Origin of the sequence: Mycobacterium sp. WUMAC-067, assembly GCF_020217485.1 — a bacterium.
In the GTDB taxonomy this organism is placed as follows: domain Bacteria; phylum Actinomycetota; class Actinomycetes; order Mycobacteriales; family Mycobacteriaceae; genus Mycobacterium.
The window spans coordinates 114387-228355 of the sequence record NZ_JAEKMI010000003.1 but is presented as its reverse complement, the minus strand read 5'-3'; the positions used below and the strand labels follow the sequence as shown (position 1 = coordinate 228355).

The 113969-nt window shown below is 68.5% G+C and carries 110 protein-coding genes and 1 riboswitch (2 of these 111 cut by a window edge); of the genes, 66 read left to right on the top strand and 44 right to left on the bottom strand.

What is annotated here, in order from left to right; genetic code table 11:
- Positions 1-358, top strand: partial view of an AMP-binding protein gene (locus tag JF781_RS03670; RefSeq protein ID WP_225327302.1) — the 3' end only. It extends 1214 nt beyond the left edge of the window; only the last 358 of its 1572 coding nucleotides appear in the window; the start codon falls outside the window, past its left edge; the stop codon is at positions 356-358.
- Positions 359-420: 62 nt separating this feature from the next.
- On the opposite strand, the gene JF781_RS03665 is transcribed toward JF781_RS03670, so the two are convergent.
- Together JF781_RS03665 and JF781_RS03660 are read right to left on the bottom strand one after the other, a co-directional pair.
- The gene (locus JF781_RS03665) at positions 421-5253 is read right to left on the bottom strand and encodes a cation-translocating P-type ATPase (protein ID WP_225327301.1); all 4833 of its coding nucleotides are present in this window, start codon (positions 5251-5253) and stop codon (positions 421-423) included.
- Between the two features lie 161 nt (positions 5254-5414).
- Positions 5415-6371, bottom strand: coding sequence for a sigma-70 family RNA polymerase sigma factor (locus JF781_RS03660; protein WP_225327300.1), 957 nt, complete (start codon positions 6369-6371; stop codon positions 5415-5417).
- Between the two features lie 155 nt (positions 6372-6526).
- On the opposite strand from JF781_RS03660, the gene JF781_RS03655 reads away from it, so the two are divergent.
- On the top strand, positions 6527-7294 hold the full coding sequence (locus JF781_RS03655; protein ID WP_225327299.1) for an SDR family oxidoreductase: 768 nt from the start codon (positions 6527-6529) through the stop codon (positions 7292-7294).
- Between the two features lie 29 nt (positions 7295-7323).
- Positions 7324-8058 (top strand): DUF899 domain-containing protein, encoded by a 735-nt coding sequence (locus JF781_RS03650; protein WP_225327298.1) that lies wholly within the window; start codon positions 7324-7326, stop codon positions 8056-8058.
- A gap of 95 nt (positions 8059-8153) precedes the next feature.
- On the opposite strand, the gene JF781_RS03645 is transcribed toward JF781_RS03650, so the two are convergent.
- Entirely contained in the window at positions 8154-8375 is a 222-nt protein-coding gene (locus tag JF781_RS03645; protein WP_009957137.1) for a hypothetical protein, read from the bottom strand.
- A gap of 43 nt (positions 8376-8418) precedes the next feature.
- On the bottom strand, positions 8419-8799 hold the full coding sequence (locus JF781_RS03640) for a nuclear transport factor 2 family protein (protein WP_225327317.1): 381 nt from the start codon (positions 8797-8799) through the stop codon (positions 8419-8421).
- A 66-nt stretch (positions 8800-8865) separates the two neighbouring features.
- On the opposite strand from JF781_RS03640, the gene JF781_RS03635 reads away from it, so the two are divergent.
- Positions 8866-9360, top strand: a complete 495-nt coding sequence (locus JF781_RS03635) for an SRPBCC family protein (RefSeq protein WP_225327297.1) — start codon at positions 8866-8868, stop codon at positions 9358-9360.
- Here JF781_RS03635 and JF781_RS03630 read toward each other — a convergent pair.
- The 6 genes from JF781_RS03630 to JF781_RS03605 are packed head-to-tail and all read right to left on the bottom strand — an operon-like array spanning position 9341 to position 16780.
- Entirely contained in the window at positions 9341-10480 is a 1140-nt protein-coding gene (locus JF781_RS03630; protein WP_225327316.1) for an NDMA-dependent alcohol dehydrogenase, read from the bottom strand. The genes JF781_RS03635 and JF781_RS03630 overlap by 20 nt on opposite strands.
- Before the next feature lie 14 nt (positions 10481-10494).
- Complete coding sequence (locus JF781_RS03625; RefSeq protein WP_225327296.1) at positions 10495-12012, bottom strand: long-chain fatty acid--CoA ligase; 1518 nt, start codon at positions 12010-12012, stop codon at positions 10495-10497.
- On the bottom strand, positions 12009-12791 hold the full coding sequence (locus tag JF781_RS03620) for an SDR family NAD(P)-dependent oxidoreductase (protein ID WP_225327295.1): 783 nt from the start codon (positions 12789-12791) through the stop codon (positions 12009-12011). The genes JF781_RS03625 and JF781_RS03620 overlap by 4 nt, the downstream gene beginning before the upstream one ends.
- Positions 12792-12793: 2 nt before the next feature.
- Entirely contained in the window at positions 12794-14401 is a 1608-nt protein-coding gene (locus JF781_RS03615) for an AMP-binding protein (protein WP_225327315.1), read from the bottom strand.
- Positions 14402-14414: 13 nt separating this feature from the next.
- The gene (locus JF781_RS03610) at positions 14415-15164 is read right to left on the bottom strand and encodes a GntR family transcriptional regulator (protein ID WP_225327294.1); all 750 of its coding nucleotides are present in this window, start codon (positions 15162-15164) and stop codon (positions 14415-14417) included.
- Positions 15164-16780, bottom strand: coding sequence for an SMP-30/gluconolactonase/LRE family protein (locus JF781_RS03605; RefSeq protein ID WP_225327293.1), 1617 nt, complete (start codon positions 16778-16780; stop codon positions 15164-15166). The genes JF781_RS03610 and JF781_RS03605 overlap by 1 nt, the downstream gene beginning before the upstream one ends.
- A 195-nt stretch (positions 16781-16975) precedes the next feature.
- Between JF781_RS03605 and JF781_RS03600 the strand changes: the two genes are divergently transcribed.
- The 8 genes from JF781_RS03600 (at position 16976) to JF781_RS03565 (ending at position 28627) form a co-directional block, all read left to right on the top strand.
- Entirely contained in the window at positions 16976-17821 is an 846-nt protein-coding gene (locus tag JF781_RS03600; protein WP_225327292.1) for an SDR family NAD(P)-dependent oxidoreductase, read from the top strand.
- Complete coding sequence (locus JF781_RS03595; RefSeq protein WP_225327291.1) at positions 17821-19221, top strand: SRPBCC family protein; 1401 nt, start codon at positions 17821-17823, stop codon at positions 19219-19221. Before JF781_RS03600 ends, JF781_RS03595 begins: the two co-directional genes overlap by 1 nt.
- The gene (locus tag JF781_RS03590; protein ID WP_225327290.1) at positions 19218-21065 is read left to right on the top strand and encodes an NAD(P)/FAD-dependent oxidoreductase; all 1848 of its coding nucleotides are present in this window, start codon (positions 19218-19220) and stop codon (positions 21063-21065) included. Before JF781_RS03595 ends, JF781_RS03590 begins: the two co-directional genes overlap by 4 nt.
- Positions 21062-22012, top strand: a complete 951-nt coding sequence (locus JF781_RS03585) for an SDR family NAD(P)-dependent oxidoreductase (RefSeq protein ID WP_225327289.1) — start codon at positions 21062-21064, stop codon at positions 22010-22012. Before JF781_RS03590 ends, JF781_RS03585 begins: the two co-directional genes overlap by 4 nt.
- Positions 22013-22025: 13 nt before the next feature.
- Positions 22026-23225 carry a CaiB/BaiF CoA-transferase family protein gene (locus JF781_RS03580; protein WP_225327314.1) on the top strand — a complete coding sequence of 400 codons (1200 nt, stop codon included), beginning with the start codon at positions 22026-22028 and terminating at the stop codon, positions 23223-23225.
- Positions 23222-24934, top strand: a complete 1713-nt coding sequence (locus JF781_RS03575; protein ID WP_225327288.1) for a thiamine pyrophosphate-binding protein — start codon at positions 23222-23224, stop codon at positions 24932-24934. Before JF781_RS03580 ends, JF781_RS03575 begins: the two co-directional genes overlap by 4 nt.
- Before the next feature lie 28 nt (positions 24935-24962).
- Positions 24963-26399: an aldehyde dehydrogenase family protein gene (locus JF781_RS03570; RefSeq protein ID WP_225327287.1), complete on the top strand. Its 1437-nt coding sequence runs from the start codon at positions 24963-24965 to the stop codon at positions 26397-26399.
- Between the two features lie 233 nt (positions 26400-26632).
- Complete coding sequence (locus JF781_RS03565; protein ID WP_225327286.1) at positions 26633-28627, top strand: acyltransferase family protein; 1995 nt, start codon at positions 26633-26635, stop codon at positions 28625-28627.
- A gap of 19 nt (positions 28628-28646) precedes the next feature.
- Here JF781_RS03565 and JF781_RS03560 read toward each other — a convergent pair whose 3' ends face one another.
- Positions 28647-29306, bottom strand: a complete 660-nt coding sequence (locus tag JF781_RS03560; protein WP_225327285.1) for an O-methyltransferase — start codon at positions 29304-29306, stop codon at positions 28647-28649.
- A gap of 278 nt (positions 29307-29584) precedes the next feature.
- A riboswitch (M-box (ykoK) riboswitch) is annotated at positions 29585-29768 on the top strand.
- 249 nt (positions 29769-30017) lie between these two features.
- Here JF781_RS03560 and JF781_RS03555 point away from each other — a divergent pair.
- Together JF781_RS03555 and JF781_RS03550 are read left to right on the top strand one after the other, a co-directional pair.
- On the top strand, positions 30018-30233 hold the full coding sequence (locus JF781_RS03555; protein ID WP_225327318.1) for a hypothetical protein: 216 nt from the start codon (positions 30018-30020) through the stop codon (positions 30231-30233).
- A 71-nt stretch (positions 30234-30304) separates the two neighbouring features.
- Complete coding sequence (locus tag JF781_RS03550; protein WP_225327284.1) at positions 30305-32107, top strand: NRAMP family divalent metal transporter; 1803 nt, start codon at positions 30305-30307, stop codon at positions 32105-32107.
- Here JF781_RS03550 and JF781_RS03545 read toward each other — a convergent pair.
- Positions 32099-33043: an NADP-dependent oxidoreductase gene (locus JF781_RS03545; RefSeq protein WP_225327283.1), complete on the bottom strand. Its 945-nt coding sequence runs from the start codon at positions 33041-33043 to the stop codon at positions 32099-32101. The two genes, JF781_RS03550 and JF781_RS03545, sit on opposite strands and share 9 nt — an antisense overlap.
- Positions 33044-33171: 128 nt before the next feature.
- On the opposite strand from JF781_RS03545, the gene JF781_RS03540 reads away from it, so the two are divergent.
- Positions 33172-33813 (top strand): hypothetical protein, encoded by a 642-nt coding sequence (locus tag JF781_RS03540; RefSeq protein WP_374109661.1) that lies wholly within the window; start codon positions 33172-33174, stop codon positions 33811-33813.
- 7 nt (positions 33814-33820) lie between these two features.
- On the opposite strand, the gene car is transcribed toward JF781_RS03540, so the two are convergent.
- Together car and JF781_RS03530 are read right to left on the bottom strand one after the other, a co-directional pair.
- Positions 33821-37405 (bottom strand): carboxylic acid reductase, encoded by a 3585-nt coding sequence (car, locus tag JF781_RS03535; RefSeq protein ID WP_225327282.1) that lies wholly within the window; start codon positions 37403-37405, stop codon positions 33821-33823.
- A gap of 109 nt (positions 37406-37514) precedes the next feature.
- Complete coding sequence (locus JF781_RS03530; protein ID WP_225327281.1) at positions 37515-38270, bottom strand: L,D-transpeptidase family protein; 756 nt, start codon at positions 38268-38270, stop codon at positions 37515-37517.
- Between the two features lie 417 nt (positions 38271-38687).
- On the opposite strand from JF781_RS03530, the gene JF781_RS03525 reads away from it, so the two are divergent.
- On the top strand, positions 38688-39620 hold the full coding sequence (locus JF781_RS03525) for a LysR family transcriptional regulator (RefSeq protein ID WP_225327280.1): 933 nt from the start codon (positions 38688-38690) through the stop codon (positions 39618-39620).
- On the opposite strand, the gene oxc is transcribed toward JF781_RS03525, so the two are convergent.
- Positions 39604-41352 (bottom strand): oxalyl-CoA decarboxylase, encoded by a 1749-nt coding sequence (gene oxc, locus JF781_RS03520; protein ID WP_225327279.1) that lies wholly within the window; start codon positions 41350-41352, stop codon positions 39604-39606. The genes JF781_RS03525 and oxc overlap by 17 nt on opposite strands.
- A gap of 254 nt (positions 41353-41606) precedes the next feature.
- On the opposite strand from oxc, the gene JF781_RS03515 reads away from it, so the two are divergent.
- Positions 41607-43193 carry a FadD7 family fatty acid--CoA ligase gene (locus tag JF781_RS03515; protein ID WP_225327278.1) on the top strand — a complete coding sequence of 529 codons (1587 nt, stop codon included), beginning with the start codon at positions 41607-41609 and terminating at the stop codon, positions 43191-43193.
- Between the two features lie 5 nt (positions 43194-43198).
- Here JF781_RS03515 and JF781_RS03510 read toward each other — a convergent pair whose 3' ends face one another.
- Both JF781_RS03510 and JF781_RS03505 read right to left on the bottom strand, forming a co-directional pair.
- Entirely contained in the window at positions 43199-45370 is a 2172-nt protein-coding gene (locus JF781_RS03510) for an elongation factor G-like protein EF-G2 (RefSeq protein ID WP_225327277.1), read from the bottom strand.
- Between the two features lie 120 nt (positions 45371-45490).
- Positions 45491-45916, bottom strand: a complete 426-nt coding sequence (locus JF781_RS03505; protein WP_225327276.1) for a TIGR03668 family PPOX class F420-dependent oxidoreductase — start codon at positions 45914-45916, stop codon at positions 45491-45493.
- 164 nt (positions 45917-46080) lie between these two features.
- Between JF781_RS03505 and JF781_RS03500 the strand changes: the two genes are divergently transcribed.
- From JF781_RS03500 to JF781_RS03480, 4 genes are all read left to right on the top strand, one after another.
- Positions 46081-47142 carry a S1C family serine protease gene (locus JF781_RS03500; protein WP_225327275.1) on the top strand — a complete coding sequence of 354 codons (1062 nt, stop codon included), beginning with the start codon at positions 46081-46083 and terminating at the stop codon, positions 47140-47142.
- Between the two features lie 121 nt (positions 47143-47263).
- Positions 47264-49045, top strand: coding sequence for a maltose alpha-D-glucosyltransferase (gene treS, locus JF781_RS03495; RefSeq protein ID WP_225327274.1), 1782 nt, complete (start codon positions 47264-47266; stop codon positions 49043-49045).
- 49 nt (positions 49046-49094) lie between these two features.
- Positions 49095-50435 carry a maltokinase gene (locus JF781_RS03490; RefSeq protein ID WP_225327273.1) on the top strand — a complete coding sequence of 447 codons (1341 nt, stop codon included), beginning with the start codon at positions 49095-49097 and terminating at the stop codon, positions 50433-50435.
- Between the two features lie 148 nt (positions 50436-50583).
- Positions 50584-51288 (top strand): YoaK family protein, encoded by a 705-nt coding sequence (locus JF781_RS03480; RefSeq protein WP_225327272.1) that lies wholly within the window; start codon positions 50584-50586, stop codon positions 51286-51288.
- 41 nt (positions 51289-51329) lie between these two features.
- Here the strand turns inward: JF781_RS03480 and ag85C are convergent, their stop codons facing one another.
- The 5 genes from ag85C to JF781_RS03455 all read right to left on the bottom strand — a co-directional run bounded on the left by ag85C (position 51330) and on the right by JF781_RS03455 (position 55260).
- Complete coding sequence (gene ag85C, locus JF781_RS03475) at positions 51330-52370, bottom strand: diacylglycerol acyltransferase/mycolyltransferase Ag85C (protein WP_225327271.1); 1041 nt, start codon at positions 52368-52370, stop codon at positions 51330-51332.
- 235 nt (positions 52371-52605) lie between these two features.
- Positions 52606-53424, bottom strand: a complete 819-nt coding sequence (locus JF781_RS03470; protein ID WP_225327270.1) for an ABC transporter permease — start codon at positions 53422-53424, stop codon at positions 52606-52608.
- Positions 53414-54247, bottom strand: coding sequence for an ATP-binding cassette domain-containing protein (locus JF781_RS03465; protein ID WP_225327269.1), 834 nt, complete (start codon positions 54245-54247; stop codon positions 53414-53416). The genes JF781_RS03470 and JF781_RS03465 overlap by 11 nt, the downstream gene beginning before the upstream one ends.
- Entirely contained in the window at positions 54244-54705 is a 462-nt protein-coding gene (locus JF781_RS03460; RefSeq protein ID WP_225327268.1) for a MarR family winged helix-turn-helix transcriptional regulator, read from the bottom strand. Before JF781_RS03460 ends, JF781_RS03465 begins: the two co-directional genes overlap by 4 nt.
- 57 nt (positions 54706-54762) lie before the next feature.
- A complete protein-coding gene (locus tag JF781_RS03455) occupies positions 54763-55260 on the bottom strand; it encodes a metallophosphoesterase (protein ID WP_225327267.1) in 498 nt (165 codons plus the stop codon).
- A gap of 55 nt (positions 55261-55315) precedes the next feature.
- Between JF781_RS03455 and JF781_RS03450 the strand changes: the two genes are divergently transcribed.
- A complete protein-coding gene (locus tag JF781_RS03450) occupies positions 55316-55717 on the top strand; it encodes a DUF302 domain-containing protein (protein ID WP_225327266.1) in 402 nt (133 codons plus the stop codon).
- 11 nt (positions 55718-55728) lie between these two features.
- Here JF781_RS03450 and JF781_RS03445 read toward each other — a convergent pair whose 3' ends face one another.
- Positions 55729-55902, bottom strand: a complete 174-nt coding sequence (locus JF781_RS03445) for a hypothetical protein (protein ID WP_225327265.1) — start codon at positions 55900-55902, stop codon at positions 55729-55731.
- A gap of 172 nt (positions 55903-56074) precedes the next feature.
- On the opposite strand from JF781_RS03445, the gene JF781_RS03440 reads away from it, so the two are divergent.
- Complete coding sequence (locus tag JF781_RS03440) at positions 56075-56530, top strand: MaoC family dehydratase (RefSeq protein WP_225327264.1); 456 nt, start codon at positions 56075-56077, stop codon at positions 56528-56530.
- Between the two features lie 68 nt (positions 56531-56598).
- On the opposite strand, the gene JF781_RS03435 is transcribed toward JF781_RS03440, so the two are convergent.
- Positions 56599-57897: an acyl-CoA dehydrogenase family protein gene (locus JF781_RS03435; RefSeq protein ID WP_225327312.1), complete on the bottom strand. Its 1299-nt coding sequence runs from the start codon at positions 57895-57897 to the stop codon at positions 56599-56601.
- A gap of 80 nt (positions 57898-57977) precedes the next feature.
- Positions 57978-58676 (bottom strand): GAF and ANTAR domain-containing protein, encoded by a 699-nt coding sequence (locus JF781_RS03430; protein ID WP_225327263.1) that lies wholly within the window; start codon positions 58674-58676, stop codon positions 57978-57980.
- A gap of 164 nt (positions 58677-58840) precedes the next feature.
- On the opposite strand from JF781_RS03430, the gene JF781_RS03425 reads away from it, so the two are divergent.
- Positions 58841-59737, top strand: coding sequence for a manganese catalase family protein (locus JF781_RS03425; RefSeq protein ID WP_225327262.1), 897 nt, complete (start codon positions 58841-58843; stop codon positions 59735-59737).
- 58 nt (positions 59738-59795) lie between these two features.
- On the opposite strand, the gene JF781_RS03420 is transcribed toward JF781_RS03425, so the two are convergent.
- Both JF781_RS03420 and JF781_RS03415 read right to left on the bottom strand, forming a co-directional pair.
- Positions 59796-60374 (bottom strand): hemerythrin domain-containing protein, encoded by a 579-nt coding sequence (locus tag JF781_RS03420; protein ID WP_225327261.1) that lies wholly within the window; start codon positions 60372-60374, stop codon positions 59796-59798.
- A 98-nt stretch (positions 60375-60472) separates the two neighbouring features.
- Entirely contained in the window at positions 60473-61570 is a 1098-nt protein-coding gene (locus JF781_RS03415; RefSeq protein WP_225327260.1) for a F420-dependent hydroxymycolic acid dehydrogenase, read from the bottom strand.
- A 54-nt stretch (positions 61571-61624) separates the two neighbouring features.
- Here JF781_RS03415 and JF781_RS03410 point away from each other — a divergent pair, with 54 nt between their 5' ends.
- Complete coding sequence (locus JF781_RS03410) at positions 61625-62239, top strand: GNAT family N-acetyltransferase (RefSeq protein ID WP_225327259.1); 615 nt, start codon at positions 61625-61627, stop codon at positions 62237-62239.
- A gap of 29 nt (positions 62240-62268) precedes the next feature.
- Positions 62269-62622, top strand: a complete 354-nt coding sequence (locus tag JF781_RS03405) for a hypothetical protein (RefSeq protein WP_225327258.1) — start codon at positions 62269-62271, stop codon at positions 62620-62622.
- Between the two features lie 34 nt (positions 62623-62656).
- Here JF781_RS03405 and JF781_RS03400 read toward each other — a convergent pair whose 3' ends face one another.
- Positions 62657-63331 carry a TetR family transcriptional regulator gene (locus JF781_RS03400; RefSeq protein WP_225327257.1) on the bottom strand — a complete coding sequence of 225 codons (675 nt, stop codon included), beginning with the start codon at positions 63329-63331 and terminating at the stop codon, positions 62657-62659.
- Positions 63332-63401: 70 nt separating this feature from the next.
- Here JF781_RS03400 and JF781_RS03395 point away from each other — a divergent pair, with 70 nt between their 5' ends.
- The 4 genes from JF781_RS03395 to JF781_RS03380 all read left to right on the top strand — a co-directional run bounded on the left by JF781_RS03395 (position 63402) and on the right by JF781_RS03380 (position 67378).
- Positions 63402-64496 (top strand): ferredoxin reductase, encoded by a 1095-nt coding sequence (locus JF781_RS03395; RefSeq protein WP_225327256.1) that lies wholly within the window; start codon positions 63402-63404, stop codon positions 64494-64496.
- Between the two features lie 94 nt (positions 64497-64590).
- Positions 64591-65697, top strand: coding sequence for an acyl-CoA desaturase (locus JF781_RS03390; RefSeq protein ID WP_225327255.1), 1107 nt, complete (start codon positions 64591-64593; stop codon positions 65695-65697).
- Between the two features lie 44 nt (positions 65698-65741).
- Complete coding sequence (locus tag JF781_RS03385; protein WP_225327254.1) at positions 65742-66266, top strand: SRPBCC family protein; 525 nt, start codon at positions 65742-65744, stop codon at positions 66264-66266.
- On the top strand, positions 66266-67378 hold the full coding sequence (locus JF781_RS03380; protein ID WP_225327253.1) for an LLM class flavin-dependent oxidoreductase: 1113 nt from the start codon (positions 66266-66268) through the stop codon (positions 67376-67378). Before JF781_RS03385 ends, JF781_RS03380 begins: the two co-directional genes overlap by 1 nt.
- 13 nt (positions 67379-67391) lie before the next feature.
- Here the strand turns inward: JF781_RS03380 and JF781_RS03375 are convergent, their stop codons facing one another.
- Both JF781_RS03375 and JF781_RS03370 read right to left on the bottom strand, forming a co-directional pair.
- Positions 67392-68504 (bottom strand): DUF1214 domain-containing protein, encoded by a 1113-nt coding sequence (locus JF781_RS03375; RefSeq protein ID WP_225327252.1) that lies wholly within the window; start codon positions 68502-68504, stop codon positions 67392-67394.
- Positions 68501-69076 carry a TetR/AcrR family transcriptional regulator gene (locus JF781_RS03370; RefSeq protein ID WP_225327251.1) on the bottom strand — a complete coding sequence of 192 codons (576 nt, stop codon included), beginning with the start codon at positions 69074-69076 and terminating at the stop codon, positions 68501-68503. The genes JF781_RS03375 and JF781_RS03370 overlap by 4 nt, the downstream gene beginning before the upstream one ends.
- A gap of 28 nt (positions 69077-69104) precedes the next feature.
- On the opposite strand from JF781_RS03370, the gene JF781_RS03365 reads away from it, so the two are divergent.
- Both JF781_RS03365 and JF781_RS03360 read left to right on the top strand, forming a co-directional pair.
- Positions 69105-70349 (top strand): sulfotransferase, encoded by a 1245-nt coding sequence (locus tag JF781_RS03365; protein ID WP_225327250.1) that lies wholly within the window; start codon positions 69105-69107, stop codon positions 70347-70349.
- 29 nt (positions 70350-70378) lie between these two features.
- A complete protein-coding gene (locus tag JF781_RS03360; RefSeq protein ID WP_225327249.1) occupies positions 70379-71266 on the top strand; it encodes an alpha/beta fold hydrolase in 888 nt (295 codons plus the stop codon).
- A 25-nt stretch (positions 71267-71291) separates the two neighbouring features.
- Here JF781_RS03360 and JF781_RS03355 read toward each other — a convergent pair whose 3' ends face one another.
- Entirely contained in the window at positions 71292-71504 is a 213-nt protein-coding gene (locus tag JF781_RS03355; RefSeq protein ID WP_225327248.1) for a molybdopterin-binding protein, read from the bottom strand.
- A 106-nt stretch (positions 71505-71610) separates the two neighbouring features.
- Complete coding sequence (locus tag JF781_RS03350) at positions 71611-72216, bottom strand: TetR/AcrR family transcriptional regulator (protein WP_225327247.1); 606 nt, start codon at positions 72214-72216, stop codon at positions 71611-71613.
- Between the two features lie 141 nt (positions 72217-72357).
- Between JF781_RS03350 and JF781_RS03345 the strand changes: the two genes are divergently transcribed.
- Positions 72358-73683 carry a cytochrome P450 gene (locus JF781_RS03345; protein WP_225327246.1) on the top strand — a complete coding sequence of 442 codons (1326 nt, stop codon included), beginning with the start codon at positions 72358-72360 and terminating at the stop codon, positions 73681-73683.
- A 5-nt stretch (positions 73684-73688) separates the two neighbouring features.
- On the opposite strand, the gene msrA is transcribed toward JF781_RS03345, so the two are convergent.
- Positions 73689-74204 carry a peptide-methionine (S)-S-oxide reductase MsrA gene (gene msrA / locus JF781_RS03340; RefSeq protein WP_225327245.1) on the bottom strand — a complete coding sequence of 172 codons (516 nt, stop codon included), beginning with the start codon at positions 74202-74204 and terminating at the stop codon, positions 73689-73691.
- A gap of 131 nt (positions 74205-74335) precedes the next feature.
- On the opposite strand from msrA, the gene JF781_RS03335 reads away from it, so the two are divergent.
- The 4 genes from JF781_RS03335 to JF781_RS03320 all read left to right on the top strand — a co-directional run bounded on the left by JF781_RS03335 (position 74336) and on the right by JF781_RS03320 (position 77195).
- On the top strand, positions 74336-74842 hold the full coding sequence (locus JF781_RS03335) for a nuclear transport factor 2 family protein (protein WP_225327244.1): 507 nt from the start codon (positions 74336-74338) through the stop codon (positions 74840-74842).
- Positions 74839-75858 (top strand): NAD-dependent epimerase/dehydratase family protein, encoded by a 1020-nt coding sequence (locus tag JF781_RS03330; protein ID WP_225327243.1) that lies wholly within the window; start codon positions 74839-74841, stop codon positions 75856-75858. The genes JF781_RS03335 and JF781_RS03330 overlap by 4 nt, the downstream gene beginning before the upstream one ends.
- Before the next feature lie 78 nt (positions 75859-75936).
- Entirely contained in the window at positions 75937-76764 is an 828-nt protein-coding gene (locus JF781_RS03325; RefSeq protein ID WP_225327311.1) for a class I SAM-dependent methyltransferase, read from the top strand.
- A 50-nt stretch (positions 76765-76814) separates the two neighbouring features.
- On the top strand, positions 76815-77195 hold the full coding sequence (locus tag JF781_RS03320; protein WP_225327242.1) for a DUF427 domain-containing protein: 381 nt from the start codon (positions 76815-76817) through the stop codon (positions 77193-77195).
- On the opposite strand, the gene JF781_RS03315 is transcribed toward JF781_RS03320, so the two are convergent.
- Positions 77189-77587 carry a nuclear transport factor 2 family protein gene (locus JF781_RS03315; RefSeq protein ID WP_225327310.1) on the bottom strand — a complete coding sequence of 133 codons (399 nt, stop codon included), beginning with the start codon at positions 77585-77587 and terminating at the stop codon, positions 77189-77191. The two genes, JF781_RS03320 and JF781_RS03315, sit on opposite strands and share 7 nt — an antisense overlap.
- A 62-nt stretch (positions 77588-77649) precedes the next feature.
- On the opposite strand from JF781_RS03315, the gene JF781_RS03310 reads away from it, so the two are divergent.
- From JF781_RS03310 to JF781_RS03270, 9 genes are all read left to right on the top strand, one after another.
- The gene (locus tag JF781_RS03310; protein ID WP_225327241.1) at positions 77650-78561 is read left to right on the top strand and encodes a DNA-3-methyladenine glycosylase; all 912 of its coding nucleotides are present in this window, start codon (positions 77650-77652) and stop codon (positions 78559-78561) included.
- An 89-nt stretch (positions 78562-78650) separates the two neighbouring features.
- Positions 78651-79199, top strand: a complete 549-nt coding sequence (locus JF781_RS03305; protein WP_225327240.1) for a Dps family protein — start codon at positions 78651-78653, stop codon at positions 79197-79199.
- A 148-nt stretch (positions 79200-79347) separates the two neighbouring features.
- Positions 79348-80331, top strand: a complete 984-nt coding sequence (locus tag JF781_RS03300; protein WP_225327239.1) for a pirin family protein — start codon at positions 79348-79350, stop codon at positions 80329-80331.
- A gap of 2 nt (positions 80332-80333) precedes the next feature.
- Positions 80334-80969: a TetR/AcrR family transcriptional regulator gene (locus JF781_RS03295; RefSeq protein ID WP_225327238.1), complete on the top strand. Its 636-nt coding sequence runs from the start codon at positions 80334-80336 to the stop codon at positions 80967-80969.
- Positions 80970-81044: 75 nt separating this feature from the next.
- The gene (locus JF781_RS03290; protein WP_225327237.1) at positions 81045-81986 is read left to right on the top strand and encodes a class I SAM-dependent methyltransferase; all 942 of its coding nucleotides are present in this window, start codon (positions 81045-81047) and stop codon (positions 81984-81986) included.
- 33 nt (positions 81987-82019) lie between these two features.
- Positions 82020-82970: a class I SAM-dependent methyltransferase gene (locus JF781_RS03285; protein ID WP_225327236.1), complete on the top strand. Its 951-nt coding sequence runs from the start codon at positions 82020-82022 to the stop codon at positions 82968-82970.
- Between the two features lie 69 nt (positions 82971-83039).
- Entirely contained in the window at positions 83040-84614 is a 1575-nt protein-coding gene (locus JF781_RS03280; RefSeq protein ID WP_225327235.1) for an LCP family protein, read from the top strand.
- A gap of 108 nt (positions 84615-84722) precedes the next feature.
- Entirely contained in the window at positions 84723-86165 is a 1443-nt protein-coding gene (locus JF781_RS03275; protein WP_225327234.1) for an aldehyde dehydrogenase family protein, read from the top strand.
- 57 nt (positions 86166-86222) lie between these two features.
- Positions 86223-87086 carry an SDR family oxidoreductase gene (locus JF781_RS03270; protein WP_225327233.1) on the top strand — a complete coding sequence of 288 codons (864 nt, stop codon included), beginning with the start codon at positions 86223-86225 and terminating at the stop codon, positions 87084-87086.
- Positions 87087-87113: 27 nt separating this feature from the next.
- On the opposite strand, the gene JF781_RS03265 is transcribed toward JF781_RS03270, so the two are convergent.
- Together JF781_RS03265 and JF781_RS03260 are read right to left on the bottom strand one after the other, a co-directional pair.
- Positions 87114-87944 carry a tyrosine-protein phosphatase gene (locus JF781_RS03265; protein WP_225327232.1) on the bottom strand — a complete coding sequence of 277 codons (831 nt, stop codon included), beginning with the start codon at positions 87942-87944 and terminating at the stop codon, positions 87114-87116.
- A complete protein-coding gene (locus tag JF781_RS03260) occupies positions 87937-89157 on the bottom strand; it encodes an acyl-CoA dehydrogenase family protein (RefSeq protein WP_225327309.1) in 1221 nt (406 codons plus the stop codon). Before JF781_RS03260 ends, JF781_RS03265 begins: the two co-directional genes overlap by 8 nt.
- 134 nt (positions 89158-89291) lie before the next feature.
- On the opposite strand from JF781_RS03260, the gene JF781_RS03255 reads away from it, so the two are divergent.
- From JF781_RS03255 to JF781_RS03240, 4 genes are all read left to right on the top strand, one after another.
- A complete protein-coding gene (locus JF781_RS03255) occupies positions 89292-89753 on the top strand; it encodes a nuclear transport factor 2 family protein (RefSeq protein WP_225327231.1) in 462 nt (153 codons plus the stop codon).
- A 264-nt stretch (positions 89754-90017) separates the two neighbouring features.
- Positions 90018-91100 carry a Re/Si-specific NAD(P)(+) transhydrogenase subunit alpha gene (locus tag JF781_RS03250; RefSeq protein WP_225327230.1) on the top strand — a complete coding sequence of 361 codons (1083 nt, stop codon included), beginning with the start codon at positions 90018-90020 and terminating at the stop codon, positions 91098-91100.
- 9 nt (positions 91101-91109) lie between these two features.
- Entirely contained in the window at positions 91110-91439 is a 330-nt protein-coding gene (locus JF781_RS03245; protein ID WP_225327229.1) for an NAD(P) transhydrogenase subunit alpha, read from the top strand.
- Positions 91436-92860, top strand: coding sequence for an NAD(P)(+) transhydrogenase (Re/Si-specific) subunit beta (locus JF781_RS03240; protein ID WP_225327228.1), 1425 nt, complete (start codon positions 91436-91438; stop codon positions 92858-92860). The genes JF781_RS03245 and JF781_RS03240 overlap by 4 nt, the downstream gene beginning before the upstream one ends.
- 27 nt (positions 92861-92887) lie before the next feature.
- Here JF781_RS03240 and JF781_RS03235 read toward each other — a convergent pair whose 3' ends face one another.
- Positions 92888-93013 carry a hypothetical protein gene (locus JF781_RS03235; RefSeq protein ID WP_003874194.1) on the bottom strand — a complete coding sequence of 42 codons (126 nt, stop codon included), beginning with the start codon at positions 93011-93013 and terminating at the stop codon, positions 92888-92890.
- Positions 93014-93169: 156 nt separating this feature from the next.
- On the opposite strand from JF781_RS03235, the gene JF781_RS03230 reads away from it, so the two are divergent.
- Positions 93170-93805: a TetR/AcrR family transcriptional regulator gene (locus tag JF781_RS03230; protein ID WP_008262031.1), complete on the top strand. Its 636-nt coding sequence runs from the start codon at positions 93170-93172 to the stop codon at positions 93803-93805.
- On the opposite strand, the gene JF781_RS03225 is transcribed toward JF781_RS03230, so the two are convergent.
- The gene (locus tag JF781_RS03225; RefSeq protein ID WP_225327227.1) at positions 93802-94701 is read right to left on the bottom strand and encodes an alpha/beta hydrolase; all 900 of its coding nucleotides are present in this window, start codon (positions 94699-94701) and stop codon (positions 93802-93804) included. The two genes, JF781_RS03230 and JF781_RS03225, sit on opposite strands and share 4 nt — an antisense overlap.
- A gap of 110 nt (positions 94702-94811) precedes the next feature.
- Here JF781_RS03225 and JF781_RS03220 point away from each other — a divergent pair, with 110 nt between their 5' ends.
- From JF781_RS03220 to JF781_RS03210, 3 genes are read left to right on the top strand one after another with little or no spacing between them, the layout of a single operon-like run.
- The gene (locus tag JF781_RS03220) at positions 94812-95912 is read left to right on the top strand and encodes a diacylglycerol kinase (protein WP_225327226.1); all 1101 of its coding nucleotides are present in this window, start codon (positions 94812-94814) and stop codon (positions 95910-95912) included.
- A gap of 18 nt (positions 95913-95930) precedes the next feature.
- On the top strand, positions 95931-96671 hold the full coding sequence (locus JF781_RS03215; RefSeq protein WP_225327225.1) for a glucose 1-dehydrogenase: 741 nt from the start codon (positions 95931-95933) through the stop codon (positions 96669-96671).
- A 22-nt stretch (positions 96672-96693) separates the two neighbouring features.
- On the top strand, positions 96694-98034 hold the full coding sequence (locus tag JF781_RS03210) for an FAD-binding oxidoreductase (protein WP_225327224.1): 1341 nt from the start codon (positions 96694-96696) through the stop codon (positions 98032-98034).
- A gap of 74 nt (positions 98035-98108) precedes the next feature.
- On the opposite strand, the gene JF781_RS03205 is transcribed toward JF781_RS03210, so the two are convergent.
- The 4 genes from JF781_RS03205 to JF781_RS03190 form a co-directional block, all read right to left on the bottom strand.
- Positions 98109-98657 (bottom strand): TetR/AcrR family transcriptional regulator, encoded by a 549-nt coding sequence (locus JF781_RS03205; protein WP_225327223.1) that lies wholly within the window; start codon positions 98655-98657, stop codon positions 98109-98111.
- A 15-nt stretch (positions 98658-98672) separates the two neighbouring features.
- Complete coding sequence (locus tag JF781_RS03200; protein ID WP_225327222.1) at positions 98673-99494, bottom strand: thioesterase family protein; 822 nt, start codon at positions 99492-99494, stop codon at positions 98673-98675.
- Positions 99495-99513: 19 nt separating this feature from the next.
- Entirely contained in the window at positions 99514-100341 is an 828-nt protein-coding gene (locus JF781_RS03195; RefSeq protein WP_225327221.1) for an SMP-30/gluconolactonase/LRE family protein, read from the bottom strand.
- 72 nt (positions 100342-100413) lie between these two features.
- A complete protein-coding gene (locus tag JF781_RS03190; protein ID WP_225327220.1) occupies positions 100414-100890 on the bottom strand; it encodes an SRPBCC family protein in 477 nt (158 codons plus the stop codon).
- A gap of 132 nt (positions 100891-101022) precedes the next feature.
- Between JF781_RS03190 and JF781_RS03185 the strand changes: the two genes are divergently transcribed.
- Genes JF781_RS03185 through JF781_RS03175 form a run of 3 tightly spaced genes read left to right on the top strand, consistent with a single transcriptional unit; the run spans position 101023 to position 104025 of the window.
- Positions 101023-101913 (top strand): acyl-CoA thioesterase II, encoded by an 891-nt coding sequence (locus JF781_RS03185; RefSeq protein WP_225327219.1) that lies wholly within the window; start codon positions 101023-101025, stop codon positions 101911-101913.
- Positions 101914-101928: 15 nt separating this feature from the next.
- Positions 101929-102849 carry an LLM class F420-dependent oxidoreductase gene (locus JF781_RS03180; protein ID WP_225327218.1) on the top strand — a complete coding sequence of 307 codons (921 nt, stop codon included), beginning with the start codon at positions 101929-101931 and terminating at the stop codon, positions 102847-102849.
- Positions 102850-104025 carry an acyl-CoA dehydrogenase family protein gene (locus JF781_RS03175; RefSeq protein WP_225327217.1) on the top strand — a complete coding sequence of 392 codons (1176 nt, stop codon included), beginning with the start codon at positions 102850-102852 and terminating at the stop codon, positions 104023-104025. It begins immediately after the preceding gene.
- A gap of 79 nt (positions 104026-104104) precedes the next feature.
- Here the strand turns inward: JF781_RS03175 and JF781_RS03170 are convergent, their stop codons facing one another.
- Both JF781_RS03170 and JF781_RS03165 read right to left on the bottom strand, forming a co-directional pair.
- Positions 104105-104788 (bottom strand): DUF427 domain-containing protein, encoded by a 684-nt coding sequence (locus tag JF781_RS03170; protein ID WP_225327216.1) that lies wholly within the window; start codon positions 104786-104788, stop codon positions 104105-104107.
- A gap of 119 nt (positions 104789-104907) precedes the next feature.
- On the bottom strand, positions 104908-105642 hold the full coding sequence (locus JF781_RS03165) for an SDR family NAD(P)-dependent oxidoreductase (RefSeq protein ID WP_225327215.1): 735 nt from the start codon (positions 105640-105642) through the stop codon (positions 104908-104910).
- 181 nt (positions 105643-105823) lie between these two features.
- Here JF781_RS03165 and JF781_RS03160 point away from each other — a divergent pair, with 181 nt between their 5' ends.
- The 9 genes from JF781_RS03160 to JF781_RS03120 all read left to right on the top strand — a co-directional run.
- The gene (locus tag JF781_RS03160) at positions 105824-106993 is read left to right on the top strand and encodes a CaiB/BaiF CoA-transferase family protein (protein ID WP_225327214.1); all 1170 of its coding nucleotides are present in this window, start codon (positions 105824-105826) and stop codon (positions 106991-106993) included.
- A gap of 158 nt (positions 106994-107151) precedes the next feature.
- On the top strand, positions 107152-107715 hold the full coding sequence (locus JF781_RS03155; protein ID WP_225327213.1) for a hypothetical protein: 564 nt from the start codon (positions 107152-107154) through the stop codon (positions 107713-107715).
- Positions 107716-107719: 4 nt separating this feature from the next.
- The gene (locus tag JF781_RS03150; protein WP_225327212.1) at positions 107720-108424 is read left to right on the top strand and encodes an NIPSNAP family protein; all 705 of its coding nucleotides are present in this window, start codon (positions 107720-107722) and stop codon (positions 108422-108424) included.
- A gap of 17 nt (positions 108425-108441) precedes the next feature.
- On the top strand, positions 108442-109662 hold the full coding sequence (locus tag JF781_RS03145) for a cytochrome P450 (protein WP_225327211.1): 1221 nt from the start codon (positions 108442-108444) through the stop codon (positions 109660-109662).
- A gap of 1 nt (position 109663) precedes the next feature.
- Positions 109664-110632 (top strand): zinc-binding dehydrogenase, encoded by a 969-nt coding sequence (locus JF781_RS03140; RefSeq protein WP_225327210.1) that lies wholly within the window; start codon positions 109664-109666, stop codon positions 110630-110632.
- Between the two features lie 10 nt (positions 110633-110642).
- Positions 110643-111404: an HpcH/HpaI aldolase/citrate lyase family protein gene (locus tag JF781_RS03135; protein WP_225327209.1), complete on the top strand. Its 762-nt coding sequence runs from the start codon at positions 110643-110645 to the stop codon at positions 111402-111404.
- Complete coding sequence (locus JF781_RS03130) at positions 111401-111811, top strand: nuclear transport factor 2 family protein (RefSeq protein WP_225327208.1); 411 nt, start codon at positions 111401-111403, stop codon at positions 111809-111811. The genes JF781_RS03135 and JF781_RS03130 overlap by 4 nt, the downstream gene beginning before the upstream one ends.
- Positions 111808-112536: an SDR family NAD(P)-dependent oxidoreductase gene (locus JF781_RS03125; protein WP_225327207.1), complete on the top strand. Its 729-nt coding sequence runs from the start codon at positions 111808-111810 to the stop codon at positions 112534-112536. Before JF781_RS03130 ends, JF781_RS03125 begins: the two co-directional genes overlap by 4 nt.
- Positions 112518-113969: the 5' portion of an NAD(P)/FAD-dependent oxidoreductase gene (locus JF781_RS03120; RefSeq protein WP_225327206.1), read on the top strand. The gene runs 69 nt beyond the window's last position; 1452 of the gene's 1521 nt are visible here — the first part of the coding sequence; it begins with the start codon at positions 112518-112520; its stop codon lies beyond the right edge, outside the window. The genes JF781_RS03125 and JF781_RS03120 overlap by 19 nt, the downstream gene beginning before the upstream one ends.

Here is a 113969-nt window from a genome sequence, read left to right as displayed (position 1 = left end):
GAGCACCGGCGACATGGGCTACCTGGACAACGCCGGCCGCCTGTTCATCGTCGGCCGCGAAGACGACATGATCATCTCCGGCGGAGAGAACGTCTATCCGCGGGCGGTCGAAAACGCGCTCGCCCGCCACCCCGCCATCGCCGACAACGTGGTCATCGGCGTTCCCGACGAGCGGTTCGGCCAGCGGCTGGCGGCGTTCGTTGTGGCGCAGCCGGGCAGCGACATCGACGTGCCGGAACTCCGGGAGTACTTGAAGAGCCGCGTGTCGCGCTTCGAACAGCCCCGCGACATCCACGTCGTGGACAGCATCCCGCGCAACCCGACCGGCAAGGTGCTGCGCAGGGAGCTGTCCGGCTGAACACGATTGTCCGGCTCCTCACTCGCGCCGCTACACGGCGCTCGCCGTCGCCGGACTGAAGATCAATCCCCGCCGGGCTCCAACGCCTCGACCTGCTTGGCCAGCCAGTTGGGTGCCAGCGCCGAGATCACGGTGGCGCCCGCGGTGGAACCCAGCACCCCCGACCAGGCGACCGGCCCCAGCGGTGTGCACCCGAAGAACTGGCTGAGCACCGGGGTCTGCACGATGCCGACCAGCACGCCGGCGCTGCCCAGCGCGGTCGCCACCACCAGCGGGCTGTGCCGGCGGGTGAGCAGCGTCTGCGCCAGCTGCGTCGTGACCAGTGCCGTCAAACCCATTGTCGCCGTGCGGCGTTCGGTGCCCGGCGTCCACCGCCCGATGGCCCAGGCCGCCGTCGCCCCGGCCGCGGTCACCGCGCCGCGGGTGACGATCTGACGCATCAGCGGGGCGTCGAGGGAGGGCGTGGGCCCGGTCAGCACCGCGCGCCGGTGCTGGCGGCGCGCCTCCTCGGCCTCTTCGGCGGATTCGTACTCGGATTCGTCGGGTTCGACGTACTGCGACGTGACCGCGACCGCGAGCGCGGGGAACATGTCGGTGAGCAGGTTGACCAGCAGCAGCTGGCGGGTGCCCACCGGCGCGCGCCCGGCGCCGAAGGCGGTGCCGATGATGGTGAACAGCACCTCACCCACGTTGCCGCCGACCAGAATCGTGACGGCGTCCCGGACGCCCGCCCACATGCTGCGGCCCTCGACCAGGGCGTCCATCAGCACGCCCAGGTCCTCGTCGGTCAAGACGATGTCCGCGGCGCCGCGGGCGGCCGACGAACCGCGCCCGCTCACCCCGATCCCCACGTCGGCCATCCGGATCGCCGCGGCGTCGTTGGCGCCGTCGCCGACCATCGCGGTCACCCGCCCGCAGCGCTGCAGCGCGGCCACGATCTGCACCTTCTGTTCCGGGCTGACGCGAGCGAAGACCTGCACGTCGGCGACCATCTTGGCGCACGCGTCCTCGTCGAGGCCGGCGAGTTCGGCGCCGGTGATCACCCGCGCGTCCGCGGGCAAGCCCAGCTGCCGGGCGATCGCCCGTGCGGTGATGGGGTGGTCGCCGGTGATCAGCACGACCTCGCGGTCGGCGTCCGTCAGCGCTTCGATCAGCGGGCGCGCCGACGCCCGGGCGGTGTCCGCGAGGCCGACGTAGCCGAGCAGTTCGAGGTCCTCCGCCGCGGCGTCCACGGCGTCGGCATCGGTGTCCTCGTCGTCGGTCTCGTGTTTCCAACCGCGCTGCGCCACCGCGAGCACCCGCAAGCCCTGTTCGGCCAGACCGCGGACGACCGTCTCGGCCCGCTCGTGGTCGGCCTGCGGGTCGGCGAACCGGCACCGCGGCAGGATGACCTCGGGAGCCCCCTTGAGGATCAGCACCGGCGCGTCCGCGGGATGCCCGTTGGAGTGGCCCAGGGCGCCGATCGCGGCGGCGAAGCCGCGACTGGACTCGAAGGGCACCTCCGCGATCATCGTCCAATCCGCATCGCCATGGCCGTTCAGCGAATTCGCCGCGGTGAGGATCGCCTCGTCGGTGGCGTGGGCGTGGCCCTGGCCGTCCTGCGGCTGGGCGGACGCCCGCGCGGCGGCCCGCAACAGCCCCGCCGACTGCGGATCGGTCAGTTGGGGGAGCGGTTCGTGCGGGTCGACCCCGACCGGCACGGCGCACACCACGCGCAGCCGGTTCTCGGTGAGCGTGCCGGTCTTGTCGAAACAGATGGTGTCGACGCGGCCCAACGCTTCGATCGTTCGTGGGGCACGGACCAGCGCGCCGCGGGCCGTCAGCCGCTGGGCGGCCGAGAGCTGGGAAAGGGTGGCCACCAGGGGCAGCCCCTCCGGCACCGCGGCCACCGCGATCGCGACGCCGTCGGCCACCGCCTGACGCAGCGGGGCGCGGCGCAGCAGCGCCAACGCCGACACCGTCGCGCCTCCGGCCAGCGTCAGCGGCAGCACCTTGCTGGTCAGTTCCCGCAGCCGCGCTTGGATTCCGGCCGCCGTTTCGACGTCGGCGACCGCCGAAATCGCGCGGTGCGCTGCGGTCCCGACCCCGGTGGCCACGACGATCGCCCGGGCGTGGCCCGCCACGATGGTGCTGCCCTCGAAGAGCATGCTGGCCCGGTCGGGGTCGTTGACGGCGACGGGGTCCACCTGCTTGTCCACGGGCAGCGACTCGCCGGTGAGCAGGGACTCGTCGACCTCGAGGTCATCGGCCACCAGCAGGCGGGCGTCGGCCGGCACCACTTCGGGCGCGGCCAGATCGATGACGTCGCCGGGCCGCAATGACTTCGCGGACACCGTCGCCGTGCGGGTGGCGTGCTTGGCGGCTTCGAGCCGGCGGCGCGTCGTCGCGACCGCGGGGACGACCACCCGGCGCACCAACTGGTCCTGCTCGGCGAACAGTTCGGCGGCCGCGGATTCGGCCCGCAGCCGTTGCGCCCCACCGGTTATCGCGTTGACGGTCATGACACCCGCGACCAGGAGCGCGTCGATGTTGCTGCCGACGATCGCCGACGCGGCCGCCCCGACGGCCAGGATGGGGGTCAGCGGATCGGCGAGCTCGGTCCGGGTGGCCGACGCCAGCCGGGCCACGTTGTGCAGCGGCTTGCGCAGGGGCGCCAGGCCCGGGCTGTAGGACAGGTCGTCGAGACGGCGTCGCCACGATGGTTCGGTCTCGACGGCCAGCGGCCGCGCGCCGCCGGCCAGCCGCGAGTAGACGATCTCGGGATCCAGCGCGTGCCAGGCGGTCAGCGGTTGGGGAGTCGGGTCGGGCAGCCGGAGCACCCGGGTCGCCGAGAACGTTCCCGCCACCAGGGCCGTGGCCGCGGCGGCGTTGACCGGGTTGAGCCAGCGCCGAAAGCTCACCGGGGTGGTGGTTTTTTCTTGCTCACCGGTGACCAGCAGCAGCCCGGCCAGCGTGGTGCCGCCCTGGGCCAGGTGCACCGCCGATTCGCTGGCCGACCGGGCGACCGGGATCGCCGAGAGGATCCGCACCGCGTCCGCGAGGTCGGTGCCGGTGATGATGTCCGCGGTCCACGCCGTGGCGGCGCGCGGGTCATCAAGCGCCACACCGACATCGGCGATCGCGAGCGCGGCCAGGGTGTCGGTCGACGCGAAGTCCCGGTGCAGCGCGGTGATCAACAGCACCGGCCCCCGATCGGCCCGCAGCTCACGGACCACGTTCAACAGCGGGGTGCCGGGCGGGTGCGTCGCGCCGACGCTGGCGGTGAGGTCTTCGGTGCCGGCGACGTGGCGAAGGACCACCCGGGCGCCCGTGCGGTGCGCGGTCTGGAAGAGCGGAATCGCGTACGGGTCGACCTCCCAGCCCACGTCGACACTGCCGACGCATTCGCCGTCGACCATCAGGTCGGCGGTTTCCAGGCCCTGCGCGGGCGTGGCCGAAGGCCCTTGGGTCCGAACCCATTTCAGTCGCGCGCCGGTCGCCGGCAGCTCGTCGGGGTCGGGCTCGGGCGCCTGTTCGCCGTGCAGCAGCGCGTCGGCGACCTCGTAGACCCGGTCATCGTCCCAGCCGGGCGCGTCGCCACGAACATGCAGGACGGCGCGGTGGTCGCCGCGCAGGGCGGCGCCGTCGATGACGACCACCTTCACCCGATCCAGGCGGCGCAGCGCGCCCGGGTCGAGAACCAGCTGCCCGGAATTGGCGAGCCCGCGACCCAAAATTGCGGCGAACGCCTGTCGGCCCATGTGCGCGGCCCGCGGCACCCCGGCCTCGATGGCCGCGGCCGCGTCGTCGGTGCCGCCGCCGGCCACCAGCGCGCTCACCGCGGCGATCAACGAGCCGTTCGCCGCGGAATCGACGTAGCTCTCCACCGGCCCGGCCATCGAGCCCTTCGCCTTGTCCATCGCCGCGTCGATGGTTCCCCCGACCACGACGTGCGAAGCCTCCCCGGCCGCCGCGGCCGCCCAGCTGTGCCGGGGCACCTCCGACTTGGCGGACGAGATGACCGGGACCACCGGGGCCTGCGGCCGTTGGGGCGAGGCCAGGTGGGGTTCCCGGTCCCGCCACACCCGGCGGTGCGCCGCCGCCTCGGAGACCTGCAGGGTGCGCTGGGTCAGGTCGAGCATCGGCGTGCCGAACGACTGGGTCAGGCCGTGGGCGGCGGCCGTAGTGGCGGCCAGCGCGATGTCGGTGCCCACTCGGCCCAGCCGCTCCTCGAGGATCGAGACCATGCGCGGTTGATGGTTGATGAGCGCGGCCGCGGCCCGGGTGGTTTGCGGCGCCGCGGGCAGCCGGGTCACCCATCCGGTCACCGCGGCGCCCATCGCGACCAGATCCAGTGCCGCCGCGGTGAGGGGCACCAGAATCGCCAGCGGGTTGCCCGGGTCGGCGAAGGGCGCGGAAGGCGTCGCCGCCTCCGACTTCGACCAGGTGATGTCGGCGGCGATGGACGCGACCGTCGACCGCACCTCGTCCAAGACGGCGTCGTGGTCCGCGCCGTCGGACAGTTCGACCACCAACCGGCCCAACGCGCCCTCGACGTGCGCCTCGGCCACGCCCGGGATTCTGCGCACCGGCTCCTCGACGGCGGGCGCGTACTCGCCCCAGCGGGGGAACGGCAGCAACGGGTCCAGGTCCAGGTGCACTCGTCGCCCGCTGTGCCAGCGCACCGGCGGCAGGATCGGGGGGGCGGCGCCGTCGGTGGAAGTGTCCAACCCGATTGCTCGGCCCGTGGTTTGAGCCACCGATTGGATGACGGGGCCGGCGAGCTCGGCGACCGGGTTGGTCAACGTCTGCAGCGCGCCGGCGGCCCCCGCCGCGGTCGATACGCCGGCCCGGACCACCTGCGCGGCGCCGCCGGCCACACCAGCGACGACACTGGAAACGCCGGGAATCTTCACTCGTCACCCTTCAATTACGTCTCCCGCGCCTAATGATCCTGGCGTGTGAAGGAGCTGTCCACACGTGGGGCGGGAAGGTAAAGCCTGCGCCGACACCCCTGGCGATGCAGGTCGGGCTTCCCTAGATGGCAAGGGCTGCGATCACGTCCCTGGCAGAAACATTACCGGGTTGACGACAAACCAAACGCGGTGAACAGGCCGGGGTCGAGGAAGACGGTGATGCCGGCGACCCCGGCGGCACCGGGGGTCAAGACGTGGATGGAATGGGCCCGCAACACGTGATCGGCGGCGCGGCGGTACTCGGCGACGGCGGGTTGCGCGTTGGCGGCGGTCGGGATCATCACAAGATCGCCCGGCCGGGCCAGCGCGCGCCCGGCAAGGAACTTCAGCACCGTGTCCCGTCCGGCGAACCACACTGGCAGAGGCGGCATTTCGAGTTTGACGTCCGCCTGCAGCAGCGCGGTCAGCGCCGCCATGTCCGCGTTTTCGAATGCGGCGCAATACCGGTCGAGCAATTCGCGGCGCCGGGCGTCGTCGGGCTCGGTGATGCCGTCCTCGCTGGGGGACAGCTCGGCGAGGTGGGCCCGGGCGCGCTGCAGCGAACTGTTGACCGCGGCGGGCGTGGTTTCCAGAAGCTCGGCAACCTCGGCGGCGCTGAATTGCACGACGTCGCGCAGGATCAGCACCGCGCGCTGGCGCGCCGGCAGTTCCTGAAGGGCGGTCATCACGGCCAGCCGCACGCTCTGCTTCGCGGTGACGTCCTCTTCCGGGCTCTTGAAAAGCATGGCGTCCGGGATGGGTTCGAGCCACAGGTGCGCGCCGGCCGTCGCGTCGAGATCGGCGTCCGGGTCGATCGAGCCGTCACCCAGCCCGGCCGGCAGCACGCGGCGGGCGCGGTTCTCCAGCGCGCGCAGACAGGCGGTCGTCGCGATCCGGTACAGCCAGGTCTTCAACGCCGCGCGTTCCTCGAACGCCTGATAGCCGCGCCAGCCCCGGAGATATGTCTCCTGGACGAGGTCTTCGGCGTCGTGCACCGAGCCGAGCATGCGGTAGCAATGCGCGATCAGCTCGGCACGAAATGGCGCCGCCCGCTCGACGAACTCCTCCTGCGCCGGCACAGCCTCTCCTTTCGGTGGGTGAAGAACCTACTCCTGTAGAGACATCCGGCCGCCGAAATTCATCGGTCCGCCGGCGATGAACCCGGCCGCCGCGCCGTATCTCAATTAGTGAAGTCGCGGCACGGCCGCAGTCCACGTGAGGAAGCGAGCACGACATGAACCAGACACCGAACCCCTCCGCCGACGGGTTCGTCGGCAGCACCGCGATCGTGACCGGGGCCGGCCGCGGATTCGGCCGCGCGATCGCCGCCGCGTTCGCGACGGCCGGCGCCGAAGTCGTCGGCGTCGCGCGCACCCGATCACAACTCGAGGAGGTGCACGCCCAGCTGGGCGACGCGTTCACCCCGGTGGTGGCCGACGCGGCCGATCCGATGACGGCCGGCCGGCTCGTCGACCGGTACCGGCCGCGCACCCTGGTGCTGTGCGCCGGGGCCGCGCCGCGGATGGCGCCGCTGCAGGATCAGACCTGGGAGTCGTTCAGTGACAACTGGAACTCCGACGTCGCGCAGGCGTTTCACTGGGTTCGTCACGCGCTGCGGCGCCCGCTGGCGCCGGGCAGCTCGGTGATCGTGATGTCCAGCGGCGCCGCCCTGGCCGGATCACCACTGTCCGGCGGCTATGCCGGCGCGAAGGCGACGGTCCGGTTCCTCACCGGCTATGCCGCCCTCGAATCGCAACGCGCCGGGCTGGGGATCGACTTCACCGCCGTGCTGCCGCGGTTGACCCCGGCCACCGGCCTGGGCGCGGCCGGCGTCGCCGCCTACGCCGAGCGACAGGGCGTCGACGTCGACAGCTTCTTGCAGGCCGCCGGGCCCACGCTCACCGCCGAACAGGTCGGCAAGTCGGTGCTCGAGATCGCCACCGCCGTCCCGGACCACGACGCCTACCTGCTCACCTCCGCCGGCCTCGCGCCGCTGACCTGAAACACCCGACACCGCAAAGGCGTACCGCGATGAACACACCCCCGATCGTGTCGACCCACGAGTGGGCGAGCGCGCATCAACAACTGCTGGAAAAGGAGAAGGAACTCACCCGGGCCCGTGACGCGCTCGCGGCCCTGCGGCGCCGGATGCCGTGGATGGCCGTGGACGCCGACTACGAGTTCGAGGGGCCCGAGGGCAAAGTCAACCTGCCGGGCCTCTTTCAGGGCAGGCGTCAGCTGGTGGTCTACCGGGCCTTCTACGGGCCCGACATCGACGGCTGGCCCGAGCACGGCTGCCGCGGCTGCTCGATGATGGCCGACCACGTCGGCAACCTGGCCCACCTGAACGCCCGCGACACCACGCTGGTGTTCGTCTCGCGGGCACCGCAGCCCGACATCGAGCGCCTCAAGGCGCGGATGGACTGGAAGATGCCCTGGTACACGATGACCGACGGTTTCGACGCCGACTTCGGCGTGGACGAATGGCACGGCACCAACGCCTTCATCCGTGACGGCGATCGGGTGTTTCGCACCTACTTCATCAACAACCGCGGCGACGAGGCGCTGGGGACCACGTGGAGCTTCCTGGATATGACCGCGCTGGGACGCCAGGAAACCTGGGAGGATTCGCCCGAGGGCTACCCGCAGACCGCTCCCTACGAGTGGTGGGACTGGCACGACGCGTACGGCGAGCACGAGCCGTCACGCTGGTTCGGCGACCCCGACCCGAACGATCCCAACGACATCCGGCCGCCGAAGAGCTAAGCGGCGCAGGCTGTTTGGGGCTGCGCAGAAAACATGAATGCACGGTAGCCGTCGAACGGCTACTCGCGCATGTGTTTCCGCCGAGAATTCTTCGGCTACAAAATTCGGTGATTCGCCCTGCCGACCTGGTAGCCGGTGGGGAACGATTTCTCGATGACCTGGAGCTGGTGATCCACTCGGGATTCGAGCTCGAGGACCACGCAGTCGCTGAGCGCCTTCGATTCGAGAACTATGTACCGCTGACCACAATCGGTGATCGGGTCGCCCGAGTGCAATTTCTCGACCGGCACCGACTCCGGAGTTCCATCTGCCTCCATCCATGACACGTTAGGTCAATTCCGCAAGCGAGGGAATAGACCGCTACATGGCGGCGGCGTCCTGGCGCTGTTTGAAGAACACGCTGACGTGAGCGATCAATCCGTCGTCGTCGCGCTCGAAGAGGAGGCATTCGGGCCACCGCCGGGCCACACCGTCGAACTCGAACGCCTCGGTCAACTCGACGTAGGACAGCCGGGCGTCCACATGCGACACTCGCTGCACGTCGAGCCGGTGGCCTTGCAGATCGGTGATTATCTTGCGCAGGTAGGCGAGGTAGTTCGCCTTGCCCTCGATGAGATCGCAGAACGGCCCCTCACGGGTCAGGCCGTCGTCGGCGAGGGTGCCGGCCAGGCCGTCCCAGTCGTGAGCGGTCAGGCAGTCGAGGTAACGCTCGACCACGTGACCTTTCGCCGCGTCGCCCATCATGCCTCCGCTCCGGGCACTGCGCTGAGCGTAACGCCACGGCGAAAAAACTGACAGGATGTCGCCGTGGCGTTACATGCGCGGGCCCGGTCGTTGTTGTTCGTGCACGCCGACCGGAGGCTGTCCGAGCGCGTGCCCGCGCCGCCCGATGCGGTGCGCGGCTTCTACGTGGACCTGGACAACATCAGGCTCGTGCACCCGCTGATCGTGTCCGTGGAAACGTTGTCCCGCAGCGACACCCCGGAGGGCTACCAGCAGAGCTATCGGGTGGTCGATCGAATCCCCGTGGGGCCGTTCACTATCCGCACCGCTTATCACGCCAGGCTGCGAGTGCCCGCGAGCGGCGACGTGCTGACCGAGGCGGATCAGTCACCCGGGGTGCGGTTACGCGGCACGGTGAGTTTCGAGCCCGACGACGGCAGCACCCGGGTCACCGAGCGCATCCGGATCTCCGCGCCGCGGCTGCTGGCCGGGGTGACGATCCGCGAGGCGGTCAAGGCGCACGCCGAGATGCTGGCTGGGATTCGGCGGCATTTCGAAGTCACACCCCGAAGTCGATGACGCCGCGAATGTTGCGGCCCTCGCGCAGATCCACGAACGCCTCGTTGATCTCGTCGAGCCGGTAGTGGCGGGTGACCAACTCGTCGAGTTTCACCGCGCCCGCCTGATACAACGACAACAGCATCGGCACGCTGGTGCGCGGATTCATCCCGCCGTAGAGCGCTCCCCTGAGCTGTTTGGCCGACAGCGTCATCTCCTGCAGCACCAACGGAACCGGGGGCTCGGTGAACGGGGTGATCCCGGTGAGCACGCAGATCCCGCCCTTGCGGAGCAGCGTCATCGCCAACGGAAGCAGGTCCACGTGCACCACGCCGGGGCAGACGACGACGCGGTCGGCCATCAGTCCGGCGGTGATCTCTTTGACCAGCGGTATCGCCTCCTCGGCGGAGGCGGCGGTGTGCGTGGCGCCGAAGATCTTGGCCGAATCACGCTTGGACTCAACGGGATCCACCGCGACGACGTATTTCGCTCCGACGGCACGCGCACCTTGCAGGGCGTTCATCCCGACGCCGCCGGCGCCGATGACGACGACGGTGTCGCCGGGTTCGGTGCCCGCCGAGATGGTCGCGGAACCCCAGCCGGTGCTGACCCCGCACGACACCAGCGAGGCGGCATGGAACGGGATCGCGTCGTCGATCTTGATGACGGAGCGCTCCGAGAGCACCGCGTATTCGGCGAACGTGCCGAGTTGCCCATAGGCCAAGAGGTTTTCGTCACCGAGGTGGCGGCGGCACGTGCCGTCGGTGGGCATCTCCCGCACGAACAGGCTCGCGCCGATGTCGCAGATGTAGCTCTGGCCGTTCACGCAGAACCGGCAACTGCCGCACGCGGGAATGAAGGAGAGCGCCACGTGATCTCCGGGGCGCACCGACGTCACGCCCGGCCCGACCTCCTCGACGACACCGGCGCCCTCGTGACCGCCGAGCAGCGGGAACCAGTCCGGAGCGGGCTGCCCGCTCGCGGCCAGCGCCTCGGGGGTCGGCACCACATCGCCGGTGAACAGATGGTCGTCGGAGTGGCAGATCCCGGCAACCGCCATCCGTACCAGGACCTCGCCGCCGCGGGGCGGATCGAGCTCGATCTCGCGGATCTCCCAGTCCCGGCCCACCCCGCGGATCACAGCGGCGCGACACTTCATTGCGACCTCCTCGATGTCTCATGGAATTCCCGGCGTGGCGCCAAGCTGGCCCGCAGTTCCCGCTTGAGCACCTTGCCGTAGCTGTTTTTCGGTAGCTCGTCGACGAATTCGTAGCGCTTGGGCCGCTTGAAGCGGGCGATGCGCGCCAGCAGATGCGCGTCGAGCGCCGCGGGGTCGACGGAATCGCCTGTGCCGACGACGAATGCGACCACGATCTCGCCCCACTCGGCGTCGGGGACACCGACCACGCATACCTCCGCGACCCCGGGGTGCTCGAGCAGGACCTCCTCCACCTCGCGCGGGTAGATGTTGCTGCCGCCGCTGATGACGACGTCCTTCGACCGATCGCGCAGCGTGAGGAAGCCGCGGTCGTCGAACGAACCCATGTCGCCGGTGTAGAGCCAGCCGTCTTTGAGGGTGGCGCGGGTCGCGGCGGGATTGCGCCAGTAGCCGGACATGACCGCGTCGCCGCGGCACACGATTTCGCCGATCTCGCCGACGGGCGCCGGGTCGCCGCCGGTGCCCAGCACCGCGACGTCCATCCCCGACCGCGCATAGCCGACCGATCCCAGGATCGCGTCGTCGTCGGAATCGTGGTCGGCGCGGCGCAGCCCGGTGATGGTCATGGGCGACTCGCCCTGCCCGTAGATCTGCGCGAAGATCGGGCCGAACGCCGCGATCGCCTTGCGCAGGCCTTCGACATACATCGGGCCGCCGCCGTAGACGATCGTCTTGAGGTTGGCGGGGCGGGTGCGGCCCGTATCCACCAGGCGCTGCACCATCGTCGGGGCCAGAAATGCGCTGCCGGCCGGATGGTGTTCGCACAGATCGAGGAACTCGTCGGGATCGAACGCTCCCGAGGAGGGCACCACCTGGCGCGCGGCGCGCAGCACGTACGGCAGGACGTAGAGCCCGGAGCCGTGAGACATCGGCGCCGCGTGCAGGAGGCTGCAGCCCTCGTCGGGGTCGTCGATGTCGGCGAGGTGGGCGACGGTCATCGCCGTCAGGTTGCGGTGCGACAGCATCGCGCCCTTCGAGCGGCCGGTGGTTCCGCTGGTGTAGAACAGCCACGCCAGCGCCGACGGGTCGGTGCGCGGGGGCGCGGACGGGGCGGTGTCGAATCGCCGTGAATAGGCCTCGGAATCAAGGGATTCCGTCGGCGTCGTGGTCACCGATGCCAGTTCCGCGCCGAGCTCGGCAGAGGCGAACACCCGCGAAGCGCCCGCATCGTCGAGGATCTGCGCCATCTCGCGCGGATGCAGCTTGTAGTTGACGGGGACGACGACGCACTCGGCGGCCCAGATCGCGAACATCAACTCGATGATCTCGGGCCGGTTGTGGGTCGCGATCGCGATGCGAGCACCGGTCCCGTGCTGTTGCCGGATCGACGCGGCCAGTCGTAATGCCCGGTCCCGCAACTCGATCCAGGTGCACAGGCGCCGGGTCCCGTGATACAGCGCGCCGCGATCGGGGAACCGCCTCGCCGCCTGGTCGAGCATCGCAAACAGGTTCATCGCTCGATCCACTGCGAGGACAAGGCGAACTCCGACAGATACTTCGTCGAGCTCCATCCGCCGTCGACGACGATCGTTTGGCCGTTGATGAAACTTCCGCCCGGCGAGCACAAGAAGGCGACAGTGCTGGCGATGTCGTCGATGCGGCCCAGCCGCTGATGCGGTGTCATCTCGGTGTTGATCTTGCGGAATCGCTCGTCCTCCAAGCGCTTCTCGACCATCGGCGTGACCGTCACCCCGGGCGCGACGGCGTTGCATCGGATGCCGGACGCGCCATACTGGCAGGCGATGTGGGTGCTCAGTGCGGTCAGCCCGCCCTTGGCCGCGGAGTAGGCCCCGCCCCGCAGGCCGCCGACGACCGCGAACGTCGATGTCACGTTGATGATCGCCGAACCGGGTCCCATGTGGGGCAGCACATCCCGCGCGAGCCGAAACGGGGCCCGCAGCATCAAACCCAGGAAGTAGTCCAGGGTCTCGTCGTCGGTCTCGTGCAGCGGCTTGGGGCTGCCCACCCCGGCGTTGTTGATCAGGAAGTCGATGTGGCCCCACCGCTGCACGGCGAGGTCCACGATGCGGCGCGGCGCGTCGTCGCCGGTCAGGTCGACGGCAAGCGTCGCCACGCGATCCGGATCGCCGACGGCCTCGTGCAGCTCGGCCAGCCGGTCCTGGTCGCGGCCCGTGCCGAGGACCGCCATGCCCATCTCGGCGAGTTTCGTGGCGCAGCCCAGACCGATGCCGCTGCTTGCGCCCGTGACGATTGCGACCTGCATCTCACCCATCCTTAGCTTCCGCCCCGGGTCAGCGTGGCCCGGATCCGATGCTTGAGAACCTTGCCCGCCTCGTTCTTTGGCAGGGCATCCCAGATCACGACCTGTTCGGGCGCCTTGAACTTGGCGACGCCCTTGCTCACCAGCAGCGCCAGCAGGCTCGCGACGTCCGGGCTCTCCGCGCCCGCGGGGACGATCACCGCGCAAGCCCGTTCGCCGGTGCGCTCGTCCGGCAGCCCCACGACCGCGATCTCGGCGATGCCGGGATGATCGGCGAGCAAATCCTCGACCTCCTTCGCGGAAATGTTCTCGCCGCTGCGGATGATGACGTCCTTGGCCCGCCCCGTCACGACGAGGTACCGGTTTTCGGAGCCGGCCGAGACCCACCGCCCGAGATCCCCGGTGCGGAAAAACCCTGCGGCATCGAAGGAATCGGCTCCGTCTTCGGGATGGCGGTAACCCACCAGCATCTGCGGGCCGCGCACACAGATCTCGCCGTCACCGGCGGGAGCGGCTTCGTGGGCGACGAGCTTGATCTCCGCGATGCCGGCCCTGCCGTCGGTGTCCGCGGCGCGGTCGGCTTCGTCCGGCCGGGGCGCGCCGACGGTCGCGACGGGAACCTCCGTGCAGCCGTATACCCGGGTGATGACCGCGCGTTCGAAATACTCTGCGGCGCGCCGGATCAGCGACGGCGACACGGATGCGCCGCCGCAGATGAACACCTTCAGGTCGGGCAGGCGGGTGCCGGCGCGCTCGGCGGCCGAGAGCAGCTGCTGCAGAAACGGCGTGGCCCCCGCCATGTGGGTGCACCGTTCGGTGTTCATCAGGGCGACCGCCTCCCCCGGGTCCCACCGGTCCATCAGCACCGCGGTCGTGCCCAGCAGCAGCGGGCATTCGAAGGCATAGATCGAGCCGCCGATATGGGCGACCGGGGAGGGGACCAGGAACGTGTCGCCCGGATCGATGCTCCAGTGCTCGCGGAGCTGGCGGATGAGCGCGTGCAGCGAATTGTGCGTGTGCAGGACGCCTTTCGGCCGGCTCGTGGTCCCGGATGTGTACAGGATCATCCGCACGGCATCGGGATCGAGCGCCGGAAGCGTCGCGGCCTCCGGCGCCTGGCCCAGCAGGTCCGGATAGCGGGTGTGCGCACCGGCGTGCCCGGTTTCGCGAAGCACCACGACCTCGGGCGCGGCCTCCATCGCGGCCGTCACCCGTTCGAGCATCGCCCCGTAGTCGTGGCCGCCGTACCGGTGCGGGACGAAAATCATTGCCGTGCCGGCGTCTTCGAGGATAAAACGCAGGTCGTGGTCGCGCAGTGACGGCAGGATCGGGTTCACCACCATGCCGGCCAGCGTTGCGGCCAAATAGATGACGGCGGTCTCGTGCCAGTTCGGCAGCATAAACGACACGACGCTGCCGGTGGGCATGCGCGCCAGCAGCGCCCCCGCCAGCGCGCCGGCCTGTGCATGCAGGGTGGCGCAGTCCAGCCGAACATCCTTGTCCACGACCACCGTTCGTTGCGGCGAGGCCTCTGCGGCCGTCCGCAGCGAATCGGCCAGCGTGGTGTGCACCCACAATCCGCGCCGATAAGCCTCTGACGCTTGCGCCGCGTCGTGGCGCACCGGGGCGATCAACTCAACCGGCCTGACCGGTGACGCGCCGCATCGTCATCGCGTACCGAAACCTCGACGACAGGTGGGTATTGATCGTCACCTGGGCCACCTCCCCGTCGGAGGTCGTGTAGGTGCGCCGCATCTGCAGCGCGGCCGTTCCCGCTTCCACGCCGAGGCCGTCGGCCAGCTCCGGGGACAGCAGGACGGCCGCGATCTCCTGGTGCAGCTGGGAGACGCTCACGCCGAACAGATCCTCGATCAACGGGAAAATCGGGCCGGCATGGCGTTGCAGCAGCCTGCCGACCGCGGCGAAACTGCGGCTGATGTAGTACTCCGTTCGGCACATCGGCTCCGACGCCCCATCGGCCTGCCGGTAGCCGCGCACCGAGAGCCACTGGGTGCCGGGCTCGAGTCCGGTCCGGGCGGCGAGGTCCTCGTCGATCGTCACCATCTCGTTGGATTCGATGGTCAACTGCGCGCCGGCAGCGAACGCGAGCAGGTCGTCGATCGACATCGCGTCCTGGGCATAGGAACTCGACGCCGGGCGGGGCACCACCCGGGTGCCCGCCCGCGGCCGGGAGGCGACCAGGTTGTCCTCCCGCAGCCGGCGCAGCGCCTCGCGAACGGTGTAGCGGCTCACCGCAAAGCGCTCACACAGTTGGTGCTCGGTCGGCAGCTGTGATCCCACCGGGTAGACGCCGTCGACGATCTCCTTGCGCAGCGTGCGTGCGATCTGCAGGTAGCGGTGGTCGCCCGCGATGGCCTGGGACATCAGCGCCCCGTGGGGCGCAGGGCCAGCACGCTGCCCTCACCGTCGGCCGAGACGTACAGCGTTCCATCGGCCGCGGCGGTGATGCCGGCGAACGGGCCCTGTGGCCCGGAAAACGGCGGCATGCCACGCAGCGGCTTGGGCGTCACGCCCGGCGGGGGCCCGACCGGCAGACCGGACGCGATCGTCCGGCGCGCGCGGCTGGCGAGATCGAACGCGATCAACTCCTTGGCGCCGGCGTCGACCACGTAGAGCACACCGCCGCGGGCCAGAATGCCTTGCGGCCGTTGAAGGTCGGCGACGACGATGTCGGCCCTCGACCCGTCCAGCCTGACCACCCGCCCCGCGCCGGCCTCCGCCACCAGGGCGGCCCCGTCGGCATCGATCGCGACGCCGACCGGCTCGCGCAGATCGGTCGCCAGCACGTCGATACCCCCCGACCGCAGCGACAGCACCCGCCCGGTGCCCAACTCCGCGACCACCACGGCGCCGGGGCTCACCGCCACCCCGTAAAGCTGGTCGAAACCGTCCGCCAGCACCTCGCTTTCGCTGGCGTCGGGCCGGTAGCGGGCGACCTGGCCGCCTGATGTCGTGACGACGAACTCGCCGGGCCCGCTCGCGGCGACGCCGCGCAGGAATCCGGGATAGCCGGGACTGAACAACATCCCGGCGGTGTGCAAGGACCCGTCGGGCAGGGCGACGTAGAAGTACGTGCCGTCGGCGATGTAGAGCTGCCCGTCATCGCCGACCGCCAGGTCCAGCGGCCAGTTGAGTCCGCCCGGCAACACGGATTCCGTTGTGCCGTCGGGGGATATCTGGGTGATCTCGCCGGTGAAGTTGGAGACGAACAGCCGGTCGCCGACGAAGGTGCAGTTGTCCAGCCCCGGATTCAGCTGGGCGAGCAGGCTCCGTTCGCCGCTGCGGGGATCGATGCGCAGCACCTGCCCGCTGGCCACCTGTGTCGACACGAGGTAGCCCTGAGCGTCGAACTTGACGGAGTCGGGTACGCCGAGATCGCCTGCGACACATTGCGGCTCGCCGCCATCGGGGTCGACGCGCCAGATCTCGTTGGCGCCCATCACCGGGAAGTACAGCAGGCCGTCGGGGCCGACCTCCATCGCGTTCGGTGAAGGCACGTTTTCCAAGAGCACCCGTGGTGGGCCGCCCGTCAGGTCGAATTCCAGCAGGCGCCCGCCTTCGCGGCATTCACCGATGAACAACCGACCGCCATGGAACGTGATGCCGTTGGCCGACGGCACGTCGTCGCGCAGCACTCGCGTCCGGCCGCTGGGCTCGCGCACGCTGACCCGCCCGTCCATCACCTCGGTCGCGTACAGGTTGCCGCCGGGGTCGAACGCGACGTCGTCGGGCGCCACGATGTCGCCGCCCCTGGGGCTGGCGGTGACCAGTTCCCCGGTGCGGTGGTCCAGCGCGCTGACCTGACTGCCGGTCACCTGCGCGATGTAGATGCGGCCGTCCGGGCCGGTGCGCAGCCCGTTGGCACCGAACAGCCGGCTGGGCGCGGTGACCCGCTCGAGCTGCCAGCCCGGCGCGACGTCGATTGCGTCTGGGGCTGGGTACCGCGAGGGCTGCGTGGAGATGGCCCTTGAAATGGACATGCTCGCCGAGGTCCTTCCGTCAGCCGGTTGGGCTGGACGTTATCAATTCCTCGTAGTCCAGACAATAGCCGCCGAAGTGTCCCGGGCCGATCTTGACAGCGAAGTCCACGGGTCGGAATAGTGTTCTCCAATGGACAGAATGCCGTATTTTGTCCGGACAAATCACGATGTGTGCGCGGTGGACGGAAGCAGGTAATGGAGGACTTCCTCAGACTGGACGGCCGCATCGTGGTGGTTTCCGGCGCCGGCGGTGGCGGCATCGGCACGACCGTCGCGGCGATGGCCGCCCGCGCCGGGGCCACGGTGATCGCGGTGAGCCGATCGAAGGAAAACCTCGACGAGCACGTCGCCCCGCTGGCCGCCCACGGCCTGGCCGTGGTGCCCGTCGCGGCAGATGCGTCCACCGACGAGGGCATCGCCGCGGTGATCGACCGCGCGCGCCGCGCCGACGGAGAGTTGTACGGGCTGGTCAATGTCGCCGGCGGCGCCGAGCCGTCGACGTGGATGCCGTCGACTCGGGTGGCACGCGACGACTGGCGCAAGATCTTCGCCGACAACCTCGAAACGGCATTCTTCATGAGCCAGGCCGTGGCGGCCGAGCTCGTCGCGCGGCAGCGGCCGGGATCGATCGTGTCGATCTCGTCGATCAGCGGCATGAACACCGCGCCGTTTCACATCGCCTATGGAACCGCCAAGGCCGCGATCACGGCGATGACCCGCACGATGGCCCTCGAGTTGGCGACGGCGGGAATCCGGGTGAACGCCGTGGCGCCCGGCGTCACCGAGACGGCGGCCTCGCGCACCTACGTCGACGAAGACCCCGACCGGGACCGGCAGGCGATCGCGATGGGTCGCCGTGGGCGGCCCGAGGAACAGGCCGGCGCCATCCTCTTCCTGCTCTCGGAGATGTCAAGCTACATCACCGGCCAGACGCTGCTCGTCGACGGCGGGCTGGACCTCAAATGGAGCCACCTCGGCGCCGACAACACGTCGCTTTTTCTCAAAGACGAATCCTTCCGCGCGGCGATCAGGAGGATGTGATGACCGATCTGGCCAAGGGCACGAATTCCGCTGGGGTCGAGGAACTCTCGACGCCGATGACGATCGGTGTCGAGGCATACATCTCCGAGGACTACGCCCGCGCCGAGCGCGACAGGCTGTGGCGCCGGGTCTGGCAACAGGTCGGCCGCGTCGAGGAATTGCCCGAGGTGGGCAGCTACCTGACCTACGACATCCTCGACGACTCGATCATCGTGGTGCGCACCGGCAGCAACGAATTCCACGCGCACCACAACGTGTGCATGCACCGCGGCCGCCGGCTGATCGACACCCCCGAGGGCGCCAAGAACGCCTGCGCGCGCACCCGAAAGTCGTTCGTCTGCGGCTTTCACGGCTGGACCTATGGCCTGGACGGGGCGTGCACCCACATCCGCGAGCAACAGGACTGGCAGGACGCGCTCACCCCGGACAACACCCACCTTCGACCGGTCCGGGTCGACACGTGGGGCGGCTGGCTGTGGATCAACATGGACCCCGATTGCGAGCCGCTGGCCGATTACCTGTTCCCCGCCGCGAAGATCCTCGACCCGTTCGGCCTGGAAAACATGCGCTACAAATGGCGCAAGTGGCTGTCCTTCGACTGCAACTGGAAGGTCGCGCTGGAGGCCTTCAACGAGACCTACCACGTCTACACCACGCATCCCGAGTTCAACAAGTTCGGCGAGTTCAAGGGGTGGGCGAAAGCCCAAGGCAGACATAGCAACATCGGCTACGACGCTCCAGAGGACATGGAGGCCACCAAGTCCAAGATCCGCCTCGGCATCGGCGCCGACCCGCGGGTGTCCACCGCGGAGATGCAGGTGTACACGATGGAGGAAACCAACGCCACCACCACCCAGACGCTGGTGAACGCCGCCAAGCGACTCGTCGACGAGCTGCCCGAGGGGACGCCGGCCGACAAGGTCCTCGAGCACTGGCTGGCGTCGGCGCGCCGCGACGACGAGGCCCGTGGCGTGGTGTGGCCGACGATTCCCGCCGACATCCTCGGGCAGGCCGGCACCGCGTGGCAGATCTTTCCGAACTTCCAGATCGGGCAGGGCCTGACCAGCGCGCTGTGCTACGGCGCGCGGCCGCACCCCAGCTACAACCCCGACAAGTGCCTCTTCGAGGTGTCGGTCTTCGAGCTGTACCCGAAAGGCCAAGAGCCCCAGACCGAGTGGGAGTACACGCCGGTCGGCGACCCCCGGTGGCGGTCGGTCCTGCCGCAGGACTTCTCCAACATGGCCGCCGTGCAACAGGGCATGAAGTCGCTCGGCTTCGGCGGCACCAAGCCCAATCCGTACCGCGAACGCAGCACGGTCAACCTGCACTACCAACTGTCGAGATACATGGGCGTCGGTGAGCCCCAGGAACTTTCGCACAAGGAGTCCCCATCGGCATGACCATGCACCTGGACAACTGCGGGCCCACCCAGACGCCCGATGACGTCGACATCGCCGCGCTGCGCGAGAAGTACCGCCTGGAGCGCGAAAAGCGGCTGCGCAAGGAAGGTTCCAAGCAGTACATCGAGTTGGAAGACGATTTCGCCGGCTACTACGAGGTCGATCCCTACACCCCGGCCACGCCGCGCGACCCGATTTCCGAGGACATCGACGTCGCGGTCCTGGGCGGCGGCTTCGGGGGCCTGCTGTCGGCGGCCCACCTGAAGAAGGCGGGCGTCGACGACGTACGCGTGATCGAGCTCGGGGGCGACTTCGGCGGCGTCTGGTACTGGAATCGGTATCCGGGCATCCAATGCGACAACGAATCCTACTGCTATATCCCGCTTCTCGAAGAGCTCGACTTCATGCCGTCGAAGAAGTTCGCCGACGGTGCCGAGATCTACCAGCACTGCCGCAACATCGGCAAACACTTCGGCCTCTACGATTCGGCGATCTTCTCCACCCAGGTGCGCGACCTGCGCTGGGACGAGGAGATCAAGCGCTGGCGGATCGGCACCAACCGCGACGACGACATCCGCGCCCGGTTCGTGGTGCTGGCGTCGGGACCCTTCCACCGGCCGAAATTGCCAGGCATTCCGGGGATCAAGGACTTCAAGGGCCACGCGTTCCACTCGTCGCGGTGGGACTACGACTACACCGGCGGGGACAGCGGCGGCAACCTGCACAAGCTCGCCGACAAGCGGGTCGCCGTGATCGGCACCGGCGCCACCGCGATCCAGATCGTCCCGTTCCTGGCCCGAGACGCCCAGCACCTCTACGTCTTTCAGCGCACCCCTTCGACCGTCGACGAACGCAACAACGCACCAACCGACCCGGAGTGGGCGAAGTCGTTGCAGCCGGGCTGGCAGCGCGAACGGCAACGCAACTTCCACTCCTGGACGTTCGAAGGCATGGCGCTGGGTCAGCCGGATCTGGTGTGCGACTTCTGGACCGAGCTCGGGCGCAACACCGCGGCCCGGGTGCTCGCGCTGGCCGACCCCGCGTCGATGACCCCCGAGCAGTTCATGGCGATCCGCGAAGAAGAGGATTACAGGTTGATGGAGCGGCTGCGCCGCCGCATCGACGTGATCGTCGAGGACGCGCAGACCGCCGAGGCGCTCAAGCCCTACTACCGGTTCCTGTGCAAGCGGCCGCTGTCCAACGACGAGTACCTGCCGATGTTCAACCGCCCCAACGTCACCCTCGTCGACGTCTCCGATTCCAAAGGCGTGGAACGGATCACCGAAAAGGGCTTGGTCGCGGGCGGCGTCGAGTACGAGGTCGACTGCATCATTTATGCCAGCGGCTTCGAGATCACCACCGAGATCAGCCGGCGCTATTCCATGGAGACGATCGAGGGACGCGACGGGCTGTCGCTGTTCGACTACTGGCGCGACGGCTACAAGACGCTGCACGGGATGACCAGCCGCGGATTCCCGAACCAGTTCTATACCGGTTTCACCCAGGTCGGCATCTCCGCCAATATCGCCGCCAACTACGAGCTGCAGGGTGAGCACATCGCCTTCATCATCGCCGAGGCGTTGAAGCGGGGGGCGACCACCGTGGAGCCCAGCGCGGCGGCGCAGGAGCAGTGGTGCGCGACGATCCGGGAAACCGCGGTGGACAATTCGGCGTTCGACGCCCAGTGCACGCCCGGCTACTACAACAACGAAGGCGGCGGCGGGGGAGAGGGCATCCGGTCACACCTGGGCGAACCGTACGGCCCCGGCTTTTACGCCTTCGAGGACCTGCTGCGGGCGTGGCGGGACAAGGGCGACCTGGACGGGTTGGTGCTCGGCGCTTGACCGAAATCCTTGCAGCGCAATTACGATTCGACGGCCGCGTCGCCGTGGTGACGGGAGCCGGCCGCGGCTTGGGTCGCGCCTACGCGCAACTGCTGGCCGCGCGCGGGGCGCAGGTGGTCGTCAACGACGTCGGCGGCGCCCTCGACGGCGACGGGGTCGACGCCGGTCCTGCCGAGCAGGTCGTCGCCGAGATCACCGCGGCGGGGGGACAGGCCGTCGCGTGCAGCGCGTCGGTCGCGACCGCCGACGGCGGCGCCGCGATCATCGCGACCGCGCTCGAGCACTATGGCCGCATCGACATCCTGGTGCACAACGCCGGCAACGTCCGTCGAGCCTCCCTGAAGGAGATGAGCTACGAGGACTTCGACGCCGTGCTCGACGTACACCTGCGCGGCGCGTTCAACGTTGTGCGCCCGGCGTTTCCGCTGATGTGCGGCGCGGGCTACGGCCGCATCGTGCTGACGTCGTCGATCGGCGGGCTGTACGGAAACCACGACGTGGCGAACTACGCGGCCGCCAAGGCGGGTGTGATCGGGTTGTCCAACGTCGCCGCGCTCGAGGGCGCCGCCGAGGGCGTGCGCTGCAACGTGATCGTGCCGGCGGCGGTGACGCGCATGGCGGAAGGCATCGACACGACCGCCTACCCGCCGATGGGACCGGAACTCGTTGCGCCCGTGGTGGGCTGGCTCGCGCACGAGTCCTGCTCGGTGACCGGCGAACTGTTCATCGCGCTGGCGGGCCGCGTGGCCCGAGCGGTCGTCGCGGAGAGCCCCGGCGTGTGCCGGTCATCGTGGACGATCGAGGACGTCGGCAACCATCTGGACGCGATCCGCTACGTCGAGGCGCCGACGATCTTCCCGGTCGTCCCGGATGGACACGACCAGCACATCCGCTACAGCTTCGAGCTGGCGCAGAGGTCAAACGATCAAGGAGCGCTCCATGGCTAGCCCCTCGGGCCCGATGGCCGGCCTGCGCGTGATCGATCTCACCGCGATGGTGATGGGGCCCTACTGCACCCAGATCATGGCCGACATGGGCGCCGACGTGATCAAAGTCGAACCGCCCCAAGGCGATAACACCCGCTACATCTCGGTGGGCCCGGCGCCGGGCATGAGCGGGGTGTTCGTCAACGTCAACCGCGGCAAGCGCAGCATCGTGCTGGACCTGCAGACCGACGCCGGAACGCGGGCGCTACGCGCGCTGGTCGAGACCGCCGACGTGTTCATCCACTCGATGCGCGCCAAGGCGATCGCCAAGCTCGGCTTCGGCTACGACGACGTCGCCGCGATCAATCCCCAAGTCGTCTACACCAATTGCTACGGATACGGGCGACGCGGACCCGATCGCGATCGCCCCGCTTACGACGACACGATCCAGGCCGAATGCGGCCTCCCGGCGGTGCAACAGCAATTGACCGGCGAGGCCGACTACGTCGGCACCATCATGGCCGACAAGATCGCCGGACTGACGGCGCTGTACGCCACCACCATGGCGTTGTTCCACCGCGAGCGCACCGGGCAGGGACAAGAGGTCGAGGTCGCCATGTTCGAGACCATGGCGTCGTTCATGCTCGTCGAGCATGCCAACGGCGCCCTGTTCGATCCCCCGCTGGGGCCCGCGGTGTATCCGCGCACCGTGGCCCCCAACCGCCGCCCGTACCGCACCAGCGACGGCCACATCGCCGCGCTGATCTACAACGACAAGCACTGGAACGCCTTCATGAACGCCGTGCGGCCGCCCTGGGCCAGCGAGCTGTACGCGACGCTGGAACAGCGTGCCTGCGAGATCGACACCGTCTACGGGCTGGTGGCCGAGACGATGAAAGAGCGTTCCACCGCGGAGTGGTTGAAGCTTCTGCGCGAACTCGAGATACCCGCCGCGCCGCTGAACACGCCGGGCGCGCTGTTCGACGATCCGCATCTCAACGCGGTCGGCATGTTCGAGACCGTGGACACCCCGCACGGACCGGTGCGCTTCCCGGGCGTACCCACCTGGTTCTCCCAGACGCCCGGCCGCGTCGCGGGCCCGGCGCCCGAACTCGGCGCCCACACCTCCGAAGTGCTCGCCGAAATCAGCGCGAGCAGACACAGAATCGCACGAAACACGCCGCCAGAGCACGATTTTGCGTCTGCTCGCGACGGAAAGGAACTTCAACGATGACCGTGCCGGTGTACAAGCGCATCCTCGACCTGTTCGAGGCCGAGGGCGTGAACACGATCTTCGGGATCCCTGACCCGAACTTCGTGCACATGTTCGCCGAGGCCGACGCGCGCGGGTGGTCCGTGGTCGCGCCGCATCATGAACTGAGCGCGGGCTTCATGGCCGAGGCGGCGTCGCGGATGACCGGCAAGCCCGGCCTGTGCATCGGCACGCTCGGCCCGGGCATGGCCAACATGGCCGGAGCGATCCAGTGCGCACTCGTGGAGAACTCGCCGGTGATCTTCCTCGGCGGCCAGCGCGCCCGCATCACCGAACGCCGGGTCCGGCGCGGACGCATCCAATTCGTCCGCCAGGAGCCGCTTTTCGCCCCGTCCGTCAAGTACAGCGCGTCCATCGAGTACGCCGATCAGACCGACGAGATCATCCACGAGGCGATCCGCCAGGCCATGTCCGGCACCCCCGGCCCGGCCTACGTCGAATACCCGTCGCACGTCATCCTCGAAGAGCTCGACGTGGCCGATCCGCTGCCGCCCCATCGGTATCGCCTCGTCAACCAGGGCGCGGGGGCCCCGGAGATCGCCAAGGCCGCGAAGCTGATTCGCGAAGCGAAGAGCCCGATTCTGTTGGTGGGCCACGGCGTGCACACGTCGCGCACCGGTCCGGCGGTGAAGGAGCTCGCCGAGTTGATGGCCTGCCCTGTCATCCAGACCTCCGGGGGTACGTCGTACATCCCGGGTCTGCAGGAGCGGACATTCCCCTACTTGTTCTCGCCGGCCGCCAACGAGGCCGTCGAGGAATCCGACCTGTGCGTCGCGCTGGGGACCGAACTCGGTGAGCCGATGCACTACGGCCGGACCCAGCATTGGGCGGGCAACGATGCGAACCGCAAATGGGTGTACGTCGAGCAGGACCCGGCCGCCATCGGCGTCAACCGCCAGTTCGACGTGCCGCTGGTGGGCGATCTGCGCGGCGTCGTGCCGCAGCTCGTCGACGCGCTCCGCGACACGCCGCGCACCCCGTCGGCCAAACTCGAGAAGTTGGTCAAGGCCGACGCCGAGGAGCTCGCTCAGCTCGCCGAGACTGCGCCGTCGGGTCGTTCGCCGATTCACCCAGCGCGCTACGTCGTCGAGGCCACCAAGGCGTTCAACGAACTCGACGACGCCATCATGGTCCGCGACGGCGGCGCGACCGTCATCTTTCAGTGGACCTACTCGCAGGCCAAACCGCGCGACGTGATCTGGAACCAGAACTTCGGCCACCTCGGCACCGGCCTGCCCTACGCGGTCGGGGCATCCGTCGCCGAGGGCGGCAAGCGCCCCGTCATGCTGCTGACCAGCGACTCGGCTTTCCTCTTCCACATCGCCGAGCTGGAAACGGCTGCGCGGCAGCATCTTCCGCTGGTGTGCGTGGTGGGCGTCGACCACCAGTGGGGCCTGGAAGTGGGCGTCTACAAGCGCACGTTTGAGCAGCCCTCACCGCAGCCCGGCGTGCACTGGAGCAAGGACGTCCGGATGGACAAGATCGCGGAGGGCTTCGGCTGCCACGGCGAGTTCGTCGAGAAGGAATCCGAGATCGGACCGGCCATCGCGCGCGCCTACGCCAGCGGCAAGGTCGGTGTGGTGCATGTGTGCATCGACCCGAAGGCCAACTCCGAGGAGATGCCCAAGTACGACCGATTCCGCACCTGGTACGCAGAAGGCACCCAGTAAGCGTCGCAACTAAGGAAGAGTGCAAGCTATGCGCGAATACCTGAAGTTCTACATCGACGGACAGTGGGTCGACCCGGTGCGGCCCAACGCCTTCGAGGTGGAAAACCCGGCGACCGAGCAGGTTTCCGGAAAGATCTCGTTGGGATCGGCGGCCGACGTCGACGTGGCGGTTCAGGCCGCCCGGCGCGCCTTTGCCGGCTGGTCGCAGAGCACCCGGGAACAGCGCCTGGACTTGTTGCAGGCCATCCTCGCCGAATACCAGAAGCGCGCGGACGATCTCGCCGAGGCGGTCACCGAGGAGATCGGCGCGCCGCCCTCACTGGCCGCGGGCCCGCAGGTCTTCCTCGGCATCGGCCACCTCACGACGGCCATCGACGTGCTGAAGAACTTCCCGTTCTCCGAACACAAAGGGGAGACCCTGATCGCCAAGGAGCCGATCGGTGTCTGCGGCTTGATCACGCCGTGGAACTGGCCGATCAACCAGGTCGCCGTCAAGGTGTACCCGGCGCTGGCGACCGGCTGCACCGTCGTGCTGAAACCCTCTGAGGTCGCGCCTTATTCGCCCTACATCTTCACCGAGATCCTGGCCGCCGCCGGCGTGCCGGCCGGGGTGTTCAACCTGGTCAACGGCGACGGCCCGGGCGTCGGCGCGGCCCTGGCGAGCCACCCCGACATCGACATGGTGTCGTTCACCGGGTCCACGCGCGCCGGCATCGAGGTCGCCAAGAACGCCGCCCCCACGGTGAAGCGGGTGACCCAGGAGCTCGGCGGGAAGAGCCCCAACATCGTCCTCGACGACGGTGGCTTCGCCGACGGCGTGCGGGCCGGCGTCGCCAACATGATGCCCAACTCGGGGCAGAGCTGTAACGCGCCGTCGCGCATGCTGGTGCCGAATTCACGGATGGCCGAGGCGATTACCCTCGCGCGTGAGGTAGCCGAGCAGGTCCAGGTGGGCACCCCCGGCGACGCGACGGCGATCGGGCCGGTGGCGTCGAAGACGCAGTTCGAGAAGGTGCAGCGCCTGATTCAGCAGGGCATCGACGAGGGCGCGACCGTGGTCGCGGGCGGCCCGGGCCGGCCGGCGGGGCTGGACACGGGGTACTACGTCAAGCCGACCGTTTTCGCGCACGTCACCAACGACATGACGATCGCGCGCGAGGAGATCTTCGGGCCGGTGCTGTGCATCCTCGGCTATGACGACCTCGACCAGGCCGTCGAGATCGCCAACGACACCGAGTACGGTCTCGCCGGCTATGTCTCCGGGGCCGACCTCGACACGGCACGCGAAGTTGCCCGCAGGATCCGCGCGGGATGGGTGACGATCAACCACGCATTCGACATGAACGCGCCGTTCGGCGGCTACAAGCGCAGCGGCAATGGCCGCGAATGGAGCGAGTTCGGCTTCCACGAATACCTGGAGGTCAAGAGCACCCTCGGCTACGCGCCCGACAAGGCCGCCCGATAGCCCGCCGCACCGAAATCCGAACGCACCACGGCCGAAAACCGTTGCGTGTCCTCCGCGGAATCCCGCGCGTCCACCCTTAAGCTGGCTCCGTTCACGAGGAGGGGCAGCGACGTATCGGCATCAACCATGGCGCCGGGCGGGATGGTAGTCACGGCGCGTTGACGGCGAGCACCGAGCCGGGCGGGTCTCACCCCGCACCGGCTCGTCGTAGTCGGCCCCGATGGGTCGCCCCCGTGCGCCGGGTTGGCCGGCTGGCCGTCTGGGACCGCCCCGAGCGGCGCAGCGGAATCCCGGCGCTCGACGGCCTGCGCGCGATCGCCGTCGCGCTGGTGCTCATCGGGCACGGAGGAATCCCCGGCGTCAGCGGCGGATTCATCGGCGTCGACGTCTTCTTCGTTCTCAGCGGATTCCTGATCACCTCGCTGCTGCTCGACGAGCTGGGACGCACCGGCCGCATCGAGCTCACCGGCTTCTGGATCCGGCGCGCGCGGCGGCTGCTGCCGGCGCTGGTGTTGATGGTGCTCACCGTGGCGGCGGCCCGGCAGCTGCTACCCGAGCGGTCGCTCACCGGCCTGCGCGACGACGCCATCGCGGCGTTCGTGTGGATGGCGAACTGGCGGTTCGTCGCCCAGAAGACCGACTACTTCACCCAGGGGGCGCCGCCGTCGCCGCTGCAGCACACCTGGTCGCTCGGGGTGGAGGAGCAGTACTACTTCGTCTGGCCGCTGCTGCTGATCGCGGTCGCGCTGGCGCTGGCCGCACGCGCGAGGCGCCGCTTCACCCGGGCCACCGTCGGCGGGGTGCGCTTCGCGACGTTTGTCATCGCCACCCTCGGGACGCTGGCGTCCGCGGCGCTCGCCATCGTCATGGCCTCCGACGGCACCCGCGACCGGATCTACTTCGGCACCGACACCCGCGCGCAGGCGCTGCTGGTCGGTGCGGCGGCCGCCGCCCTGCTGGTACGGGACTGGCAGTCGATGAACCGCGGCTGGTGCATGATCCGCACCCGGTGGGCGCGGCGCGCCGCCCGGATCCTGCCGCTGCTGGGTGTGGCGGGGCTGGCGGCGGCGACCCACTACGCCACCGGCGCCAGCGGCGAATTCCGCCACGGCCTGCTGATCGGCGTCGCGATCGCGGCCGTCCTCGTCATCGCCCCGGTCGGCCTGGAGCAGCGCGGCGTCGTCGCCCGCGCGCTCGCGTTGCCGCCGCTGGTGTGGCTCGGGACCATCTCGTATGGCATCTACCTGTGGCACTGGCCGATCTTCTTGGCGCTCAACGGCGAACGCACCGGGTGGGCCGGGCTGCCGCTGTTCGCCGCGCGGTGCGCCGCCACGGTGGCGGTGGCCGCGGCGTCGTATTGGGTGCTCGAGCAGCCCATCCGGCGCTGGCGCCCTTCGCGGGTGCCGCTGCTGCCGTTGGCGGCGGCGACCGTGGCCAGCGCCGCGGCGGTGACGCTGTTGGTGGTTCCGGTGGGAACCGGGCCGGGACTGCGTGAGGTGGGCCTGCCGCCCGGTGTCTCGGCGGTCGCGGCGGTCTCGCCGTCGCCGCCGGGAGAAAGCCGGCCCCGGGATCCCAATCGGCCGTTCACCGTCTCGGTGTTCGGTGATTCGATCGGGTGGACGTGGATGCACTACCTCCCGCCGACGCCGGGATTCGCCTTCCTCGACCACACCGTCATCGGGTGCAGCCTGGTGCGCGGCACGCCGTACCGGTATGTGGGTCAGACGCTGGAGCAGCGATCCGAGTGCGACGGCTGGCCGATTCGATGGGCGAGGCAGGTCAGCCAGGACCAGCCCGATGTCGCGCTGCTGATCATCGGCCGCTGGGAAACCGTGGATCGCGTCAACGAGGGCCAGTGGACCCACATCGGCGACCCGACCTTCGACGCCTACCTCAACGGCGAACTTGAGCGGGCGCTGACCATCGCCGGATCCACCGGTGTCCGGGTGGTGGTCGCGACCGTGCCGTACAGCCGCGGCGGTGAGAAGCCGGACGGCCGGCTGTATCCCGAGGACCAGCCGGACCGGGTCAACCTGTGGAACACCATGTTGCGCAAGACCGTCAGCCATCACCCGAACGTCGCGATCCTCGACCTGAACAAGAAGCTGTGCCCCGACGGCGTCTACACCGCCAAGGTCGACGGCATCAAGGTGCGCAGCGACGGTGTGCACCTGACCCCGGAGGGGGTGAAGTGGCTGACGCCGTGGCTCGAGGAATCGCTGCGGTAGCGCCGCGCAGGAAATTCTCCTAAGTGCCTGTGCGGCAGCTGATCTCCATGCTGTCGCTGTCGCGAACTTGGAAGTTGAAGCTGACGTAGCCGTTGTCCTGGTCGCGCACCCGGTCGAGATACGGGGCCATATCGGCCGAGCTGGCGTTGTCGGCGATGACCAACGCACCCGTGGACAGGCGGGGCTCCAGCAGCTCGATCACGGGCAGGTACAAGTCTTTCCAACCGTCGAGCAGCAGAAAATCGATCGCCCCGTCCAGGCTTTCCAGCGTGCTCAAGGCATCGCCCTCCAGGATGGTGATCACATCGTCCAAGCCCGTCTCGGCGAACGTCTGCTTCGCGGCGGCGATCTTGGTGGCGCTGAGCTCGGTGGTCACCACCCGGCCGCTCCCGTTGTCACGCACCGCGGCGGCCAGGTGAACGGCGGAAATCCCGAACGACATCCCGAATTCGACGACGGTCGCCGGGCGGGTGGCGCGGACCAGCGAATACAGCAGCCGGCCGGCTTCGGGCGTCACCGGGATGTAGAACTCGCTCATCGCGTCGGCGCGCTCCTGGGCGGTCATCGGCTGATCGAAGGTGCCACGCCGCTCGCGCAAGAGCGACATCTGGTTCTTCGACTCGGCGTACATGCGGTCGAGCGTCGATGCGACCCGCGGATCCTGCAGGGTTGTGGTCATGTCGCCGAGCGTAGCCCGGCGACGGTGAGCGCCGGAACGGCGCGAGTGAGGAGCGGGCGATCGAACCGGGCCCGGCGACGGTGAGCGCCGGAACGGCGCGAGTGAGGAGCCGGGCAATCGAACTGGGCCCGGCGACGGTGAGCGCCGGAACGGCGCGAGTGAGGAGCGGGCAATCGAACCGGGCGCAGCCCGGATGGGCGCTGGGGGCCCGACGGCGGCGCCACGCTCAGCGCAAATGAGTTTGACGAGCCCGGGCCGCGGTGCCACTATGGACTCCGCAAGCACCTCGGTAGGTGAGGCGTCTGCATGGATACAGGCCACTGACCCCGAACGTCGAGAGACGCCCCGGGTCAGGACAGCTCTTCCCGGGCCCAAGGGTTGAGCCCAAGTGGCTTCTGGACGACCATCGGCTTCGTCCGGATACGCCGTGCAGTGCCGAAGCTCCGACGAGAGGGGTGCGACCGGCGGCGTTGGTGCCGTCGGTCATTCGTGCCTCTCTCGTTCAGGTGAATGTGATGACACCCGCGTGTGTCCCGGCCGTGAGGAGGTGAGGGCGAGATGAGTCCCGGCGATAGTCCGCATCCAAAATTCGTTTTGTCCCGATCCGGCTCCGGCATTCCTTCCGCCGCCTGACCTACCTTCCGGTCCTGCGCGGCTGACACGTTCCACGGACGGTGTCGACGCCGATCGGACCTCTGGCAGGAGAAGATCATGGCTTTTGTTGTCACGCACCGTTTTTCCGCCGCCCCCAGGGGACGTGGCCGGTCGATGCTGCGCGCCGGCCGGTTGCTGGCCGACAAGTTGCACCTGCGGGCCAACCTGACCCCCCAGGAGCGGGCCAACCTGTACGTCTCGCGGATGCCGATCGCCGTGGTCACCGCCTCGCTGGGCGGACACGTGTCGGGCCGCCCCGACAACCACTGGTGATCCGTTCCCCGCATCGAGCGCATCCGCACTCCTCACCGCGAGGTGAGAACGAATCGTACAGCGAGGATCAGATGACTTCGATCCACACCCGCGGCGGCCGCCGCAGCCTGATTTTCGGCCGCTCGGCCGCCGCGGTGGAAACCCCGCACGCCGAGGAGCAGGGGCCGACGGTGCTGGACACCGCGCACGTCGGCGACATCGTCGGCGCGTTCGGCCGCATCGGGCGCGACGGCACCGGGGGCACCACGAACGGCCGCTGGCGGCGGCTGAAGACACTGGCGGTCATCAGCGGTCCCGGCCTGATCGTGATGGTCGGCGACAACGACGCCGGTGGCGTCGCGACCTACGCCCAGGCCGGCCAGGACTACGGGATGGGCCTGCTGTGGACGCTGGCACTGATGATTCCGGTGCTGTACGTGAACCAGGAAATGGTGCTGCGGCTGGGCGCCGTCGCCCGGGTGGGTCACGCGCGCTTGATCTTCGAACGGTTCGGAAAGTTCTGGGGCGCCTTCAGCGTCGGTGACCTGTTGGTCTTGAACGCCCTGACAATCGTCACCGAATTCATCGGTGTGTCACTGGCTCTCGGTTTCCTGGGCTGCCCGAAGTTCGTCGCCGTCCCGGCCGCCGCGGTGCTGCTGTTCGCCGTCGTGGCCGGGGGGTCGTTTCGCCGCTGGGAGCGGTTGATGTTCCTGCTGATCGCCGTCAACGTGCTGATCATCCCGATGGTGCTGCTGGCGCACCCGGCCCCGAAAGCGACTGCGGCCGGCCTGATTCCGCAATTCCCCGGTGGGCTGAACTCGACCGTGCTGCTGCTGGTGGTCGCGATCGTGGGAACGACCGTCGCGCCGTGGCAGCTGTTCTTCCAGCAGTCCAACGTGGTCGACAAGCGCATCACCGCGCGCTGGATCCCTTACGGGCGAGCCGATTTGGTGATCGGGATCGTCGTGGTCATGGTCGGGGCGACGGCGCTGATGGCGGTGACGGCGTTCGGATTGGCGGGCACCGCCGATGCCGGCCACTTCACCGACGCGGGCGCGGTCGCCGCCGGGTTGTCCCGGCATCTGGGCGGCACGGTGGGGGCGCTGTTTGCGATCATCTTGCTGGACGCGTCGCTGATCGGCGCCAACGCCGTCGGCCTGGCGACCACCTATGCCGTCGGTGACGCCATGGGCAAGCGGCACTCGTTGCATTGGAAGATCAGCGAGGCGCCGGTGTTCTACGGTGGCTACGCGGCGCTGCTCGCGGTGTCGGCGGCCGTCTCGTTCAGCCCCGACCACATCCTGGGGCTGGTGACCCAGGGCGTGCAGGCGCTCGCCGGCGTGCTGCTCCCCTCGGCGACCGTCTTTCTGGTCTTGCTGTGCAATGACCGCGCGGTGCTGGGGCCGTGGGTGAACACGGTGCGGCAGAACATCATTGCGTGGAGCATCGTGTGGTGCCTGGTGCTGTTGTCGCTGGCGTTGACGGCGACGACGTTCTTCCCGGACCTGTCCACGGCCACCATCGAGATCGGGCTCGGTGTCGGCGCCGTGATCGGCATCGTCGGCGGTGCGGTGATGATCATCGTCGGCCGGCGGCATCGCAGCCTGGCCGAGGCGGAAGCCATCGTGCGCACCCTCGGAGGTGGTCTCGACCCCGAGCAGGTCGACGAACTCGACGACGCCGCATCGCTCACCCGCGCCGAACGGCGGGCCGTGCGCCGCCAGGACCGGGCCGGCTGGCAAACCCCGAACCTGGCCCTGCTCGACAGGCCGGCGATGTCGCCGTCGCGCCGGGCGGGGTTGCTCACGCTGCGCGGCTATCTCGTGGTGGCCGTCGCGTTCGTCATCATCAAAATCGTGCAGGCCGGGGTCATCGAGCCGGTCTCGTCATTGTGAGCCGGTAGGCAGCAGAACGATTTTCCCGTGGGTGTGCCGTTGCTCGAGTTCGGCGAACGCGTCGGCGACCCGGTCCAGCGGATAGGTTGCGGCGACGTCGAACTCGATGGCGCCGGAGACGATCAGGCCGGCCATTTCGGCGAGCACTTCGGGTGTCGAGGCGTCCATGCTGCCCTCGGTCTTGGCGCCCACCTCGTCGGCCTTCTGGAAGGCGATGATGGTGTCGATCCGCTGCGGCGCCACGCCGAGGTCCACGGCGAGCTGGACGTAGTCCGGGCCGAACAGATCGATGAACGCGTCGATTCCGTCCGGCGCCGCGTCGCGCAGCCGCTCGGCGAGCCCGTCACCGTAGGCGATCGGGATGACGCCGTGCGCGCGCAGCCAGTCGGCGTTGCCGGGGCCCGCAATGCCGAGGACGCGCGCCTCGCGGAGCACCAGAAGCTGCACCACCAGGCTGCCCACCCCGCCGGCGGCGGCCGACACGGCCACCGTCTCACCCGGCTGGGGCGCAACCGCACGCACCGCCGCGTACGCCGTCACGCCCGCCACGTAGAGCGAACCCGCTGCCTCCCAACCGAGTTGAGGGGGTTTGCGGATCAACTGGCCCACCGGAACGGCGACGTGGGTGGCGTGGCTGGAGCGGCGCAGGCTGAAACCCAAGACCTCGTCGCCGACCGCAAACTCGGTGACCCCGGGCGCCACCGCCGTCACGACGCCGGCGAGATCGCTGCCCTCCCCGGAGGGAAAGGTGGCCGGGAACCTCTCGTGCATCGCCCCGACCCGGATGCCGGCCTCGCCGGGGTTGATCCCGGCCGCGCGAACCTCGACGACGACCTCACCCGGCCCGGGCGTGGGCATGTCGATGTCCGCCACGTACAACACCTCACGGCCCCCGTAGCGGTCGAACCGTACGGCGCGCGCCGTTGCAGCGGTCATGCCGATCTCCTCACGCGAAGACACCCCTACCCACGCCAGCATAGGCACGCGAAGAGCTACCCATCGCCGGCCCGTTGGGCATATGTTCGTAACAACTCGAACACGGATGACGTGTGGAAGGGACATGCGTGGGGGTTGCTCGAATCGGCGTGGCGGGTGGGGTCTTGCGGCACGTGACCGCCATGACCGCGATCGTCGCGGTCGGCGCCGCGAGCGCGGGCTGCGGCGGTGCGGACGAATCCTCGTCGCCCTCAGTGACGGAGTCGAGCCCGTCCGCGACCCCGACCGGCTCGAGCGCGGTCACCGGGCCGCCGCCGGGCCAACCCACCGATTACGGCTTTCTGCTGATCAAGCCGAGCGACGTGGGCGGGGGGCTCACCGCACCCCAGTCGCCGATGCTCAACCCCAACAACGCGCCGGGGGTCGCGCAGCTGTTCGCCAACGCCGACAGCGGCCGCCGCCTGTGGGACACCATTGTGGTGACCGCCGATCCCTCGGCCGCCGCGGCCGAACTGGCCGGCAGCAAAAGCGATTACGCCGGCAAGGTGGTCGGCGACTGGCGGCCCCTCGCCGTGGGCGCCAATGGCTCAGCGATTTCGGGCGCCTCACCCGACAACTCCCAAGCCATGACGGTCCTGCTGTTCACCGAAGGCAAGGCGCTCGTCACCCTGGAGTTCGACAGCGCACCCAACGACCCGTTCGACCCGGCGGCGACCCTCGACATCGCGCGCAAGCAGAACGAAGCGATCAAGAGGGGGTTGCCCGGCTAGGGCGGGGCTACACCAAACCCAGCAAGCGCAGATCGGCGACATACTTGTCGATCAACGCCGCCGACAGATGCGGAATGTCCTCGTCCGCACCGATTTTGGCCGTCCGCACCGCGTGGCGGAAGACGTCGGTGGGGGCGGGTGCACCACGCAGTGGCGTCTCGGGCTCCCGGTAGGCGTCCAGCAACGGCAACACCGAATGCTGGCGCTGCTTGTCCGGTAACGCGCGAAGCGCCGTGGTGAAGCGGCCCAGCCATTCGTCGTAGTCCTCGATGCGCCGGATGTCGTGTCCGGCGGCGATCAGCCAGTCGACGAACACGTCCAGGGAGACGCCGTCGTCGTGCGGGTTCATCACGTCATAGGAGCGGTACGCACCGGCAACATCGGCATCCTCGGCCGCCATCTGTTCGCCGAGCGTGGTGACCGCTTCGGCCACGAAGTCGGCGGGCAGCCCGTCGTAGTGGGCCACCGCCCGGTTTCCCTGCTCGTCGGGCCGATAGAACGACGACGGCGCGATGCCGGTGGTCAGCAGGCTGAATACCAAGCGGGTGAACGCATCTGGCACGTTCAGCTGCCCGGCATACCGGCTGTGCGCCAGGATCATGTCGGACCGGAAGACGGTGACCGGCAATCCGCACAGGTCGTGCGCCTCCCGCAGCAACACCTCGCCGGCCCACTTGCTGTTCGCGTAGCCGTTCGCGTAGGTGTCGTCGATCGGGCGTACCGCGCTGTCGGCGCGGATGTCGCCGTCCTCGGCGAACGCGCCGGGATCGACCGTCATGGCCACCGCGACCGTCGACAGGTACGTGACCGGCTTGATTCGCGTCGTGATCGCCAGCCGGATCAACTCGGCGGTGCCGGCGACGTTCGGGCCGAAGAGTTGGTCATACGGCAGCACGTGGTTGACGAGCGCGGCCGGGTGGACGATCAGATCCACGCTCTGCGCGAGGCGCTGCCAAGTCGCTTGGTCCAGGCCGAGATTCGGCTCACCGATATCACCGACGATGACCTCCAGGTGTTCGGCGGCCAGCGAGCGGAACCGCTCCAGCAACTGCGGGTCCCCGCTGTCGAAAACCGCCTCCAGCCGCTTGACTGCCGCCGCGGCGTCCGTGGCGCGGATGATGGAGATGAGCGTCCCGCCGGTCTCGGCGAGCCGCTCGAGCCATTCCAGGGCCAAGAAGCGGCCGAGGTAGCCGTTGGCGCCGGTCAGCAGGACCGTATGCGGTGTCCCGGCCGCGCGCGGCAGCGCCGGTGCCTCGGCCAGGGTGTTCGCGTCGATGAACTTGTCCAACGTGAGCTCCGCCGCGCGGACCTCGACGGCGCCCCGGCCGTGCACCGTCGCGAACGTGGGCCGCCGCGACGCCGATTTACGTTCGCTCTCAACATATTCCGCGATCAGACCCAGGTTGGTCGCGGGCCCGGTGATCATTCCCACGGGCACGTCGACGGCGAAGATGTCACGCAAGAGGTTGGAAAAGGTCAACGCCGACAGGGAATCGCCACCGAGTTCGATGAAGAGTGCGTCGGGCTCGGGCGGGCCGCCGGCCACACCCAGCAGCGCCTCGGCGGCCCGAGTGAGGGTGAAGATCACGGGGTGCTCGTCCGCCCCCTCGCGCAGCGCACGCAACTCGGTGACGCGGTTTTCGGCCAGGTCGGCGTAGAGCTGTTCGAGCCGATCGGCGTAGTGCTCTTTGAGTTTCGGCCGTAGCAGCTTGCCGACGCCCGACAGCAGGCCGTTGTCCTCGCTGAAGGGCTCGGTCTCGACAACAAAGTCGACCGGCACCTCGTAGGACTGCAGCTCGGCGAGTTGCGCCGACTGGCGCAGGGATTCGGCGAGCGCGGCCTTGAGGCCGTCGGGATCCCCGGCGAATCGCTCCGCGGCGTCGACGGTCGGCACGACGACGGCCAGCAGATAGGGGCGTTCGCTGTTGCCGTAGACGAAGATCTGGCGGACCAGCGGCGCGCTGGCGAACACGGCCTCCAGGCGGGCGACGGCGACGAATTCGCCCTGCGCCAACTTCAACACGTTGTTGCGGCGGTCGACGTAGGCCAGCCGGTCGGGTTCCAGCTCGGCCATCACATCGCCGGTGCGGTAGTAGCCGTCGGGATCGAACGCATTGGCGGTGACGTCCGGCCGTTTGAAATATCCCGGCGTGGCGGTCAGCGACTTCACCAGCAATTCGCCACGGGGATAAGGCTTGTCGGTGTGAAAATAGCCCAGTTCGGGAACGTCGACGAGCTTGTAGTCGAGCACCGGGGGACGGGTCATGCGCCCGTCCTTGGTCACCATTCCTACCTCGGTCAGCCCGTAGCCGTCGAGAACGTGGACGTCCAAACTTGTTTCGATGAAGGCGCGCATCTCCGCGGCGAGCGGCGCCGTCCCGCAAAAGGCGGTCACGATGCGGCCGCCGAGGACCTGCTCACGCAGCTCGGCCCGCGCGCGGGCCTCGGCGGAGCCGGTATCGGCGCCCGCCGCCACGAGTCGATCGACGGCGCTCTGGTAGCGCTGGTAGAGCATTTCCGCCACCCGGGGCACCAGACCCATCTCGGTGGGGCGCACCAGGTTCCAGTCGTCGAACAACGTGGACAGGTCGCTTTCCGGGACGAAGTAACTGGTGCCGCCGGCCTGGAACGCCGTCGACAGCGGTATCCGGCCGCCGAGGTGATTCAGCGGCATGAAGTTGACGTTGAACACGGGCGTGTCCGCGAAATCGGGCATCAGCTCGTTGGTCCACACCTTGCACAGCATCTGCTCGGTGTACATGGCGCCCTTGGGTAATCCGGTGCTACCCGAGGTGTACATGATCATGGCCAGCCGCTGATCGGTGTCACCGGTGTACATGGGCTCGGGCGGTAGGGCGCGGCCGCGTTCGACGATCTCGTCGAAGGTCTCGATGGTCACCGCCATGCCCGCGGCCGCCAGCTTCTCCCGGGCCCGTTGCAGCGCTTCGCGTTGCTCGTCGACCTCGGGCTGGTAGTCGAAGACCACAAGGCGCCGCAACGATGAGCTTCCCGACGCCGCTTCGACGGCAAGGTCGAGATAACCGACGCCGGCGGCCAGTATCGATGGCTCGACCTCATCGACGATCGGGCGCAACCGTGAGGCGGTGGTGTTGTGTTGCAGCGGAACGGCAACCAATCCGAGGTAGGCGCAGACCAGATCGAGGGTCAGGTATTCCGCGCTGGCGAAACCGACTGTCGCGACGAAGTCCCCGGGCGACACGGGGTTCGCGGCGTCGTGCCGCCATGCGCCGGCGATCGCGCGAACGTTGGCCCACAGCTCGCGGTAGGTCATGGTGTCGAACCGGGGGAGCAACTCCGCGGTGGTCCGCCCGGTCGCCGGATCGGTGCTCGATGTCCGTGCCCGCCAGCCCAGTGCGGGCCGATCGGCGTAGCCCTCGACGAACAGCTCCAGGATCTGGGGCAGCCGGAGGCCCGGTTGGCGCGCCGCCCGCTGGAGCGAAAGATCGGGTTCGGCGTCGCGGAATTGTGCGTCGTTGGCGGCCAACTCGCGGATCCGTTCGGCTACCCGCTCCCGCGCCGGGCTGATCGGGCCTCTAGAGCTAACTTTCGTGCGCTGCGCCTCACCGGTCATGGCCCGCCTCTCGTTCAGATCCCTCGTCTACCGAGAACTCACCGCGGCGGGCGGGTCTTCCGTTCAACGCGTGTGACGACCGTCACACGTGGGGACCGGCGGGTGACGCTCAGGCCACGACCTGGATGGGGTCGCCGACGTTGACCTGGTTGAAGTACCACGAGGCGTTGTCGGGGCTGAGGTTGATGCACCCGTGGCTGACGTTGGCATAGCCCTGCGAATCGACCGACCACGGGGCCGAGTGCACGTAGACGCCGCTCCAGGTGACCCGTACGGCGTACTGGGCGGTGATCTTGTACCCCTCGGGGGAGCTGAGCGGAATGCCGATGGTGCGCGAGTCCATCACCACGCTGCGCTGCTTTTCCAGCGCCGTGAAGCTGCCGATCGGGGTGGGCCTGCTGGGCTTGCCCATCGACGCGGGCATGGTGCGCAGCACCTCTCCGTCCCTGCTGACGGTGAAGGTGTGCTTGGAGATGCTGGCGACACCGAGGAGCGCGTCACCGGTGTCGAAGCCGGTCGTCAGGGCCTGCACGCCCACCGAGACGTGCGTGTGCGGGGGCCAATACTGGTTGGGAACCCACTGCACGACCGTGTTCCGGACCCACTCGAAGTGCCCCGGCGTGCCGCTCGGCGACGTCACGTGGATCGACCGCTCGACGGCGGCGCGATCGGCCACCGGTGCGGTGAACGTGACCACGACGGGGTGCGCCACACCGACCACGGCGCCGTCGGCGGGCAAAATCGAGGCGACCTCGGGCGTGGGGTGCGGCGTCGGCACGGCGGCGCTGCCACGGGCCGCCGATCCCACCAGGCCCATGACCGTGATCGCGACCATAACAAATAGATAACGAACACCTCGACGCATAGCGTCCACCCTTCGAGATGGTGCGATCAACACACGGACATTCTACGGGTTACCCACGAATCACCGGTTTCAGCAAACAATGACAGCTCGGGCGGCCGCCGCGGTAACGAGGCGAACACCGATTGAGTTCGATTCGGTCGGCGGCGGAGCCGGCGACGCCGTTCATCCATTGCCGGCGGGCAGCACGCGCGCGAAAGTGCCACTGACACTGAGGTTCTCGTCGAAGGCGGGCGCCAGAATCCGCACGAGCGCTGTGTGCAGGCGATGGGATCGTCCGCAGACGCGATCGCGCAGGTGCCGGCGCTTCCGAAAGTGCCGGGATCGTTGCGGCGGGCGCGGGCTTGGCGCGCAGGTCAACGGCGCGTTAGCCTCAGCGAGATCGGCGTCCCAAGCCCGAGCGAACCCCGAGGAGTGCGGGTGCTCTTCCGTCAGCTGGAGTACTTCGTTGCGGTCGCCTCCGAGCGCCACTTCGCCCGGGCGGCCGAGAAATGCTTCGTCTCCCAGCCCGCGCTCTCCGCCGCGATCGCCAAGCTGGAGCGGGAGCTGAACGTCACGCTGATCAACCGCGGCCACAGCTTCGAGGGCCTCACCCCGGAGGGGGAGCGGTTGGTGGTGTGGGCCAGGCGGATTCTCGCCGAGCACGACGCCTTCAAGGCGGAGGTCGACGCCGTGCGCTCGGGCATCACCGGGGCGCTTCGGCTGGGCACCGTGCCGACCGCGTCGACGACCGCGTCGCTGGTGCTCTCGGCGTTCTGCTCTGCGCATCCGCTGGTGAAGGTGCAGATCCTGTCCCGGCTGGCGGCGACCGAACTCTACCGACGCCTGCGCGAATTCGAACTCGACGCCGCCATCGTGCACACGGCGCCCGACGAGGCTCACGACGTGAACATGGTTCCGCTGTACCAGGAGCGCTACGTGCTGCTCGCACCCGCGGAGATGTTGGGAGCCGCTGCGACGACGATGACCTGGGCCCAGGCCGCGCAGCTGCCGTTGGCATTGCTCACCCCCGACATGCGCGACCGCCAGATCATCGACAAGGCGTTCGCCGATCACGGCATCACCGTCAGCCCACAGGTGGAAACCGACTCGGTCGCTTCACTATTCGCTCAGGCGTCCGCCGGAAATTGGGCATCCATCGTGCCGCACACGTGGCTGTGGACCTCGCCGCTGGGCCCGGAGATCCGGGCGGTGGAGATGGTGGATCCGGTGCTCAAAGCCGACGTCGTGTTGGCGACCAGTTCGAGCGGACCCGGCTCGCCGATCGCGCGTGCGCTGGCGGCATCGGCCGCGGGGCTTTCGCTCAACGAGTTCTTCGACGCCCAACTCCTGGGCGTCACCCGCCGCCGCTGACGGTGGCCGCGCGCGCCGGGTTCCGGTTGGCCAGATGTCCGCTTTCCACGCCGGCCGCCGGGTCGAGCTCGCAGTCGATGACCGACGGCGCCCCGGAGCCGATCGCCTCGGACAGCGCCGCGCGCAGCTCACCGGGCGTGGCGACGTGATAACCCTTGCCGCCGAAGGCCTCCGCGATCAGTTCGTGGCGCGCCCGGGCGTTCAGCACGGTGGGGGCCGGGTCCGAGGGGTGCGCGGCGGCGCCGGGCGCGGCCTCGTCTCCGCGATAGACGCCGCCGTTGTTGAGGATGACGACGGTCACCGGCAGCCGGTAGCGGCAGATGGTCTCGATCTCCATGCCGCTGAAGCCGAATGCGCTGTCACCCTCGATCGCGACGACCGGCCCGCCGGTCTCGACGGCGGCGGCGATGGCATAGCCCATGCCGATCCCCATCACGCCCCAGGTTCCCGTGTCGAGCCGGTGCCGCGGCGATTCCATGTCGACGACGTTGCGGGCCAAATCGAGCGCATTGGCGCCCTCGTTGACGACGTACACGTCGCGGTTGTCCTGCAGCACAGCGCGAATCGCGCCGAGGGCGTTGTAAAACCGCATCGGGTGTGGGTCGTCGGCCAGGCGCTCGCGCATCTTGGCGTCGTTGCGTGCCTTGCGGTCGGCCAGCTCACCGGTCCATTCCGCCGGCGCGGCGATCGGTTGGGCGGCCACGGCGTCACACAGCGCCGACATCACCGAACCGATGTCGCCGACCAGCGGCGCGGAGATCGGCTGGTTGCTGTCGAATTCGGTCGGCTCGATGTCGACCTGCGCGAATTTGGTGTCTGCGGACCATTGCGGCGACTCCCCGTGGCCCAGAAGCCAATTCAACCGGGCGCCGATCAGCAGGACGGCGTCGGCGCGGGCGATCGCCAGCGACCGCGCGGTCGCCGCGGACTGCGGGTGGGAATCCGGCAACAGACCCTTGGCCATGGACATCGGCAGGAACGGAATCCCGGTGGCCTCGACGAACCGTCGAATCTCGTTGTCCGCCTGGGCGTATGCCGCGCCCTTACCGAGCACGATCAGCGGCCGTCGCGCCTGGGCCAGCAGCCCCAGTGCGCGATCCACCGCGTCGGGCGCCGGCAGCTGACGGGGCGCGGGGTCGACGACCCGCCAAATCGTCCCGGCGGCGGACGAGGCCTGAAGCGCCTGGCCCAGGACGTCGCCGGGGATATCCAGGTAGACACCGCCGGGACGCCCGGAGACCGCGGTGCGAATGGCGCGCGCGACGCCGCGACCGATGTCCTCGATCCGGTTGATCCGGTAAGCCGCCTTCGCGAACGGCCTTGCGGCGCTGAGCTGGTCGAGATCCTGGTAGTCGCCGCGCTGCAGATCCACCAGCGCGCGATTGCTCGAGCCGGAGATCTGGATCATCGGGAAGCAGTTCGTCGTGGCGTTCGCCAGCGCGGGCAAAGCGTTGAGGAAGCCGGGCCCGGACGTCGTGAGGCACACCCCGGGGCGGCGGGTCAGGAATCCGGCGGCCGCGGCGGCGTTGCCGGCCGAGGCCTCCTGCCGAAAGCCGATGTAGCGCATGCCCGACGCCTGCGCGGTCCGGGCCAGGTCGGTGATCGGGATGCCGACGAGGCCGTAGAGGTTCTCGATGTCGTTGGCCTTCAGCGCCTCCACCACGAGATGAAAGCCGTCGACCACGCGGGTCGATCCCGGCGCGTCGCTTCCCGACGCCGAAACGGTGGACATGTGCGACTCCTCGGGTGCGGGCGGGCGGACTGGCCTAGCCATCACTGTGGCCCCGGCGCCCGGCACGTGTCCAAGTCGAAGACGCTATCCGACGATTGACGTCGTCTATCGCCGCAGCTCAGCCGGCCGCTATTGCTGTTCGATAGCCCACGGTTATCGGTCGTGAGCGAATCGGTATTGGACGGGTGAGAAGGCCGCCGGGCAGGGTGGCCTCGACGGGAAGAGGACGGCAGAAGTGGGGAAGGAGCGCGGCGATGGGGTCCGATTCGACAACCGGCGGTGAGGTCACGGGGGCTGCGGGCCCGCGCATCGCCGACCTGGTCGCCGCGGCGGCGCGGCGGGCGCCGCAGGCGTGCGCGCTGGTCGTCACCGCCGAGCGCAGACCGGTCAGCTACCGCGACCTGACCCGGCTGGTCGACGATCTGGCCGCACAGCTGAAGGCCGCGGGCCTGGCGGCGGGTGACCGGGTCGCGCTGCGCGCCGGCAGCAACGCCGAATTCGTCGTCGGGCTGCTGGCGGCGTCGCGGGCGGATCTCGTTGTGGTTCCGCTCGATCCGGCCCTGCCGGACAGCGAGCAGCGCGCCCGGAGCGAGGCGGTGGGCGCGCGGGCGGTGCTCATCGACCGACTCGGGGACCCCGGCGAGGCAGGACCGCCGGCCTGGCCCATCGCGGTGCGCGTCAGACCCGACGACGCCGCGCCGGCCATCAGCCTGGACGTCCGCGCCGCACCCGAGCGCGACGTTTCGACGCCGCAGGGCCTGCGCGACGACGACGCCATGATCATGTTCACCGGCGGCACCACCGGCATGCCCAAGATGGTTCCCTGGACGCGCGACAACATCGCCGGCTCGGTCACGGCCATCGTCGCCGGATACGCCCTGGGGGAACGGGATTCGACGGTCGCGGTGATGCCCCTCTACCACGGGCACGGTCTGCTCGCCGCGCTGCTGGCCACCCTGGCGTCCGGGGGATCGGTGTTGCTGCCCGCGGGTGGACGCTTCTCGGCGCACACGTTCTGGGACGACATCGAGGCCGTCAGGGCCACCTGGTACACGGCGGTCCCGACGATCCATCAGATCCTGCTGGAACGCGACCGAACCGAGGGACCCGCCGGCGCCGGCGCCCTGCGGTTCATCCGCAGCTGCAGCGCGCCGCTGACCGCCGAGACGGCGCAGGCCTTGCAGGACACGTTCTCGGCCCCGGTGGTGTGCGCATTCGGGATGACCGAGGCGACCCACCAAGTGGCCACCACGGCCGTCGAAGGCGCCGGGCACAGCGAAAACCCTGGCGCCACACCGGGTCTCGTCGGCCGCTCGACCGGGCCGCAAATCCGTATCGTCGGGCCCGACGGTCAGTCGCTGCCCGCCGAGACGGTCGGCGAGGTCTGGCTGCACGGCCCCACCGTGGTGCGGGGCTACCTGGGCGACCCGTCGATCACCGACGCCAACTTCACGCGCGGGTGGTTGCACACCGGCGATCTGGGCACCCTGTCGCCGGCCGGCGACCTCGTGATCCGCGGCCGCATCAAGGAACTCATCAACCGGGGCGGGGAGAAGATCTCCCCGGAGCGGGTCGAGGCGGTGCTGGCCAGCCACCCCGACGTCCTCGAGGTGGCCGTGTTCGGCAGGCCGGACACGCTGTACGGCGAGACCGTGGCCGCGGTGATCGTCCCCCGCGGATCGGCCGCGCCGACGGCCGACGAGTTGGCGTCGTTCTGCCGTGACCGGTTGGCGCCCTTCGAGGTTCCGGCCGACTTCCAGCAGGCGGCGGAGTTGCCGCACACCGCCAAGGGCTCGCTGGACCGGCGGGCCGTCACCGCACAGTTCGGTCGCGGGGCCTGAACCGCTCAGACGCCGGCGTTCACCCGGGCCGCGGCGGATTCCGGCATGGGCTCGTAGCGGGCGAACGACCGGGTGAACGAGGCGGCGCCGTGCGCCAGTGATCGCAGGTCGATGGCGTAGCGGGACAGTTCCACCTGGGGCACCTCGGCCTTGACCACGGTGCGTTCGTTGCCCGCGGTGTCGGAGCCGAGGACCCGGCCGCGCCGGCTGGACAGATCGCCCATCACCGCGCCGACAAAATCGTCGGGCACCAGCACCGAGATCTCGTCGATGGGCTCGAGCAGCGCCACCTTCGTCGCGGCCGCGGCCTCCCGCAGCGCCAGCGAGCCGGCCATCTGGAACGCGAAGTCGGACGAATCGACGCTGTGCGCCTTGCCGTCGAGCAGGGTGACGCGGATATCGACCACCGGGTAGCCCGCATGCACCCCCTTCTCCATCTGGGCGCGCACACCTTTCTCCACGCTCGGAATGAACTGCCGCGGCACCGCCCCGCCGACCACCTTGTCCACGAACTCGAATCCCGAGCCCTCCGGCAGCGGCTCCACCTCGATGTCGCACACCGCGTACTGGCCGTGCCCGCCGGACTGCTTGACGTGGCGGCCATGGCCTTTCGCCTTGCCGCCGAAGGTCTCTCGCAGCGGGATGCGCAATTCCACGGTGTCCACGGTGACGCCGTACCGATTGGCCAGCGCGTCGAGGACCACACCGGCGTGGGACTCGCCCATGCACCACAGCACCACCTGGTGGGTCTCCTGGTTCTGCTCGATCCGCAGTGTCGGGTCCTCGGCGGCCAACCGGCCCAGCCCCACCGACAGCTTGTCCTCGTCGGTCTTGGCGTGGGCCGCGATCGCGACCGGCAGCAGGGGCTCGGGCATGGTCCAGGGCTTCAGCACCAGCGGCTCCGACTTGTCCGAAAGGGTGTCGCCCGTCTCGGCGCGGCTCAGCTTGCCGATCGCGCAGATGTCACCGGCCACCACGGCCGTGGCCGGGCGCTGCTGCTTGCCCAGCGGGAAGGACAGCACGCCGACGCGCTCGTCCTCGTCGTGATCGGGGTGCGCGTGGCTATTGCCTTGACTCCCTTCGGGACTGGTGCCGAAGAACGACGAAAAATGGCCCGACACATGAATCGTCGTGTCGGGCCTGATGGTCCCGGAGAACACCCGGACCAGGCTGACCCTGCCCACGTAGGGGTCCGACGTCGTCTTCACCACCTCCGCGAGCAACGGCGCGTCCGTGTCGCACGTCAGGCCGGTGCGCGGCGCTCCGACTTGCGTAAAGACCTCCGGCAGCGGGTGTTCCATCGGCGACGGGAATCCGCGGGTGGCGACCTCCAGCAACTCGTACGTGCCCACGCCGGTGGTGCTGCAGACCGGGATCACCGGGAAGAACGACCCCCGGGCGACGGCCCGCTCCAAGTCGGCGATGAGGACGGATTCGTCGATGGACTCACCGCCCAGATACCGCTCCATCAGCGACTCGTCCTCGGACTCCTCGATGATCCCTTCGATCAGGGCGCCGCGCGCTTCCTCGATCCGCTCGGCGTCCGCCGGGTCCGGTGCCTGCACGGCTCGCTTGCCGTCGGCGTACTCGTAGCGCGCCTGCGACAGCAGACCGATCAGGCCGTGGCAGGAGGGCAGCCCGGTCGGCAGGTAAAGCGGTAACACCTTGTCGCCGAACGCATTCTGCGCCGCGGCCAGCGCCTCCTGATAGTTCGCGCGGGTGTGGTCGAGCTTGGTGATGACCACGGCGCGGGGCATGCCGACCTGGTTGCATTCCTGCCACAGCGACTTGGTGGGCTCGTCGACGCCCTCGTTGGCCGCGATCACGAACAGCGCGCAATCGGCGGCGCGCAACCCGGCCCGCAGTTCCCCGACGAAGTCCAAGTAGCCGGGCGTGTCGACCAGGTTGACCTTCACGCCGTCGTGCGACAGGGACGCCACGGCGACGCCGACCGACCGTTGCTGCCGAATCTCGGCCTCGTCGTAGTCGCAGACCGTGCTGCCGTCGGCCACCGAGCCGCTGCGGGTCAACACGCCGGCGGCGACCAACAGCGCTTCGACGAGGGTGGTTTTGCCGCCCCCCGACGGTCCCACCAGAACCACGTTGCGAATCTCGCCCGGACCGGTGGCGGTAGGAGCGCTCCCCGCACCTTGGGAAGTATTTGTCTTGTCCGCCATGACTTTCCTCCAGGTTGCCCGGGGCGCGCCGTCGCTGACCTAGCTAGCACCTATCTAGCTACCATTCACCCAACTTCCGTCGACCACAAGACCGTCCGGCCAGATCGCGTGCGCTGCTGATCAGTGGTGCCAGCTGGACCACCGCTGCACGGCGACGGCGATGACCGGACCGTCCAGCGAAACCGATTGGTACTGAGGGTATTTCGCGCGCAGCAGCCGGCGCCCGAACTCCAGGACCTGGCCGTCGTGGTGGATGGTGGCGACCCCGTCGACCCGAACCCACCATAACCGCGTCCAATCGTCGCAGTAGTGGTCCACCAGCAGGCTCACCCGGGGGTTGGCGTCGATATTGGCCAGCCGGCGCAGCCGCCGCGTCGTTTTCGGTTTCGCGTCGACCGCGGTGTACACCACCTCCTGGCCGCCCGCGGGGTCGGCGTCGACCGCGAAGACCACCGGCACCAGGTGCGGTTCTCCGCCCCGCGTGACGGTGCCCAACCGCGCCACCGGGGACTCGGTGAACCTGGCCCGGGGGTCGAATTCGCCCACCGCGTCAGCTTAGGTGCGCACAGCGCGTGAGAGCAGCGGCCGCGAGAACCTGGCACATGCCGCGCATAGTTACCTGCATTACGGTTATGTACACAAAATTGTGCCGCCCGGAGCCTGAGGCTGGGACAGTTTGTTGGTTACGGCGAAGCAGGAGGGTGACACCGATGGGCAAATCGCACCGCCGCTCGGTCTGGGGGTCAAGGGTCGTCAGAGTGCTGGCCGTGGTCGCACTCTTCCTCGGTCTGGACGCCGGTATCGGCCTCGGAATAGCCGCAGCGCCGGCGACGGCGTCGCCGCCCGCCCTACCGCTGGACCCGTCGGCGATGGTCGGTCAGGTGGGGCCTCAGGTGGTCAACATCGACACCAAGTTCGGCTACAACAACGCGGTCGGTGCCGGCACCGGCATCGTGATCGACCCGAACGGCGTCGTGCTGACCAACAACCACGTGATCTCGGGGGCCACCGACATCAGCGCCTTCGACGTCGGCAACGGGCAGACGTATGCGGTCGACGTGGTCGGCTACGACCGGACGCAAGACATCGCGGTGCTGCAGCTTCGCGGCGCGGCCGGGCTTCCGACCGCCGCGATCGGTGGCGAGGCCACGGTGGGCCAGCCGATCGTCGCGCTGGGGAACGCCGGCGGCCAGGGCGGAACGCCCAGCGCGGTCACCGGCAAGGTCGTCGCGCTCAACCAGAGCGTCTCGGCGACCGACACGCTGACCGGTGCGCAGGAGAACCTGGGCGGCCTGATCCAGGCCGACGCGCCGATCAGGCCGGGCGACTCCGGTGGGCCCATGGTGAACAACGCCGGGCAGGTGATCGGCGTCGACACCGCCGCCACCGACAGCTACAAGATGTCCGGCGGGCAGGGCTTCGCCATTCCCATCGGCCGCGCGATGGGCGTCGCCAACCAGATCAGGTCCGGCGCCGGCTCCAACACCGTGCACATCGGCCCCACCGCATTCCTGGGGCTGGGCGTGATGGACAACAACGGCAACGGCGCCCGGGTGCAGCGCGTGGTCAACGCCGGTCCCGCCGGGGCCGCCGGGATCGCCGCCGGCGACGTCATCACCGGCGTCGACAACGTCGCGATCACCGGGGCGACGTCCATGACCGAGGTGCTCGTCCCGCACCACCCCGGGGACACGATCGCGGTGCATTACCGCTCCACCGACGGCGCCGACCGCACCGCGAACATCACGCTGGCGGAGGGGCCGCCGGCCTGACATACCCGGCGACAAGATCCGCCCGGTGGCCAATTCGTTTGCCACCGGGCGTGATTCGTCACCGACGTGTGGGCGTGATTCCGAATGTCGCGCCTCGGGTACCCGTGGCATCGTGGATTTGATGAACGACGCAAGAGAAGCTGTCGAGCACCATCCCGAAGGGGGCAGTCACGTCCAGGACGGCGTGGTCGAGCACCCCGACTCCGATGACTTCAACAACGCCGCCGCGCTACCCACCGACCCGACCTGGTTCAAGCACGCCGTGTTCTACGAGGTGCTGGTCCGCGCGTTCTTCGACGCCAACGCCGACGGCGCCGGTGACCTGCGCGGACTGCTGGGGCAACTGGACTACCTGCAGTGGCTGGGCATCGACTGCATCTGGCTGCCCCCGTTCTACGACTCGCCCCTGCGCGACGGCGGCTATGACATCCGGGACTTCTACAAGGTGCTGCCCGAGTTCGGGACGGTCGAGGATTTCGTCGCGCTGCTCAACGCCGCGCACGAGCGGGGCATCCGCGTGATCACCGACCTTGTGATGAACCACACATCGGATTCGCATCCCTGGTTTCAGGAGTCGCGCCACGACCCCGACGGCCCCTACGGCGACTACTACGTGTGGAGCGACACCAGCGAGCGCTACACCGACGCCCGGATCATCTTCATCGACACCGAGGAGTCCAACTGGACCTTCGACCCGGTGCGAAAGCAGTTCTACTGGCACCGGTTCTTCTCGCACCAGCCGGACCTGAACTACGAAAACCCGGCGGTGCAGGAAGCCATGATCGACGTGCTCCGGTTCTGGCTCGGCCTCGGCATCGACGGGTTCCGGCTCGACGCGGTGCCCTACCTGTTCGAACGGGAGGGCACCAACTGCGAGAACCTGCCGGAGACGCACGCCTTCCTCAAGCGCGTCCGCAAGGTCATCGACGACGAATTCCCGGGGCGGGTGCTGCTGGCCGAGGCCAACCAGTGGCCGGCCGACGTCGTCGAGTACTTCGGCGAGCCCAGCACCGGCGGCGACGAATGCCACATGGCGTTTCACTTCCCGCTGATGCCGCGCATCTTCATGGCGGTCCGCCGGGAGTCGCGGTTCCCGATTTCGGAGATCCTGGCCCAGACGCCCGAGATCCCCGACATGGCCCAGTGGGGGATCTTCCTACGCAACCACGACGAGTTGACGCTGGAAATGGTCACCGACGAAGAGCGCGACTACATGTACTCCGAGTACGCCAAGGATCCGCGGATGAAGGCGAACGTCGGCATCCGCCGCCGCCTGGCGCCGCTGCTGGACAACGACCGCAACCAGATCGAGCTGTTCACCGCGCTGCTGCTGTCGCTGCCCGGCTCGCCGGTCCTGTACTACGGTGACGAGATCGGCATGGGCGACGTGATCTGGTTGGGAGACCGCGACGGGGTGCGCACCCCGATGCAGTGGACACCGGACCGCAACGCCGGCTTCTCCAAGGCCAACCCCGGCCGGTTGTACCTGCCGCCCAGCCAGGACTCCGTCTACGGCTATCAGGCGGTCAACGTGGAGGCCCAGCGGGACACCTCCACATCGCTGCTCAACTTCACCCGCACGATGCTGGCCGTGCGGCGCCGCCACGAGGCCTTCGCCATCGGGAGTTTCGAAGAACTGGGCGGCTCGAACCCGTCGGTACTGGCGTTCCTGCGGCAGGTGGCCGCTGGAGACGAAGCCGGCGACACCGTGCTGTGCGTCAACAACCTGTCGCGGTTCCCGCAGCCGATCGAACTGAATCTGCAGCATTGGAGCGGTTGCACGCCGGTCGAGCTGACCGGGCACGTGGAGTTTCCGCGCATCGGTCACCTGCCCTATCTGCTGACGCTGCCGGGACACGGGTTCTATTGGTTCCGGCTGACCGGATGCGAGGAGGATGCATGACGATCACTCGCGCCGGCGTCAATCCAGGCAAGAAAGAGGAGCGGCGCCCATGACTTCCCCGGAGAAATTGCCCTGGTCCGAGTGGCTTCCACAGCAACGTTGGTACGCCGGGCGCAACCGCGAACTGTCCGGCGCCGAGCCGAGCGTTGTCGTACCGCTGCGCGACGACCTTGACCTTGTTCTCGTCGACGCCTCCTACGCCGACGGTTCTCGCGACCGCTACCAGGTGATCGTGCAGTGGGATGCCGGCCCGGTCTCCGAGTACAGCAACGTCGCCACCATCGGCGCCGCCGACGACCGGACCGGTTTCGACGCGATGTACGACGCCGAGGCGCCGCAGTTCCTGCTGTCCCTCCTCGACTCGTCGGCCGTGCGCGGCGCCTCGGGCGTCGAGGTGAGATTCGCCAAGGAGCCCGACGTCGAGCTGCCGCTGGAGGCGATGGCGCACGTGTCCGACGCCGAGCAGTCCAACACGAGCGTCATCTTCGACCGGGACGCGATCTTCAAGGTGTTCCGCCGCGTCAGCAGCGGCATCAACCCCGACATCGAGCTCAACCGCGTGCTGGGCCGCGCGGGCAACCCGCACGTCGCCCGGCTGCTGGGCACCTACGAGATGACGGGCCCCGGCGACGAGACGTGGCCGCTGGGCATGGTGACCGAGTTCGCCGCCAACGCCGCGGAAGGCTGGGCGATGGCCAGCGCCAGCGTGCGCGACCTGTTCGCCGAGGCCGATCTGTACGCGTACGAGGTCGGCGGCGACTTCGCCGGCGAGTCCTTCCGCCTCGGCGAAGCCGTGGCATCGGTGCACGCCACCCTGGCGGAGACCCTCGGCACCGCGCAGGGGGTCTTCCCGGTGGAGAACGTGCTGGCGCGGCTGTCGTCGACCGTCGCCCTGGTTCCCGAGCTCGGGAAGTGGGCGGCGACCATCGACGAGCGATTCGGCAAGCTGGAAGCCGAGACGATCACCGTGCAGCGCATCCACGGCGACCTGCACCTGGGCCAGGTGCTGCGCACCCCGGAGAGCTGGTTGCTCATCGACTTCGAGGGCGAACCGGGGCAGCCGCTTGAGGAGCGCCGCGCGCCCGATTCGCCGCTGCGCGACGTGGCCGGCGTCCTGCGGTCATTCGAGTACGCCGCCTACGGGCCGTTGGTGGACCAGGCCGACGACAAGCAGTTGGCGGCCCGGGCCCGCGAATGGGTCGATCGCAACCGCACCGCGTTCTGCGACGGCTACGCGGCGGCTTCCGGGATCGACCCCCGCGATTCGGCGCAGTTGCTGGCGGCCTACGAGCTGGACAAGGCCGTGTACGAGGCCGGCTACGAGGCGCGACACCGGCCCGGCTGGCTGCCGATCCCGTTGCGCTCCATCGCGCGCCTGACCGGCGTCTGAGCGGCGATCGCAAGCGCGGCGTAGCCGGGCGCAGCGGGTCGCCGCCATCTGCGTAGCGGCGATCGCAAGCGCGGCGTAGCCGGGCGCAGCGGGTCGCCGCCATCTGCTCCGCGCTGCGCGCAGTGCTGCCGTCTGGAACCATGTCGGTGTGCCGAACGAGATCAACAACAGCGAGTCACGGTTGTCATGGGTGCTGGCGGTGCTGGCGGGGATCCTGGGAGCGACGGCCTTCACCCATTCCGCCGGCTACTTCGTGACGTTCATGACGGGCAACGCCCAGCGGGCCATGCTCGGGTATTTCCGCGGCGACGTGTTGCTGTCGGTGACGGCGGGCGTGTTGATCGTGTGCTTTGTCTCCGGCGTCGTGATCGCCTCGGTGTGCCGGCGGCATTTCTGGGTGGCGCACCCGCACGGGCCGACGGTGCTGACGACGTTCAGCCTGGCGGCGGCCACCATGGTGGACGTGATCGACGAGGGCTGGGAAGAGAATCTGCTCGATTTCGCGCCGATCATGTTGGTGGCCTTCGGCATTGGGGCCCTGAACACATCGTTCGTCAAGGACGGCGAGGTGTCGGTCTCGCTCAGCTACGTGACCGGGACGCTGGTCAAGATGGGCCAGGGCATCGAACGCCACATCGCCGGTGGGACGGCGGCGGAATGGCTGGGCTATTTTCTGCTGTTCGCCAGCTTCGTGGTGGGCGCAACCGTCGGCGGCTTCATCAGCCTGTTCGTCAACGGCACGTGGATGCTGGTGGTGGCCACGGTCGTGTGCGCCCTGACCACCGGCTACACGTACTTCCACTCCGATCGGCGCGCCCTGCTCGAAGCGGGTGAGAAAGAGCATCGGCAGTAGCGCTGACCGGTGCGCTACTGCCGATGCTGGTTCGTCGGGTTCTAGGTGGCGGGTTGTGCCGGCTGTGCCGGTTGCGCCGGTGGCGCGGTGGTGTTGCTGGCCAGCAGGACCTGCTGCATGTCGGGCTTCATGGCCATCAGCTGCTGGTTCCAGTAGGGCCAGGAGTGTGTGCCGTTGGCCGGGAAGTTGAACACGCCGTTGCGCCCGCCCGCGGCCGCATAGTTGTTCTGGAACTGCTCGTTGGTGCGCAGCGTGAGCCCTTCTAAGAACTTGGCCGGCATGTTGTCGCCGCCCAGGTCGCTGGGAGCGCCGTTACCGCAGTAGATCCAGATGCGGGTGTTGTTGGCGACCAGCCGCGGAATCTGGACCATCGGGTCGTTGCGCTTCCACGCCGGGTCGGTGGACGGACCCCACATGCTGTTGGCGTTGTAACCGCCCGCGTCGTTCATCGCCAGACCGATCAGGGTGGGCCACCAACCCTCGGACGGGTTCAGGAAGCCCGACAACGCGGCGGCGTAGGGGAACTGTTGCGGGTAGTAGGCGGCCAGGATCAGCGCCGAGCCACCCGACATCGACAGCCCCACCGCGGCGTTGCCCGCGGGGGAGATCTGCTTGTTGGCCTGCATCCACAGCGGCATTTCCTGGGTCAGGAACGTCTCCCACTTGTAGGTGTAGTTCTGCCCGTTGCCCGACGACGGCTGGTACCAGTTGCTGTAGAAGCTGGACTGGCCGCCGACCGGCATGATCACCGACAGGCCGGACTGATAGAACTCCTCGAAGGCGGGCGTGTTGATGTCCCAACCGTTGTAGTCGTCCTGCGCGCGCAGGCCGTCCAGCAGGTACACGGCGTGCGCGCCGCCCGGCTGGAACTGGACTTTGATGTTGCGGCCCATCGACGGCGACGGAACCTCGAGGTATTCGACCGGGAGCCCCGGCTTGGAGAAGGCGCTCGCGGCGGGGACGCCTCCGGTGGCGGCGACGAGACCGGACAGCAGGGAGGCCCCCATGGCCGCGATCGCCAGCCGGCGCGGCATGTTCGCCCCCGCGCCACGCAACTTTCGCACCTTTTCGATGAACGACATAGCTCTCTACCCATCCCAACTTTCATCTGCCGCACCATGCGGTGGAATCTGTTCTCGGGGAGTGAAACACAGGAACTGGGCCGGAATCGGTTGTCGCGGCCGCAGCGACAGATCGCGGTTGGCTAACGATTGGGAGTCGGCCAGAAATCATCACATTCGGGTCACGATCGACTCTCGGAACCATGCCGGCATCTTGCGGGGTGACAGCGCATCCGCTATCACGCGCGCCGGCGCCCTAGGCGACCAGGCGACGCAAAAGCGTTGACGCCGCGGCGATTCCGAGCACCGCTGCGATCACCAGCACGACGATGCCGACCGGATTGAAGGGAGTTCCGATCAGTAGTGCCCGCAGCACGTCGACCTCGTAACTGACCGGGTTGACCTTGCTCAGCGCGCGCAGCCACGCCGGCATCACGTCAACGGGGTACAGCGCGTTGGAGGCGAAGAACAAGGGCATCGTGATCGCTTGCCCGATCCCCATCAGGCGATCGCGGTTGCGCACCAGGCCGGCCAGCGTCATCGACAGGCAGGCGAAGAACGCGGCGCCGAGCATGACGACGCCCATCGCCGCCACGATCCGCAGAGGATTGATCGTCAGGCCGACACGCATCAGGTACGCCAGCGCCAGCACGCCGACGACCTGGGCCACCGAACGCACGCCGGCCGCGAACGCCTTGCCGGTGATCAGCGCCGAAGCCGGGGCGGGCGTCACCATGAGTTTGGCGAGCACGCCGGCGTCGCGGTCCCAAATGATCTGTATCCCATAGAAAATGGAGATGAACAGCGCCGACTGGGCGATGATGCCGGGCGCCAGGAACGCCAGATACGACACCGAACCGGTGGCGATCACGTGCAAGTGGCTGAAGGTGGTACCGAAAATCAGCAGCCACAGCGCCGGCTGCACCATCCGGGTGACGAGTTCGGTCCGGTCGTGTTGCAGCTTCTGCAACTCGACGATCGCGAAGGCCCCGATGCGGCTGGACAGCGCGCCGACCCGCTGCCATCCGCGCGGCGCACGCAGCAGTGTTCCGGCCGTCGCACGCTCAACCGACACGGCGCGCCACCTTTCTGCTGGAACGGATGTCACGGATGGATTCCTCCGGCGATTCCGCCTCGTCGTCCAAACCCGTTGCCGCGTAATGGCGGAACACATCCTCGAGCGTGGCGCCCGACGACCCCTTGGATATCCGGGCTTTCAGTTCATCGGGCGCGCCGACGGCGCGCAGCGCGCCGTGGTGCATCAGCGCCACCCGGTCGCACAGCGCGTCGGCTTCTTCCATGTAGTGGGTGGTCAGCAGGACCGTCATGCCGAACTGCGCCTGCATCTTTCGCACCTGCGACCACACGCCGTCGCGCGCGATGGGATCCAGTCCCACGGTCGGTTCGTCCAGCACCAGCAGCGACGGGCGGTTGACCAGCGCCTGCGCCACCTCGAGACGGCGGACCATGCCGCCGGAGTAGGCCGACGCCATCCGCTCGGCCACGTCCACCAGGTCCATGGCGACCAGCGCCTGCTCGACGCGATCGGAGCGCTCGCCGCGCGGCACGCCGTACAACCGCGCGAACCACTCCACGTTCTGCCGGCCGGTCAATGCGGGCTCGATCGAAAGCTGTTGCGGAACATAGCCGATATTGCTTCTGATGTCGGTGGTATGGCGGCGCGCGTCCATGCCGAAAATGTGCAGTTCACCCTGCTGCACCGGCGCCAACGTGGTCAGCATCCGGACCATGGTCGTCTTCCCGGCGCCATTGGGCCCCAGCAGGCCCACGGTTTCGCCGGGCCGGACGTGCAATGTCACGTCATCGACGGCGGTGAACTGGCCGTAGCGGTAGGTCAGGTGCCGGGCGTCGATGGCCATCGGCAGTGCCGCGCTCATGGTCGCCGCTCCTGAAGCATTCGGGTCATCATGTCGAGGACCTCCAATCCTTTTGCCAAGGACTCGATTTCGTCGCCGTCGAGTTCGTCGAGCAGCTCGGACAGCAGGTCCCGGCGCGCGGCGCGGGACGCGTCCAGGAGCTGCTGGGCAGGCTCGGCGAGCTGAAGCTGGCACACCCGTCGGTCGGTGTCCCCGGCGGTGCGGCAAAGCAGCCCGTCGGACACCAGCTTGGTGACCAGGGTCGAGGCGGTATTGGGGACCAGCCCGAGCTCGGCGGCGGCGGCGCCGACCGAGATCCCCGGACGCCGCCCGACCAGCCACAGCAGCTCGGACTGCGATTCGGAGAGCCGCGGCGAATCGAACGCGCGCCCGGCCGACCGGCGCAGTTGCCGCCGGAACCGGCCGACCACGCCGAACAGGTCGGCGGCGACATCGGTGCGTGACTTCACTTCCGCCATGATACCTCTGTAGCCGAGCTATTTATGTGGGGAAGCTCCGCGGACGGTATGTACCCGCTACCTGGGCAGGCGATGCAGGGCGACCTCGGTCACGGCGCCGCCGTCGACCTCGGCGATCATGTACGTGCAGAACGGCTGGCGCCGCCGATCCGTAGGCGATCCCGGATTGAGCAGGCGCAATCCGGTCCCGGTGGTGCTGTCCCAGGGGATGTGGCTGTGCCCGAACACCAACACCTCGGTGCCCGGGTACAGCCGTGACATGCGGGCCTCGCGCCCGGCCGCGGCGCCGGTCTCGTGGGTGACCGTGAACCGCACACCCCCCAGGGTCACGTCCGCGCGCTCGGGGAGCCGGGCCCGCAGTTCCGGGCCGTCGTTGTTACCCCAGCACCCCACCAGCCTGGCCGCCCTGCTGTCGAGGCGGTCGAGAAATTCCGGCGCTATCCAGTCGCCGGCGTGGATGACGACGTCGGCCCCGGCCACCTCGTCCCACACCGGTGCGGGCAGGTCGCGGGCGCGCTTGGGGATATGGGTGTCGGCGATCAGCAGCAGCCTCACGGACCCATTGTGAGCGAAATTCTGGGTAGTCCACGGCTGAAAGAGGAGGAATCACATGACATCGCGATTGAGCACGACGCTGCACACCTCGTTCGAGGACGCGGTGGAGCGGACCACAAAGGCACTAGCCGACCAGGGTTTCGGAGTGCTGACGACGATCGACGTGAAGGCCACGCTGAAGCAGAAGCTCGGCGAGGAGATGGAGAACTATCTCATCCTGGGCGCCTGCAACCCCGCGCTGGCGCATCGCGCGCTGGGCATCGACCGCCAGATCGGACAGTTATTGCCGTGCAACGTGGTGGTGCGCTCCGACCCCGCCGGTGACGGCGATGCGGTGTTGATCGAGGCCATGGATCCCCAGCTGATGGTCAACGTGACCGGCGAGGCGGGGGCGTTGCAGGAGGTCGCGGATCAGGCCACGGCCAGGCTGCAAGCGGCGATCGGCGCACTCGGGTAGCGGACGCGTGGTCAGCCGCGCTCATTGCGGGCTTCGGCGCCCGTTTCGCCGGCATCGAAGGAGTCATCGGAGCCCGCGGCACCCACATACGAACCGTCTTCTTCGCCCGCGGCCGCGCGGGACCGAGCCTGGTGGGTGTCGGGTTCCACGTCGTCCTCGGCCTTGTGGCCCTTGCGATCTGGCATGGTAATTCCCTTTCTGAAGCCCGCGGCATCGAAGACTTCGCGCGGCGGCTGCTCACAGTCGGGTTCCCCCGACAGCCCGCGCGAAACGGGGAACGCGCGGGGATCGCCGCCCGGTCGGCTGCCGCGCCACGATGTCGCTATTGTTAGCAGCCGAAACCAAGGAGAACACGCCATGCGCACCTTCGAATCAGTCGCCGACCTCACCGCAGCCGCGGGAGAGGCCCTGGGTCACAGTGACTGGGTCACCATCACCCAGGAAGACGTCAACCTGTTCGCCGACGCGACCGGCGATCACCAGTGGATCCACGTCGACCCGGAGCGAGCCGCGTCCGGCCCGTTCGGCAAAACCATCGCCCACGGTTTCATGACCCTGGCGCTGCTGCCGCAGCTGCAGCACCAGATCTACACCGTCAACGGCATCAAGCTCGCAATCAACTACGGGCTCAACAAGGTTCGTTTCCCCGCGCCGGTTCCGGTCGGCTCGCGGGTGCGCGCGCAGAGTTCGTTGGTCAGCGTCGACGACGTGGGCAACGGCGCCGTGCAGGCGACCCTCTCGACCACCGTCGAGATCGAGGGGTCGGCCAAGCCGGCGTGCGTGGCCGAGAGCGTCGTCCGCTTCGTCGCCTGAAACGCGCGTCGAACGTCGACCTGTTGCGGTGAAACCGGCTTCTCCGCACAACAAGTCGACGTTCGGCGTCAGAATTCGGCGACCGCGCGTTCCAGGCGTTCGGCCAGCCGCGCCTGGGCTTCGGCCCGCCGGGTGGGGATATGCGCCGACGGGAAAGGCGTTGTCACGGGCTCGTATTCGCGCAGGGTGCGGCGGGCCACCGTCATCTTGTGCAGCTCGGTGGCGCCGTCGGCGATGCCCAGCGACTCGGCGGCGACCATCATCTTGACGAACGGCATCTCGTCGGAGACGCCGAGCGCACCGTGCAGGTGCATGGCCCGCTGCGCGACGTCGTGGAGCACCTGCGGCATGGCGACCTTCACCGCCGCGATATCGCGCCGCACCTTCTGGTAGTCGTGGTGCTTGTCGATCAGCCACGCGGTGCGCAGCACCAGCAGCCGGAACTGCTCGATCTGGATCCAGCTGTCGGCGATCTTCTCCTGGGTCATCTGGAAATCGGCGAGCCGCCCGTGCCGGGTTTTGCGGGACACCGCCCGTTCACACATCATGCCGAAGGCGCTGCGCGCCAACGCTATTGTGCGCATCGCGTGGTGAATCCGCCCCCCGCCGAGCCTGGTCTGCGCGATCATGAACGCCTGCCCCTCGCCGCCGAGCACGTGATCGGCGGGCACCCGCACGTCGTGGTAGCGGACGTAGGCGTGGCTGGCAGACGATGCTCCCCTTTCTAATCCCACGCCCACATTGCGCACGATCTCGATGCCCGGCGTCTCGGCCGGAACGATGAACAGCGACATCTTGTCGTAGGTGCGGGCTTCGGCGTTGGTGACCGCCATGACGATGAAGAACGACGCGTGTTTGGCGTTGGTGGAGAACCACTTTTCGCCGTTGATGACCCAGTAGTCGCCGTCGCGGGTGGCCGCGGTGACGAACTGTCCCGGGTCGGAGCCGCCCTGCGGTTCGGTCATCGAATAGCAGGAGGTGATTTCGCCGTCCAGCAGCGGCTGCAGATAGCGGGCCTTCTGCTCGTCGGTGCCGAACAGCGCGAGGATCTCGGCGTTGCCGGAGTCCGGCGCCTGACAGCCGAATACCGATGGGGCCCAACGGGATCGCCCGAGGATCTCGTTGAGCAGCGCCAGTTTGACCTGACCGAAGCCCTGGCCGCCCAACTCGGGGCGCAGGTGTGCGGCCCACAGCCCCTGGTCCTTCACCTGCTGCTGCAAGGGCCGCAGGACGGCCATCATCTCGGCGTTCTTTTTGTCGTAGGGGTCCAGCGCGACCAGGTCGAGCGGTTCCAGCTCCTCGGCCATGAACTTTTCGACCCAGTCCAGCTTCGCCTGGTATTCGGGGTCAGTTTCGAAGTCCCACACCGTGGCCACCATTCCCCGGCGCCGCACCGCGCCGGACTCGTTGCTGAAGCCACCCCATCCTAGAGCGGGGCGGACGACGATCAGGTCTCGCCGCGGGTGTCGATCACGCGTTGGGCGACGTCGGTGAGCTTGGTCTGGCTCTCCTGAGACAGCCGGCGCAGCAACTCGAAGGCGCGTACGTCGTCGACGCCGTAGCGCTCCATGATGATGCCCTTGGCCTGTCCGATTCGGTCGCGCGATGACAGGGCGGATTGCATCTGCTGTCCGTGGCGCCCGGCCATGATCGCCGAGGCGGCATGCGCGGCGAACACCGACCCGATGGTCTCCGCTTCGGTGTCCCACACTTTGGGCCGGAAGCTGAACAGGTTCAGGGCACCGGCGGTGCGCTCGGCGGTGTACAGCTTGAACGACAGGCTGCTCAGCACCCCGTGCTCGACGGCCGCCGGGGCGTACTTGGGCCAGCGCGGTTCGTCGCGGAGGTCGTCGCTGCGCACGATCGTTTCTTTCAGGGCGGCGTCGTGGCAGGGGCCCTCGGAGAATTCGTGCTGCAATTTGTCGAGTTGCGCCACCAGGCTGTGGGTGTCCGCGACCGATTCGAACTCCCCACCGGCCTTGAGCAGCAGCACTCCCGCGATATCGGTGGCCGGTATCAGCTCGACCGCGGCGGTGGTCACGTCGGCGAGGACGTCGTCGAGCGAGCGTGGGGTGGCGATCTCGCGGGCGAGTTCGGCAATGCGTACGGCTAGCCCGTGCTTCGAGGCCGGGTCCAAAGAGTCCATACGGGCGCATTCTCCACGATGTCTTCCCGACGCGTAACCCCGGCAATCGTCGGCCCCTGCTCGACGTCCGGGGGCCGGGAAGTTGCGGTGCCCTCAGTTTGGCGTCATAGGCCCCGGGTATCCGGCGTCGACCAGCCAGATCTCGATCCCCCAGGGAGGCCCCAGTGTTTGTGCACAACAAAGATCTTCAATTCGAGGTACGGGTCGACCGGCCCGACCCTCGCTTCGCGTCGCTGCTGATGGAACAGTTCGGCGGCGCCAACGGCGAACTCACCGCGGCGCTGCAGTACTTCACCCAGGCGTTTGTGCTGCGCCAGAAGAACCCGAAGATGTATGACCTGTTCATGGATATCGCGACCGAGGAGCTCAGCCACCTCGAGATGGTCGGATCGATGATCACCATGCTGCTCGACGGGCTCAACGACAATCTCAAGATTGCCAATGAGAAATGCGATTGGATGCCGGCGGTGGCCAGCGGCGACGGCCGGGACAGCATCATCAACCAGGTGGCGGTCAACCCGCTGTTCCTGGTGCTCAGCGGCGGCGGGCCGGACGTCAAGGACTCCGCGGGCAACAACTGGACCGGAGCGTTCATCGATGCCAACGGCGACCCGACGGTGGACCTGCGCAACAACTTGGCCGCCGAAACCCGGGCCAAGGTTGTCTACGAGTACCTCAAGCAGTTCACCGACGACCCCGGTGTGCAGGACACCCTGACCTTTCTGATGACCCGCGAGGTCGCGCACTATCAGCAGTTCACCGCGGCGCTCAACGAGCTGCCGGTGAATTTCCCGCCCGGAGCGCTGCCGGGCGACCCACGTTTCCAAAACGTGGCGTTCAACATGTCCAGCGGGGGTGGCAAACCCACCCGCGGGCCGTGGAACCAGGGGCAAGGACCATGGCCCGAGGGCATGAAATGGCAGTACGTGGAAAAGCCCGAGGAACAGTGGCTCGGCGGCAAGACCCGGAAGAACACGGGAGCACAACAAAACCCCGAGGGCTCGCCGGCCGTCGAGGCCGAGAAGCCGTTCACCCACGAACAGCACACGCCCACAGGTTAATTGGAGACGAAGTGGCCGGGCGCCTCGATGGAGACGCCCGGCCACCGTCGTTGCCGCGTCAGTGCATCTGCGGGTCCGGCGGATTGTCCTCGCCGCGGCCGGTCAACGCGTCCCGGACGTGGTCGACGATCGCCGCTCCCACCCCCATCGTTTTCAGCACGGTGGGGTTCGGCGGCGTATCCGGGTGCGGCCGCGTCGGAGCGATCTTCTTTGCCTGCTCTAGCTTTTCGCCGATCTTTTCCAAATCCGCACGGCTGAGCACGGTTTCGACCTCCGGCCACACCTCGTTTTGTTCGTAGGCGATGTGTTCGCGGCCCGCCTTGACGAATTCCTGCAGTGCCTCGTGGTAATCCGGCTCACCGGGCTTGCCGTCCTCGAGACGTTGCAGCAGCTTCTTTCCGGCCTGCTCCTGCTCGATCGCCTTGTCGACGAGTCCATCGCCGATCGCGTCGCGCACCGCCGGCCAAAAGAACTGTTCCTCGATCGCTTCGTGCTGGGACTCGGCGATGATGAGGTTGTTCACCATCGTTTCCAAGCCGCTCGCCTGCGCGCCGGAGCCTGACGGCGCCCCGTCGAGCGTCTCCAACAGACCGAGCACGCTTTTGTGGTCCTGACGAAGAAAAGTGATTGCGTCCATGCCTTGCCTTCCAATTGGGCTGTCCCTCGAAGTTGCGTGCGGATACCCGGGCCGGGGGCTTCGAAACAGCTTTGAATCGCTAGGGGCCCGACGTTCGTTCAGCGCAACTTCGGCAGGACGTCGGTGCGGTAGAAGTCGATGGCGGCGATCGGATCGTCTTGGGCAAAGTGCAGGAAGGGGACGGCGCCGGCGTCGAGCACCCGCTGCACGGCGCTGATGTGGGGGGCCGGGTCGGTGCCGATGGTCCAGCCGGCCAACACCTTGTCGATGGGGTTGGACTGGGCCGCGCGCTGGATCTCTACGGGATTGGGCTGGTCGACGGCACCGGCCGTGAAACGCCACAGCACCGCGGCGCGGGCCGCCGCGGCACTGTCGCCGACGACCGCGAACAATTCGGCGCGTTTCCCCAATGTGGCCATGTCGCGCCCGGCGGCCCGCGCTCCGGCACCGAAGGCCGCCAACAGTTTTGGGTTCGTCACGTCGTCGGCCTGGGTGATCCAACCGTCCCCGTACTGCCCGGCCAGTTTCGCGCTCTTCGGGCCGCCGGCCGCCACGAAGATCGGCGGCGGTGTGGCCGGCACGTCGTAGAGCTTCAACGAGTTCGTCTGAAAGTACCGGCTGGAGAAGGAGATTCGCGATCCGCTCCACAACCGGCGGATCAGGTCGATCGCCTCGGCGAGCCGGTCATGGCGCTCGGCGTAGTTGCCGTAGGCGTTGGTGGTGGCTTGTTCGTTGAGTCGCTCGCCGGTGCCGACTCCCAGAAACACCCTGCCCGGGTTGAGGATTGCCAGGGAGGCGAAGGCCTGAGCCACCGTGGCGGGGTGGTAGCGGTAGGTGGGGCAGGTCACTCCGGTGCCGAACGAGATCCGGCCGGTGGCGCTGCCGACCAGCGCCAGCGTGAGCCACGGGAACATCGAATGGCCTTCGTTGTCCTGCCACGGCTGAATGTGGTCGCTGGCCCACACGTAGTGAAAGCCGGCCTCTTCGGCCGCCTGGGCCTGTGCCACCAGCCGGTCGGTGCGGAACTGCTCGTGGGAAAGCACGAACCCCACGCCCTTGCCCTGCGGCGGTGGCGGGCCGGTGGACTTGCCGCGGCCGGCGCCCGGTTTCGCGCAGCCGCCCGACAGGCCGACGGAGCCGAGCATGCCCGCGCCGGCAGCCGCCCGCCCGAACGCTCGCCGAGAGATGCCGGTCACGCGGGTTCGCATACCCGCCCCGCATCGCCTCACACACCCACTAGCCTGTCGTGGATGACCCCCCACGTCCGCCCGGCGCTCAAGGCCGACGTCCGCGAGCTGTCGCGCACCCTGGCCCGCGCGTTCTACGACGACCCGGTGATGATCTGGCTGATGCCCGACCAGGACAAGCGCACCGCGCAGCTGACCCGGCTGTTCGCGACGATGACCCGCCACCACCATCTGGCGCGCGGCGGCGTGGAGGTGGCCGCCGCCGACTCCGGTATCGGCGCTGCGGCGCTGTGGGATCCGCCCGATCAGTGGCAGGAGACGCCCGGTGCGCAGCTGGCGATGACGCCCACGTTCCTCCGGGTGTTCGGTCTGCGCTCGATGCGCGGGCGCGCGGTCCAGGAACTGATGAAGAGCGTCCACCCCGAGGAACCGCACTGGTATCTGGCTGTCATCGGCAGCGATCCGGCGGTCCGCGGTCAGGGGTTCGGTCAAGCCCTGATGCGGTCGCGGCTGGACCGCTGCGACGCGGAATACTGTCCGGCGTACCTCGAGTCGACCAAACTCGAAAACGTCCCGTATTACGAACGTTTCGGCTTCGCGGTCACCCGCGAGATCGTGCTGCCGGACGACGGCCCGAAGATGTGGGCCATGTGGCGGGCACCGCGGGCCCGCGTTTAGTCACCCGATGCGGCGGGCAACCGTTCGGCATGAGCGATGACCCCCAAGCCGACGATCTGGTAGATCCCGCCGACTTTCCCGAAGAGGGCGGTCCGGGCGACACCCTGAATGCGAGCGAAGGTACCGACTCGGACGAACTGCGCAACGACGACGGCGACATCGTCGTCGATCCCCCCGAGGGCTGGAGCGAGGCCAACCGCTTCGGCGTGACGGCGAGGGAAGAACGAGAGGGCGAATCCCTCGACGATCGACTGGCCGCCGAGGAGCCCGACGTGCCCGATGCCGTCGAGCCGGTCGACGACGGTCCGCGGCGCGCGCATCGCGGCCAGATCGACGGCACCCCCGAAGACGGCGACTCGCTCTACGACGTGGTCGATGAGTAAATCAGTGCTCGCCTGTTTACTGCAGCCGACGTGATCAGGGAGTGCTCTGCCACCCGGCGATGCCGGTCGCGATCATCCTCAACTGCTTGACGGCGAGCCGGCGGATGTCCTCGGTCGCCTCGATGCTCTGCGAATCCTCGATGGCCTCCGCGATGACGATCATGGCGTTGACGAACAGGGTCGCCAGCACGTTGAGATCCTCGGTGGTCCACTTGTTCAACCCCGGGAAACGCGCCAGGTCGGTGGCCAGCTCGGAGGTGATCAGCCGGATCTCGGTGCGAATGGCGTAGCGCAGCACGGACAGGCCGCTGTTGCGCTCGCGGCCGATGAGGCGCCAGTGCTCGCGCCTGTCGGCGACGCTGGCGACCAGGATCTCGACGGACGACTCGATCACCCGGTTCGGGTCGAGCTTGCCGGCGCGCGCGTCGCGCAGGGTGTCGCGCAGGCTGCGAAACGACTCGTCGATCAGGACCAGGCCGAGTGCCTCCATCGACTCGAAGTGGCGGTAAAACGCCGCCGGCACGATCCCGACCTCGCGGGTCACCTCGCGCAGGCTCAGGCTGGAAAAGCTGCGGTCCTGCAATAGCTTGAGCGCCGCGGCGATGATGGCGCGCCGCGTCGCCTCCTTGCGCTCCTCGCGCGACTGACTTTCCCGCGAGCGTTCGCGTCCGGAGCCGCGCGCCCGTGAGCTAGGAGTACGGCTGTTCACTATGTGAAGCCTACCACATCGGGCCGGTAAACCCTTGACGACCTGGCGGTTGCGGCCGCACGGTGTACATATGTTCACTCAAACCGCTCAAGCTTCCGGCCGGGTCCTCGCGCGGACGTTTCGGCAACGCGTGTTGGGTTCAGAGCTCGTAGACCTGCTGACCGGGCCGCACGGCGTCGACCGTTACACCGAACTCGTGGCACCAACCTGGACACTGGGCGAAGCCCGCGCCAGGGTGACCGACGTGCGCCGGACCACACCCCGCAGCGTCACGCTCACCCTGGCTCCCAACGACAGCTTCCTGTCCGCCCACACTGTCCGGGCCGGCCAGTACGTCAACCTGACCGTCGAGATCGACGGGCGCCGGCACACCCGCTGCTATTCCCCGGCCAACGTCGAAGGGGCGGCCACCCTCGAGCTGACCATCGGCCGGCACGAGGGAGGCCTGGTCTCGAACCATCTGTACGAACACGCCCGTCGCGGCATGGTGGTCGGTCTGGCCGGCGCCGGCGGCGACTTCACCCTGCCCTCGCCGCGGCCCCGGCGGATCCTGTTCGTCTCCGGGGGCAGCGGGATCACCCCGGTGATGGCGATGCTGCGCACCCTGGTCGCCCAGGGCCATCCCGGCGAGATCGCCTTCGTCCACTACGCCCGCACCCCCGCCGAGGCCTGCTACCGCGACGAGCTCGCCGCCATGCCCTCGGTGCGGGTACTGCACGGCTACACCCGCACCGACGGCGGCGACCTGACCGGACGCTTCGGCCCGGGACACCTGGCCGCCGCGATGCCCGCACCCGACGCGGTATTCGTCTGCGGTCCAACGGCTTTGATCGAGGCCGTGCGGGAGCACTGCGACACCGTGTACACCGAAAGCTTCGTCCCGCCGGCGCTCGACACGCCGGCAAACCCTTCCGGAGGACGAGTCACGTTCTCCGACAGCGGGGTTGACATCGTCGACGACGGGCGCCCGCTGCTGGAGCAGGCCGAATCCGCGGGCCTCTTTCCGGAAAACGGGTGCCGGATGGGCATCTGCCACACCTGCACCCGGCGCAAAACCGCCGGCACCGTGCGCAACCTGGTCACCGGCGCGGTCTCGACCGCACCCGATGAGGACGTGCAGATCTGCGTGTCCGTTCCGGTCGGTGACGTGGACCTGTCCCTTTAACAGCAACCAAGCTCGCGAATGTGAAATACGCGACGGCCGCACGGCGTGTCGCGTCGCGAGATTCACAGTCGCGACGGAATCCGGAGGAAATGCCATGACACAGAACAAGATCACCCTTACACCCGAGCAGGCCGACGCATTCGGCCGCGAGCTCGACGCCATCAAAGAGCGTGTGATGGCGGACCTCGGCGAAAAGGACGCCGACTACATCCGCCGCGTCATCAAGACCCAGCGCGCGCTGGAAGTCGGCGGGCGGGTGCTGTTGTTCCTGCCGCCGGCCTGGCTGCTGGGCACCGGCATGCTCGGCATCGCCAAAATCCTGGACAACATGGAGATCGGCCACAACATCATGCACGGCCAGTACGACTGGATGCGCGACCCGGCGATCTCCGGCCGCACCTTCGAGTGGGACACCGCGTGCCCGGCCGATCAATGGCGCCACTCGCACAACTACATGCACCACACCCACACCAACATCGTGGGAATGGACCGCGACATCGGCTACGGGATCCTGCGGATGAGCGAGGACCAGCGCTGGCAGCCGTACTTCCTCGGCAACCCGATCTACGCCTTCCTGCTGATGGTGTTGTTCCAGTACGGCGTCGCGCTCCACGAACTGGAAACCGAGCGCATCCGTTCCGGCGAAATCCGTCTCGCGGACAAGCGCGAGGTGCTGCGGGCGATCTGGAAGAAGACCCGTCGGCAGACCCTCAAGGACTACGTCGCCTTCCCGCTGCTGGCCGGGCCGTTCGCGCCGTTCGTCTTCACCGGCAACCTCACGGCCAACCTGATGCGCAACGTGTGGTCTTACATGATCATCTTCTGCGGCCACTTCCCGGATGGCACACAGGAATTCACCGTCGAGGAAACCAGGGACGAGTCGCGCGGCATGTGGTACTTCCGCCAGGTGCTCGGCTCGGCGAACCTCACCGGCGGCCGGCTCTTTCACCTGCTGTCCGGCAACCTCTCCCACCAGATCGAGCACCACCTGTTCCCGGACATGCCGGCCCGCCGCTACGCCGAGATCGCGCCCGAGGTGCAGCGGATCTGCGAGCGCTACGGCATCCCGTACAACCGCGGTCCGCTGCTGCGGCAATTCGGCACCGTCGTCCGCAAGATCGTCAGGCTGACCTTCCCGGACAGCTGGCTCCCCAAGGCCGGTGCCGACGAGCCCGCCGATCGCGAGCCGGTCGCCGCGTAACTCGGGGCCGTCCACGCATTGCCTTGCGCCGGGCGAGGGGGACAATGAGGTCCGTGGAATGGACCGGCGCGCGCTACGCGGACACCCCGACGGTGGAGGCCTCGACGTGGATCGACGCGGATCCGGAGCGGGTCTGGGGCCTGGTCTGCGATATCGCGCTGATGCCCGCGGTCAGCAACGAACTCAAGGCCGTGGAATGGGCCGAGGGATCGGACGCCCCGCGGGTCGGCGCCCGCTTCGTCGGACACAACGAGCACGAGGCGTTCGGCCGATGGAGCACCACGTCCCAGATCGTCGCGTGCGATCCGCCACGCGAATTCGCCTGGGCCGTAGGCGATCCCGATAACCCCGCCGCGACCTGGAGATTCCGGTTGGCACCCCGCGACGGCGGCACGACCCTGAACTACTGGACGCAGATGGGGCCGGGACGCTCGGGGTTGTCGAGCGCGATCGACTCGATGCCCGACAAGGAACAGAAAATCGTGTTCGTGCGGATGCGGGAGTTCGAGGCCGCGATCGGAAAGACCCTGGCCTCGATCAAACGGCTGGCCGAGCACGGAGTGCGGTGATGCGGACCGCCACCACGGTGGAGTTCTCCGGCACCGGGAACGACGCCGGGCAGGCGGTGGCGCTCGCGGTCGAGGCCGAGAAGCTGGGCCTCGATGTGTGTTGGGTGGCCGAGGCGTGGGGCACGGACGCGCCGTCGGCGCTGGGCTACCTCGCCGCGCGCACCGAGCGGATGCTGCTGGGGTCCGGCGTGATTCAGCTCGGCACCCGCTCGCCGGTCCTGGTCGCCCAGACCGCGATCACGCTGTCCAATCTGTCGAACGGACGGTTCCTGCTCGGGTTGGGCGCCTCGGGCCCGCAGGTGATCGAGGGCCTGCACGGCGTCTCGTTCGACCGGCCGCTGGCGCGCACCACCGAAACCATCGACATCGTCAGGCAGGCGTTCGCGGGCGGAAAGATCTCTTACACCGGTAGGGAATTCGAGCTTCCCCGACCCGGCGGCGAGGCGGTGCCGATGCGGTTGTCGGTGCGGCCGGAACACCCCATCCCGATCTATTTGGCCACGCTGTCACCGGCGATGCTGCGGTTGACCGGACGGGTCGCCGACGGGTGGCTGGGCACCAGCTTTGTCCCGGAAGGCGCCGAGGGCGCCTACTTCCGCCACCTTGACGACGGCCTGGCGGCGGCCGGGCGCACCCGAGCCGACATCGACGTCTGCCAGGGAGCCGAAGTCGCCTTCGCCGCAGACGAAGACGAGTTGCGCGGCATGGTCGCGGGCCGCAAGAAAGAGCTCGCGTTCAGCCTCGGCGGCATGGGATCGTCGAGCACGAACTTCTACAACCGGGCCTACAGCCGGCAGGGCTGGGCCGACGTCGCCGCCGAGGTGCGCGAGCGCTGGCAGCGCGGCGACCGGGACGGCGCGGCCGCCCTGGTGACCGACGAGATGGTGCTGGCGACCACGCTCATCGGGACCGAGAAGATGGTGTCCGCGCGCCTCGCGGTGTGGCGCGATGCCGGCGTGAACACCGTGCGGCTCTATCCCGCGGGCGACACCTTGGACGCCAAGCTGGAGACGCTGGGCCGTGCGATCGAGCTGTCCGGCAGACGCCGGCTTCTTGACCGCCGCCGAACGTGCACTGGCGGCGAGTTTTTCGCGCGTTCTTCGCCCCCATGACACGTTCGGCGGATCAGCCGGCCGCCGTCGGCGCGTCGACGGCCTTGACGAGCTCCACCTCCGGGCGCTGCGGCACCCCGTCGGCGAGGAACCACCGGAAGGCCAGGTTGCCGCGCGGATAGCCCAGCGTGGTCAGGGAATTCGGGTGCGCGGTCTTGGCGCCGGACAAGACGATGGTCACCGAGCCGTCACTGTTGGCGACGGCGCTGTGACCGTTGATCGAGCAGCGCGCGTCGGGGCCCTCCGAAGCCGCGTAGGTGGCCATGAACTGGTTCCACACCACCATGTTCCAGAACCTGCACGCCGGCGGCCGATGCGTGATCACCAGCGCCTCGTCCTCGTCGAGCACAAAACTGCCGTAGGAGTAGCAGGCGTCGCGCGCCGACCAGCCGAAGTTGGCGTCCGGCACCTGGTAGGGGTCGGCGAACGCGTTTGCGGCGTGGGCGGTTTCGTGCCCGAGGGCGTGGGTGTCGTCGACCCGGTTTCCGACGGCCAGCGGCACGATGGCGAACATGGTCTGCAGCCAGGTCGCGACCGCGCGCAGCCGCACCGCGGTTTCCGCGTCACCGTGCCGGATCGGTGCCGGCTCGTCCAGGGCCTCGATCTGCCAGACGACCGGGCGCCCGGTCAGGGGATCGGCCTGGTAGTCGCGGGTCATCAACACGGCCGCGTCCGCCGTCGGGGGGAATTCGAAGGAGAAGTTGCCGTCGGCGTCGATGTCGAGGTCGCTGTCGCGGACGATCGCGACCACCCGGTCCGACCACCCCCCGAGCGTCGGTTCGTTGTAGGCGGTGACCGAAAAGTAAACGCTGTCACCCTTGTTCCCGCTGATGCGGTAGCGACGGGCCGGATCGACCGGGCAGATGTAGTAGTACGCGTCGGTGTTGTCCCCACCCCAGCGGCGGTCGCGGCGAAACGGCGTGTTCACCGCGACGAATTGCGGCCGATCGGGTTCGGGGAACAGGTAGGTGTCCAACGCCACGCCCAGTGTGGTGGCGAGCATGCGGTAGCCGTCGGCGATGTGCCGGTCGTCGGTGACGGCGCGGTCGCCCTCCAAAAACGAGCGGTCAAGGCCGCCAAGGGTATTCAGCAGTTCCTGCCACGCGGCCGTCGATTCGTGCGTCATGCGCTAATTCCTTTCAGGAGCAGTGTTGTCGTGCGATCGACCCACGCGTCATCGAGCCCGGTGGCGCGGGTGAGCAGGGCGACCAGCGTGATGCCGGCAATGGTTTCGGCCAGTTCGGCGGCGGTCACCTCCGGGCGCACCTCACCACGCGCCGCCGCCGCCGCGAGCCAGTCGGCGAGCCCACCGCCGATGACGCCGGCGAAGCGCTCCAGCAGCGCCGAGTGCAGGCTCGGATCCGCGGCCATCTCGCCGATCAGGCCCGGCAGGGCCGCCCGGGCCGATGGCGTGGTGAGGAAAACCATTGTGCGGCGCACCATCTCGCGCAGACCGTCGGACGTCGAACCGGTGTCGGGGATCGCGGTGCCGGCGCCGATCGGGAACACCGCCTCGTGCACCAGATGCGCCTTGCTGGGCCAGCGGCGGTAGATCGCGGGCTTGCTGGTGCCGGCCCGCTCGGCGATGGCCGAGACCAACAGCCCCGGGTAGCCCGTCTCGGCGAGCAGTTCAACCGTCGCGCGTAACACCGCGGCGTCGATACGCGGATCGCGGGGCCGGCCAAAATCACCATCCATTACGAAACTGAGAGTAACATAAGTCGCCGTGACCGATGCCGTTCGCTTAGTTTCCCTCGATGACCTGGCCACGCCCCGATTCAGCGCCGAGGGTCAGCAGATCCTCGACATGATGACCGCGATGGCCCCGGAGTGCCCGCTGGACGCCGACGCCCTGCACGCCAAGGCCAGCGAGGACACCGGGCTGCACGATTTCGGGCCCGACGACTACCGGGAACGCCTCGACGTCTACCTCGCCGCGCTGCGCGAGATCGACGGGCTGCACGGCGCCGGTGCGGTCAACTTCTATGGGCAACTGCTGCAGATCCTCAAGAACCGGCTGTTGTTGGCCGACCTGCTGAGGCGCCATCCCGAGATCAACGACATCGAACTGATCTCGCCCGTGGTGATCGCCGGGCTGCCCCGCACCGGCACCACGCACCTGCACAACCTGCTGGCGGCGCCACCCACCTTCCGCACCATGCCGTACTGGGAAAGCAACGAGCCGTTTCCGATGCCGAATGAGGTTGGCGTGCAACCGGATCCGCGGCGGACCCGGATGGACGTCGCGGTCGGGGTGATCAACATGGTGATGCCCCATTTCGCGCTCATGCACGAAATGACCACCGACCACGTCCACGAGGAGATCCAGCTGCTGGCCAACGACGTGTCCACGATGCTGCTGGAGACGCTCGCCGATGTGCCGCGCTGGCGTGAGTACTACCAGTCCCACGACCAGACGCCGCACTACGAATACCTGGCCACCCAGCTGCGGGCGATGCAGTTTCTGCGCGGGGGGCGGCGCTGGTTGCTCAAGTCGCCCCAGCACCTCGAACAGGTGCCGGTGCTGGATCGGGTGTTCCCCGACAGCATCGTCGTGTTCACCCACCGCGATCCCGTGCCGGTGGCGCTGTCGATGATCGCGATGATCACCTATTCCGCGCGCATGCACCGCTCGCCGGTGCCGGTGGAGCAGATCGCCAACTCCTGGATCGACCGCCTCGATCAGATGCTCAGCGCCCTGGTGCGCGACCGCGACACCATCGGCCCGGACCGCTCGGTCGACATCCGGTTCGACGAATTCATGGCCGACGAAGCCGGCGTCGCCGAGCGGGTCTACGCGCTGGCCGGCGAACCGTTCACCGAGGAGGCGCGCAACGCCGTCGCGGGCTACCTGGCGGGCCACCGGCGCGGGCGGCTGGGCAACGTCGAAACGTCCTTCGAGATGTTCGGGCTGAACGAGGACAACCTGCGGGAGCGCTTCGCGCCGTACGTCGAGCGGTTTCTGGCCTAAGCCTTTTCGAGCCGCTACGTTCTCAACTCATGGTCACTATGCCCGCGCTGCGCGGTGTCGAACACAGGTACGTCGATCTCGGAGACGGCGTGACGATCCATGTCGCGGACGCGGGCCCGGCGAGCGGGCCGGTGGTGATGCTGGTGCACGGCTTTCCGCAGAACTGGTGGGAGTGGCGCGAGCTGATCGGGCCGCTGGCCGCCGACGGCTACCGGGTGTTGTGTCCGGACCTGCGCGGCTCGGGCTGGAGTTCGGCGCCGCGCTCCAGTTACCGCAAGGACGAGATGGCCGACGATCTGGCCGGGGTGCTGGATCGGTTGGGCGTCGCGACGGTCAAGCTGGTGGCCCACGACTGGGGCGGGCCGGCCGCCTTCATCATGATGCTGCGCCACCCGGAAAGGGTGACCGGCTTTTTCGGGGTGAACACCTCGGCGCCGTTCGTGAAGCGCTCCCCGGCGACGCTGCGCAATGTCTGGCGGTTCTGGTACCAGATCCCAATCTCGTTGCCGATCATCGGCCCGCGGGTGATCAGCGCGCCGAACTCCCGGTTTCTGCGCCTGCTGGGGTCATGGGTCGGCGGTGGCTACACGCTGCCGGAGGAGGACGTGCGGCTCTACGTCGAGTGCATGCAACAACCCGGCCACGCCGAGGCGGGCTCGCGGTGGTATCGGTCGTTTCAGACCAGGGAGATGCTGAGCTGGCTGCGCGGCGAGTACGACAACGCCTGCGTCGACGTCCCCGTTCGCTGGCTGACGGGCACCGAGGATCCGGTGATCACGGCGGACCTGACCGAGGGATACGCCGACCACATCAAGGATTTCGAGGTCGAACTGGTCGAAGGGGTCGGCCATTGGATCGTCGACCAGCGGCCCGACCTGGTGCTGAATCGGGTCCGCGCCTTCCTCGCCGAAAAGTAAGGCGGGTGAGGGCTTTTCGGCGCGCCTAGTCGACGCCGATGGTGACTTCGGTCGACTTGATGAACACGGTCGCCGGCTGCCCCACCTTGAGCCCGAGGTCGGTCGCGGCGTCCTTGGTGACCGACGACGTGACGACCTGATCGCCCCCGTCGAGCGTCACCTTCACCACGGCCATCACGGTGCCGAGTTCGACCTCGGTGATCTTTCCCCGGAGCTGGTTTCGAGTCGAGAGCCGCATCACAGAATCCTCCATGTCAGAACGGGTGGGGTCTGCGGTGAGCCTAGCCCCGCCCGGCCGGGCCCGGAATGGCTTGCGACACCTCGCGTTACGGGGCCGGACGAGCTCAATGCCGCGGGCCGAGCAGGGCTACGGACGCATCCACGGCCGGTTCCACGATTTCTCGGACCGGTTTTCCGTCTTCGACCGCAAGTGCGGTCAGCTCCCGCAGTCCCCCCAGCAGGATCACGGCCAGCGGCGCGGTCAACGGCGGCAGCTTGGCGCGGCGGAATCCGGGACTGGCGCTGAGGTCGATCAGCAGGCTGGTCAACAGCTGCAACCCGCGGCGCTGGACCGGGCGGGCGGCCGCACCCAGCGACGGCAATTCACGAATCCAGCTCAATGTGATGGCCGGGCGGGCCTCGATGTATCCGACATAGGCCTCGACCGCCTGCCGGATCTGCACGTGCCAATCGGCGTCGGGATCGACCGACGCCGCGATCTTCGCGCCCAGCTTCTCGATGTCGACGGCCAAGAGCTCGAGGAAGCACTCTTCCTTGCCCGCGAAGTGGTCGTAGAAGGTGCGCTTGGACGTGCGCGCATGACGGACGACGTCGGCGACGGTGCTGGCGCGGAAGCCGCGTTCGGCGATCGACGTGGCCAAGCCGTCGAGCAGCCGGAGTCGGAATGGATCGACGTCGCCGAGAGCGGGGTCGCCAACCGTTGCTGTCATTGCTGAAGTCACGGACGGCGCCCCCTTTCGGTTCGAAACGCATCTTGTCAGCTCTGGTACTGCAGAGTACCGTACTTCGAAAGGTCTGTGGTACATCGCGGTACCAAATCCGGACCAGCAGATGTGGGGAGCAATGACGCCATGAGTGAAGTAGCCACCGTCCCACCGGCAACGGTCCACTTGCCCCCTGCGGTCCGAAGCCCGAAGCTGTTGCAGGGCATCGGCTTTGCCGTGTCGCGACGGATGATGATGCGACGCCTGTCACGCCGCTACGGCAACGTCTTCACGCTGCGGCTGCCGATGTGGGGGCGCGTCATCATGGTGAGTGATCCACAGCTGGCCAAGCAGATCTTCACCACCAGCCCAGACGAACTCGGCAACATCCAGCCCAATCTGAGCAGGCTGTTCGGTCCCGGTTCGGTATTCGGACTCGAGGGCGACGACCATCGCCGCCGGCGGCGGCTGTTGGCGCCGCCGTTTCACGGCAAGAGCATGAAAAATTACGAGAGCATCATCGAGGAAGAGACGCTGCGCGAGATGGCCGGCTGGCCGGAGGGCAGGTCATTCGCGACGTTGCCGCCGATGATGCGGATCACGCTGAACGCCATCCTGCGCGCGGTGTTCGGCGCCGAGGGGGCCGAACTCGACGAGCTGCGCCGGCTCATCCCGCCGTGGGTCACCCTGGGCTCACGCCTTGCGGCGCTGCCGAAGCCGAAGCGCTATCCCCGGTTCGGCCCCTGGGGCAGGTTGGACAAGTGGCGGCGCCAATACGACATCGTCATCGAGAAGCTGATCGCCGCGGAGCGGGCCGACCCGAATTTCGCCGAGCGGACCGACGTGCTGGCGCTGCTATTACGCAGCACCTATGACGACGGTTCCGCGATGTCGCACAAGGACATTGGCGACGAGCTCCTGGCCCTGCTGGCCGCCGGGCACGAGACCACCGCGTCAACGCTGGCATGGGCGTTCGAGCGGATCAGCCGGCACCCCGAGCTATTGGCGAGGCTGGTCGAGGAGGCCGACGGGGCCGGTGAAGGCGGCAACGAGCTGCGCCAAGCGACGATCCTCGAGGTTCAACGGGCCAGGACCGTCATCGACTTCGCCGGTCGCCACGTGTACCCCGATGCCTACCAGCTCGGCGAATGGGCGATCCCGCGCGGCCATTCGATCATCGTCGGTATCGCGCAGATACACGACAACCCCGATGTGTTCCCCGATCCTCGGCGGTTCGACCCGCAACGCTTCATCGACACGAAGCCGTCGGCGCTGTCGTGGATTCCGTTCGGCGGCGGGACCCGCCGCTGCGTAGGGGCGGCGTTTGCCAATATGGAAATGGATGTCGTGCTACGGACGGTGTTGCGCCACTTGACAATTGAGACAACCGACGCGCCCGGTGAGCGGTGGCATTGCCGCGGAGTGGCGTTCACCCCGAAGGACGGCGGCCGGATTACGGTGCGCCGGCGCTGATCCGCCTATTGGCTGGCTGACGCACGCCGCGGCAGCTTCCAGCCCGGGCGGATGAAGTGGCAGGTGTATCCGTTCGGATAGTGCTGCAGGTAGTCCTGGTGTTCGGGCTCGGCTTCCCAGAAGTCGCCGGCGGGGCTGACCTCGGTCACCACCTTGCCCGGCCACAGGCCGGACGCCTCGACGTCGGCGATGGTGTCCAGCGCGATCCGCTTCTGCTCCTCGTCCAGGTAGAAGATCGCCGACCGGTAACTCATCCCCAGGTCGTTGCCCTGGCGGTTCTTCGTTGTCGGGTCGTGGATCTGGAAGAAGAACTCCAGCATCGTCCGGTAATCGGTCTCCGCTGGGTCGTAGAAGATCTCGATGGCTTCGGCGTGGGTGCCGTGGTTGCGATAGGTCGCGTTGGGGACGTCACCGCCGGTGTAGCCGACCCGCGTCGAGACGACTCCGGGCTGCTTGCGGATGAGTTCCTGCATTCCCCAGAAGCACCCGCCGGCGAGGATCGCTTTTTGGGTATCGGTCATGTCATTGCCTCGCTTCGCTCGCACCGCATGGTCGCAATCTCGCTTCCGATTATCCTGATCTCTTTCCGAGGGTCACGCGGCCGAGGTCAAGCTCTCGACAAACTGCGGTAGAACGTGTTCTAGTTTTGGGCGTGAGCACGCCGAAGTTCTCCCGGAGCGAACTGGCCGCCGCGTTCCAGCAATTCGAAGCGACCGTCGATGCGGCGGCGCGGTCGCACGACTGGGACGCGTGGGTCCAGCACTACACACCCGACGTCTTGTACATCGAACACGCGGCGGGCACCATGCATGGCCGCGACGAAGTCCGCGAGTGGATCAGCAGGACGATGGGCAGCTTCCCGGGCAGCCACATGGTCGCGTTCCCGTCGCTGTGGTCGGTGATCGACGAGCCCACGGGGCGCATCATCATGGAGCTCGACAACCCGATGCGCGATCCCGGCGACGGCACCGTAATCGGCGCGACCAACATCTCGATCATCACCTACGCCGGCGATGGCCTGTGGCGTCAGCAGGAAGACATCTACAACCCGCTGCGCTTCGTGCAGGCCACGTTGAAGTGGTGTCGCAAGGCGCAGGAACTCGGCACCCTCGACGAGGACGCCGCCCGGTTCATGGACCAGTACGGAGGGGCCCAGTGACCGGTAGGCCCAAACTCGTCATCGGCGCCAACGGCTTTCTCGGTTCGCACGTCACGCGCCAGCTGGTCGCCAAGGGTCATGAAGTGCGGGCCATGGTGCGCGAGAACGCCAACACCCGGTCCATCGACGACCTCGAACTCACCCGGTTTCACGGTGACGTGTTCGACACCGCCGTGCTGCAGCAGGCCATGGACGGGGTCGACGACGTCTACTACTGCGTCGTCGACACCCGCGCCTGGCTGCGCGACACCTCGCCGCTGTTTCGCACCAACGTTGAGGGGCTGCGCAACGTTCTCGACGTGGCCGTCGCGCAACCCGGCCTGCGCCGGTTCGTCTTCACCAGCACCTACGCGACGGTCGGCCGGCGGCGCGGGCACGTGGCGACCGAGGACGACGTCGTCGCCACCCGCGGGTTGTCGGACTACGTCCAGTCCCGGGTCCAGGCCGAGAACCTGGTGATGCGCTACGTGGCCGAATCCGGGCTGCCCGCGGTGGCGATGTGCGTGTCGACGACCTACGGCAGCGGCGACTGGGGCCGCACCCCGCACGGCGCGTTCATCGCCGGCGCCGTCTTCGGCAAGCTGCCCTTCACCATGGACGGCATCCAATTGGAAGTCGTCGGCGTCACCGACGCCGCCCAGGCCATGCTGTTGGCCGCCGAGCGCGGCCGCATCGGGCAGCGTTACCTGATCTCCGAGCGAATGATCGCGCTGACCGAGGTGGTGCGGATCGCGGCCGACGAGGCCGGCGTGCCGCCGCCGCGACGTTCCATCTCCGTTCCGGTGCTGTACGCCCTCGGCGCGCTGGGCAGCCTGCGGGCCCGGCTCACCGGCAAGGACGCCGAGCTCAGCCTCGCATCGGTGCGCATGATGCGCGCCGAGGCGCCCGTCGACCACAGCAAGGCCGTCCGCGAATTGGGCTGGCAGCCACGCCCGGTCGAGGAATCCATCCGCGAGGCGGCCCGATTCTGGGCAGCCATGCGAAATGCCAAGGGTAAGAGCGCGACTCCCCGCTGAACACCACGCCGACCGCTGTTCAGGACGCGGCGCGGCGCTGGGCGTGGGACTAGCCTCGAGCGGGTGAATACCGAGCGAGTGTCCGTCGATCTCACCGGGGCTCCCCAGACCATGCTGGCGACGTTCTACGCCAAGGCGCTGGACGCCGACTTCGACAAGCCGATCCTGGGTGATCGGTACGCGAAGGAGATCGTCGATCGCATCGACTACGACTGGAAGAAGACGACCATCACCGCCCGGCGGGCGCCGTCGGTCACTACCCGTTCGGCACACTTCGACGAGTGGACGCGCAAATTCCTTGCGGCGCACCCGCGCTCGGTCGTCCTGCACGTGGGCTGCGGACTGGACAGCCGGTTCTTCCGCGTGCAGCCGGGTCCGGACGTGCAGTGGTACGACGTCGACTACCCCGAGGTCGCGGCGCTGCGCGCCCAGCTCTACCCGAGCCGCGATCACTATCGCGTGATCGCCGCCTCGGTCACCGACCCGTCATGGCTGAGCGAAATCCCCACCGACCGACCCACGCTGATGATCGGGGAGGGGCTGACCATGTACCTGACCGAGCAGGACGGCACCGCGTTGCTGCGCCGGGTGGTCGACCGGTTCGGCTCGGGTGAGCTGCAGTTCGACGTGTTCAACTGGCTCGGGATCAAGTCGCAATGGCTCAACACCGTGGTGCGACGGTCGGGATCCACGCTGCGGTGGGCGATCAACGGGCCCGACGACATCATCGCGGCCGTACCGGCGGTGCGGCTGCTGGCCTGCGAGCGCTGGTTCGAGTCGGACACCTTCGCACGATTGCCACGCTCATCCCGACTCCTGGGAAGGGTGATGTCGCTGATCCCCGCCGCCGCGAACATGTCCCAGTACCACCGGTACGCATTCGGCCCGCCGGACGGGAAGGGTTGACGGCGGCCGGGTGTTGCAAGCCCCATAGCCGTCTGTAGGAGGTATCGATCATGGCCCACCGGCAAGTCCTCGAGCCCAGCGCGGGGCACCCGATCACCATCGAACCCACGAAGGGCCGGGTGCAGGTCCGCGTCAACGGCGAGCTGGTGGCCGACACCACCGCCGCGCTGGAACTACGCGAAGCGACAATCCCTGCGGTGCAATACATTCCGATCGCCGACGTGGTCCAGGAGCGGCTCACCCGCACCGACACCAGCACGTACTGCCCGTTCAAGGGCGACGCCAGCTACTACAGCGTGACCACCGCGGCCGGGGACACCGTCGACGACGTGATCTGGACCTACGAGCAGCCCTATCCCGCGGTCGCCGCGATCGCCGGGCATGTCGCGTTCTACCCCGACAAGGCCGACATCAGCGTCTCGCCTCAGTAGGGAACCCAACCCGGAAGCGCGGACGCCACCGCCCGGGTGTCGCTGTAGACGCGCATCGAGACGATCAGCCCGTCGCGGGTGTCGAAGATGCACACGAACGGGCTGTCGTAGGCGGCGCCGTCGGCCGTCGTGCCGGCGGCGTGCGCCTCCACCACCACGGTCTCTCCCTCGTTGACGCAGCGCACCAAGTCGATGACCAGCTCGAGGTCTTGCTTGCGCCGCTCGATCGCGCGCCGGAAGGTGTCCTTGTCGCACGGCGTACGCGTGTACAGCGTCCAATACGTGAAGTCGTCGCTGAGCAGCGCGAAGCCCTCGTCCAGATCGCCGCCGTCGCTGGTGCTCTGCAGGAACATCCAGGCCAGTTCGCCCTGAGGGTCATCGAACGGCGTCATCACACCGCAATACTGACTGGGGACGGAGTTCACGGTCAATCGAGCAGTCGGGGAGTCATCAGGTGAAGAGCACGCGCACGGTCGTGTTCCCCGGCGCCGCCAGCTTCGGGCACACGCTGTCGCCGCTTCGCCGTGGTCCCGCGGATCCGTGCTTCCGGGCGGCCGGGGACGGCTCGATCTGGCGGACCAGCCTGCTGGCCACCGGCCCCGTCACGGCCCGCATCACCCGGGCGGCCCCCAACGCCGCGCACTGTGTGGCGTGGGGCAGCGGGGCGCCGGAGTTCGTCGAAATGCTGCCCGCCCTGCTGGGTCTCGAGGACGACGCGTCGGACTTCGTGCCGCGGCATCCGACGGTCGCCGCCGCTCACCGACGGGTTCCGCACCTGCGGCTGGGCCGCACCGGGCTGGTGCTGGAGGCGCTGATCCCGGCGATCATCGAGCAGCGGGTGCCCGGCGCCGACGCGTTTCGCTCCTGGCGTGTGCTGGTGACCAAGTACGGGACACCCGCGCCGGGGCCGGCGCCGGAGGGGATGCGGGTGCTGCCGTCCGCGCAGCAGTGGAGAACGATCCCGTCATGGGAGTTCCATCGCGCCAACGTCGACCCGAGGCGGGCGCAAACCGTGGTGACCTGCGCGCGGCGGGCCGCCTCGCTGGAGCGGTTGACGTCTCGGCCGGCGGCGCAGGCGCGCGAGGCGTTGATGTCCCTGCCGGGAGTGGGGGAATGGACCGCCGCCGAGACCGCGCAACGGGCCTTCGGCGACGCCGACGCCGTGTCGGTGGGCGACTACCACATCCCGAAGATGATCGGCTGGACACTGCTGGGCGAGCCCGTCGACGACGCGGGAATGCTCGACTTGCTGGAGCCGATGCGGCCGCACCGCCAGCGCGTGGTCCGGCTGCTCGAAGCCAGCGGATTGGCATACGAGCCGCGCCGGGGGCCGCGGCTGCCGGTGCAGCAAATCCACTCGCTGTGATCCGCCGCGTTTTTCGGCGTCGCCATCGGGTACCCAACACGGCAAGTAACTGTGTGAGAACCCCATGGAAGGAAGCTAGGAAACACGCGATGACTCAGTTCACAATTCCGGGATTGACCGACAAGCAGGCGGCACGGCTCACCGAACTGCTGCAAAAGCAACTGAGCACCTACAACGATCTTCACCTGACGCTCAAGCACATTCACTGGAACGTGGTGGGTCCGAACTTCATCGGGGTGCACGAGATGATCGACCCGCAGGTGGATGCGGTGCGCGCGTTCGCCGACGATGTCGCCGAACGCATTGCCGCCCTGGGTTCTTCGCCGCAGGGCACGCCGGGTGCCATCATCAAGGACCGCTCGTGGGACGACTATTCGGTTGGCCGCGACACCGTCCAGGCCCACCTGGCCGCGCTGGACCTCGTCTACAACGGCGTGATCGAAGACATTCGCCAATACATCGACGAGACAGACGAACTCGACCAGGTGACCCAGGACATGCTGATCGGCCAGGCGGGGCAGCTGGAGAAGTTCCAGTGGTTCGTCCGGGCGCACCTGGAAAGCGCCGGCGGCCAGCTGGCGCACGCGGGCAAGAGCACCGAAAAGTCCGCCGCCAAGAGCGCGCGCAGCAAATCCTGACGCTTCCGTTCGCATAAATCGCGCAGTCGCCCCGGCAAATCGATGCCGGGGCGATTGCGCGTGGGCGCGGGGGCGCGGTGCCGACCGCCTCGGGAATAAGTGGACCACAGTCCGGTTATACCGGGTATCCACGATACGAGGAGGTCAGATGCCTGCAGTTACGGCCAACACGCTGACAGTGCCGCGGGTCCACGCGCCCGGTCCCGCCGATACCGAGCGGCCGGTGCGATCGATCACCACCGGGCCGCGCGGGTATGAGGGCGAGGGGTTCCCGGTCGTCCGGGCATTCGCCGGGGTCGGCAGCGCCGCCCTGGATCCCTTCGTGCACATGGACCAGCTGGGTGAGGTCAACTACCAGCCGGGCGAACCCAGGGGCACCGACTGGCATCCCCACCGCGGCTTCGAAACCGTGACCTACATGCTCGACGGGAAATTCGCCCACCAGGACTCCCACGGGGGCGGCGGCCTGATCACCGACGGGGCGACGCAGTGGATGACCGCCGGTTCGGGCATCCTGCACATCGAGACGCCGCCGGCCGAACTCGTCGACAGCGGGGGCCTCTTTCACGGCGTCCAGCTGTGGGTGAACCTGCCGAAGAAAGACAAGTTCGCGCCGCCGCGCTACCAGGCGATCGAGGGTGTTGACGCCGCATTGCTCGCGTCCGACGATGGCGGAGCCCTGATCCGCATCATCGCCGGCGAGATCGACGGCCACCGCGGCCCCGGCGTCACGCACACGCCGATCACGCTCGCGCACGCGACCGTCGAGAACGGGGCCCGGCTCAACATCCCGTGGCGGCGCGACTTCAACGCGCTCGTGTACGTGTTGTCGGGCAGCGGCTACGTCGGCCCGGTCGCCCACCCGATCCACCAGGGGCAGTTGGCGGTCCTGGGGCCCGGCGATCGGATCACCGTGGGCGCGCAGCGAGTCCGGGATTCGGCCGACGCAACCGCAATTGATGTGCTGGTTCTGGGCGGTCGGCCCATTCGCGAGCCGGTATTCCACTACGGGCCTTTCGTGATGAACACCCGCGCGGAATTGATCGAGGCGCTCGAGGACTACCAGGCCGGAAAATTTGGCACTATTCCGCCAAATGCGCTAATGCCTCACCATGGCGGTGGCACACTCTAGCAATGCTTCCACGGGGGAATCGCAGGCCGGGCCGTCCGCCTGCAGCGAAGGCGGACGAGACCCGGCAGCGAATCATCCAAGCTGCTCGTTTGGTGTTCAGCGAACGCGGCTACGACGGCGCGACGTTCCAGGCCATCGCGGCGCGCGCCGACCTCACCCGCCCGGCGATCAACCATTACTTTTCGAGCAAGCGGGCGTTGTATCGGGAAGTACTTAACGAAACGAACGAATTCGTCATCGGGGCCGGCATCAAAAAGGCCGAACGTGAGACCACGCTGGTGGCACAGTTGACGGCATTCATCTCCGAAGCGACCAGAGCCAATTGGAAGAACCCGGCCGGGTCCGCGTTTCTAATCAGCGGTGTGCTCGAATCGCAGCGGCATCCGGATTTGACGGGAACCGATAACGATTCAGTACGAATCAGTCGCGAATTCCTGCTGCGCGTCATCAATGACGCGATCGAGCGTGGTGAAATCGTCGCCGATGTCGAGGCGAAGGTGCTGGCCGAGGCCCTGCTCGTGCTGGTGTGCGGGGTGGGGGTGTACGCGGGCTACGTCGAGAGCCCGGACACCCTGCTCGCGCTCACCGGGGTGATGCGCCGACTGCTGGAAGGCGCGTTCCAGAGGCGCGAGGATTAACGCGCTTCGAGGCGCAGTGAAGTTGCGCACAAAGCGTATAGGCTAACTAACTTATCCCGGTACCATGGTCGGGATATGACTGATCTGGATGCCTCGATGCCGCCTTCGGTGCGGTCTGCCGGCGACAGCTGGTCCATCACCGAACTCGTCGGCGCCACCGCCCTGGGCGTCGCCGCGTCGCGCGCGGCGGAGACCGCCGGGCCCGATCCGCTGATTCGTGACGAGTTCGCCCGCCTGCTGGTGTCGTCGGCCGGGCCGGCGTGGGCGCGGCTGGCAGACCCGGAGCTGTCCTGGCTCGACGACGATCAGCACGGGCGGCGCGCGCATCGAACCGGCATCGACTACCAGGCCGTGCGCACCCACTTCTTCGACGAGTACTTCGACGGCGCGGTGCGTTCCGGAATCCGGCAGTCGGTGATCCTGGCCGCCGGGCTGGACTCGAGGGCCTACCGGCTGAACTGGCCCACCGGCACCACGGTCTACGAGATCGACCAGCCCAAGGTGCTGGAGTACAAAACCGGAATCCTGCGGGAGCACGGCGCCGTGCCCGCCGCCATCCGCCATCCCGTCGCGGTGGATCTGCGTGACGACTGGCCCGCGGCCCTGACCGCCGCCGGATTCGACCGCACGCAACCGACCGCCTGGCTGGCCGAGGGGCTGCTGCCGTACCTGCCGAGCGACGCCCAGGACCGGCTGTTCGAGATGTTCACCGCGCTCAGCGCGCCCGGCAGCCAGGTCGCGATCGAGGTGTTCGGCATCAACTCGCGGAGCAACTCGCAGCGCTGGTTGCGGATGCGTGAGCGGCTCGGCCTCGACGTCAACGTCCAGGCGCTGACCTACCACGAGCCGGACCGCTCGGATGCGGCCGCGTGGCTGACCGACCACGGCTGGCACGTGCACGCCGTGGACAACCGCGACGAGATGGCTCGACTCGGCCGCGCGGTACCCGACGACCTTTCCGACGAGGCGGTGCGCAGCACGTTGCTGCGGGCGCGTCTCGGCGGGACCACCTCCTGACCTTCGCCTGCCCAAGACCCAAGGAGTTAATGCATGAGCTCACTGCGCACCCACGACGACACCTGGGACATCAAGAGCAGCGTCGGCACCACCGCGGTCATGGTGGCCGCCGCCCGGGCCATCGAGACCGAGCAGCCCGACGCGCTGATCCGCGACCCCTACGCCCGGCTGCTCGTCAACAACGCCGGTGCCGAGGTCCTGTGGGAAGCCATGCTCGACCCGGAAGTCGTGGCCAAGATCGAAGCCATCGATGAAGAATCCGCCGCCCGGATCCAGCACATGCGCGGCTACCAGGCGGTGCGGACCCACTTCTTCGACGAGTACTTCGCCGACGCCACTAAAGCCTCTGGCACCGGGATCCGGCAGGTGGTGATCCTCGCGTCCGGGCTGGACTCGCGGGCGTACCGCCTCGACTGGCCGGCCGGCACCACGGTCTACGAGATCGACCAGCCCCAGGTGCTGGACTACAAAACCACCACGCTGGCCGAAAGCGGCGCCACGCCGTCCGCCGATCGCCGCGAGGTGGCGATCGACCTGCGGGAGGACTGGCCGGCCGCGCTGCGCGCCGCGGGTTTCGACCCGTCGCGGCCGACCGCCTGGCTGGCCGAGGGATTGCTGATGTACCTGCCCGCCGAGGCGCAGGACAAGTTGTTCACGCAGATCGGCGAGCTCAGTCCGGCGGGTAGCCGGGTCTCCGCCGAAACCGCACCGATGCACGCCGAGGAGCGGCGCCAGCAGATGCGGGAACGCTTCAAGAAGGTGGCCGACGAGCTCGGCCTGGAGGAGACCGTCGACGTCGGCGAGCTGATGTACCGCGACGAGCACCGCGCGAACCTCGCCGACTGGCTCAACGCCCACGGCTGGCGCGCGACGGCGCAGAACTCGATCGACGAGATGCATCGCCTGAACCGCGGGGTGCAAAGCCCCGAGCTCGACGACGACAAGGACGCCTTCTCCGACTTCGTGATCGCCGAGCGCCTGTAACGACCCGCCGCGTTCGCGGCCCTGGTTACCCGGATTTCGCCAGGTCATCGGGGACAATGATGACTCATTATGGGCGGCGGCGCGGCGCAGCGATCACCCCGCTGGGTGGTGTTGAAGGGCCGGCTCGTCGCCGGCATCGCTTCGGCGTTCGTCATGGCCATCACCGGCATCGGCTGGACGGGCTACCACACCGCCCTGGGCAGGATCATCATCTCCCACGCGCTGCCGAATGGGGCGGCCTCGCTCGGCGACAACCAGAACATCCTGCTGATGGGCCTGGACAGCCGGCTCGACCAGAACGGCCGGCCGCTGCCGCAGGAGATCTACGACGCGCTGCACGCCGGCGACGAAAGCTCGGGCGGCTATAACGCCAATGTCCTTATCGTCGTGCACATTTCGGACCGGGACGGGCCGGTCACCGCGGTGTCGATTCCCCGCGACGACTACGCCGAGCTGCCGGGCTGCCCGGGCTCGGTCTGCACGGGCAAGATCAAGCAGGCCTACGGGCTGGCCTATCAGCAGTCGTTGAACGCGCAGGCCGCCGGGAACTCGGGCGCGGGGTCGACCGATCTGGCGGCCCGCGAGCAGACCGCCCGCGAGGCCGGCCGCAGGGCCGAAATCGGCGCCGTCAGCGACTTCCTGGGCATCTCGGTCGACCACTTCGTCGAGGTCACGCTGGGCGCCTTCTACCAGATCGCCAAGGCCGTGGAGCCGATCACGGTGTGCCTCAACGGCGATACGCGTGACGGCTATTCGGGTGCGGACTTCCACCAGGGCGTGCAGCGCATCGACGCGGCGGAGGCCATGGCCTTCGTGCGGCAGCGGCGCGACGAAAACGACGGCTCGTTCACCGATTTCGACCGGACGCGGCGCCAGCAGGCGTTCCTGGTGTCGTTGGTCGAGGCGGCCCGCCGCGGGGGCGCGTTGTCCAGCGTGAGCGGGCTGCGCAAAATGCTCGAGGTCGCCCGGGACAACGTCGCCGTCGACGCCGGGCTCGACCTCGTGCAGTTCGCCTCGCGGGCCTCGCGGCTGAGCGGGCGGCCGCTGTCGCTGTACACCCTGCCGATCTCCGGCTTCGGCACGGACGCGAACGGCTCCGACATCAACCTCGTCGACCTTGCGGCCATCCGGCGCATCGTCAACGAGCGCTTCATGTCGGACGCGCCCGCCGCGCTCGACGCCGCGTCGCCGACCGGCCAGCCGCCGGCCGCGCTGGCCGAACCCGTCATCCTCGACGTCGTCAACGCCGCCTCACGCGACGGACTCGCGGCCGCCCTCGAGGAGGCCTTCGCCGGCCGCGGCTTCACCCGGGGCAGCGCCACGACCGCCGCCGTCCCGGCCGACGACAGCACGATCGAATACGGCCCCGGGGCCGACGCGGGCGCGCGGCTGCTCGCCGAGGAACTGCACGTGCCGGCGGCCGCGGAGAGCTCCGTGGCCGCAGGCACCGTCCGGCTGACCGTGGGGGCGCGGTTTCCCGCGGCGGACTACCTCTCCCATTCCGGGGCGCATCCCGGCGCGGCCGGCGACGCGCCGGCGTCCGGGCAGGTGAGTGCCGTCGCCGCCACCGGCAGCGGCGACCGCGCCCCGGCGCCGACCGACCTCAGCCAGATGACGGCCTCGAGCGTGCCCTGCGTCAAGTAACCCGCGCGCCCGATCCTTTCTACTGCTCTCCCAACCGGATGGTTAGTATCGCGGTTATCACCGATGAGCGGCCGCCACGCGGCGGGACTCTGCTCGGGAAGGACAACGATGACCACCGAATCGGTTGCATCGCAGACATCACCATCCAAGACGCTCTCCAAGGACTCCACGAACGGGACCGCCACGGCCGACATCGCCGCCACGGTCGCCCGGCTCCGCCAGACCTTCGCCACCGGACGCACCCGCGACATCGACTGGCGCAAGACGCAGTTGCTGCAATTGGTGAAGCTGATGGAGGAGAACGAGGCCGCGCTGGCCGGCGCGCTCGCCGAAGACCTGGACCGCAGCCCCTTTGAGGCCTACATCGCCGACATCGCCACCACCGCCGGCGAGGCCAAGTACGCGGCCAAGCGGGTGCGCAAGTGGACGCGGCGCAAGTATCAACTGCTGGAACTGCCGCAGCTGCCCGGCCGCGGCTGGGTGGAATACGAGCCCTACGGCACCGTGCTGATCATCGGCGCCTGGAACTACCCCTTCTACCTCACGCTGGGTCCCGCCGTCGGAGCGATCGCCGCCGGGAACACCGTGATCCTCAAGCCGTCCGAGATCGCGGCCGCGTCCTCGCGCGTGATGGCCGAGCTGGTGCCCAAGTACCTCGACAACGACGCCATCGCCGTGATCGAGGGTGACGGCGCCACGAGCCAGGAGCTCATCGCCCAGGGCCTGGACCGGGTGATGTTCACCGGCGGCACCGAGATCGGCCGCAAGGTCTACGAGGGCGCGGCGCCGCACCTGACCCCCTGCACCCTCGAACTCGGTGGCAAGAGCCCGGTGATCGTCGCGGCCGACGCCGACGTGGACGTGGCGGCCAAGCGGATCGCCTGGATGAAGCTGCTCAACGCCGGACAGACCTGCGTCGCACCGGATTACGTGTTGGCCGACGCCACGATTCGCGACGAACTGGTGAACAAGATCGGCGCCGCCATCACGAAGTTCACCGCCGACAAGCCGGACGGCATGCGGGTGATCAACCAGCGGCAGTTCGACCGGATCAGCGGCTACCTTTCCGGATCCGACGGCACGGTCACCGTCGGCGGGGCCTGCGACGCGTCGAAGCTGCGCATCCAGCCCGCCGTGGTGGTCGACCCCGACCCGGACGGTCCGCTGATGCAGAACGAGATCTTCGGCCCGGTGCTACCCGTGATCACCGTCCAAAACCTGGACGAGGCAATACGTTTCGTGAACTCACGACCCAAGCCGCTGTCGGCGTACCTGTTCACCAAACGGCGCGAGACCCGCGAGCGGGTGATCAAGGAGGTGCCGGCCGGCGGCATGCTGGTCAACCACGTCGCCTTCCAGGTGTCGACGGCCAAGCTGCCCTTCGGTGGGGTCGGCGCATCGGGCATGGGCGCCTACCACGGCAAGTGGGGCTTCGATGAGTTCAGCCACCGCAAGGCGGTCTTGACCAAGCCCACCCGCCCCGACCTGTCGAGCTTCATCTACCCTCCATACACCGAGCGGGCCTTCAAGATGGCCCGCCGGATGTTCTGACCCGGCGTTCGCCGAACCAGTTGCCAGACAGAGTTTTTCACAGCAGAGAGGAACCTTATGCCCGGAGTGCAGGATCGCGTCGTCATCGTCACCGGAGCCGGTGGGGGACTGGGCCGTGAGTACGCCCTGACCCTCGCCAAGGAGGGCGCCAGCGTCGTGGTCAACGATCTCGGCGGCGCCCGCGACGGCACCGGCGCCGGCCACAACATGGCCGACGAGGTGGTCAAGGAGATCAAGGACGCCGGCGGCCGGGCGGTCGCCAACTACGACAGCGTCGCCGAATCCGAGGGCGCCGAGAACATGGTCAAGACCGCGCTCGACGAATTCGGCAAGGTCGACGGCGTGGTCAGCAACGCGGGCATTCTGCGCGACGGCACGTTCCACAAGATGTCCTTCGAGAACTGGGACGCCGTGCTCAAGGTGCACCTCTACGGCGGGTACAACATCATCCGCGCCGCGTGGCCGCACTTCCGCGAGCAGAGCTTCGGCCGGGTCGTCGTCGCCACCTCCACCAGCGGGCTGTTCGGAAACTTCGGCCAGGCCAACTACGGCGCGGCGAAGCTCGGGCTGGTCGGCCTGATCAACACGCTGGCCCAGGAGGGCGCCAAGTACAACATCAAGACCAACGCGGTCGCGCCGATCGCCGCTACCCGGATGACGCAGGACATCCTGCCGCCGGAGGTCTTCGAGAAGCTCACCCCGGAGTACGTCGCCCCGGTGGTGGCCTACCTGATGACCGAGGAGCTGACCGACACCGACTCGGTGTTCATCGTCGGCGGCGGCAAGGTCCAGCGCACCGCGCTGTTCCAGAACGACGGCATCACCTTCGACAGCGTGCCGTCGGTCGAGGACATCGCCGCCAAGTGGGGCCAGATCACCGACCTGTCCGCCGCCCAGCAGGCCAGCTTCAAGCTGGGCTGAGTCCGGCGTCCCCGAGTGGTCGGCGGGTCAGGCGAGCAGCGCTTCGCGCAGGCGCTCCACGTCTGACTCGCTGACGCTCGCGGCGCGCAAATAGGCGTCCAGCGACCCGAATTCCTCGTCGATGGTTTGGCGCGCGGCGGCCAGGTAGACCTCCCGGACCCCGAGCACGCCGTCGGACAGCCGGGCCTCGGTCCAGGTCACCACCTCCGGGGTCAGCTCGGTGTCCTGGCGCTGCGCGATCATCGCCGAGATCTGCGCCCGCAGCGCGGGCGCCGCGTCGTTGCTGCGCAGGAAGTCGGCCAGGATGGTGTCGCGGTCGATGCCGATCGCCTCGAGCACCGTCGCCACCACGAAGCCGGTGCGGTCCTTGCCGGCGAAGCAGTGCGTCAGCACCGAATGCCCGGCGGCCAGCAGCGTGATGACGCGGTGCAGCGCCCGCTGCGCGCCGTTGCGCGTGGGGAATTGCCGGTATTCGTCAATCATGTAGCGGGTGGCGGCGTCGTTGATCGACTGCTCCGATTCCTCGGCGCCCTCGCCGGTGAGCAGCCGCTGGAAGGCGTGTTCGTGCGGCGCCGCATCGTCGGTCCCGACGTCCTGCTCGCCGAGATCGGGGAAGGGCAACAGGTGCACCTCGACGCCGTCGGGAACCAGCCCCGGCCCGCGCCGGGCGACCTCGCGGGCCGCCCGCAGGTCGGCGACGTCGGTGATGCCCAGCCGGCTCAGCGTCGCGCGGCCGTCGTCGTCGAGCCCGCTCAGTTCGCCGGAGCGGAACAGCCGCCCGGGGCGCAGCGCGGACGCCCCGTCGGCGACGTCACGAAAGTTCCACGCGCCCGACAGTTCTCGCAGCGCCTCAGTCATGCGCGGTGACCGCCGCGGCGAGCGCCGACTTCTCCCGGCCGAGCTCGGCGCGCGCGATGGTCCGCATGTGCACCTCGTCCGGGCCGTCGAAGATCCGCATGGCGCGGTGCCAGCCGTACAGGCGGGCCAGCACCGTGTCGTCGCTGACACCGGCCGCCCCGTGCACCTGGATGGCGCGGTCGATGACATCGCAGGCCACCTGCGGCGCCACCGCCTTGATCTGCGAGACCAGGAGATGCGCGGCCTTGTTGCCGTGCTGGTCGATGGTCCACGCCGCCTTCTCGCACAGCAGCCGTGCCTGATCGATTTCGTTGCGGGACTTTGCAATTGACTCCCGAACCACGCCCTGCTCGGCCAGCGGCCGGCCGAACGCCACACGCTTTTGGGCCCGATCGGACATCAGGGCCAGGGCGCGCTCGGCGCCGCCGAGCGCACGCATGCAGTGGTGGATGCGGCCCGGTCCCAGCCGGGCCTGGGCGATCGCGAAGCCGCCGCCCTCTTCGCCGAGCAGATTGGTGACGGGCACGCGCACGTTGTCGTAAGTGATCTCGCAGTGGCCGTGCTGGTCCTGCCAGCCGAAGACCGGGGTGGAGCGCACCACCGTCACGCCCGGCGTGTCCATCGGCACCAGCACCATCGACTGCTGCTGGTGGCTGGCCGCCTCGGGGTTGGTGCGGCCCATGACGATCAGGATCTTGCAGCGCGGGTCGGCCGCGCCCGACGTCCACCACTTGCGGCCGTTGATCACGTAGTCGCCGCCGTCGCGCACGATCGAGGTCTCGATGTTGCGGGCGTCGCTGCTGGCGACCGCCGGCTCGGTCATGGAAAAGGCGCTGCGGATCTCGCCGGCCAGCAGCGGCTCGAGCCACCGCTTGCGCTGGTCCTCGGTGGCGAACAGGTGCAGCGTCTCCATGTTGCCGGTGTCGGGCGCCGCGCAGTTGAGCGCCTCGGGGGCGAGCTCCAGGCTCCAGCCGGTGATCTCGGCCAGCGGCGCGTATTCGAGGTTGGTCAGGCCCGACTCGGCCGGCAGGAACAGGTTCCACAGGCCCTGTTGCTTAGCCTTGATCTTGAGTTCCTCGACGACGGGCGGAACCGTGTGGTCGCCCGGGCCGGCTTCGTGACGGTACTTGTCGTAGTCGGCCTCGGCCGGGAACACATACTCGGTCATGAAATCGGTCAGCCGCTTGTGGTAGTCGCTGGCCTTGGCCGACATCGCGAAGTCCATGCCCGTCACGATAGGTCACGTGCTATTGGACAGCGCGAGCAGACGCAAAATCGCATGCTGCAGTGCGGATTAGTGCGATTCTGTGTCTGCTCGCGCAGGATAGGGTCGTGCAGGATAGGGCCGTGACCGAATCCCGTCCCCCGTTCCCGCCGTTCACGCGGGAGACCGCGATCGCGAAGGTGCAGGCGGCCGAGGATGCCTGGAACACCCGCGATCCGCAGGGCGTCAGCCTGGCCTACACGGTCGATTCGCGGTGGCGAAACCGCGGTGAGCACATCGTGGGTCGCGACGAGATCGTCGCGTTCTTGACCCGCAAGTGGCAGCGCGAACTCGATTACGCGCTGCGCAAGGTCCTTTGGGACTTCCACGGCAACCGCATCGCGGTGCGCTTCCAATACGAGTGCCACGACGACGCCGGCCAGTGGTATCGCAGCTACGGCAACGAGCTGTGGGAGTTCACCGAGACGGGACTGATGGCCCGCCGCGAAGCCAGCATCAACGACGTGGCGATCGACGAGTCGCAACGGCGCTACTTCGGGCCCCGCCCGTCCTCCGAACGCGGCCACGACATCCCGCTCTGGTAGCCGTGCCGACGGGCGGGGCAACAACGACCCCTTGTGGCGTCACAACGGTGTGACCGCTACTGCATCGCGGTGGGACGGCGAACCATCGACCGGGAGTCGATCGCCCGCGGGCGGGGTATCCCGCTTCGGGTGGCCCAGAGCCGATCACCCATCCACGGTGAAACCTGGTTAAGGTAGCGAAGCGCGCGGCCGAGCCAGCGCCACGCCCATCGGCAGGAACAGTACGGACAGTACAGAAAAGTACGGGAAGTAGATGTACGCGCCATGACAAATGCGCAGACGACGGTAGGAGTGGTCTCCGAGTCCGGGGCCGACGAGCGGCGGGTCGCGCTGGTGCCCAAGGCGGTGGCGTCGCTGGTGGGCAGCGGCGTCGCGGTCGTCGTCGAGTCCGGTGCGGGCGAACGGGCGCTGCTTCCCGACGCGCTCTACACCGAGGCCGGCGCCACCATCGGGGACGCGTGGGCCGCCGATGTCGTGGTCAAGGTCGCGCCGCCGACCGCGGACGAGGTCGGCAAGCTGCGCAACGGGCAAACGCTGATCGGCTTCCTCGCGCCGCGCAATGCCGAGAACTCGATCGGGGCGCTGAAGGCGGCCGGTGTGCAGGCGTTCGCGCTGGAGGCCATCCCGCGGATCTCGCGGGCGCAGGCGATGGACGCGTTGTCGTCGCAGGGCAACGTGGCCGGCTACAAGGCGGTGCTCCTGGCGGCCTCGGAGTCGACCCGGTTCTTCCCGATGCTGACGACGGCGGCCGGCACCGTGAAGCCTGCCACCGTGCTGGTGCTCGGCGTGGGCGTGGCCGGGCTGCAGGCACTGGCGACGGCCAAGCGCCTCGGCGCGCGCACCACCGGCTACGACGTGCGGCCCGAAGTCGCCGACCAGGTGCGCTCCGTGGGCGCGCAATGGCTCGACATCGGGATCGACGCGGCCGGCGAGGGCGGATACGCCCGCGAGCTCACCGACGACGAGCGCGCGCAACAGCAGCAGGCCTTGGAGAAGGCCATCAGCGGCTTCGACGTCGTGATCACCACGGCGCTGGTCCCGGGCCGGCCGGCGCCGCGCCTGGTGACCGCCGCGGCCGTGGAGGCGATGAAGCCCGGCAGCGTCGTGGTGGACCTGGCCGGCGAGACCGGCGGCAACTGCGAGCTCACCGAACCCGGCAAGACGGTCGTCAAGCACGACGTCACGATCGCCTCGCCGCTGAACCTGCCGGCGACGATGCCCGAGCACGCCTCCGAGCTCTACAGCAAGAACATCACCGCGCTGCTGGACTTGCTGCTCACCGACGGAAAGCTGGCGCCGGACTTCGACGACGAGGTCATCGCGGACTCCTGTGTGACACGGGACTGAGAGGACTACATGTACGACGAACTGTTGGCCAACGTGGCGATCCTGGTGCTGTCCGGGTTCGTCGGGTTCGCGGTCATCTCCAAGGTGCCCAACACGCTGCACACGCCGCTGATGTCGGGCACCAACGCCATTCACGGCATCGTGGTGCTGGGCGCGCTGGTGGTGTTCGGCTCGGTCGAGCACCCGTCGCTGGCGGTGCAGATCATCCTGTTCGTCGCCGTCGTGTTCGGCACCCTGAACGTCATCGGCGGGTTCATCGTCACCGACCGGATGCTGGGCATGTTCAAGGGCAAGAAGAAACCGGTACCCGCCGCGACTGAGGAGCCGGCCGCCAAATGAACTACGTGGTAATCGGCCTGTACATCATTTCGTTCGCCCTCTTCATCTACGGCCTGATGGGCCTGACCGGGCCCAAGACGGCGGTGCGGGGCAACCTGATCGCCGCGGTCGGTATGGCGATCGCGGTGGCGGCGACCCTGGTCAAGATCCGTCACACCGACCAATGGGTGCTGATCATCGCCGGTCTGGTGGTGGGCGTGGTGCTCGGTGTTCCGCCGGCGCGCTACACCAAGATGACGGCGATGCCGCAGCTGGTGGCGTTCTTCAACGGCGTCGGCGGTGGCACCGTCGCGCTGATCGCGCTCTCGGAATTCATTGAGACGACCGGGTTTTCGGCGTTCCAGCACGGCGAGTCGCCGACCGTGCACATCGTGGTGGCGTCGTTGTTCGCCGCGATCATCGGCTCGATCTCGTTCTGGGGATCGATCATCGCGTTCGGCAAGCTGCAGGAGATCATCTCGGGCTCACCGATCGGTTTCGGCCGCGCCCAGCAGCCGGTCAACCTGCTGCTGCTGGTCGCCGCGGTCCTCGCCGCGGTCGTGATCGGCGTGCACGCCCATCCCGGCACCGGCGGCGCATCGCTGTGGTGGATGATCGGGCTGCTCGCCGCGGCGGGCGTGCTCGGCCTGATGGTGGTGCTGCCCATCGGCGGCGCCGACATGCCGGTGGTCATCTCGCTGCTCAACGCGATGACGGGGCTGTCGGCCGCGGCCGCCGGTTTGGCGCTGAACAACACCGCGATGATCGTCGCGGGCATGATCGTCGGCGCGTCCGGTTCGATCCTGACCAACTTGATGGCCAAGGCCATGAACCGCTCGATCCCCGCGATCGTCGCCGGCGGCTTCGGCGGCGGCGGGGTGGCTCCCAGCGGCGACGGTGGGGGAGACAAGACCGTCAAGGCCACCTCGGCCGCGGACGCCGCGATCCAGATGGCCTACGCCAACCAGGTGATCGTGGTGCCCGGCTACGGCCTGGCCGTCGCGCAGGCGCAGCACGCGGTGAAGGACATGGCGGCCCTGCTGGAAGACAAGGGCGTGGAGGTCAAGTACGCCATCCACCCGGTCGCCGGCCGGATGCCCGGGCACATGAACGTGTTGCTGGCCGAGGCCGAGGTCGACTACGACGCCATGAAGGACATGGACGACATCAACGACGAGTTCGCGCGCACCGACGTCGCGATCGTCATCGGCGCCAACGACGTCACCAACCCGGCGGCCCGCAACGACGCGTCCAGCCCGATCTATGGCATGCCGATCCTCAACGTCGACAAGGCCAAGTCGGTGATCGTGCTGAAGCGGTCGATGAACTCCGGGTTCGCGGGCATCGACAACCCGCTGTTCTACGGCGAGGGCACCAGCATGCTGTTCGGCGACGCGAAGAAATCGGTGACCGAGGTCGCCGAGGAACTCAAGGCGCTGTAGCTCGGCGACGCCTGCGGCCTGGGTGCTCTAGACGGGCGGGTAGGCCGGCGGCGGGTATCCGTTGCCGTCGGTGACGCCGCGCAAACCCCAGGTGAGGTACCGCATGAAGAACTCGATCTCGTCGCTTCCGTCGTAATCCGGGCTCGGATCCATCGGTCCCACCTCTCGAATCTCGTTCGATGAGGAGTCTAGTCGCATGCCCGTCGACGTGACACCGGCGTTTTTGCTTAAACTGTCCAACCAGTTGATTGATAGTTATTCTTGGCCGAACCGGGTCTGGCCTGCCCGTACCGACGATAGTGAGAACAGATGCCCACCGACAGCGTCACACCCAATGGGCAAACGCGGCGCGAGGAGCTGCTGGCCGTCGCCACCAAGCTGTTCGCGGCGCGCGGCTATCACGGCACCCGGATGGACGATGTGGCCGACGTGATCGGCCTGAACAAGGCGACCGTCTATCACTATTACGCCAGCAAGTCGCTGATCCTGTTCGACATCTACCGCCAGGCCGCCGAGGGCACGCTGGCCGCCGTGCACGACGACCCGTCCTGGACGGCGCGCGAGGCGCTCTACCAGTACACCGTCCGGTTGCTCACCGGCATCGCCAGCGATCCCGAGCGCGCCGCCGTGTACTTCCAGGAGCAGCCCTACATCACCGAGTGGTTCACCAGCGAGCAGGTCGCCGAGGTGCGCGAGAAGGAAGCGCAGGTCTACCACCACGTGCACGGCCTGATCGACCGCGGGATCGCCAGCGGCGAGTTCTACCAGTGCGACTCGCACGTGCTGGCGCTCGGCTACATCGGCATGACGCTGGGCAGTTATCGCTGGCTGCGGCCCAGCGGGCGGCGCTCCGCCAAGGAGATCGCGGCGGAGTTCAGCACGGCGCTGCTGCGCGGACTGATCCGCGACGAGGCGATCCGCACGACGTCGCCCCTGGGCCCTTAGGGCCGCGCGCCTTTCAGGTGCTTGTCGAGGAACGCGAGCTGGTCGGCGACCACACGCTCGAACGCGTCGTCGACGTAGATCGCGAAATGGCCCTCGGGATACAGCTTGACCTCGCCGCGGGGCGCTTTCGCCGCGTGGCGCAGTGTTGCCGCCGCGGGAGCTACCGAGTCGGCCTCGCAGACGCAGAACAGGATCGGGCAGGTGATCTTCGGCGTCAGGCGTCCCGGGCGATAGGTGAAGACCTGCAACGCGATTCGGGCGGCGACCTCATTGGGTAAGTCGACGCCGTCGGGCACCAGCCGCAGGTAGCCCGCGTACGCGTCGGGCGTGTTCATCAACGCGACCTCGCCGGGCGGGCCCGCCGTTGCGACCATCACCGGTGGCCTGCCCCGTTTGCTCGCGAGCACGTCGCGCGCCGCCCGCGCGGTGATGCGCGCGGTGATCAACGGGTTGGAGATCGTGCGCGCCGACGCGAGGCCGTCGGTGAAGGGACACTGCGCGACGGCCGCGGCGATGCCCGGCAGCCGCGCCGCCGTGGCGATCACGTGACCGCCGCCGAAAGAGGTGCCCCACAATGCGATTCGGTCGGGGTCGACTCCCGGGACGGTGCGGGCGTAGTCGACGGCCGCGGCCCAGTCGGCGAGCTGCATGCCGACGTCGAGGACCTGACGCGGCCGGCCCCCGCTGTCGCCGAAGTTGCGGTAGTCGAACACCAGGCAGGCGTAGCCGGCCGCGCTGAAGCGTTCGGCGTAGGCGTCCAGGCGCATGCTCCGCACGCCGCCCAGGCCGTGCGCCATCACCAGCAGCGGCGCCGGCCCGTCGCCCGGCGGCCGGTAGAGCCAGGCGCTGATCAGGTCGTCGCCGGACGGGAACCGAATGTCTTCGCGCTGTGTCATCAGGGATTGATTCTGCCCCCGCGGTCCAGGAGCGGTCCGCAGGTATGCGCGCCCAATTTAATGGACTAGTGTCTAGAAACGTTTTGGGCGCTCAACGGACGGAGACTGTCATGGCGATCCGCGTCGCGCACGTCGGCACCGGCAATGTCGGTGGGCTGGCCCTCGCCGAACTGATCACCAACCCGCAGTTCGAACTGACCGGGGTCTGCGTCTCCACCCCGGAAAAGGTGGGCAAGGACGCCGGGGAGCTGTGCGGCGTCGGCCTGGACACAGGGGTGGTCACCGGCGTCGCCGCCGTGGATGACCTGGACGCCATCATCGCCGCCAAGCCCGAGTGCGTCGTCTACTGCGCGATGGGCGACACCCGGCTGCCCGAGGCGATGGCCGACGTCATGCGCATCCTGGCCGCCGGCATCAACGTCGTCGGGTCCTCGCCGGGCCTGCTGCAGTACCCGTGGGGCGTGATGCCCGACAAGTACATCGCCCGCGTGGAAGACGCTGCCAAACAAGGCAATTCGAGCATCTTCATCAGCGGCGTCGACCCGGGATTCGCCAACGACCTGATACCGTTCGCGCTCGCGGGCACCTGTCAGCGCATCGAGCAGGTGCGTTGCATGGAGATTCACGACTACGCCTCGTACAACGGGACCGAGGTCATGGACTACATGGGCTTCGCCAAACCCATGGACGAGATCCCGATGCTGCTGCAGCCGGGCATCCTCAGCATCGCCTGGGGTACCGCCATCCGTCAGCTGGCGGCCGGGTTGGGCATCGAGGTCGACGAGATCACCGAGTCCTACCAGCGCGAGCCGGCGCCGGAGGACTTCGACATCGCGGTCGGCCACGTCGCGAAGGGGACCGTGGCCGTGCTGCAGTTCGAGATTCGCGGCATGGTCAAGGGCCACCCCGCCGTCGTCATCGAGCACGTCACCCGGCTGCGGCCGGACCTGCGCCCCGACCTGCCCCAGCCCGCCGCGGGCGACGGCTCGTACCGCGTCGAGATCACCGGCGAGCCCTCGTATGCGGTCGACATCATTCCGAGCAGCCGCAAGGGCGACCACAACCACGCCGCGATCGCCGGCGCGGCGGGTCGCGTCGTCAACGCCATCCCGGCGGTGATCGCGGCGCCGCCCGGCATCCGGACCACGCTCGATCTACCGCTGGTCACCGGAAAAGGCCTTTACGCACCAAGCACTTTGGTGACCACTTAAATCGAAAGGAGCCCCTCTGTGGGTCGGGTAGACGGCAAGGTTGCACTCATCAGTGGCGGTGCTGGCGGCATGGGAGCCGAGGACGCGCGCCTGTTGGTCGAGGAGGGCGCCAAGGTGGTGATCGGCGACATCCTCGACGACCAGGGCAAGGCACTGGCCGAACAGATCGGCGAATCCGCGCGCTACGTGCACCTCGACGTCACCCAGCCCGACCAGTGGGACGCCGCCGTCGCCACCGCGGTCGGCGAGTTCGGCAAGCTCAACGTGTTGGTCAACAACGCCGGGACCGTCGCGCTCGGCCCACTGAAGAGCTTCGATCTTGCCAAGTGGCAGAAGGTGATTGACGTCAATCTGACCGGGACGTTCCTGGGCATGCGGGTGGCCGTCGAGCCGATGATCGCGGCCGGGGGCGGCTCGATCATCAACGTGTCGTCCATCGAGGGCCTGCGCGGGGCACCCATGGTGCACCCCTATGTCGCGTCGAAGTGGGGCGTGCGCGGCTTGGCCAAGTCGGCGGCCCTGGAGCTGGCAAAGCACAACATCCGGGTCAACTCGGTGCACCCGGGGTTCATCCGCACCCCGATGACGAAGCACCTGCCCGACGACATGGTGACCATTCCGCTCGGGCGCCCGGGGGAGGTTCGGGAAGTCGCGACGTTCGTGCTGTTCCTGGCCAGCGACGAGTCGTCCTACTCCACCGGCAGCGAGTACGTCATGGACGGCGGCCTGGTCACCGACGTCAACCACAAGGACTTCTAGAGCGGGTGCTATAACCGCGAGCATGCTGCGCAGTCTGGCGAGCCTGGTCGGGCCGAACCACGTTGTCACCGACCCCGACGTGCTAGCCGCGCGCAGCGTCGACCACACCGGCCGTTACCGCGGGCGGGCGAGCGCACTGGTGCGGCCGGGCTCGGCCGAGCAGGTCGCCGAGGTGCTGCGGGTGTGCCGCGATGCCGGTGCGCATGTGACGGTGCAGGGCGGCCGGACCTCGCTGGTGGCCGGCACCGTCCCCGAGCACGACGACGTGTTGTTGTCCACCGAACGGCTGCACGCCATCGGGGACGTCGACACCGTCGAGAGCCGCATCGAGGTCGGCGCCGGGGCCACCCTGGCCGCCGTGCAGCAGGCCGCGGCCGGAGCCCGTCTGGTGTTCGGCGTGGACCTGTCCGCCCGCGACACCGCGACCGTCGGCGGCATGGCGTCGACCAACGCCGGCGGCCTGCGCACCGTCCGGTACGGCAACATGGGCGAGCAGGTCATCGGCGTGCAGGTCGCGCTGCCCGACGGCTCGCTGCTGCGCCGGCACAGCCGGGTGCGCCGCGACAACACCGGCTACGACCTTCCGGCGCTGTTCGTGGGCGCCGAGGGCACGCTCGGCGTCATCACCGCGCTGGACCTGCGGCTGCACGCCATCCCCCCGCACCGGGTGACGGCCATCTGCGGGTTCGCCGACCTCGACGCGCTGGTGGCCGCCGGCCGCGTCTTCCGCGACGTGGACGGCATCGCGGCCCTCGAGTTGATCGACGGCCGGGCCGCCGCGCTGACCCGCGAGCACCGCGGCGTGGGTTCGCCGGTCACCGGGGACTGGCTGCTGCTGGTGGAGTTGGCCGCCGACCATGACCAGACCGAGCGCCTCGCCGGCCTGCTCGAGAACGTGCCCATGTGCGGCGAACCGGCGGTGGGCGTGGATCCTGCTGCGCAGCAACGGTTGTGGCAGGTGCGCGAATCACTCGCCGAGGTGCTCGGCGTGTACGGGCCGCCGCTGAAGTTCGACGTGTCGCTGCCGCTGTCGGCGATCGGCGAATTCGAAAGACACGCAGTCGATTTGGTGAATACCCACGCCCCCGAGGCGCTACCGGTGCTGTTCGGTCACATCGGCGAGGGCAACCTGCACCTCAACGTGTTGCGTTGCCCGGGCGAGCAAGAGCGGGTGCTGTACGAGCCGATGATGGACCTCATCGCGCGGTCCGGCGGCAACGTCAGCTCCGAGCACGGCGTCGGCACCCGCAAGCGGCCCTACCTCGCCATGTCACGCGAGCCCGCCGACATCGCCGCGATGCGCACCCTCAAGGCCGCGCTCGACCCGACCGGTTATCTGAACGCCGCGGTGCTGTTCGACTGATCACCGCCTTCGCGAGACTGTCGTTACCGACGCCGTCACTCGGGAAACGCGTTGCCAGTTACAGTTTCGCGGGGCTAGGACGAACCCTTGATGCCCACCGCGTGGCGCAGCTGCGCCAGGAACTGGTCGGCGTCGTCGCTGCGCACGATGTAGTGCGAGATCGCAATCCGGATCACCGTCGCCGCCTTCACCGCGGAGTTGGGTCCGGGTAGGTGCCGTTGCAGGCCCTCGCGCATCTGCGGGATGACCCAGGAGAACTGGGCGATGGTGTGCTCGGGTTCGACGTCGACCATGCGCACGCCGGAGTACGAATGCTGGTATTCGACGATGAATCGCAGCACGGCGTCGAGCTTGTCCACGCCCTTCAGGCCCGCGGTGGCCTTGACCAGGCCGCTTTCGAAGATCTGTCGCTCGTAGGCCGAAAACGCCGACAGCAACTCCTCTTTGGACGCGAACCAGCGGTACAGCGTCGGGCGGGAGACGCCCGCCTGGGTGGCCACGTCGGACAGGCTCAGCTTGGTTTTGCCGTTGCGGCCGAGCACCTCGGCGGTGGCTGCCAGGATTCGCTGGCGGGTCGAGGTGTCAGTGTCGGCGATCGTCGTCGTCCGGACCGGCTGGCTCATGATTTCGCCTCCACGTTAGGCCCGAGGCGGGCGCCGGCGCACCAGCACCGACTGCTGGATGGCGCCGACCGCGCCCTGTTCGTCGAACAATGTGCCGATCGTCGTTCCGATCCCGTCCGGCCCGTAACTGGTTTCCGCCCTGATCCCGATCCAATCACCGTCGGGGACACGAAACACGTGGACGGCCAGATCGGTGTTGAGGAATGTCCACTTGGTGATGTCCAGCTTGCTGCCGATGCCGTTGGCGCAGTCGGCGACCGCGAACAGCCGTTCCAGCTGGGTCATGGACTCGCCGTTGACCAGGTCGACGGTCGGGTTGATCCACGATTCGCCGGGGCCTTCGCTCAGCGGCTCGGTCAGCCACAGCCACTGCAGGCTGTGCACGTAGTTGCGGTCCCAGTCCTTGGCCTTGAGGTTGCGGTCGTGGGCCTCGGCTCTCGGTCGGGGTGGGGGAGCCGCCGCGTGCGTCAGTTCTTGGGTGTCCTGGTGCTGCAACCGCCAGCCGCTGGCGCGCGCCACCGGCCGCGGGGCGCCGTCGGGGCCCGGGGCCAGCATCTCGGCGCTGACGAGTTCGATCTGCTTGCCGGGACGCTGCACCTGCGAGCGGACCCACAGGTCGCCCTCGGCCGGCACCCCGCCCAGCAGGTCGATGACGACCCGGGACAGGCGGGTGTCGTCGCGCTGCTCGCAGCGTTCCAGCGCCCGCACCAGCAGCCCCGACACTGGACCGCCGTGCTGGATCGCCGCCGACCAGGTGCCGCGCGCCAGGTCGGTCGCCCGGAACTTCTCGCCCGGCGCGTCGGCCGGGTCGATCAGCTCGTAGTAGGCGTCGGTCATCGTCAACCTCTTCGGGGTGTCAGGGCAGGCCGGCGCCGGGAGTGGGCACCGTGACGGCGTCCAGCCGCGAAAGCCGGGTGCCGACCAGGCGCTGGGGATAGGCGTCGGTGCTCGACAGCAGGAACAGGGTGCGGCGCTGCGGGCCGCCGAGGGCGCAGGCGATGGCGACGCGATCCCCCATGTCGATGCGGTCGGTCACGTCGCCGCCGGCCACGATGCGTTCGAACTGATGGGCCAGCGTCATCGACGCCCACACGCCGCCCTCGGCGTCCAGCGCGATGCCGTCGGGTGGCCCGTCCAGGCCGTCGGCGAAGATCCGCCGGTCGGTCAGCCCTCCTGGGTCGTCGGGGCCACCGAGGGAAAACGCGCTCAGCCGCCGGCCCGTCGATTCGGCGACGATCAGCGTCTTGCGGTCCGGGGTGATCGCCATTCCGTTGGGGAAGTCGAGGTCCGAGGCGACGACGGTGGCGCTGTCGTCGGGGTCGAGGCGGATGATGACGCCTTCGTGGCGCGCCTGGCATCCGATGTAGGCGCGGCCCACGTCGTCGATGACCATGTCGCCGAGGCTGGCCGGCGCCACATCGGAGAGATCGGCGATGGTGACGACGGTTTCGCCGTCATAGCGCAGCACCCGCCGGTCCTCGGTCGAGGCGATCAGCAGCGAGCCGTCGGGACGGAAACCCAGGCCCGACGGCGAGTGCCCGGGCAGGGGCAGCGTGGTCAGCGAGCCCCCCATGGTCGAGGTGTGGACCGCTTCGCCTAGCATGTCGGAGAACCACAGCAGGCCCTCGAACCAGCGCGGCCCCTCGCCGAAGCAGAACCCGTTGGCCAGCGGCTCGGGGATCATCCGCTCATGCCTTTGGCCGACCTTCCGCTTTACAAAACACCGAAAAAGTGTCACGCACCGCGGGTGCCGGTGTCAATCTGCCGATCGGGCGAGTTCGGTTGCGACGGCCTCGTGGTAGGCGTCGATCTTCGCCGGGTTGGCCTGGAGGAAGAGCTGATCGGGCAGGGGCGCATGCTTGTACGCCTCGATCGTCATGGTCCGGGAGAACAGCGTGACGTCCTGGCCGGGCCGGGTGAAGTGGTACGACACGGTGATCCGGCCCTCCATCCCGCCGTTCCCGTCGCGGTCGTGGCCCAGGCGGCCGATCGAGGTGAACACGAACAGGCTCGGCCGCACGGCGGCGGCCAGCTGCCAGGTGAAGATCCGGTCGCCGTCGGGTCCCGCTTCCTCCCAGGTGTCACCCACCTTCAGCGGAAGCTCCGGCAATTTCCCGATGTGCGCGCTGCCGGGGTAGGTCCTCGTCCAGTTCCGCGGGTCGGTGACGAAGTCGTACACGGTCTCGGCGGACTGCGTGAACGCGGTCTCCGACGTGGTGGTCACGATGCCCAATGGCGTTGCCTCCCTGTGCTTTCCGTTGGCGGGCCAATCCGCCGGGCCGCGGTCTTGTTAGCCAAGCTTTACAAATCCTACTCAAAGTGTCACGCTGAGCCCTGAGCTGCAAGCGCGAGAGGTGGAGCGGATTTGACGAAAGCTTCCGAGGAATCTCAGCAGACCGAGTGGACGGTGCAAGGCCTGCTGGATCTGTTTGACGTGCAGGCCGACGGGCAGGATCGGTTCACCGGCGAGACCGGCATCGCCGTCGGCGACGAACGCCAAGTGGTGGAGGGCACCCAGGTGCTCGCCCAGGCGATTGTCGCCGCGGCCAAACGATTCCCGGACAAGTCGGTGCGCTCGGCGCACGCGGTGTTCTCCCGCGCCGTGACCGTCGGCCCGCCGATCGAGCTGATCCTCGACGTCGTCGCCGAGGGCCGGTCCACCGCCACCGCCGTCGTCGCCGTGCACCAGAACGGCCGGCGCTGCCTGAGCATCACGGTGCTGGCCGACGTCCCGACCGCCGATGTCATCCGTCACCACCTGCCGCGCCCCGACGTGGCCGCGCCGGCCGACGCCAACCCCTCCCCGATGCCGATGGTCGGCCGCGAGCTGCGCCTGGTTGACGTCGTCGACGTCAACAGCCCCGACGAGGTCGGCCCGCCGGAGCTCTACGCGTGGCTGCACTACGACCCCATCCCGCAGCGCGACGACCTGGCCAAGGCGCTGCTGGCGTACTTCACCGGCCACCTGGGGATCTCCACCACCATGCGCGCGCACGAAGGCATCGGCACCGCGCAGGCGCACCTGACCGTGTCGACCGCGCCGATGAGCATCTCGGTCGCCTTCCACGAGCCGGTGCGCTGGAGCGGGTGGCTGCTCTACACCCACGAGAGCACCCAGGTCGGCGCGGGCATGTCCTACGTGCGCGGCGCCGTGCACGCCGAGGAGGGGGAGCTGCTGGCGTCGTTTTCCCAGGAGGCGCTGATCCGCCCGCTGCGGACCAGCGACACCGCGATCGATTCCCGCGCCCGCTTCTGACGGCTGGAAAGTCAGATGCGCTTCACCATCACCCACCCGATGCACAGCCATCCCTACAACCCGGAATTGGTGAGTGGGGACGGCATCGGCAAGGTGGCCGCGGCCACCGAGGCGGCCGGCATCCACGGATTCGGCTTCACCGACCACCCCGCGCCGTCACAGCGGTGGCTCGACGCGGGCGGGCATGACGCGCTAGACCCTTTCGTCGCACTGGGTTTCGCCGCCGCCACCACGTCGACCCTGCGGCTGATCCCCAACATCGTGGTGCTGCCCTACCGAAACCCGTTCGTGGTGGCCAAGTCCGGCGCCACCCTCGACCTGCTGTCCGGCGGTCGCTTCACGCTCGCGGTGGGCGTGGGCTACCTCAAGCGTGAGTTCGCGGCGCTGGGCGTCAGCTACGACGAGCGCGCCGAGCTGTTCGAGGAGGCGCTGCAGGTGATCCGGGCCGTCTGGACCGGAGACGACATCTCCTTCGAGGGAAAGCATTTCAGCGCCCGCGGCATCACCGCGCATCCCCGGCCCGTCAGCAGCCCCCACCCGCCGATCTGGATCGGCGGCAACACCACCGCATCGCGCCAGCGGGTGGCGCAGTACGGCGACGGCTGGTGCCCGTTTCCCGCCCCGCCCCAGTTGGCGCAGACCGCGGGCACGGCCACCATCGACTCGGTGCAGAAACTCACCGAGGGTATCGAGGACCTGCGGCGTAGATGCGATGCGGCGGGCCGGGATTGGTCGGCGATCGACATCACGTTCACCAACTTCGAGGGTGGCAGTCCCGCCGACGACGCGTTCAACGCCGACGCGTACCTGGACGGCCTGGACGAGCTGGCGAAGCTGGGGGTGACCTGGGTCAGCGTGCACCTGCCCGGCGACAGCATGACGCACGCGCTCGAGACCCTGGACCGTTTCCGCACCCTCGTGATCGACGCGGCCTGAATGGACTTCTCCCGCGTAGCGCTCTCGCCCGAGGACCAGGATTTCTACGATCGGTTCCGGGGGTTCATCGCCGAACACGTCACCGACGAGGTACGGCGGCGCGATCGTGAGACCGGTGAGAACTTCAGTGAGCCGGTCCATTTGGCGCTGAGCGAAGCGGGTTATCTCGCATCCGACTGGAAGCTGGAGTCCGAAGGCGGCTTCAATCCGGTGCGCCGCCGGATCTTCCACCTCGAGATCGGTCGCGCCCACGCCCCGTGGTTCCACTGGGGCACCACGGCGGTCGTCGCGCGGTTGGTGCAGCGGTTCGGCGCACCCGAACTCGTTGATGCGGTGCTGCCGGGCGTGCTGTCCGGTGAGATCCGGCTGTGCCTGGGCTACACCGAGCCCGAGGGCGGCTCCGACGTCGCCACCTGCAAGACCCGCGCGGTGCGCGACGGTGACGCGTGGATCATCAACGGCTCCAAGATGTTCACCTCGAACGCGCAGAACGCCAAGTACGTCTTCCTGCTCACCAACACCGACCCGCAGGGCCCGAAACACAAGAACCTGACCATGTTTCTGGTGCCGCTGGATTCGCAGGGCATCGAAATCCAGGGCATCCGCACCATCGACGGCGACCGCACCAACATCGTGTACTACAGCGACGTGCGGGTCGACGACCTCTACCGGATCGGCGAGGTCAACGCCGGCTGGACGGTGATGCGCTTCGCCCTCGACGCCGAGCATGGCATCACCGATATCGAAGACCATGGCCTGCAGAACATTTCGATGCTCTCCGAGCACGGCCACCTGATGGCCGAGGCGGCCGACGGGGTCGCCGCCATCCTGGCCACACCCGACGCGAGCGGACGGCGCCCGATCGACGACGAGGCGACGAAATACCGGCTCGGGCGCGCCATGGCCCGCATCGAGGCGGCCATGTCGACTCCCGGAATGTACGGGCGGGTCGGGCTCATCCAGACCATGCGCGAGGTCTCCCAGGAATTGATGGACTTGCTCGGGACCGCATCGGCATTGCCCACCGACACAACGGGTTCCGCCGATAATGGTGCCATCGAGTTCATCTTCCGGCACGGCGTGCCGGCCGGGATCTACGGCGGCACCATGGAGGTGTTCCGCAACATGATCGCCCAGCACGAGCTGGGGCTCGGGCGTCCCAGTTACGGCCGCTGATCGTGCCGCGAGACTGCAACCACCGACGGTGGCACCCGGGGAACGCGTTGCCAGTTACAGTCTCGCGAGACCCAGCGGGCTACCGCGGGAGCTCGGCCAGCACGTCGGCGCGGGCGTGGTCGAAGCTGAGAAATCCCTTGATCGGCAGGCTTTCCGGCGGCGGGTCCGGATAACACCAGGCGACGTCCTCGACGACATTCTCGCCCGAGACGAACGACCAATACGTCGCAAAGCCTTTGTAGTTGCAGTAACTCGACGTCTCGGATTGCCGCAGCAGATCCGTCCGCACGTGTGCGGGGTCGACATACAACCTCGGCTCGAGCGCGGTCTCGAAGAGGATCATCGTGTCGTCCGTGTCGACCAGCGTGGTCGCGCCGACGCGGACGCGCAGGCGTCGTTGCGTCGCACGGCAGTCCACGCGGTGATAGGGATTGGGCGGGTAGTGGACGAGTTTGCGCCCCTCCTCGAACCACGCGTCGACCGCGTCCCAGGGAACCTGAACGAAGCCCGGTGCCTCCGGCTCCGGCTCACTCGGCAGGTCACCGACCTCGTCGGCCGCGAAGACGTAGCCCAGTGGGCGCCCCCGCCGGTGCACCAGCAGCGCCCGCTCGGTGTCGATCACCAGCCGCCCGTCCTTGACCGCCTGGACGCGCCGCGGATGCGGCTCGACGTACACGATCCCTTCAGGCCCGTCCGGTATCGCCGGCGAGAAGCGCCCCGCCGGATCGCTGCTGAGCGGACCGCGCCCGGCCACCAGAGTCATCTGTTCCTCCCGGTTGCAACGAATCGTGTACTCCCGCGTAGGCCATTGTGGTGCACACCGGCTTCGCTGCGACAGCCCCGGTTAGCGTATGCGCCCGATGGGAGTCGACCGGGTGAGAGTCAGGATCTGACCGGATCTTCGTGTGCGAGCAGCGCCGCGTACTGCTGCTCGAGCTGCTTGGCGACGCCCCCCTGCCAGCTTTGTGCCAACGAACGTGACATCGGGTCGGGAAAGATCTCGTCGTCGCCGTTCTCCAGCCCGTCGAAGATGCCTTGCGCCACGGATTGCGTTGAGGCCTTGGGGATGTCGAGGCCTCGGGTCATGTCGGTGTCGACGGGTCCGGTCAGCACCGCATGAACCCGCACGCCCCGCCCGGCCAAGATGACACGCAGCGATTGCGTGAGGGAGAACGCGGCATCCTTGGAGATCGAGTAGGCCGGGATCAGCGGCAGCGGCGCCAGGGCGTTCACCGACAGATTGTTGACGATCGATCCCGCGGATCGGGTCAACATCGGCAGGAAAGCCTGAATCACGTCGTACGTTCCGAGCAGATTCACCGCGAGATGCGTTCGGAGTGCGGAGGCGGCGCTGAGGTCGTCGTAAACCGCCAGGCCGGCATTGTTGATCAGGACATCGAGGGAGTCGACCCCTTCCACGGCGCGTCGAATCTGCGCGGGGTCGGTGATGTCCAGGGCCAGCGGTGTCACGCGGGAATCGTCGTTGTCGGCCAACGCCTTCCGGGTGCCGACATACACCCGTCGCGCCCCACGGTGCAAGGCCTCGGTGACGAGCGCGCTGCCGATGCCTCGATTGCCCCCGGTGATCAGCACCGCCCTGCCTGAGATTGTGACCACGATGCTCTCCTTTCGTTGAACGGTGTCGTATTGGGCGGGCTTGCCGCGGCCCGTCGTTGCGCGATGCCCGCAGGTATTCCGATACGAGGGCCGGCCCAGAATCATCGATGGGCAGATCACGACGGCGAACCGGCTGACCCGGTGGCAACGGGCGGCGGGAGCAGGGAGTAGGAACGTAGCCATGGCGGGACCGGTGGAAGGCGTCAAGGTCGTCGAGCTCGGGGTGTGGGTGGCCGGACCGGCCGCCGGCGGCATCCTGGCGGACTGGGGCGCCGACGTGATCAAGATCGAACCGCCGACGGGTGATCCGGCGCGCACGTTCGGCCGCATGCTCGGCTGCGACATAGGCCTCAACCCGCCGTTCGAAATGGACAACCGCTCCAAGCGCAGCGTGGTCCTCGATCTCGGCACCGACGCGGGCCGCGCCACCGCGTTCGAATTGCTCGCCGGCGCAGACGTTTTCCTGACCAACGTGCGACCCGGCGCGCTGCAACGCCTGGGGCTGGACTTCGAGCCGGTGTCGGCGGCCAATCCCCGCCTGGTCTACGGGCTCATCACCGGATACGGCGACAACGGGCCGGACGCCGATCGCGCCGCCTTCGACGTGGCCGCGTTCTGGGCCCGGGCCGGGGTCGCCCACCTGCTCACCCGGCCCGGCGAGACGCCCCCGTTTCAGCGCGGCGGGATGGGGGACCACTCCGCCGGGATGACGATGGCCGCGGCCGTGTGCGCGGCACTGCTGGCGCGCGAACGCACCGGGGCGGGCCAATTGGTGACCACCTCGCTGTACCGGCAGGGCGCCTACACCGTGAGCTTCGACCTGAACACCTATCTGATGAGCGGCCAGCCGATCGCGATCGGGCAACGCGAATCGATGGGCAACCCGTGCATGAACAACTACGCCGCCCAAGACGGGCGGCGGTTTTGGATCGTCGGCCTGGAGGCCGAGCGGCACTGGCCGGCGCTGTGCCGTGCCGTGGGTCGGCCCGAATGGCGCGACGACCCGCGGTTCGCCGATGCCCGCTCCCGCGCGGTCAACTCGGCGGCGCTGATCGTCGCGCTGGACGAGATTTTTGCGACGCGCCCCCTCGACGAATGGGCGCAGGTCTTCGCCGGCGAACCGGATTTCTTCTGGTCACCGGTCAACACGCTCGAGGACGTCGTGGCCGACGAGCAGTTCCACGCCGCGGGCGGCATCGTCGACGTGCCCGACGGGGACGCGGCCGTGCCGATGGTGGCCACGCCGGCGGATTTTCACGGCACCCCCTGGGCGCCGCGTTCTGCGGCACCAGAACTCGGGCAGCACACCGAGGAAGTCCTGGCCGACCTCGAGGCGCGCCGCGGTTCGTGACGGCCCGCCGGGACCTTTACAAATTTCGCCAGAAGTGTCACGCTGTGCGGTGAGTCGCTTCACCCGACGCGTGAAGCGGCTCCAGCCCTTGAGAAAGCCCATGACAAGCGCGTGAGGCCCGCCAACGGAGTCGTTGGGGCCGTGTGAGGAATGGATCGATGGTCGCTCCAACGTTCGAGATCAGCAAGAGCAGCGCCGGGGAAGCACCCCACCCCAACGGTGAGGGCCTGCGCTATCGACTGGACGTGGTCGCCGCCAGCGCCGTCGACGTCGTGCAATCGGCCGGGGGTTGGCTCTACGACCGGGCGATGGCCGGCTGGGAGGTGACCGTGCTCCTCCCGCAGGGCCGCGACACCCGAGCGCTGCGGATCCTGGGGGTGCGGGTATCGGACCTCGAGTCATCCCTGGCCGCCCTGGGGTCGGGCTCGACCAGCCTCGCCGTCAGCGCCGACGCGTTCACCGCCGACGCGCGGGTGCGCGACGCGGTCCTCGAATCGCTGGACAACCGGCTGACGGAGGTCGCCCTGTGGGGCGACGGGTGGCCGCTGGGAGTGCATCGTGCGACGACCCGCGCCCAGCACCTGCTCAGCGGGGCGGCGCGCACGTTCAAAGGCTATGCGCTTGCGGCGGCGGGCATTTCGGACGCCACGGTCGCGCCCACCGAGACGCTGCTGTGCGACGTGGGTTCGGGGGCCGACTCCGACCTGATCCGGCTCGACTAGGCCCATGAAGAAGTACTACAAACACGCGCTGCTCTACCTGCACGAGACGATCTCGCTGGGATCCGGGCGAAGCGACCGGTTCACCGACATCTTCGCCGACACTTACCAGCCGATGATGGAACAACTCGGCGCCCGGCTGTTCGCGATCTGGGAATCCACCCCGTACAACGGCCACTGGCCGCAGGTGACGGTCATCTGGGAGATCGACGGGTTCGCCGACTACGCCAGGATCGGCGCCGCGCAGGCCCGCGGCGGCAGTCACGAGGCGGCCGCCGGCAAATGGTCGGCGTTCCTGGCCGACCTCGGCGCCTCGGGCGAGGGCCGCATCATGTACGCCGGACCCAGCAACCGGACGCTCGCCCAGCTGCGTGAGGCCAATTTCACTGCGCCGCTGGTGATTCAGGAGATCATGCAGACCAAGCCGGGCCGCCAGGACGACTACATCCGGGAGCTGGAGCGGCTCTACGTGCCGTGGTCGGAACGCACCGGAAAACGCTGGCTCGGCTCGTTCACCACGACCTTCCGCTTCAACGAGGTCATCCACTACTGGGCGCTGGACGGGGGATGGGACTGCTTCGCCGAGCACTACCCCTCGTGGAAGGAGAGCCCACCCGCCGAGATCGTCACCTGGATGAGCGTGGCCCCGGCGTTGCGGGACGGCTGGGAAGATTCCATCCTGCAGGCCCTACCGCCTTCGCCGCTGCAGTGACCGAGCGCCAAGGACCGATGAACGACACCGACTTCAGCTACGACCCCTTCGACGCCGCGGTGATGGCAAACCCGTTGCCCTACTACCGAATCCTGCGCGACCACCACCCGGTGTACTACATGCCGCAGTGGGACACCTTCGCGCTGTCGCGTTTCGAGGACATCTGGAAAGTTTTGGAAGTCAACAACGGCACGTTCGTCGCCTCGGAGGGCACGCTGCCGGCGGCATCGGTTCTGGCGCAACACAACTCCGGACCGGTCGACGACCCGCCGCTGCACCCGCTGCCGTTCCACGCCATGTTCGACGCCGACCTGTACGGCGAGATCCGGCGCACGCACTCCCGGCCGTTTCGGCCGCGTTCGGTCACCGACCTCGAGGGCAGGATCCGGGAGCTGGCCAACGAACGCCTCGACCTGCTGCTGCCGCGCGGCTCGTTCGACCTGACCCAGGACTACGGCGGTGTCGTGGTCGCCGCCATTGTCTGCGAACTGCTGGGCATTCCCACCGATCTCGCGCCGCAAGTCCTCGCCGCGGTCAACGCCGGCAGCCTCGCCCAGCCCGGCGTCGGCGTGGACACCGGGCAGGCGCGCCCGAACTACTTCGAATTCCTGCTCCCCGCGGTCGCCCGCCGCCGCGCCGACCAGTCCGGGCCGCCGCTCGACGTGGTCGACGGCCTGCTCGGCTATCACCTGCCCGACGGCAGCGCGCTCGACGACATGGAAGTCGCCACCCAGATGCTGTGCATCTTCATCGGGGGCACCGAGACGGTGCCCAAGATCGTCGCCCACGGGCTGTGGGAGCTCACCCAACGCCCCGACCAGCTGGTCGCCGTCCGCGCCGATCCCGCAAGCAACGTGCCCGTCGCGCGTGAGGAGATGATCCGGTACTGCGCGCCGGCGCAGTGGTTCGCGCGAACGGCGCGCAAGCCCTTCGACATTCACGGTCGGACGATCAGCCCCGGCCAGCGCGTCATCACCCTGCTCGCCTCGGCCAGCCGCGACGAGCGGGAGTACCCCGAGCCCGACGAATTCATCTGGGACCGGCCCATCCGCCGCTCGCTGGCGTTCGGCCGTGGCCAGCACTTCTGCATCGGATACCACCTGGCGAGGCTGGAAATGGCTGTGCTGCTGCAGGAATGGCTGCGCCGGGTGCCCGACTACGCGATCCGAGCCGAAGCCGCCACCCGGTTGCCGTCCAGCTTCCAATGGGGTTGGAACAACATCCCGGTGGAGGTCTGACGTGTGGTCCTACCGGCTCATCGCCCCGTATCAGTTCGAGCGGACGACGATCGCGGACGCGACACCCGACTCCCTGACCGACGGGCAGGTGCTGCTGCGGTTCCTCGCCGCCGGCGTCTGCGGCAGCGATCTGCCCGCGTTTCGCGGTGCCAGGGGCCGAATCCCCGGTGACGACGGGCGCAGCGGCCCCGAGAAGGACGGCTTCCCCATCCACGAGGTGGCCGGCGAGGTGATCGCCAGCCGGCACCCCGCGCACCGTCCCCGGGACCTCGTCGTCGGCTGGGCGTCCGGGTTCGACGGCATGATGGAACGCATCGTGAGCAACGGCGACGGGCTGGCGCCCTACGACCCGGCGCTGACGCCGGCGCAGGCCATCGGCCTGCAACCGTTGGCCTGTGTGCTCTACGCCTGCGAGCAGCTCGGCGATTTGGCCGGCCGGCACGTCGCGATCATCGGCCAGGGATCGATCGGCCTGCTGTTCTCCTACGTCGCCAAGGCGGCCGGCGCGCGGCGCGTCACCGGGGTCGACCCCATCGACCGCCGTGATCTGGCAAGGGCATTCGGCGTCGACGACCCGGTGCGCGCCACCAGCGACCGCTGGGCGAGTCAGCTCGCGCCCGGGGACCGCGCCGACGTCGTCATCGAGGCGGTCGGCCACCAGGTCGCCACCCTGACGCACGCCATCGACGCCACCGCACCCGGCGGCACCGTCTTCTATTTCGGCGTCGCCGACGACGAGATGTATCCGATCAGCATGCGGGCCATGCTGCGCAACAACCTGACGCTGAAATCCGGTGTGACGCTTGACCGTCGGCGGATGCTGGAGCTCGCGGGCAAGTTCACCGCCGAGCACCCCTGGCTGCTCGGCGCCTACCTCACCCACACGTTCGACGTCGAGGCGGTGCAGGACGCGTTCGAGCTGGCCTGCCGACCGGTGGCCGAGCGTATCAAGATCGCGATCGCCGGGTGAGGGGCCGACCGTGACGGGCGCTTCGCCGAGCAATCTGCAGCTGGCGCTGAGGAGGAACAAGCCCGTGATCTTCGGCGGCTGGGTCACCGGGCCGACGTGGCTGGGACCCGAGGAGTTCGCCCGCGCCGGTTACGACTACGTCGGATTCGACGCCCAGCACGGCTATCTCGACGACGCCGGCATCGCCCGCATGCTGCGCCGCACCGAACACCTGCCGCTCGGCACCGCGGTGCGCCTGCCCAACGCCGACGCCGCGCCGATCGGGCGGGTGGCCGACGCCGGCGCCGACGCCGTCGTCATCGCGATGATCGAATCGGCCGACCAGGCCGCGGCGGCGGTGGCCGCCACCCGCTACCCGCCGGCGGGCGTGCGCAGCTTCGGCCCGCTGCGCGCCAGCCTCGGTGCCGACCCCGCCGCCCACGAAACCCGGGTGAGCGTGTTCGCGATGATCGAGACCGCCGCGGCGCTCTCCGGCATCGACGAGATCTGCGCCGTCGACGGCCTGACCGGAATCTACGTCGGCCCCGCCGATCTCGCCGTCTCGATGGGCGTCGGCGTCCTCGGGGCGACCCGGCACCCCGAGGTGCTCGGCGCGATCACGCGCATCCACCGGGCGGCCTCGGACGCCGGGCTGGTCACCGGCATCCACGCCGGGGACGGCACGACGGGCCAGGCCATGGCGCGGTTGGGGTTCGGCATGATCACCCTGGCCGCCGAGTCCCAGGCGCTGCGGCGTGGGGCCGCCGAACACCTGCGTGAGGCGACGCAATGACCGCCCGCCCGTCGGACGATCAGGCCGCGATCCGCGACCTGATCGCCGCCTACGCCCTCGCACTCGATGCCGGTGATGTCGACGGCTGCGTCCAGCTGTTCGCCCCCGACGGCGAATTCCTGGTCTACGGCAAGACTTTCGCCGGGCACGACGGGATCGCCGGCATGTTCCGCGACGCGGCGCACGGCCTGCATCTGACCGGCGTCTCGCATATCGCGGTCGATGGTGAGCGCGCCACCGCCAGATCGCAGGTGCTGTTCGTCCGGGTCGGCGATCTGGAGCTGCGGCCCGCGCTCTACGACGACGAGCTGACGCTCGTCGCCGGGCAGTGGCGCTTCGCGCGGCGTCGGTGCAGCTTCATCACCCGCGGCGGACTGGCCGACAGCCCCGAGGACGCGCCCGCATGAACCCACGCGTCGCACTCGTGACCGGCGCGGCCGGCGGGCAGGGCCGGGCCATCGCCGAACGACTACGCGTCAAAGGGTTTTCGGTGGCCGCCTGCGATCTGCGGACCGATCAACTCGCCGCCGCGGTGCGCGAATCGGGCGACGAGCACCTGATCGCGGTGGAGCTCGACGTCACCTCGGAACCGCAGTGGGACTCGGCCGTCGAACAGGTCGTCGACCGGTTCGGGTCGCTGAGCACCCTGGTCAACTGCGCCGGCGTGCTGCACCGGGCTCCGCTGACCGAGGAGACGGCCGAAGGATTCGAAAACTCGTGGCGGGTCAACTGTTTGGGCGCCTTCCTCGGCATACGCGCGGCGCTGGCACACCTGCGCGCGGCCCCCGACGCGTCCATCGTCAACATCTGCAGCACCGGCGCGATCCGCCCGTTCCCCCAGCACAGCGCCTACGGCTCGTCGAAGTGGGCGCTGCGCGGCCTGACCCAAACCGCCGCGGCCGAACTCGCCCCCTCCGGCATCCGGGTCAACGCCGTGTTCCCCGGGCCCATCGCCACCTCGATGCTCGACGAGACCACCCAGGCCCGGCTGGCCGAGGCATCGATGTCCGGGCGGATAGGCCGGCCCGACGAAGTCGCCGACGCCGTGGCCTTCCTGGTCTCCGGCGAGGCGTCGTTCATCACCGGCTCCGAGCTCATCATCGACGGTGGTCAATGCCTGCAGATCCGATGAGCGACCTGTCGGTCGGCATCATCGGCGCGGGCCCCGGCGGCCTGGCGCTCGGAATCATGCTGTCGCGCGCCGGGTTTGGCGACTTCACCATCTTCGACCGCGAAGACGGCGTCGGGGGCACCTGGCGGATCAACACCTACCCGGGACTGGCCTGCGACGTCAAGTCGCACCTCTACTCGTTCTCCTTCGACCTCAACGCCCACTGGTCACGGCTGTGGTCGGGACAACCCGAAATCCTGGACTACTTCCAGCGCAGCGCCGACAAGCACGGTCTGCGGCCCCACCTGAAACTGCGCACCGAAATCCGCTCCGCACAATGGGATCCCGACACCCAGCTGTGGTGCCTGACCACCGCGGCCGGCGAACAGCATCACTTCAACGTGGTCGTCTCGGCCGTGGGCCTGTTCACCCGGCCGCTGATGCCCGACCTCATCGAAGAAGAACCCTTCACCGGAACCGTGATGCACTCGTCGCGCTGGGACCACTCGATCCCGCTGCAAGGCAAGAGAATCGCGGTGCTGGGCACCGGATCCACCGCCTCCCAGCTGATCCCCGAACTGGCCAAAGTGGCCGACACGGTGTATTCGGTGCAACGATCGCCCACCTGGATCCTGCCCAAGCCCGACCGGCACTACACGCGGCGGGAACGCTGGGCCTTCGCGCACCTCCCGTTGGTCAAGAAGATCTACCGGACCCGGCTGTGGCTGCGCAGCGAATCCAACATCTCGGTGATCGAGCACGGCAGCGAAAAGACCGAGCAATTCACCGCTCTCGCCCTGCAGCTACTCGAAAAGACCGTCGACGACGAGGAATTGCGCCGCAAGCTCACGCCGGACCATCCGATGGGCTGCAAGCGGCTGGTGTTCTCCTCGGATTACCTGCCCGCGCTGACCCGGCCCAACGTCGAGGTGGTGACCAGCCCGGCACGCTACCTGCGTGCCCGGTCCCTGGTCACCGAAGACGGCACCGAACGCGAGGTCGACCTGGTGGTCTGCGCCACCGGCTACGCCGCCGCCGACTATCTCGGGGATCTGGACGTTGTCGGCGAACACGGCATCACGCTGCGGCAGGTCTGGCGCGACGGCGCGCACGCCTACCTGGGCATGGCCGTGCCGGAATTCCCCAACTTCTTCATGCTGTACGGGCCGAACACCAACGTCGGCTCCAACAGCGTCGTCTTCATCCTCGAAGCCCAGGCGCGCTACATCGTGCGGGCGCTTCGGCACCTGCGCCGCCACCGCAGGCGCTACGTCGCGGTGCGTCTCGCGGCGCTCGCCGACTTCGTCGACAAGATCGACCGATGGATGGAGGGCACCGTCTGGACCACCCAGTGCAGCAACTACTTCCGCGCTCCCAACGGACGGGTGGTCACCCAATGGCCGCGCAGCGCGCGAACCTTCTGGGGGATGACGCGCCGGTTCAGACCGGCCGAC

Coding starts and splice junctions, on each gene's coding strand:
- JF781_RS03655 (WP_225327299.1), top strand. CDS start 6,527: ATGAACCAGACACCGAACCCCTCCGCCGACGGGTTCGTCGGCAGCACC.
- JF781_RS03650 (WP_225327298.1), top strand. CDS start 7,324: ATGAACACACCCCCGATCGTGTCGACCCACGAGTGGGCGAGCGCGCAT.
- JF781_RS03645 (WP_009957137.1), bottom strand. CDS start 8,375: ATGGAGGCAGATGGAACTCCGGAGTCGGTGCCGGTCGAGAAATTGCAC.
- JF781_RS03640 (WP_225327317.1), bottom strand. CDS start 8,799: ATGGGCGACGCGGCGAAAGGTCACGTGGTCGAGCGTTACCTCGACTGC.
- JF781_RS03625 (WP_225327296.1), bottom strand. CDS start 12,012: ATGAACCTGTTTGCGATGCTCGACCAGGCGGCGAGGCGGTTCCCCGAT.
- JF781_RS03620 (WP_225327295.1), bottom strand. CDS start 12,791: ATGGGTGAGATGCAGGTCGCAATCGTCACGGGCGCAAGCAGCGGCATC.
- JF781_RS03610 (WP_225327294.1), bottom strand. CDS start 15,164: ATGTCCCAGGCCATCGCGGGCGACCACCGCTACCTGCAGATCGCACGC.
- JF781_RS03605 (WP_225327293.1), bottom strand. CDS start 16,780: ATGTCCATTTCAAGGGCCATCTCCACGCAGCCCTCGCGGTACCCAGCC.
- JF781_RS03600 (WP_225327292.1), top strand. CDS start 16,976: ATGGAGGACTTCCTCAGACTGGACGGCCGCATCGTGGTGGTTTCCGGC.
- JF781_RS03595 (WP_225327291.1), top strand. CDS start 17,821: ATGACCGATCTGGCCAAGGGCACGAATTCCGCTGGGGTCGAGGAACTC.
- JF781_RS03590 (WP_225327290.1), top strand. CDS start 19,218: ATGACCATGCACCTGGACAACTGCGGGCCCACCCAGACGCCCGATGAC.
- JF781_RS03580 (WP_225327314.1), top strand. CDS start 22,026: ATGGCCGGCCTGCGCGTGATCGATCTCACCGCGATGGTGATGGGGCCC.
- JF781_RS03575 (WP_225327288.1), top strand. CDS start 23,222: ATGACCGTGCCGGTGTACAAGCGCATCCTCGACCTGTTCGAGGCCGAG.
- JF781_RS03570 (WP_225327287.1), top strand. CDS start 24,963: ATGCGCGAATACCTGAAGTTCTACATCGACGGACAGTGGGTCGACCCG.
- JF781_RS03560 (WP_225327285.1), bottom strand. CDS start 29,306: ATGACCACAACCCTGCAGGATCCGCGGGTCGCATCGACGCTCGACCGC.
- JF781_RS03555 (WP_225327318.1), top strand. CDS start 30,018: ATGGCTTTTGTTGTCACGCACCGTTTTTCCGCCGCCCCCAGGGGACGT.
- JF781_RS03550 (WP_225327284.1), top strand. CDS start 30,305: ATGACTTCGATCCACACCCGCGGCGGCCGCCGCAGCCTGATTTTCGGC.
- JF781_RS03545 (WP_225327283.1), bottom strand. CDS start 33,043: ATGACCGCTGCAACGGCGCGCGCCGTACGGTTCGACCGCTACGGGGGC.
- car (WP_225327282.1), bottom strand. CDS start 37,405: ATGACCGGTGAGGCGCAGCGCACGAAAGTTAGCTCTAGAGGCCCGATC.
- JF781_RS03530 (WP_225327281.1), bottom strand. CDS start 38,270: ATGCGTCGAGGTGTTCGTTATCTATTTGTTATGGTCGCGATCACGGTC.
- oxc (WP_225327279.1), bottom strand. CDS start 41,352: ATGTCCACCGTTTCGGCGTCGGGAAGCGACGCGCCGGGATCGACCCGC.
- JF781_RS03515 (WP_225327278.1), top strand. CDS start 41,607: ATGGGGTCCGATTCGACAACCGGCGGTGAGGTCACGGGGGCTGCGGGC.
- JF781_RS03510 (WP_225327277.1), bottom strand. CDS start 45,370: ATGGCGGACAAGACAAATACTTCCCAAGGTGCGGGGAGCGCTCCTACC.
- JF781_RS03500 (WP_225327275.1), top strand. CDS start 46,081: ATGGGCAAATCGCACCGCCGCTCGGTCTGGGGGTCAAGGGTCGTCAGA.
- treS (WP_225327274.1), top strand. CDS start 47,264: ATGAACGACGCAAGAGAAGCTGTCGAGCACCATCCCGAAGGGGGCAGT.
- JF781_RS03490 (WP_225327273.1), top strand. CDS start 49,095: ATGACTTCCCCGGAGAAATTGCCCTGGTCCGAGTGGCTTCCACAGCAA.
- ag85C (WP_225327271.1), bottom strand. CDS start 52,370: ATGTCGTTCATCGAAAAGGTGCGAAAGTTGCGTGGCGCGGGGGCGAAC.
- JF781_RS03465 (WP_225327269.1), bottom strand. CDS start 54,247: ATGAGCGCGGCACTGCCGATGGCCATCGACGCCCGGCACCTGACCTAC.
- JF781_RS03460 (WP_225327268.1), bottom strand. CDS start 54,705: ATGGCGGAAGTGAAGTCACGCACCGATGTCGCCGCCGACCTGTTCGGC.
- JF781_RS03450 (WP_225327266.1), top strand. CDS start 55,316: ATGACATCGCGATTGAGCACGACGCTGCACACCTCGTTCGAGGACGCG.
- JF781_RS03445 (WP_225327265.1), bottom strand. CDS start 55,902: ATGCCAGATCGCAAGGGCCACAAGGCCGAGGACGACGTGGAACCCGAC.
- JF781_RS03440 (WP_225327264.1), top strand. CDS start 56,075: ATGCGCACCTTCGAATCAGTCGCCGACCTCACCGCAGCCGCGGGAGAG.
- JF781_RS03430 (WP_225327263.1), bottom strand. CDS start 58,676: ATGGACTCTTTGGACCCGGCCTCGAAGCACGGGCTAGCCGTACGCATT.
- JF781_RS03420 (WP_225327261.1), bottom strand. CDS start 60,374: ATGGACGCAATCACTTTTCTTCGTCAGGACCACAAAAGCGTGCTCGGT.
- JF781_RS03410 (WP_225327259.1), top strand. CDS start 61,625: ATGACCCCCCACGTCCGCCCGGCGCTCAAGGCCGACGTCCGCGAGCTG.
- JF781_RS03405 (WP_225327258.1), top strand. CDS start 62,269: ATGAGCGATGACCCCCAAGCCGACGATCTGGTAGATCCCGCCGACTTT.
- JF781_RS03395 (WP_225327256.1), top strand. CDS start 63,402: ATGTTCACTCAAACCGCTCAAGCTTCCGGCCGGGTCCTCGCGCGGACG.
- JF781_RS03390 (WP_225327255.1), top strand. CDS start 64,591: ATGACACAGAACAAGATCACCCTTACACCCGAGCAGGCCGACGCATTC.
- JF781_RS03385 (WP_225327254.1), top strand. CDS start 65,742: ATGAGGTCCGTGGAATGGACCGGCGCGCGCTACGCGGACACCCCGACG.
- JF781_RS03380 (WP_225327253.1), top strand. CDS start 66,266: ATGCGGACCGCCACCACGGTGGAGTTCTCCGGCACCGGGAACGACGCC.
- JF781_RS03375 (WP_225327252.1), bottom strand. CDS start 68,504: ATGACGCACGAATCGACGGCCGCGTGGCAGGAACTGCTGAATACCCTT.
- JF781_RS03370 (WP_225327251.1), bottom strand. CDS start 69,076: ATGGATGGTGATTTTGGCCGGCCCCGCGATCCGCGTATCGACGCCGCG.
- JF781_RS03360 (WP_225327249.1), top strand. CDS start 70,379: ATGGTCACTATGCCCGCGCTGCGCGGTGTCGAACACAGGTACGTCGAT.
- JF781_RS03355 (WP_225327248.1), bottom strand. CDS start 71,504: ATGCGGCTCTCGACTCGAAACCAGCTCCGGGGAAAGATCACCGAGGTC.
- JF781_RS03350 (WP_225327247.1), bottom strand. CDS start 72,216: ATGACAGCAACGGTTGGCGACCCCGCTCTCGGCGACGTCGATCCATTC.
- JF781_RS03345 (WP_225327246.1), top strand. CDS start 72,358: ATGAGTGAAGTAGCCACCGTCCCACCGGCAACGGTCCACTTGCCCCCT.
- msrA (WP_225327245.1), bottom strand. CDS start 74,204: ATGACCGATACCCAAAAAGCGATCCTCGCCGGCGGGTGCTTCTGGGGA.
- JF781_RS03320 (WP_225327242.1), top strand. CDS start 76,815: ATGGCCCACCGGCAAGTCCTCGAGCCCAGCGCGGGGCACCCGATCACC.
- JF781_RS03315 (WP_225327310.1), bottom strand. CDS start 77,587: ATGACGCCGTTCGATGACCCTCAGGGCGAACTGGCCTGGATGTTCCTG.
- JF781_RS03305 (WP_225327240.1), top strand. CDS start 78,651: ATGACTCAGTTCACAATTCCGGGATTGACCGACAAGCAGGCGGCACGG.
- JF781_RS03300 (WP_225327239.1), top strand. CDS start 79,348: ATGCCTGCAGTTACGGCCAACACGCTGACAGTGCCGCGGGTCCACGCG.
- JF781_RS03295 (WP_225327238.1), top strand. CDS start 80,334: ATGCTTCCACGGGGGAATCGCAGGCCGGGCCGTCCGCCTGCAGCGAAG.
- JF781_RS03290 (WP_225327237.1), top strand. CDS start 81,045: ATGACTGATCTGGATGCCTCGATGCCGCCTTCGGTGCGGTCTGCCGGC.
- JF781_RS03285 (WP_225327236.1), top strand. CDS start 82,020: ATGAGCTCACTGCGCACCCACGACGACACCTGGGACATCAAGAGCAGC.
- JF781_RS03280 (WP_225327235.1), top strand. CDS start 83,040: ATGGGCGGCGGCGCGGCGCAGCGATCACCCCGCTGGGTGGTGTTGAAG.
- JF781_RS03275 (WP_225327234.1), top strand. CDS start 84,723: ATGACCACCGAATCGGTTGCATCGCAGACATCACCATCCAAGACGCTC.
- JF781_RS03270 (WP_225327233.1), top strand. CDS start 86,223: ATGCCCGGAGTGCAGGATCGCGTCGTCATCGTCACCGGAGCCGGTGGG.
- JF781_RS03265 (WP_225327232.1), bottom strand. CDS start 87,944: ATGACTGAGGCGCTGCGAGAACTGTCGGGCGCGTGGAACTTTCGTGAC.
- JF781_RS03260 (WP_225327309.1), bottom strand. CDS start 89,157: ATGTCGGCCAAGGCCAGCGACTACCACAAGCGGCTGACCGATTTCATG.
- JF781_RS03250 (WP_225327230.1), top strand. CDS start 90,018: ATGACAAATGCGCAGACGACGGTAGGAGTGGTCTCCGAGTCCGGGGCC.
- JF781_RS03245 (WP_225327229.1), top strand. CDS start 91,110: ATGTACGACGAACTGTTGGCCAACGTGGCGATCCTGGTGCTGTCCGGG.
- JF781_RS03240 (WP_225327228.1), top strand. CDS start 91,436: ATGAACTACGTGGTAATCGGCCTGTACATCATTTCGTTCGCCCTCTTC.
- JF781_RS03235 (WP_003874194.1), bottom strand. CDS start 93,013: ATGGATCCGAGCCCGGATTACGACGGAAGCGACGAGATCGAGTTCTTC.
- JF781_RS03230 (WP_008262031.1), top strand. CDS start 93,170: ATGCCCACCGACAGCGTCACACCCAATGGGCAAACGCGGCGCGAGGAG.
- JF781_RS03225 (WP_225327227.1), bottom strand. CDS start 94,701: ATGACACAGCGCGAAGACATTCGGTTCCCGTCCGGCGACGACCTGATC.
- JF781_RS03220 (WP_225327226.1), top strand. CDS start 94,812: ATGGCGATCCGCGTCGCGCACGTCGGCACCGGCAATGTCGGTGGGCTG.
- JF781_RS03210 (WP_225327224.1), top strand. CDS start 96,694: ATGCTGCGCAGTCTGGCGAGCCTGGTCGGGCCGAACCACGTTGTCACC.
- JF781_RS03205 (WP_225327223.1), bottom strand. CDS start 98,657: ATGAGCCAGCCGGTCCGGACGACGACGATCGCCGACACTGACACCTCG.
- JF781_RS03200 (WP_225327222.1), bottom strand. CDS start 99,494: ATGACCGACGCCTACTACGAGCTGATCGACCCGGCCGACGCGCCGGGC.
- JF781_RS03195 (WP_225327221.1), bottom strand. CDS start 100,341: ATGATCCCCGAGCCGCTGGCCAACGGGTTCTGCTTCGGCGAGGGGCCG.
- JF781_RS03180 (WP_225327218.1), top strand. CDS start 101,929: ATGCGCTTCACCATCACCCACCCGATGCACAGCCATCCCTACAACCCG.
- JF781_RS03175 (WP_225327217.1), top strand. CDS start 102,850: ATGGACTTCTCCCGCGTAGCGCTCTCGCCCGAGGACCAGGATTTCTAC.
- JF781_RS03170 (WP_225327216.1), bottom strand. CDS start 104,788: ATGACTCTGGTGGCCGGGCGCGGTCCGCTCAGCAGCGATCCGGCGGGG.
- JF781_RS03160 (WP_225327214.1), top strand. CDS start 105,824: ATGGCGGGACCGGTGGAAGGCGTCAAGGTCGTCGAGCTCGGGGTGTGG.
- JF781_RS03155 (WP_225327213.1), top strand. CDS start 107,152: ATGGTCGCTCCAACGTTCGAGATCAGCAAGAGCAGCGCCGGGGAAGCA.
- JF781_RS03150 (WP_225327212.1), top strand. CDS start 107,720: ATGAAGAAGTACTACAAACACGCGCTGCTCTACCTGCACGAGACGATC.
- JF781_RS03145 (WP_225327211.1), top strand. CDS start 108,442: ATGAACGACACCGACTTCAGCTACGACCCCTTCGACGCCGCGGTGATG.
- JF781_RS03130 (WP_225327208.1), top strand. CDS start 111,401: ATGACCGCCCGCCCGTCGGACGATCAGGCCGCGATCCGCGACCTGATC.
- JF781_RS03125 (WP_225327207.1), top strand. CDS start 111,808: ATGAACCCACGCGTCGCACTCGTGACCGGCGCGGCCGGCGGGCAGGGC.